Here is a 115,343-nt window from a genome sequence, read left to right on the forward strand (position 1 = left end):
GCGGCCAGCGTGGTAGCAGGAATGTCGAGTTGCTGGCCAACCTTGAGCTCATCGCTCTTGAGGTTGTTGGTGCTGCGCAGGCTGGTCACGCTGACTTGATAGCGCACAGCGAGCATCGCCAGGGTTTCGCCCGGACGCACGGTATGCTCACGCGGCCCTTGGGCGATCTTGCCACTGTCTCGCAGCCACGCCACGTAGGTACCCGGCGGCGGGTTCTGCTGGAAGTACTGGCGTACACCCGTATGGATCGAGCGGGCCAGGGCTTGTTGATGGCTGGCGGTGGCCAGTTTGGCCGCTTCGCTGTTGTTCGAAATGAACCCGGTTTCCACCAGAATCGATGGAATGTCGGGCGATTTCAACACCATGAAGCCCGCCTGCTCCACCCGCTGCTTGTGCAGCGATGTCACCCGGCCCATGTTGCCGAGCACCTTCTGCCCCACGTTCAGGCTTGAGCTGAGCGTGGCAGTCATCGACAGGTCGAGCAGCACGCCTGCGAGCATGCGGTCCTTGTCATCGAGGCTGACGTTGCCGGCGCCGCCGATCAAGTCAGAGCGGTTTTCAGTGTCGGCCAGCCAGCGCGCCGTCTCGGACGTGGCACCCCGATCGGACAGAGCGAACACTGAAGCGCCGAATGCGGCACGCGATGGCGCGGCGTCGGCGTGGATGGAAATGAACAGGTCGGCGCCCTTCTTGCGGGCTATCTCGGTGCGCTTGCGCAACGGGATGAAGTAGTCACCGGTACGTGTCAACTCGGCACGGTAGCCCTTTTCGGTGTTGATCTGGCGCTGCAACTCCTTGGCGATCTGCAGCACGATGTCTTTCTCGTGCTGGCCGCGCGAACCGGAGGCGCCTGGGTCTTCACCGCCATGGCCGGCGTCGATGGCGACGACGATGTCGCGCTTGCCACTGGGCACCGGTGGCAGCTTGATCGCCGGTTGGGCCGGGCTCACCGGAACGGCTGGCGTGGTCGCCGGGGTTGGCGTTGGAGTAGGCGGTGGCGTCGGTGCAGTAGCCGCGATGGCGTCGGCTTCCTGATCGTACAGGTCGACTACCAGGCGGTTGCCATACTGGGCATTGGGCGCCAGTGTGAAGCTCTTGGGCGTGACCGACTTTTTCAAGTCGACCACCACGCGCAGATCGGTTGGCGTGCGCTGGGCGGAACGCACACTGCTGATTGGCGTGTTGGCTGTCGATACCTTCAACGGTGCGCCCAAGGTCGCGCCATTGATGTCGATCACCAGGCGATCGGGCGCGCTGAGGGTGAAGACACTATGCTGCACGGGGCCAGAAAGATCGAAGACCAGCCGCGTGTTGTCCGGCGCGCGCCACAGGCGCACGCTCTTGACTTGTGTGACGGCCAGAGCGTCAACGGTCACCGCTGCCAGCAGCAATCCAACCACAGCGACCAGTGCGCGTATGCGCATACCTACCCCACTTACTGTTTATAGTGTTCGGCCAGTGCAGTGCACCAGGCCTCGCCGCGAGCCCCCTGCGGCCAAAGGACAAGCGAGCGGCCGCCCGCTTGGGGGCTTATGGTAATGGTCAGGTCAGGCTTTGGCAAAACGCCCGCACCCTTTTGTGGCCACTCGAACAGGCACAGTGGGTCGCCTTCGAAATAATCGCGAATCCCCATGAACTCCAGCTCTTCCGGATCGACAAGGCGATACAGGTCGAAATGGTAGGCGCGAACTTCACCGATTTCGTAGGGTTCCACCACTGTGAACGTAGGACTTTTCACTGCACCAGTATGGCCCAGACCGCGAATCAAGCCACGGGAAAGCGTGGTCTTGCCAGCACCCAGGTCACCTTCCAGAAAAATCACGCCACGACCGCCGGTCACTTCGGCAAGCTTTGCGCCGAAATCGACCGTGGCCGCTTCATCGGCCAGAAACAGGGTTAAGCCAGACACGCAGAATGCTCCTCCAACAACTCTCGAATGACCGGCGCCAGATCGCTGGCTGCCAGGCCTCTGCCTTTGACGCCCAATCGCTCGCCGGCGCATGCATGCAGCCATACGCCAAGGCCTGCAGCGCTCCAGGCGTCCAACCCCTGGGCCAGCAAAGCTGCCAGCACGCCGGTCAGCACATCGCCCAAGCCGGCACCGGCCATCGCCGGATGGCCCCGCTCACACACCAGCAACCGGCCGGCGGGGTCAGCCACCAGGGTACCGGCGCCCTTGAGCACGCAGATACTGGCATAGCGGCGGGCCAATTTGCGTGCCGCGCCGGGACGGTCGGCTTGCACCGCCTCGGTGGAAATGCCCAGCAATCGCGCCGCCTCGCCGGGGTGCGGGGTGAGGATGCTACCACTGGGCAGCGCCAAGGGGGTGCTGGCCAGCAGGTTCAGAGCATCGGCGTCCCAAACCTGCGGCCGCTCGGCCCTGGCCACCGCCGACAGCAAGCTGCGCCCCCAGGCCGCTTGCCCAAGCCCCGGGCCCACCACCAGTACCGTCGCACGCTCTAGTACCCCGACCAACTGGTTGGCCGATTCGACTCCCAGGCACATGCTTTCCGGCAGGCGCGCCAAGCTCGCAACCACATGCTCCGGGCGAGTCGCTAAACTGACAAGCCCCGCGCCGCAGCGCAGCGCAGCCTCGGCGCTGAGCAAAACGGCGCCAGCAGTGCCAAGGTCTCCACCCACAACCAGCACATGGCCAAAGTCACCCTTGTGGGCTTGGGAATCACGTGCCGGCAGGTGTGCGACCGTCAGGCTGCTCAGCAGTTCAGGGGCATTGCTTGGGTGTTTGGTCTGCGCCATAGGGTCAAAGGCTCCAATGTCTGGCAGAATTATACGCACCTGAGCCTGTATTGCCTGCCCACCATGTCCGCCTTGACACCTGACCTTGCCCAACTGGCCCAATCCATCAAGATCTGGGGCCAAGAACTCGGCTTTGCCCACGTAGGCATTGCCGGCGTCGACCTTGGGGAGCACGAACAGCATCTGCAACGCTGGCTCGACGCCGGCTATCAGGGCGAGATGGAGTACCTGGGCGCCCATGGCAGCAAGCGCGCCCACCCCGACCAACTGATTCCCGGCACCGTACGCGTGGTTTCGCTGCGGATGGATTACCTTCCCGGCGACACGCAAATGGCCCAGCGCCTGGCCCAGCCTGAAAAGGCCTATATATCGCGTTATGCACTGGGCCGTGATTATCACAAACTGGTTCGCAAGCGCGTGCAGTTTCTGGCCGATCGCATTCAGGAGGCCATCGGCCCATTCGGCTACCGCGCCTTCGTCGACAGCGCCCCGGTGCTGGAAAAAGCCTTGGCCGAACAGGCGGGGCTAGGTTGGATAGGCAAGAATACCCTGCTGCTCAATCGCAAGGCCGGCAGCTACTTCTTTCTGGCCGAGCTGTTCGTCGACCTGCCGTTGCCGGTGGATCAAGCGCACACCAGCGAACACTGCGGGCGCTGCCAGGCCTGCCTGGACATCTGCCCAACCAAGGCGTTCGTGGGGCCCTATGTGTTGGATGCACGGCGCTGCATTTCCTATCTGACCATCGAGCTACGTGGGCCAATCCCGGTCGAATTGCGCGCCATGATGGGCAACCGCGTATTCGGCTGCGACGACTGCCAGGTCGTCTGCCCGTGGAACCGCTTCGCCAACTACAGCAAGGAACAGGATTTCCAACCGCGCCATGGGCTGGAAAACGCCGAGCTGGCTGAAATGTTTCTGTGGGACGAACGCACGTTCTTGCGCAAGACCGAAGGCGGGCCACTACGCCGGGCGGGGTATGAGCGCTTCTTGCGCAACCTGGCGGTGGGGCTGGGCAATGCGCCCTCGACCATCCCGGTGATCGAGGCGTTGAAGGCCAGGCGCGAAGATGAGTCGGAGCTGGTGCGCGAGCATGTCGAGTGGGCATTGGCCCGGCATGGCCTCAGATAGCCAAACCCATAGTGGGGTGCCAACCTTTGGCGGTAGGCCATCGCGATTGAGGGTTTAGGCGTTGCCAGTGATCGCCAGCACCCACCACAAGCTATTGCTGATCGTTATAGTGAAACTTGGGCATTTCCCAATGGAAGCGAATGGCCAGCAAGCGCACCAGAAAGCCACCGAACAAAGTCAGCAGCATCGCCTGCTCCGCCGGCACTTTGAAGTAAACGCAGCCTAGGTAGAACCACGCCGCAGCGAACGATACGCTGGCATAGAGTTCGCGACGGAACACCAGTGGGATGTCGTTGCAGAAGATATCCCGCAGAATCCCGCCGAATACACCAGTGATCACGCCACTGATCGATGCCACCAACATGCCCTGCCCCATTTCCAGCGCAGTCATGCAGCCGATAAGCGTGAACGCCACCAGGCCCAACGCATCGAGTACCAAAAATAGCGAGCGCAAGCGGCGCATCATAGGCGCGATGAAAATCGTCAAGAGCGCTGCCAGGCTGGTCAGCACCAAGTACTCAGGATGTTTTACCCAGGTCAGAGGGTAGTGCCCAAGCAGCACATCGCGCACCGAGCCACCCCCCAGGGCGGTCACGCAGGCGATCAGCACCACGCCAAACCAGTCCATGCCGCGCCGGCCGGCAGACAGCGCACCGGTCATCGCTTCGGCGGTAATGGCTATCAGGTAGAGCATCAGCAACATGGTGCGGGTCCGTGCGAGAAAGGCGCGCAGTCTAACCAGTTGCTTCGGGCACCAAAAGAGGGCGCAGGCACATTATCCGCGCCCTTTGGGTTCACACCTTGATGAAATGCTCGCGGTAGTGGCGCAGCTCAGCGATGGACTCGCGGATATCATCCAGGGCCAGGTGAGTGCCGCCCTTCTTGAAGCTGTCACGAACCTCCGGCGCCCAGCGCGCAGCAAGCTCCTTGAGCGTGGAGACATCGAGGTTGCGGTAGTGGAAGTAGTTTTCCAGTTCGCGCATATGGCGGTAAAGGAAGCGGCGATCCTGGCAGATGCTGTTGCCACAGATTGGCGACTTGCCTTTGGGCACCCATTGTTCGAGGAACGCGATGGTCTGTGCTTGGGCTTCTGCCATGCTGACCTTGCTTTCGCGCACGCGCTGGGTGAGGCCCGAGGCACCATGGGTGCGGGTATTCCACTCGTCCATGCGCGCCAGCACTTCGTCACTGTGGTGGATGGCTATCACCGGCCCTTCGGCCAACGTGTTCAGCTCACTGTCGGTGACGATGGTGGCCATCTCGATGATGACGTCGTGGTCCGGGTCCAGACCGGTCATTTCCAGATCGATCCAGATCAGGTTCTGTGGGTTATGCATGAAAAGGCTCCTCGTATAGCCCGTCATAGTAGCCTAGCGAGGTCGACCTGCGCATGCCTGGCGCAAAGGTAACCAGAATGGTCATCGGCCTGGCGTGCTAAACTGCCTGCCGTTTTCAATTTGCCCCTCCTTGGAAGGTCCATGGCCAAACGCCAGCTCAATCGGCGCCAGAACTGGCGTATCGAAAAAATCCAGAACGAACGCGCAGCTCGCGCCGCCAAACGCGAACAGCACGTGCTGCAGGAGCTGGAGGGTGGCGATCTGGGGCCGGAACAGCTGGGCCTGGTAATCGCGCACTTCGGTGTGCAGGTGGAGGTCGAGGCCCAGGATGGCGAGGTCGCCGGCCAGGTATTCCGCTGCCACCTGCGGGCCAACTTGCCAGCACTGGTCACCGGCGACCGGGTCGTCTGGCGCGCTGGCAACCAAGGCATCGGCGTGATCGTCGCGCAGATGCCACGCAGCACTGAGCTGTGCCGGCCGAACAACCACGGCCAGCTCAAGCCGGTCGCAGCCAACGTCGACCTGATCGTCATCGTCTTCGCCCCGGCGCCGGAGCCACATCCGAACCTGATCGACCGCTATCTGGTGGCCGCTGAGCATGCCGGCATCCGCCCGCTGCTACTGCTGAACAAGGCCGACCTGATCGACGCCGACAATGGCCCCGGCCTGCACGCGTTACTCGAGGTCTATCGCGACCTGGGCTACCCGCTGCTGGAGGTTTCCGCCCATCAGGGCGACGGCATGCAGCGCCTGCAGCAGATGCTGGACGGGCACATCAGCGTGTTCGTCGGCCAGTCGGGCGTGGGCAAGTCGTCATTGGTCAACAGCCTGCTGCCTGACGCTGGCACCCGGGTGGGCGACCTGTCCGAATGGTCCGGCCAAGGTCAACACACCACGACCACCGCGCGTCTTTATCACTTCCCCAACGGGGGCGACCTGATCGACTCGCCGGGCATTCGCGAATTCGGCCTTGGCCACGTCAGCCGCGACGATGTCGAAGAGGGGTTCATCGAGTTTCGCGACCTGTTCGGAACTTGCCGCTTCCGCGATTGCAAGCATGATCGCGAGCCGGGCTGCGCACTGCTAAAGGCCCTTGAAGACGGCCGCATCAAGCCGCAGCGAATGAACAGCTACCGCTCGATCATCGCTAGCCTGCCCGAAGACAGCTACTGATCCGAAGGGGCTGCCAAGCAGCCCCAACGCTCGCTACTGATCCTTCTGCTCATCCATCTTCAAAGTGCCATCTTCGAAGATGTTCAGCTTTTGCCTGAGTTCACGCGGCTGCATCGGGGCCGGGGCTTCCTGCGCCCCGGCTGGGGCTGACGGTGCGTCAACTGGGGCTGGCGAAGCCGGTTGGCTGGAAGCTTCAGGTGTACCCTGCTCGCCTTCGATGTTGCGCTGGGCTTTTTTGGTCAGCACGATGATGTCGATGCGACGGTTGACCGGGTTGAACGGGTTCTTGCGGTCGAACAACGACGACGAGGCATAGCCCACCACTCGCGCCACCTGGCCATCCGGATAGCCCCCTGCAACCAGCGCTCGCCGCGCTGCGTTCGCGCGGTTGGCCGACAGCTCCCAGTTACCGAAATCGCCAGTGCCCGAATACGGCTTGGCATCGGTGTGGCCACTGATGCTGATCTTGTTCGGCACCGCTTTGATGGTATCGGCCATGGCCAGCAGGATGTCCTCGAAGTACGGCTGCAGGCGCGCGCTGCCGATGTCGAACATCGGCCGGTTCTCGGCATCCATGATCTGGATACGCAGGCCGTCCTGAGTGATTTCGAACAGGATCTGATCCTTGAACTTCTGCAGTTGAGGGTTTTCCTCGACCTTGTTCTGCAGCTCCTGCAACAGCAACTCCAGACGCTCGCGCTCGACCTGCTCGGCCATGGTTTCGACCTGATCCTTGTCCAGCTGAATACTGGTATCAGGCGTAGGCTCGGATTTCACTTCCGGGTTGATGGTCTTTTCCGGCGCCAGTTGCGGCGAACCGCCCAGGTCGATCACATAAGGCGTGCCACTATCGGAGAAGCCGATCGGGTCTTTGAAGTAACCGGCGATGGCAATCTTCTGTTCAGGTGTAGCCGTGGACAGCAGCCACAACACCAGGAAGAACGCCATCATCGCCGTGGCGAAGTCGGCAAAGGCGATCTTCCAGGCCCCACCATGGTGCCCGCCACCGAAGCGCTTGACGCGCTTGATGATTATCGGCTGATTGTTCTCCATGACTCAGCGACCACGAACCGCTTGTTCCAGCTCGGCAAAAGTCGGGCGGTGCTTGGGGTAGAGCACCTTGCGCCCGAACTCCACGGCCAGCGAAGGCGGCATGCCGGAGGCAGAAGCCACCAGCGAGGCCTTGATCGACTCGTAGAGGTTGAGCTCTTCCTTGGCATCGTGCTCCAGGCACTTGGCCAGCGGGCCGAAGAAGCCATAGGCAGCCAGAATACCGAAGAAGGTACCGACCAGTGCCGCACCGACGTGCATGCCGATCGCCTTCTGGTCGCCATCGCCAAGCGAAGCCATGGTCACCACGATACCCAATACGGCTGCAACGATACCGAAACCAGGCATGCCGTCGGCGACCCCTGTGACCGCATGTGAAGGGTGCTCGAGCTCTTCCTTCATGCTCAGCAGTTCCATGTCGAACAGCCCCTCGAGTTCGTGGGGCGCCATGTTGCCGGTGGACATGATGCGCAGGTAGTCACAGATGAACGCGGTCATGCGCTCGTCACCCAGCACTGCTGGGTACTTGGCGAAAATCGGGCTGGCTGCGGCGTCTTCGATATCACTCTCGATCGCCATCATGCCTTCGCGGCGGCTCTTGTTGAGGATTTCGTAGACCAGGCCCAGTACTTCCAGATAGAAAGCATGGGAGAAGCGCGAGCCGAACATCTTCATCGACTTCTTGATTACATGCATGGTCATGTAACCGGGGTTGGCCTGCATGAAGGCGCCGAAGGCCGCACCGCCGATGATCAGCACTTCGAACGGCTGGATCAGTGCCGCGATCTTGCCATGGGAAAGCACATATCCGCCGAGCACGCTCGCGAATACGACGATGATGCCGATAATTTTAGCCATAGGTTCAAAGCACTTGCTGTCGTGGTCAGGGTGAGGGGCGGGAGCTTTAAAACTCTTCTTCTACTTATCGGCAGAACTGCGCCAGACTATAGCCACTCAAAGCGAAAAGCCAGTTCGGACTGATGTCAAAATGCCAATGGAATCCAAGGTGCCCTCTCAGAATCCGCGTACGGTAGAAGCCTGGATCAAGCTGCTCGACGGCGTGCGTGTACCGGTGCCCAAGCCCAGCTACGACCGAGTCATGAGCGCCATCAATGACAGCCGTCGCTCGTTGCGCGACATCGCCGAACTGATGCAGGACAGCCCGGCGCTGGTGCTGTCGGTGATGCGCGAGGCCAACCACCCCGGCAACGCCAGCCAGGCCGAACCTGCTGAAAGCCTGGAAATTGCCCTCAACCGCCTGGGCCTGGTACGCAGCAAGGAGCTACTGATGCGTCTGCCGGCCTTGCCGGAGCACGACATACCCCCGGTGCTGCGCCAGTTCCTGCTGATCAGCCAACACGCAGCTCAACAGGCCAGCGGCCTGTTCGCCAGCCGCCTGGCGCGCCTGTGGCAGGAAATCCACTGGGGCAGCCTGCTGTTCCTGGCACCGCTGTGGCCTCTAGCCTTGGCCTACCCCAAGCTGCTCGATGCCTGGGAACTGCGGGTCATCCACAAAGGCGAGGCGGCCGCCGAGGTGGAACAGGAACTGTTCGGTGTACGCATCTTCGCCCTGTGCCAGGCCGTGGCTGAGCACTGGCGCCTGCCGAAGTGGGTCACCCAGGGTTATCGCCTGCTGCTCGAAGAGCGCGACCAGTTGGCCCTGGTGCTGAATATTGCCCGCGAGCAAGACCTGCTCACCCAGCAGCACCGCCTGGATGAAGCCGCTGGCTTGCGCCGCTGGTTCAACGAACCGGCCAACACCGTGCTGCTGGCCAACAACCTGGCGCTGGCAGCCCAGGTTGGCTGGGACAACCCTCATTTGTTGCGCTGGCAACTGCTGACTGCGCTTTACTTGCAAACATCGCTGGAAGATGTGCAACAGCAAGTGCACCAACAAGCTGCCGCCAGCGCCCGGCGTCACGCCAGTCACGCAGTGTTCCACCCTGCAGAAGCCTTGATCTGGCCATGGGACCAGCGCCGCCCGCACCCAGACATGCTGACGCCACCGCCCCCGTCCAGCGAGGACCTTGGCCGTTGGCGCAAGCTGTGCCAGCAACTGTTGGCACAACCAAGCCCATTCACCAATGCCGTTCACCTGGCCACCCACGCGCGCGAAGCCATGCTCGCCTGCGGCATGCAGCGGGTCATGCTGCTATCGCTGGACGGTGCCCGCGAAACCCTGCGCGTGCAACAGACTGCCGGCCTGCCTAAAGAGGCCGGGGCCATCAGCTTGCCGCTCGCGCAGCACAAGCTGCTGCACAAGCTCATGGCCAAGGCCGGCCAGCTGCGCCTGACACCCGCCAACCACGGCCAATTTTCGGCATTACTGCCAGCGCCGTTGCGGGCGCTGTTCCCCAGCGAGCACATGCTGCTGCGTTCCCTTGCGGTGGGTGACCAGGTCTTGATGCTGGTCGTTGCCGACCAAGGCGGCAAGCCGCTGGCCGATGTCAGCACGCAAGCCTTCGGTAAGACTTCGCAATGTATCGAGCGTGCGCTGGCAGTCTTCGGCAACCGCGGAGCCTGAGCCTTGCGCTACAATCGCTGCTCTTTCCACACTGGAGAACGTGGATGACTGACTTTTCCGGCTTGCCTTTGGTGATCGAGGCCGCTGACCTGCTACCGCGCCTGGACTCACCGCAGTTGATCCTGGTCGACCTGAGCAGTGCCAACCGCTATGTCAGCGGCCACATCCCCGGCGCCCGTTTCGTCGAAGGCAAGCGCACCCAACTCGGCCAGCCCCCGGCCCCCGGCCTGCTGCCGACGCTGGCCGACCTGGAAAGGCTGTTCAGCGAGCTGGGCCACCGCGATGACGCAGTTTACGTGGTGTACGACGACGAGGGCGGTGGCTGGGCCGGCCGCTTCATCTGGCTGCTAGATGTGATCGGCCATCATCGCTACCACTACCTCAATGGCGGCATCCAGGCGTGGCCAGCAGACAAGCTGTCCACTGACCTGCCAGCTCCCGCCAGTACGCCCGTACACCTGCAATTGCACGCCGAACCTACTGCCACCCGCGAGTACCTGCAAAGCCGCCTGGGCGCTGATGACCTGGTTATCTGGGATGCCCGTGGCCCGCAGGAATTCTGCGGCGAAAAAGTCCTGGCCGCCAAGGCTGGGCATATTCCCGGCGCCATCAATTTCGAGTGGACTGCCGGCATGGACCTCAACGATCACCTGCGCATTCGCAAAGATATCGCTCAAGTGCTCGAGCAACTGGGCATCACCCCTGACAAGGAAGTGATCACCCACTGCCAGACCCACCGCCGCTCCGGTTTCACTTACCTGGTGGCCAAGGCCCTCGGTTATCCACGCATCAAGGCTTATGCCGGCTCGTGGAGCGAATGGGGCAACCACCCGGACACGCCTGTCGAAGTTTAAGGACATTCAACGTAATGAAATCCCGCCTGTTCATTCTCAGCCAGTACCTGTTACCGCACCATCTGCTGTCGCGCCTGGCTGGCTGCATCGCCGAGTGCCGCGTGCGCTGGTTCAAAAACGCCTTCACCGCCTGGTTCGCCAAGCGTTACCAAGTGAACATGAGCGAAGCGCTGGTCGAAGACCTGACCGCCTACGAGCACTTCAATGCCTTCTTTACCCGCGCCCTGAAGCCAGGCGCTCGCCCGCTGGATGAAACGCCGGGCGCAGTTCTGTGCCCAGCCGACGGCGCCGTGAGCCAGTTAGGCCCGATCGAGCACGGCCGTATCTTCCAGGCCAAGGGCCACAGCTACAGTGCCCTGGAACTGTTGGGCGGCGACCCAGCCCTGGCCGCGCCATTCATGGGCGGCCAGTTTGCGACCATCTACCTGTCGCCCAAGGATTATCACCGCGTGCACATGCCACTGGCCGGCACCCTGCGCGAGATGGTGTATGTGCCAGGCCGGCTGTTCTCGGTCAACCAGACCACGGCCGAAAACGTGCCTGAACTGTTCGCCCGCAACGAGCGCGTGGTGTGCCTGTTCGACACCGAGCGCGGGCCGATGGCTGTTGTGCTGGTCGGCGCCATGATCGTGGCTTCGATCGAAACCGTTTGGGCCGGGCTGGTCACGCCACCCAAGCGTGAACTGAAGACCTTGCGCTACGATGAAGGCGCCCGTGCGCCTATTCACCTGGAGAAGGGCGCCGAATTGGGTCGCTTCAAGCTGGGCTCGACCGCGATCGTGCTATTCGGGCCAGAGCAGGTGGAATGGGCACAGACACTAGGTGCGGCATCGGCAGTACGCATGGGTGAGCTGCTGGCAACGCCCGCCCAAGCCTGACCTGAAAGAAAAAGGCCCTGCAAATGCAGGGCCTTTTGTTTTGGCGTGTATCAGCCGCGGGCGTCGCGGTCGCGCAGGCCCAGCAAGTAAAGCACGCCATCGAGCCCCAAGGTGGAGATCGCTTGCTTGGCCGACTGGCGCACAAGCGGTTTGGCGCGGAAGGCAACGCCAAGCCCGGCCAATGCCAGCATTGGCAGGTCGTTGGCGCCATCGCCCACGGCGATGGTCTGTTCAAGTTGCAGGCCTTCTTCGTTGGCCAGTTGCTGCAACAGCTCAGCCTTGCGCTGGGCATCGACTATCGGCTCCACCGCAACCCCAGTGACCTTGCCGTCGACTACTTCCAGCTCGTTGGCGAAGACGTAATCGATGCCCAGGCGCGCCTGCACCTGCTTGGCGAAGTACGAGAAGCCACCAGAGAGAATCGCCGTTTTATAGCCCAGGCGCTTGAGCTCGGCGAACAGGTTTTCGGCACCTTCGGTCAGGCGCAGCGAAGCGCCGATCTGGTCCAGCACACCCACATCCAGGCCCTTGAGCAGCGCCATGCGCTCCTTGAAGCTGGCGCGAAAATCCAGCTCGCCGCGCATCGCGCGCTCGGTGATCGCCGCAACCTGCTCGCCTACACCAGCCGCCTTGGCCAGCTCGTCGATGACTTCAGCCTCGATCAGCGTGGAGTCCATATCGAACACAGCCAGGCGACGGTTGCGACGGAACAGGTCGTCTTGCTGGAACGCGATGTCGACCTGCAGCGTCTGGGCCAGGGTGAAAAAGTCGCTGCGCAGTGCTTGAGCATCGCTCGGGACGCCACGTACGGAAATTTCAACGGCCGCTTTGCCCTTTTCGCTCGGTGCATCCAAAGCCACCCGTGCCGACAGGCGCTCGATGCGCTCGATGGTCAGGCCGTACTGACTGATGACGGCACTGACGCGGTTCAGCTGCTCGGGGGTGATCTTGCGGCTGAGCAGAGTCACGATATGTCGCGCTTCACCCTGTGCATCGGCCCAGTGCTGATAGTCGGCCTCGGAAATCGGCGTATAGCGTGCCTGAAGGTTCAGCTCGTGGGCCTTGGACTGCACGCTTTGCAGCAGCGCCGTGGCCACTTCGTTGTCCGGAATATCGACCAGAATGCCGAAGGACAGGGTGCCATGCATGACCGCCAGGCCGATGTCGAGGATGTCCACACCGCCCTGGAGAAGGACGCCGGTAAGGGCGGCGGTAAGACCCGGACGGTCCTCACCGGTGATGTTGATCAGAACGATTTCGCGCACAACCTGGCTCCGACTTCGATGAAAAATGCGCATTCTACCGATTTTCCATGACCATCGGGCGCCAACTCTACTTTGCCGACAAAACACTGCTCGCTATACTGCCGACACTTTCATGCCATTAAGAGCCGAGCTCTGTGAACCGGCCCACGCCAGTCAAAACCGACAATTTCTTCATCATGATCTTCCGAGCCCTGCGCCAACGTCGCGTGCCTCTGGCACTGCGCATCGCCACCACGAACATATTCCTGGTGGCACTGGCACTGGTGATCTATGCCTGCGTGATGGGCCTGCAGTTCAAGCAGGCCATGCACGAACAGGCGGACGCCCTGGGCCAGAGCCTGACCATCCAGACGGCCACTTCGGCGACCGAACTGTTGGTGTCCAACGACATCCTCAGCCTCAACGTGCTGCTGGGCAACCTGGTGAAGAACCCGCTGGTGGCCCACGCGGCCATCTACAGCGTGGACAACCGTATCCTCGCCGAGGCAGGCCAGCGCCCACGTAATAGCTTGCTGGGCGAGGCCGAAGGCCTTTACCAGACGAAGATCACCTTCCAGGACGTGACCGCCGGGCAGCTGCGTATCAGCCTGGATATGAGCCAGTTCCAGCAGCCGATGCTGATCAGCCTGCAGAGCATGGGTATCCTTGCGGCCATCCTGCTGGCCCTGGCATTGAGCCTGAGCCTGCGCCAAGGCCGGCACATCACCCTGCCGTTGCTGCAACTGAGAGTCTGGCTGCGTGACCCGCATCCGTACACGCCGGCCATCGACCGTCAGGACGAGATTGGCGACATCGCCCGCCAGTTGCATGCCCGTCTGGCCCCGCCTCCGCCACCGGAGCCAGAGCCTGAGGAAGAAGACGAAGATGCCTTCGAGCTGGATGAAGACGCCCCGCTGAAACCCGCGCAACGCGCCAAGGCTGTGGTCCAGGCAGATGAGGACGACGACGAGGCATTCGCCGGGCTACTCGATGACGACAAGCAACCTGCAGCCAACACGGCGGTAGTGGAGTCCGATGAGCCACAGAATACCGCCGTGCTGGCCGTGCAACTGGGCTCGCAGGAGCAACTGCGCAGGCTGCCGCGCTCCCGCCTGACCGAGCTGCTGGAACGCTATCGCGGTTGCCTTGAGCAGGCAGCTTCATTGTATGAAGGCGAAATCCACACATTGAACGATGGCAGCACGCTGGTGCTTTTCCACAGCCGCGACTGCGGCGAGGATTACCTGACCAATGCCATCTGTTGTGGCGAGCTGTTGCGCGCGCTGGGCCATGCTCTGCAAATCGAAGTGGCTGACAGCGGCATCACCTTGCAACTGCAACTGGGCCTGGCCCTGGGCGACGACTTGCAAGGGCTGGAGCAGGTCGACCTGCTGATGGCCGAAAAGGCTCAGGATGCCCTGGCGCTGTCTCAGCACAGCCGCAACCTGCTGCTGGTGGAGCGCCAGATCAGTGACGACGAGCTGATTCGCAAGCGCGCCCGCATTCGCCCCATCGCCAGCCCTGAAGGCGCATGCTGCGTAGAACGGCTGATGGAACCCTACCCATCGATGCTGGAACGTCAGCTGGCCCGAATGCACGAGCGCCGGGCCTGACTGCCCGGCGGCATTACTGCGGTTGAGCTCGCCCACAGGGTGACTGGCATCTTGTGCGCCCCTCAGGCGGATTCAACCGCGAACATGGCAACGTCCTGATGGCACCGGTTGGTGCCAGTGTTCGCGGCTAAAGCCGCGCCCTCAGGTTGGGCTGGTCTCTTGCCTTGTGCAGGCCTGTGAGGGATGCATGGTGCGAAGGGCCGCAAGCGGCCCCGGCATTCCAAATGAACAGCACCACGCTAGATGGCGGGCATTGATGCAGGTGTTCGGTCAGAACCGATAGACTTCCATATCCGTACGGATCGGCGAAGCCATAGGGATCTTCGACTTTTCTGGTTCTTTCCTGACCTGTACCGGCGCGGCGGGCTTCTTGGGCGCTTCTTCAGCAATCGCTGGCTGATTGGCCAGCGGCTTAACCGCTGTGCTGAGCTGCTCGGCAAGCTTTTGCAGTAATTGCCCTTGGGCCTGGACCTGGGACGACTCACTGCCCTCGTGGGGCTGCTCCAAGTGGACGATGCGGTTGTCACGCACCCGGCCTCGGCGGTCCAGCAGACGCCATTGTGCATCGAGCACGGCAGGCTGGTTTTTGCCCGAATCCAGGCGGGTGATCGACAGCAGTACTTGCACGTCCGGGCTGAAGCCGCTGCTGGCCGGGGCCAGCACCACGCGTTGGCTGTCCAGGCGCCAGGCCAGCTGCCGCACCAGTAACTGGTCGATGTCCGACGAGAGGCTACCGGCCCAACGACCATCGGTCGCCGAACTCAGGCTGCCATCGGCCTGACGCTGCAAGAAGGTTTCGCGCTGAAGGTAATCGGCCACCGACACGGGGCCGAGCACAACGGCCATGCCCGCACTTTGCGTGGGCTGGCCAGGATCACCGCTGTCGAGTTGGTACAGGGCGACTGGCTGGTGCACGCTGCACCCGGCCAGCCCCAGTAAACCCGTCATCAACAGCGCAAATGGAAGGCGCAGGAATTTCATTCAACCCATCCAGGCGGTCGCCACCAGGCAAACCGCAGTGATACTGATAGAGATTCGTCAGGGCACACGGCGACGCCGGCCCCACAGGGGCACTATCATCCGCGAAATATCCGTTCGACTCCAGCGTTTCTGCCCGCAACGGCGCTGAAAATGCCGTTCCAGACATTGCCAAGCGCTATCCCGGCATCTCCACCTGAAGGCTGTCGACCCGCTGGAAGCCACGTGGCAATTTGCTACCGCGCCGACCACGCTCACCTTTGTAGTGCTCAAGGTCGTCCGGCTTGAGCGAAAGCGTACGTTTGCCGGCTTGCAATACAAGGGTCGCACCCTCTGCAATCACTGCCAGATCGGTGACGAACTCTTCACGGCTGGCAACTCGATCGCCCGGCACACCAATGATCTTGTTGCCCTTACCTTTGCCCAGTTGTGGCAGGTCGGAAACCTTGAACACCAGAAGACGCCCCTCGGTGGTCACCGCCGCAAGCCAGTCCTGCTCTCGATCGGCCACCGGGCGCGGGCTCATGACCTTGGCACCGTTGGGCAGGCTAAGCAGCCCTTTGCCAGCCTTGTTCTTGGCCTGCAAGTCCTCACCCTTGACCACGAAGCCGTAACCGGCGTCGGACGCCACCACGTACAAGGCGTCATCCTCCGGCAACAGCACACATTCGAAGGTCGCCCCTGGCGGTGGCGTCAGGCGGCCGGTCAGCGGCTCGCCCTGGCCACGTGCCGATGGCAGGCTATGGGCCGGCAGCGAATAACTACGCCCCGTAGAGTCGATCAACACCGCGAACTGATTGGAGCGCCCGGCGGCGGCAGCCTTGAAACCGTCGCCAGCTTTGTAGGACAACCCGGTAGCGTCGATATCATGGCCTTTGGCACAACGCACCCAGCCCTTTTCCGACAGCACTACGGTCACAGGCTCAGTCGGCATCAGTTCGTTTTCCGAAAGCGCCTTGGCTTCGGCACGCTCGACGATCGGCGAGCGGCGGTCATCACCGTAGGTCTCGGCGTCCTTGATCAGCTCGCTCCGCACCAGCTTGCGCAGCTTGGCATCGCTGCCCAGCAGGGCTTGCAGCTTGGCCTGTTCTTTGAGCAGTTCATCCTGTTCGCCACGGATTTTCATCTCTTCCAGGCGCGCCAATTGCCGCAGACGCGTCTCGAGTATGTAGTCGGCCTGGATTTCCGTGAGCTGGAAGCGCTCGATCAGAGCCTGTTTGGGATGCTCCTCGGTACGGATGATGTGGATCACTTCATCCAGGTTCAAGAACGCAGTGAGCAAGCCTTCCAACAGGTGCAGCCGCTTCTGCACTTTGTCCAGGCGGTGCTGGAGGCGGCGGCGCACGGTGTTGGTACGGAACTCCAGCCACTCCAGCAGCAGCGCACGCAGGTTCTTAAGCTGCGGGCGGCCGTCGAGGCCTATGATGTTGACGTTGACCCGATAGCTGTTTTCCAGGTCAGTGGTGGCGAACAGGTGCTGCATCAATTCGGTGGCATCGACGCGATTGGAGCGCGGAATGATGACGATACGGCAGGGGTTCTCATGGTCCGACTCGTCACGCAGGTCGGCCACCATCGGCAGCTTCTTGGCCTGCATCTGCGCAGCGATCTGCTCCAGCACTTTGGCCCCGGAAACCTGGTGCGGCAGCGCCGTCACGACGATATCACCGTCCTCGACCCGGTAAACGGCTCGCATGCGAATGGAGCCACGGCCGCTTTCGTAAATCTTCTGGATTTCCGCGCGGGGGGTGACGATTTCAGCCTCGGTCGGGTAGTCAGGGCCTTGGATGTGCTCGCACAGCTGCTCGATGGTGGCCTTGGGCTCATCGAGCAGGCGCACACAGGCGCTGGCCACTTCCCGCAAGTTGTGCGGCGGCACGTCGGTGGCCATGCCCACCGCGATACCGGTGGTGCCATTGAGCAGGATGTTGGGCAGGCGCGCAGGCAGAACAGCAGGCTCCTGCAGGGTGCCGTCGAAGTTTGGCGCCCAGTCGACGGTACCCTGCCCCACTTCACTGAGCAGCACTTGCGAATAGCGCGACAGACGCGCCTCGGTGTAGCGCATGGCCGCGAAGGATTTAGGGTCATCCGGCGCACCCCAGTTGCCCTGGCCATCGACCAGGGTGTACCGGTAACTGAATGGCTGTGCCATCAGCACCATGGCTTCGTAGCAGGCCGAGTCGCCGTGAGGGTGGAACTTGCCGAGCACGTCGCCAACGGTTCGGGCGGATTTCTTGTGCTTGGCGTCGGCATCGAGCCCCAACTCGCTCATGGCGTAGACGATGCGCCGCTGCACCGGCTTGAGGCCATCGCCGATATGCGGCAAGGCCCGGTCCATGATCACGTACATGGAATAGTTGAGGTAGGCCTGTTCGGTGTAGTCAGCCAGCGAGCGGCGTTCGACGCCATCCAGGCTGAGTTCCAATGGGTCGCTCATGCGGGCCTCGTCATTTCAGGTTCTGGCGCAGCAGCATGGTGCCGCCGCGCTGGGTAAATTCAAGTTGTTTGAGGGCGCTCATGCCCAGCAGCACGGTCTCCCCGTCCAGGCCAGGCACTACCAGGGCGCGCACATCGTGCAGCCGGATATCCCCCAACTGCAGGCTGTTCAGGCGCGTTCGATAGCCTTCGGTACGGCCGTTGGCGGTGCTCAGCACCACCGAGCTGCCACGCTGCAGGCCAAGGCCCTGGGCCAATGACTCTGGAATCGCCACATCGGTGGCGCCGGTATCGAGCATGAAATGCACGCTTTGGCCGTTGATCGCACCATCGGCCACGAAATGCCCCTGGCCGTTGCCAACCAGGCGTATTTCGATGAAACCGTCACCGTGCTCGGATTGCACCTGCGCGTTCGGGTTGCGCTGGTGGTCTTCCCACTGCCCGAAAAAGCGCGTGGCCAGGAACAGGCCCGCCGCCCAGGCGAGGATCAACAGTATCTTGCCGGCACGCTTGCCCGCTGGCTGACTCATGGCGTAGCGCTCCAGCCACCTGGTGGTGCGTGGAAGCGCCAGACGATCGGCCGGTTTTCGCCATCGGCACGGTCACCGTTGTTGTTGTCCAGGCCGATCCACGCGCCGTTGGCATCGATCACCAACGCTTCGGCCAGGCCGAACGGCTGATCATAGAGGCGCTGGGGCACCAAGGCCTCGGCTGCGAACGACCAGCAACGCTCGACCTTGCCATCATTGGCATCACGACGGCATACCCGGTAGGCGTTTCGCTCGAGGGTGAACAGCTTGCCTTCGAACCAGGCAAGGTCGGCAAAGTCACGCGACAGCGCACGGGGGTTGGGCATCTGCGCTGGCTGCATTTCGACGCCGGCTTCGCTGAGCAGCACACAACTGCGCCCGCAGGTCCAAACCGACTGCTGGCGCTCTATGGCCACCAGCCCCCGGCGTTCACGCTCGGCTGCAAGCCACAGACGGTCACCTGCCGGACTGATGGCCAAACCCTCGAACAACGCATTGAAATTGAGCAGCATGCCACTGGCACGGGCCTGGCGCACCATTGCCGGGTCGATCCTCAACCAGCTCGGCTCACCCTCGGTCGGCAGTTGCAGCACCGCGGCGTGGGCTTCGCTGACCAGATAGAGGTTGCCCGCCTGGTCACAGGTGATGCCTTCATAATCCAGTTCGCCACCCCGGATGTAGGACGCCGCCCAGTTTCGCGACTTCAACCCCCACGGCAGGCCGCTTTCGGGCACCGGCGGTGGCGTGAATGTCAGCGGCTGGGCGCGCCAGACGGCGTTCTGCTGGTCAAAGCGGTAGATGCGATCGTCATCACGATCGGAAACACCCCAAAGCCCACCACGGCATGCAGCCAGGCCAGACAAGTTGCCGCCGCGCATGCCCTCGATAGGGTGCTCGGAGGCCAACTTGAGTTCAGGCCAGTTGGCAGCCAGGCTCGGCAAGGCCACCAGCGTTAGACAGGCCGCGACCAGCAGACGGATCAAACCTGTACCTCAGCCAGATTGCCTTTGGTTTCCAGCCAGCTCTTGCGGTCGCCTGCGCGCTTCTTGGCCAGCAGCATATCCATGATTTCGGTGGTGCTCTGTACATCGTCCAAGGTCAGCTGGACCAGGCGCCGGGTGTTCGGGTCCATGGTCGTTTCACGCAGCTGCGGCGGGTTCATCTCACCGAGGCCCTTGAAGCGGGTAACCTGCGGTTTGCCGCGCTTCTTCTCGGCCACCAGGCGGTCGAGGATACCGTCACGCTCGGCTTCATCCAGGGCGTAGTAGATTTCCTTGCCCAAGTCGATGCGGTACAGCGGCGGCATGGCCACGTAGATGTGGCCGGCCTCGATCAACGGGCGGAAGTGCTGGACAAACAGGGCGCATAGCAAGGTGGCGATGTGCAAGCCGTCGGAGTCGGCGTCGGCGAGGATGCAGATCTTGCCGTAACGCAGCTGCGACAGATCGGCCGCCCCAGGGTCTACACCGATCGCCACGGCGATGTTATGCACCTCCTGGCTGGCCAGCACCTCGCCGCCGTCCACCTCCCAGGTGTTGAGGATCTTGCCGCGCAGCGGCAGGATGGCCTGGAACTCCTTGTCACGCGCCTGCTTGGCCGAACCACCGGCCGAATCACCCTCCACCAGGAACAGCTCGGCACGCATTGGGTCCTGCCCTGCGCAATCGGCCAGCTTGCCAGGCAACGCGGGGCCTTGGGTGATGCGCTTGCGCTCGACCTTCTTGCTGGCCTTCAAGCGCCGGCCGGCGTTGCTGATGGCAAGTTCCGCCAGCTGCATGCCAAGCTCAGGGTGGGCGTTGAGCCACAGGCTGAAAGCGTCCTTGACCACACCGGAGACGAACGCCGCAGCCTCGCGGGATGACAGACGCTCCTTGGTCTGGCCAGAGAACTGGGGCTCCTGCATCTTCATCGAGAGCACAAAGGTGATGCGCTCCCAGACGTCTTCAGGCGCCAGCTTCACCCCGCGCGGCAGCAAGTTGCGGAACTCGCAGAATTCGCGCATGGCATCGAGCAAGCCTTGGCGCAGACCGTTGACGTGGGTACCGCCCTGGGCGGTGGGAATCAGGTTGACATAGCTTTCCTGAACGCTGTCACCGCCCTCGGGCAGCCACAGCAGCGCCCAGTCCACGGCTTCCTTGTTACCTGCCAGGCTGCCGCAGAATGGCTCGTCAGGCAGGCGCTGGAACTCGCTGACAGAATCGACCAGGTAAGAGCGCAGGCCGTCTTCGTAATGCCACTCGACCTTTTCACCGCTGGCTTTGTCTTCGAAGCTGACCAGCAGGCCTGGGCACAGTACGGCCTTGGCCTTGAGTACATGCTTGAGCCGGCTGATGGAGAACTTCGCGGAATCGAAGTACTTCGGGTCGGGGCTGAAATACACACTGGTACCGGTGTTGCGCTTGCCGACCGTGCCGACCACTTCCAGCTCACTGGCCTTGAAGCCGTCGGCAAAGGTCATCTGGTATTCGTTGCCGTCGCGTTTGACACGCACGCGCACTTGGGTCGAAAGGGCATTGACCACCGAAATACCCACGCCATGCAGGCCGCCGGAGAACTGGTAGTTCTTGTTGGAGAACTTGCCACCAGCATGCAGCTTGGTGAGGATCAGTTCGACCCCCGACACCCCCTCCTCAGGGTGGATATCCACCGGCATGCCACGGCCGTCGTCGCTGACCTCCAAGGAATGATCAGCGTGCAGGATGACCTGCACCGAACGGGCGTGACCGGCCAGGGCTTCGTCGACACTGTTGTCGATGACTTCCTGGGCCAGGTGGTTGGGCCGGCTGGTATCGGTATACATACCCGGGCGTTTACGCACCGGGTCGAGGCCGGAGAGGACTTCGATGGCGTCTGCGTTATAAGCGCTAGCGCTGGGATTGGCCATGGGTTCTCGTCGTCAGTCTGGTGAATGCAAAAAGATCAAAATACAGAAAAATCGAGCGCCGCATACTGCTGCCGGGCAATGCCAGCGAAAGCCAGCAGCCCTGGCAACTGCTCAGCGAAGCCTTGGTAACTGTGGTCGCCACCCGCCTGAATGCGCAGGGCGCACGCCCGGTAGTACTGCTGGGCATGGCGGTAGTCCAGGGTTTCGTCGGCGGTCTGCAACCACACCTGATAGCGGCCTGGCTCGGTCGGAGCCGGCACTTCGAGCTCGGCCAACGCCTGCACATGGTCCAGGGTCAGCTCCCAGGCCTGGCCCGTGTAATGGTTGCGCTGGGTACCCAGGTAACCGTCAAACCGGGTGTGGGGAGTGACCGCCGGATTGACCAGCAGCGCCTTGAGCCCATGGCGCTCGGCCAGGTGCGTGGCATAGTAGCCGCCGAGCGAACTGCCTACCAGCAGGGGCGCCCCGAGTTCGGCGATGGCAGCTTCGAGCTGGATCATGGCCTGGCGCGGGTGGTGGTGCAGGTCCGGGATGCGCAGCTGCTGCGACAGGCCCATCTGCTGCATGGCAGCCGCCAGCTGGCGCGCCTTGGTGGACTGTGCCGAACTGTTGAAGCCATGGATATAGAGGATGGAACCCGACATGCTGCCCCCGAAATCTGCGGCTTCGCGCCCATTGATACGGGCGCAGGGACGCGCAGTGTAGCGTGTTCGCCGGGTTTTGGCGCTGGATGGCCTATTTCGCAACACTTTCATCCGGCAGCCGGCGCGATTGCTCGCCCCCACTGTATCAATAGCCTGGGCTGTCGAAATCCAGCTGCACGGTAAAGTCAGTGGCCCGTTGCACGCCGGTTTCCAAGCGCCCATCGGCATGCAGGCGCAGCCAGCGATACCCCGGTTGCTCTTCGCTGACCTTGAAAGCCTCACTGCCCGCCGCAAACTGGATGCAGGTCGACGGCGTAGCCAGCAAGCGCAAGCCGTCACGCCGTTCATCCCACGGCTGATGGATATGCCCCCAGAGCAAGGCCTTTACCTGTGGGTGGCTGCGCAGGCGCTGCAACAGTTGATCGGCATTGCGCAACCCAATCGGGGCTATCCAGGCGCAACCCACATCTACCGGCTGATGGTGGCAGCACACCAGGCAATAGCGCTCGCCGGCCGTGGCCAGCGCGTCATCGAGGATCGACAGCTGGTCCTGGGCAAGCAAACCGTGGGTGGCCCCTGGCACCGCCGAGTTCAGCATCACTACCCGCCAACGGCCAACATCGGTGACCGATTGCACGAGCTCTGGCGCCACTTCGGCCATGAGCCTGGCTTCGTCGTGGTTTCCCGCAAGCCACCGGGTAGGCGCGGCGATTTCCCCGGTCAATTGGCGAAAGGCTTCATACGACGCCACACTGCCGTCCTGGGACAGGTCGCCCGTACAGAGCAACAGGTCGACGCACGGCTGTTCCCTGCGGACCTGTGCAACCACATGGCGCAGGCTCTCACGGGTATTGAGACCGAGCATGGTGCCCGCCGGGCTGGCGAACAAATGGGCGTCGGTCAGTTGCACCACGTGCACGGGTGCTGGGCAGGGGTCTGGGTGCGGCAACGGCCGTCTCCTCCAACAGGTACTGCACCGATTATGAGCCCGCGCTGGCGGCGAGCAAACACTCGCTGGCGAAGCGGATCACATTTCAGCGCACACTTGCCAGTTCATGGCCGCAGGCCAGGCAGTGGCTGAGCCATTCACCCAGAAACAGATTGAGCTGCGCCTTTTCGTCCGGCTGGTGCATGGCCTTGTTGGGGTACGGGTAAATGCTGCGCAGGCGCCGGGTATGCTCGGCGCTGATCACCTCGGCCATGCGCGCATCGTGATACACCTGCACCTCCAGCTGCGGCACCGGCAGCCATGGCAGGCTGTGCTCCTGGCGCACGCGCACGGTGGTGGTGTATGGGCAAGCCAACAGCACATCGAGCACTAGCACACCCAGCATCTGGTCACCCTGGGTCATGCCAATGCGCCGGGAACTCTGCGTTGTACGCATATCGGGCAGCAGGCGCATGAGCCGGGCGTAGTTGGCCTCGCAGGCTGCCTGCAGCCCGGCCAGATCGACCCGATAACGCTCACGCAAAAGGTTCACTTCCACATACCTCGAACTTCATCTTTGTTCAGCGCCAGCCACTGCAGGCCGATGATGGTCGCCGCGTTGCAGATGCGCCCGTCACGCACTGCCTGTAGCGCATCTTCGAACGACCAGACCCGCACGCGAATGTCCTCGCCCTCTTCTTCGAGCCCATGCAGGCCCCCGGCGCTTTCGCTGCTGCAACGCCCCAGAAACAGGTGAACGTACTCATCGCTACCACCAGGAGAGGGGAAGTAGCGAGTCATGGGCCACAAGGCGCTGAAACTCAGCCCCGCCTCTTCTTCGGCTTCGCGATGGGCGACTTCTTCCGGTTGCTCGTCCTTGTCGATCAGCCCGGCGACCATTTCGATCAGCCAAGGGTTATCGATTTTTTCCAGAGCGCCCACGCGAAACTGCTCGATCAACACCACCTCGTCGCGCAGCGGGTCGTAGGGCAGTACGCACACTGCGTCGTGGCGCACGAACAGTTCACGGCTGATCTCGCGGCCCATGCCGCCAGCGAACAGTTCGTGGCGCAGCTGCACTTTGTCGAGTTTGTAAAAGCCCTTGAAACAGTTTGCCCGGTTGACGATCTCGACCGCCTTGGGCACCGAATTCAACGTATCTGTCATTGCAACCCCCATCTACCTCGAATACCGCATCGCGCCATCCTACTCTGCACGCTTGCGCGTTTCACCCCTTTCCGGCAACCGTTCGCACACTCGGGACAGTACGTCTTCACTCTGTTAGCTTAGTGGCGAACCGAAGGCCGCGCAGACGGTCATAGTCCGACTTTTCCCTGTTCTGCAAGGATCATCATGACACTCGTCAAACTGACTTCCGTGGCCGTGCTGGCACTCGCTCTGGGCGCCTGCCAGAGCCTGTTCGCGCCCAACTACCGGACCCCGCTGGAGGTCAAGCGTGATGCCTGGGAGCACGTCAAGCCCGGCTGCAGCGCCAGCGACTGCCCGCTGGTGAACATCGACACCGTTCATTTCCCGGCCCAGCCCAAGCTCGACGCCATTGTCGAAAAACGCCTGCTGCAACTGACCGAAGACAATCAGCATGGCACCGCGCCAAGCTCCCTGCAGGCCTACGAGCAGCAATACCTGGCCAGTGCCGACAAACGCAACAGCAGCTACTTGCAAGCCAAGGTACGCGAGCAGCATGACGGGCTGGTGATCATCGAGCTGTCCAGCTACCTGGACAGTGGCGGCGCCAACGGTATGCCGGGGCGCGGTTTCATCAACTACTCGCGCAAGCTGGATAAGGTCCTGACCCTGCAGGACATGCTGGTGCCAGGCCAGGAGCAAGCCTTCTGGAAGACCGTCGAGGAGTCCCACCGCGCCTGGCTGATCAGCGTTGGCATGGACAAGGATGCCGAGTTCGTCAAGACCTGGCCATTCAAGCGCTCGCCACACATCGCCTTGACCTACGGCGCAGTCGTGGTGAAGTACGAGGTGTATGCCATTGCGCCCTATTCCATGGGCCACGTCGAACTGAAAATCCCCTATCCGCGCCTGAACGGCATCCTCAAGCCCGAGCTATTTCCCGGCCGCGGCTGAAGCTCAGCAGCCCGTGCAAGCTACCTGCCAGCAACAGTGCTGGCAGGGTAGCGCCCAGCTCTGGCGCCTTGGCGGCGATCAGGTGATAGGCCACCACGCCCACAACCCAAGCCACCAGCGCCTGCCAGTGCAACCCCTCGACCTGGGCGGGCAGGCGCCGCCGACGGATCACGTAGTGGTCCATCAGCACGACGCCGAACAACGGTGCGAACACCGAGCCGATCAACAGCAGGAAGTTCTCGTACTGGGCCAATGGCGCCAGCAGGGCGATCAAGGTGCACAGCACGCCGATAGCCAACGCCAGGTGCTCTACCTTGAGCGGCAGCAACACACCAGTTGAAACAGCCGCCGAGTGAATGTCGGCGAAGGCTTTTTCCGACTCGTCCAGCAAAATCAGCAGCAGCGGTATACCCATGCCCGCGCCTGCCAGGGCAAGCAGCAGCGCATTGACCTCACCACTGGCGGCAAATGCCAGGGTGTAGGCCACGCCCAGGCTCATCAGCCAGGTGTTGCCGATGAAATAGCCAACCACGGTGCCACCGAACACATGCTTGCCGTTGCGCGCGAAGCGCGAGTAGTCAGCAATCAGCGGCAACCACGAAAGCGGCATGGCGATGGCGATGTCGAAGCCCACGGCCAGGGACATCGAACCGTCCCCGGCGCGGTTCCACAATTGCCCAAGGTCGGCCTTGGCGAACAGGTTCCAGGTCAGCCACAGGCACGCCCCCAGCAACAGCCAGATCCCCCAGGCGCGCAACACCTTGCGCACGAACGCCAAGGGCCCGCTGACCGCCAACAAGGTGGCCAAGGCGCCGAAGCACAGGGTCCAGAGCATCGGGCTGTTCCAGGCACTGTCTTCACCGAATGCCCGCGCGCCCAGCAGGCTTGCGGCATCGCGCATGACGATGATCTCGAAGGCTCCCCAACCCACCAATTGCAGCAGGTTGAGCAGAGCCGGAAGGCGTGCGCCGTGGCGGCCCAGGCTCAGTTTCAGGGTACCCATGGCCGACAGGCCGGTGTCGCTGCCGATGACACCGGCAGCCCCCAGCAGCAGCACACCGACACCGGTGCCCAAGGCAATGGCCAGCACCGCGCCGGCAAGGCCCAGCCCAGGCGCCAGCATGGCGCCGACCTGTAGCACCATCAGGCCGATGCCCAGGGAGAACCATAGCGAGAAAAGGTCACGGGCACCGAAGATGCGTTGGTGGGTGGGGACCGGGTGGTCGGGGGAAAATTGGCTTGGGGTGGTCATTGTTGTGATCGCCGAAAGTGTTGAGGTATTTGCTGAGCCGGCAGGCCTGTTCGCGGGGTCACCCACGAAGAGCCGGCCGGTTCTAGGCAGCTATAAAGCCAGTTACACCTTGTGATAAAGCTGGCTGCCTTCCTGGCGGAACCGCTCGGCCTGCTCACGCATGCCTTGCTCGACCGTCACATCGACGGTTTCGATCTTGGCGGCGTATTCACGCACTTCCTGGGTGATTTTCATCGAACAGAACTTAGGCCCGCACATCGAGCAGAAGTGGGCGACCTTGGCCGATTCCTTTGGCAGGGTTTCGTCGTGGAAAGCTCGCGCGGTGTCTGGGTCCAGGCCGAGGTTGAACTGGTCTTCCCAGCGGAACTCGAAACGCGCCTTGGACAAAGCGTTGTCGCGGATCTGCGCACCAGGGTGGCCTTTGGCGAGATCCGCGGCGTGGGCGGCGATCTTGTAAGTGATGATGCCGGTTTTCACATCATCCTTGTTCGGCAGGCCCAGGTGCTCTTTGGGGGTGACATAGCAGAGCATGGCACAGCCAAACCAGCCGATCATGGCCGCACCAATACCCGAGGTGATGTGGTCATAACCGGGTGCGATGTCGGTGGTCAGTGGGCCAAGGGTGTAGAACGGCGCCTCGTCGCAGCATTCGAGCTGCTTGTCCATGTTTTCCTTGATCAGTTGCATTGGCACATGGCCAGGGCCTTCGATCATGCATTGCACATCGTGTTTCCAGGCGATCTTGGTCAGCTCGCCCAGGGTTTCCAGCTCACCGAACTGGGCCGCATCGTTGGCGTCAGCGATCGAACCCGGGCGCAGGCCGTCGCCAAGGGAGAAGCTGACGTCGTAGGCCTTCATGATTTCGCAGATCTCATCGAAGTGCGTGTACAGGAAGTTTTCCTTGTGATGGGCCAGGCACCACTTGGCCATGATCGAGCCGCCGCGGCTGACGATGCCGGTGACGCGCTTGGCGGTCAGAGGCACATAGCGCAGCAGCACCCCGGCGTGGATGGTGAAGTAATCGACCCCCTGCTCGGCCTGTTCGATCAACGTGTCGCGGAACAGCTCCCAGGTCAGGTCCTCGGCCACGCCGTTGACCTTTTCCAGTGCTTGGTAGATTGGCACGGTGCCGATCGGTACCGGCGAATTGCGGATGATCCACTCACGGGTTTCGTGAATGTGCTTGCCGGTGGACAAGTCCATGACGGTGTCCGAGCCCCAGCGAATGCCCCAGGTCAGCTTGGCCACTTCTTCTTCGATCGAGGAACCCAGGGCGCTGTTGCCGATGTTGCCATTGATCTTCACCAGGAAGTTGCGGCCAATGATCATCGGCTCCAGCTCCGGGTGGTTGATGTTGGCCGGGATAATCGCACGGCCGCGGGCGACTTCCTGGCGGACGAACTCCGGGGTGATCTCTTTGGGAATGTTGGCCCCGAAGCTGTGGCCTGCGTGCTGCTCGTTGAGCAGACCGGCGGCGCGCGCCTCTTGCAGCTTCATGTTCTCGCGGATGGCCACGTACTCCATCTCGGCGGTGATAATGCCCTGGCGAGCGTAGTGCATCTGTGAAACATTGGCGCCGGTCTTGGCCCGGCGCGGGTTGCGCACATGGGCGAAGCGCAGCTTGGCCAATTGCGCATCGTTCAGCCGCTGCTGCCCGAATTCGGAGCTCAGGCCATCCAGTCGCTCGGTGTCGCCACGGGCCTCGATCCAGGCTGAACGCACGTCGGCCAGGCCCTTGCGCACGTCGATGATGATGTTGGGATCGGTATAGGGGCCGGAGGTGTCATAGACCAGCACGGGGGCATTGGTTTCGCCGCCGAAGTCGGTCGGTGTGTCGTCCAGGCTGATTTCACGCATGGGTACGCGGATGTCCGGGCGCGAGCCTTCGACATAAACCTTGCGCGAACGTGGGAAGGGTTGCACGGATTGCTGATCGACTTGCGCCGACTCGCTGAGGTTGATCGTTTTTTCTTGTTGGCTCATCACAGGCTCTCCAGACGGCTTCCTAGCAGTGGAATGTCGGGGTGAACCTGAACGGCATGGACGCACTCTTGATTAGTGCAGTGCCAGATATGGGGGTGCCTGAAGCTGCATGCAGCTGCGACATTCCCGGACCTGGCACAAGAGGCTCCCCGGGAAGGCGAGCAATCTTGTTCCCTACGCAGGCGCTAACCTGATCAGGTTCAACGGGATCCGCACCTCTGCGATCTCAGCCTTTGCTTCAAGGCACCCCGACAAGAACCTGCGCAGTCTAGACTGGTGTGGCCGGTAAAGCCAAGCGGGTAAATGGCCAGGGGGATGAAAGGCAGAGCCTGTGATTGTTGGCAGATGCGCATGGCACTACACTGGCCCATCGTTCGATACTCAACAGTTCAGTAATTAAATTTTTCGTACAAGGATTGCCTCTATGCTGCGCAAACTTTCACTGGCAATAGCCGTGTCTTGTGCGTCCAATACAGGGGTCTGGGCAGCTGACATGCCCACGACGGTAAAGACCGACCTGGTGAGTGTTTACCAGGAAGCTGTCGACAACAACGCCGATCTTGCTGCCGCACGTGCCGATTACGGCGCGCAGAAAGAAGTCGTACCGCAGGCCAGGGCTGGCCTGCTGCCCAACCTTTCGGCCGGCGCCGAGATGCTCAACACCCGCACCAAAATCGACCAGCCTTCGGCTACGGCCAACCGCAGCGGCAACACGTGGAGCGCTACCCTGGCGCAACCGATCTTCCGCGCCGATCGCTGGTTCCAGCTTCAGGCTGCTGAAGCGGTCGATGAACAGGCGGCGCTGCAATTGTCGGCCACCGAACAGAACCTGATTCTGCAAACGGCACAAAACTACTTCTCCGTATTGCGTGCCCAGGACAATCTTGCTGCGACCAAGGCCGAGGAAGCAGCCCTCAAGCGCCAGCTGGACCAATCCAACGAACGCTTCGATGTCGGCCTTTCCGACAAGACCGACGTGTTGCAGTCCCAGGCCAGCTACGACACCGCCCGCGCCAACCGGATCATCGCCGAGCGCCAGGTACAGGATGCCTTCGAGGCGTTGGTCACGCTGACCAACCGCGAATACAGCTCGATCCAGGGCGTGGTGCACACGCTACCGGTCAGGGTGCCGACCCCTAACGACGCCAAAGCCTGGGTGGAAACCGCTGGCCGCCAGAACCTCAATCTGCTGGCCACCAACTACGCCGTGGCCGCCGCCGAGCAAACCCTGCGCCAGCGCAAGGCCGGCCATGCGCCGACCCTCGATGCCGTGGCCAAATACCAGAAAGGCGACAACGATAACCTGGGCTTCAACAACCCATCACCGTTCGGCCAGCGCTACAGCGGCGATGTGGAGCAGACCAGCGTCGGCCTGCAGCTGAACATCCCGATCTATAGCGGTGGCTTGACCAGCTCGCAGGTCCGTGAGGCCTACGCCCGCCTGACCCAGAGCGAGCAGCAGCGCGAAAGTCTGCGCCGCCAGGTAGTCGAGAACACCCGCAACCTGCATCGCGCGGTGAATACCGACGTGGAACAGGTGCAGGCCCGCAAGCAGTCGATCATCTCCAACCAGAGCGCGCTGGAGGCCACCGAGATCGGCTACCAGGTTGGCACACGCAACATCGTCGACGTCCTCGACGCACAGCGCCAGCTGTACACATCGGTGCGTGACTACAACAACAGCCGCTATGACTACATTCTGGATAACCTGAGCCTGAAACAGGCAGCCGGCACGCTGAGCCCGCAGGATCTGCAGGACCTCAGGCAGTACCTGAAACCGGACTACAACCCGGACAAGGACTTCCTACCACCGGACCTGGCGGCGGCGGCGGCGAAAAACTTCGAGCGCAGGCCCTCGACGCCTTGAAAGGTATCGCCCAGGCCAACCCTCCTGACTAGTATTTCTGTCAGTTTCGCATGCTGGCCTTTTTTCATAGCGTAGTGGCTGACCCACCGCTTGGAGAGAGGCCAGCATGTACAACAATCCCCAGACTACGCCCCCCGCCCCCCGGTTAATACAGTACAACTTCACCGAATGGTTGGGCGCCCTGTGCCCTGCAGCTGAAGGCAAGCTGCTGGTGGTGGGCAACTCTGCGCAGGAAGATGGCAAATTCACTCTGGCTCGCCTGCTGCCCGATGGTGAGCTCGATACTTCTTTCAATGAAAGGGGCTTGATCGAGCATGCCTTCGACGAGCAGGCGATTTTCTACGCACTGTCTGTGCATCTAGAGCCATCCAACGCCCAAGAGCACGCGAAGATCTTTATAAGCGGCGTACTTTTCGCTGAGCAGGGCATCTATCCAGCGGCTGCCCGCTGCTTGGCTTCTGGAAGCCTGGACGACAGCTTTGCCGACCAGGGACTGTTCATTTTCAATGATTCACGCTACACGGCGTCACCGGCGAACTATAAGGCTGCATCTTGCCGTCAGCGCATTGCCTCTCTCGGCATGACGGGTGCTGGTGCCGCAACCCTAGCCGATGGTGGCTATCTACTCTCCCCGGCCGAAACAGGTCTCGTACTGAAACTGACATCGGCAGGCACACTGGACACCTCGTTCGCCAAAGACGGCGTGCTCGAACCGTCAAACTTCGAAGCTAGCAACGCCATTGTGCTGGGCAAGCGCCTTTACCTCACTGGTCAGCAGCGGCAAGGTGGCACGGTAGCGGCCTACACGCCGCAGGGTGAACTGGACGAAAGCTTTGGTGAAGGTGGCATGGTGAACATCGCGACCAAACTGCTAGCGCTTGCGCCAGGTGAAGATGGGCAGTCGCTGAACGTAGTCGGGGTAACCGACACCGACGGCAACAATCGTGGATGCCTGGCTCGCCTCAAAACCAACGGTAGTCTGCTGCTCAAGCCAGTGGTGATAGCGCCGGCAAACCGCGAAGCCGACTTGAGGTATGTCATGTCCCGCACAGACCAAAGCGCACAGCAGCGCATCTATGGACTGGGGCAAACGACCGAGCAGAATCGTGACGCTCGCTACTACATCGCCTCCCGCCATGCCGATGGCACGGTTGCCGATGATTTCCCCGGCGGCCTGGTGGTAGCGCAAGTGAACTCAACCGTACTGGGGTGCGACCTGGTTGGCTCCAACGAGTTAGCACTCTGCGGGTATGTCGGTAGCCAAGGCTTCGTCGCCTGGTACCCGCTGGCCGAATGAAAGCCCACCCCCTGAGCATCTGCGTAAGGGCCGACGCCCAGTCTTTTGGCGCAAGCCCTACGCAGAAGCCGGTTCAGTCGCGCAGCAAACGGGCAAGGCCCTCCAGCAGACGCTGCAAGGCGCCTTGGTTGGCCCTCATCACCGCCCGGCCCGCCTCACCCATGCGCTGTGCATCCTGCGGCAGCTCGATCAAGCGCCGCACGGCTTCGGCCAGACCATCGGCATTATCGACCTGCTGCAAAGCGCCGGCTTCGCGCAACATCGCGCTGATTTCAAGGAAATTGAACACGTGGGGCCCCATCAGCATTGGCAACGCCAACGCGGCGGGCTCCAGTGGGTTATGCCCCCCCGTAGCGACCAGGCTGCCCCCCACGAATGCAATGTCGGCGAGCGCGTAGAGGAACAGCAACTCACCCATGGTGTCGCCCAACAGCACCTGGGCCTGGGCCGTTACCGCTGCGCCACTGGAGCGGCGTACCGTGGCGAACTGCGCAGCGCACGAGGCATGCACGGCATTGAAGCGCTCAGGATGGCGCGGCACCAGGATCAGCAGCGCATCCCCATGCACCTGCAACAATTGCCGGTGGGCCTGCAAAATCAAGGCATCTTCGCCTTCGTGGGTGCTGGCGGCGATCCATACCGGGCGCTGGGTGGCGCCCCATCGCTCGCGCAGGGCTCTGGCCTGGGGCACCAATTGCTCATCGATCTTGAGGTCGAACTTGATCGAGCCAGTCACCTGCACGCATTCAGCCCGCGCCCCCAGGTCAAGAAAGCGCTGCGCCTCAGCCTCTGTCTGCACTGCGATGAAGCTCATTTCGGCAAGCATGGGCCGGGTCAGCTTGGCAAAACGCGCATATCCACGTGCCGAACGCTCTGACAAGCGGGCGTTGGCCAGGGCCACGGGGATGCCACGCTTTGCGCACTGATGGATGTGGTTGGGCCACAGTTCGGTTTCCATGATGATGCCCAACCGAGGACGCACGTGGTCCAGGAACCGCCCGGCCGCCCACGGCAAGTCATAGGGCAGGTAACAATGCTGGATGCGCGGTTCATCGGCGAACATGGCGCGAATACGCTCGGACCCGGTCGGGGTCATGCAGGTGAGCGTGATCGATGAATCCGGGTATGCCTTGAGCAGCGCACGCACCAACGGTGCAGCAGCGATGCTCTCACCGACCGATACGGCGTGCACCCAAATGCCGCCCTGGTGCATGACCAGCAGATCAAGGGCAAAGCGCTCAGCGATGCGCTGGCCGTAGGCAGGCGCCTTGCGCGCGCGCAGGTACAGGCGCAGCGCAACCAGCGGCAGGCCCAGGTGAAACAGCAAGGTATAGAGTGTTCTGTTCATGGCGGCGCAGTTTACCCGATCGCACGCAGGTGCACTGCAAAGCGCTCGGCCAACCATTGCGCGGCTGGCCCGAGCGGCTCGTCGCGGCGCCAGGCCATTTCTACCACCAGCGCCGGCGGGCGCCATTCGCTGGCGAGTTCGACCATGTGCGCCTGGTAGGTCGGGTACTGCACCACATGGCGTGGCAGCCACGCCCAGCCCAGGCCACGCATCAGCAGTTCGGCCATGGCGTAGAAACTATCGGCCCGCCACACCTGCGGGCTGATTGCTTCACCACCGGGGTAGCCACTTTGTTGCGGGGTGATCAGCAGTTGCCGATGCCGCGCCAATTGCTGGCGGTTGACCCGGCGTTCACCGGCCAGCGGGTGCCCCGCCGCACATACCGTGACCATCTCCACGCTGCCCAGCGCACGCCGCTCCAGAGCGGCTGGAATACGCTCATGATGAAAAAACAACCCCAGGTCTGCCCGCCGCTCGGCGAGCTTGCGCGCCACATCGCCTTGGGCGCCACTGGCCAGTTGCACCTCAAGGTAAGGAAAACGGCTCGCCAGTTCATCCAGGCTGTCGATCACCGGCTGATACGGCATGGCTTCATCCTGGGCCACCCGAAGCAGCGCTTCTTGGCCACGCATCAGGGCCAAGGCGCGGCCATCCAGGTGCTCGCACTGGCGCAGCAGTTCACGTGCATCCTCCATCAGCGCCATACCGTTTTCGGTCAGTTTCGGTTGCCGACCGCTGCTGCGCTCGAACAACGTCACACCAAGATCAGCCTCTAGCAGAGCAATTGCATTGCTGATGGCCGATTGAGCCTTGCGCTGCTCACGGGCCACGGCGGAAAACGAACGCAGTTCAGCGACTCTTAAAAAGGTACGCAGTTGTTCAAGACTCCAGCGCTCGGCCATCAACCCATCTCCACACCGGATAGGTAATGACTTTACCGCACCTGGGCTAACGCTAGAATGCCCAGCAGTAGCCGGAGGAACCTGTCATGAATGCCTACACCTATCTCGCCATCGCGATCGTTGCTGAAGTGATTGCCACCGCTTCGATGAAAGCAGTCAAAGGGCTGAGCACGCCACTGCCGCTGCTGCTGATGGTGGTCGGCTACGGGATCGCGTTCTGGATGCTGACCCTGGTGGTACGCAGCATTCCGGTGGGAATTGCCTACGCCCTGTGGTCCGGGCTGGGCATTGTGCTGATCAGCGTGGCAGCCTTGGTGGTGTACGGGCAGAAGCTGGATGTGCCAGCCATGCTGGGCATGGCCATGATCGTCGGCGGTGTGGTGGTGATTCAGCTGTTCTCCAAGACTGCCGGGCACTGAGACAGCCTGTATACTTGGCAGCTGTCCCAGTCTTCGAGGTACCGCCATGCCATCTGCCATTTCCACTGACGTGCTGATCGTCGGCGCCGGGGTCGCAGGCCTGTGGCTCAACGCCCGCCTGCAGCGCCTGGGTTACTCGACAGTGCTGGTGGAGCGCGCCAGCCTCGGTGGCGAGCAGACCATCAAGTCCCAAGGCATCATTCACGGTGGCACCAAGTACGCACTGCACGGTGCCTTGACCGGCGCCTCCGAAGCCATCGCCGACATGCCACGACGCTGGCGTGAGGCGCTGGCTGGCAGTGGCGAGCTGGACCTGAGCCACACGCGCTTGCTGTCCGAAGCCCACTACCTGTGGTCGCCAGGCACCCTGGCCGGCAACCTGACCAGCTTCTTCGCCAGCAAAGCGGTGCGTGGCCGTGTCGATCAGGTCAAAGGCGAACAATTACCGCCAGCGCTGCAGGACCGTGGTTTCAAGGGCAAGGTCTACCGCTTGGCAGAATTGGTTGTCGACGTCCCTAGCCTGCTGGCGAATCTGGCCGAGCTGGCAGGTGACAGCCTGCTCGCTGGCAAGCAGCTCGAACCGCTGCACGAGGGCGACGAACTGGTGGGCCTGCGCGTCGACGACCGCGAAATCCGCGCCCAGCGTATCGTCCTCAGCGCCGGCGCAGGCACCGAAGGCCTGCTGCACGCGCTGGGTCTCGAGCAGCCGGCCATGCAGACTCGACCGCTGCACATGGTGATCGCCAAGGGGCCTAACCTCAAGCCGCTGTATGCGCACTGCCTGGGCGGCGGGCCGAAGCCGCGAGTGACCGTCACCACTCACCCGGCCGCCGATGGCCAATGGGTCTGGTACCTGGGTGGCGATATCGCCGAAGCCGACGGCGTTGCCCGCGACACTGCGGCACAGATCGCCGCCGCGCAGCAGGAAATCGCCAGCCTGCTGCCTTGGGTCGATCAGCAACAAGTGCGCTGGGCGACCCTGCGCGTCGATCGTGCCGAACCCGCACAATCCGGGCTGGTGCGCCCAGACAACGCCTTCCTGGCCGAGCAGCGGCGCCTGCTGGTGGGCTGGCCGACCAAACTGGCCTTGGCACCGGACTTCAGCGACCGCGTACTGGCAAGCCTCGATCGCGATGGTGTGCGCCCTGCTGCCACGCCCGACCTGTCCGGCCTGCCCCGCCCGGCCCTGGGTGTACCAGCATGGGAGCAACTGCTGCCATGAGCCTACCCACCCTGCACGGCCTTCATCGCCCCTTGGGCAGTACCGGCTTCATGGTTTCGCCGCTGGGCCTGGGCACGGTCAAATTGGGCCGCGATCAAGGCGTCAAATACCCCAACGGCTTCACCATCCCAAGTGATGACGAAGCCCGCCTGCTCTTGGGCCAGGCCCGTGGATTGGGCATCAACCTGATCGACACCGCTCCGGCTTATGGCCTTAGCGAAGAGCGCCTGGGGCCATTGCTGCGCGGCCAGCGTGATGACTGGGTCATCGTCAGCAAGGTGGGTGAAGAGTTCGAGAACGGGCAGTCCAGTTTCGATTTCAGCGCAACCCATACCCGCCGCTCGGTCGAACGCAGCCTTCAGCGCCTGCAGACCGACCGTATCGAACTGGTGCTGGTGCATTCGGATGGCAATGACCTGGCCATTCTTGAACAGCAGGAGGTCTATCAGACCCTGGCCGCGCTCAAGCAGGAGGGTAAGATTCTTGGCTACGGCCTATCCGGCAAGACCGTTGCCGGCGGCCTGAAGGCCTTGGAACAGGGCGACTGTGCAATGGTCACCTATAACCTGAACGAACAGGCAGAACGCCCAGTGCTGGACTACGCTGCCGAACACGGCAAGGCCATTTTGGTGAAAAAGGCACTGGCCAGTGGGCATATCTGCCTTGCCCCTGGGGTCGACTCGGTACAGGCTAGCTTCGAACTGCTCTTCGCCCACCCTGGTGTCAGCAGTGCTATCGTCGGCACTATCAATCCGTTGCATCTGGCCCATAACGTGGCCACGGTCGCCCGCATCCTGGGCGAGCACTGAGTTGCCACCCAGCCACGGCTGGGCCTGGAACTGACCCGACGCAAGGAGGAGCCTCGTGGCGCGTACGCTGATCCGCAAGAACCCGAGCAACTTCAAAACGCTGCCCCTACATGTCGAAGCCACCGCCGAAGGCCTGGTCTACCAGAGCATCGGCATGCCCCTGAACTTTGCCCAGACCCAACAGCGGCGGCGAGCCATCCAGCTTGCCGACAAGCAGCGCTTCGTGGTGGAGCTGGCCAACCTGGGGGTGTCCGTGCGCCTGACGTTGCACTGGCAACATCGTGACTACTGGGTGTTGGTGAGGCAACGCCGCCAGGATCGCGGCGATGTGGTGCTGAAATTGATTTCCGGATATGTCCCGGCCCAGGAACTCAACCTGCCACTGCACACCGCCGTGCAGGAGGTAGCTGAAGAGTGCCTGCTGGAAACCCCGGAAGGTTGGCTCAGCGGGCGCTTCAACGACACTTGGCTCCCCGCCCCTTATGCCGCAGCGCTGCATTATCGCGAAGCCTTGCCATTCACACTGACGCCAGAGTCGGGCGCTGCGAGGCCAGTACACTGCGCCAGCCAGATATTGCTCGAACGGCCACGGGCCTACGTGCACCTGCCCACGGCCTCGCTACAGCTGATTTACGACATGCGTCTGCAGGTGCCAAGGGACGCTAAGAAACTCAGCCTGTTCCATGTCGATGAGCGGTTGGAGGGCGACCAACTGGTGGCGCGACTCAATCGCAAGCGGCCGGATCTTTACCTGATGCCGGTGCAGGACGGGCAGCCGTTGGCCGAGCTGTACACCTTGAAAAAGGATGAACTAGTACCAGCCAGCACACGCGGGCTGTACTTGGCCGAGAGCTTCGCCCAGCAGGAAGGCTGGGTAGTGGCCGACGAGAGAATTCGCTGGAAGGACTGGGTAAAGCAGCAGGGCCTGGTAGAGCAGAAGGCAAAGCCGGCGTCACATCTGCAGCGTTTCGGCGACAAGGCGCGGGCACTGCTGCGACGCGCCCGTACCTCACTGCACAAATAGCCTGTGGGGCTGCCGTGCAGCCCCGCGTCTCGGTCAGTTCTTGCGGATTTTCTCGACGATGGCCGTGGTGGAGCTGTTCTCCACCAGCCCCAACACTTTCACGGTGCCGCCATAGCCCTTGACGATATCGGCGCCTACCACCTGATCGATGCCATAATCCCCGCCCTTGACCAACACATCAGGCTTGACCTCGCTGAGCAGGTTTTCCGGCGTGCCTTCAGGGAAGCTGATGACCCAGTCGACTGCGCCCAGGCCAGCCAGCACGGCCATGCGCCGGTCAACGCTGTTGATCGGCCGACCCGGCCCTTTGAGGCGGCTCACCGAGGCATCGTCGTTGACTGCGACGATCAGGCGATCACCCTGCGCGCGGGCCTGCTCCAGGTAGGTGACATGGCCGGCATGCAGAATATCGAAGCAGCCGTTGGTGAAGACGATTTTCTCGTTGTGCGCCCGCGCGTCGTCGATGGCCAGCAGCAGTTGTTCCAGGCCCAGTACACCGCGCTCGGAGCCTTCTTCACGCTGGATGGCACGGCGCAGCTCCGGAGCACTGATAGCCGCGGTACCCAGTTTGCCGACCACGATACCGGCCGCCAGGTTGGCCAGGGCGACGGCGTGTGGGAGGTCTTCACCTGCGGCAATCGCAGCGGCCAGGGTAGATATCACGGTGTCACCGGCACCGGTCACATCGAACACTTCGCGGGCCCGGGCTGGCAAGTGCAGCGGCGGGTGGCCGGTACGCAGCAGGGTCATGCCGTGTTCGCCACGGGTTACCAACAGCGCGCCGAGGTCAAGGTCCAGCAGCAGTTGCAGGCCTTTGGCGACCAGCTCGGCTTCATCAGCGCAACGGCCGACGATGGTTTCGAATTCGCTGAGATTGGGGGTGATCAGGCTGGCCCCACGGTAAATCGAGAAATCCTTGCCCTTGGGGTCGGCCAGCACAGGAATAGCCTTGGCACGAGCAGCCTGAATCAGTTGCTGATGGTTCTTCAGCGCACCCTTGCCATAATCGGAAAGGACCAGCACCTTGACGCCTTCGAGCAACGCGTCGACCTCTGCGCCCAGCGTGAGCGGGTCGGTGGCGAAGGGTTCTTCGAAATCGATGCGCAACAATTGCTGGTGACGGCTCATCACCCGCAACTTGACGATGGTCGGCTGATGCGCAATGCGCTGGAACACCGAGCGCACGCCAGCGGCCTGCAGGCTATTGGCCAGACTGTCGGCGGCTTCGTCCTGGCCGGTGACACCGATCAGCGAAGCAGGGGCGCCGAGTGCGGCGATGTTCAAGGCAACGTTGGCCGCGCCGCCGGGGCGGTCTTCGATCTGATCGACCTTGACCACTGGCACTGGCGCTTCAGGCGAAATCCGCGAAGTACCGCCATGCCAGTAGCGATCGAGCATGACATCGCCGACCACCAGTACCGGAGCTTGATCGAAACGCGGCAGGGACAACTTCATGGACAACCCATATGGAAATAATGAACAGGGGCAGGATATTAGCACAGGGCGGGCGGCGGCTTTACGGCCAGATGCAACCTGGAAAATTCCCGTGACAATCGGGGCCGATGTGGCCCCGATCAAGGCGGGTCAGGTGATATCGGCCTTGGCCGGCTCATCCAGCCCCATGGCATGCAAGCGGGCATAATGGCCATTAGCCGCGAGCAGCTCGGCATGGGTGCCACGCTCGACCAGGCGGCCCTGTTCCATCACCAGGATCTGGTCAGCCTTCTCGATGGTGGACAGACGGTGGGCGATCACCAGCGTGGTACGGCCTTGCATCACATGGTCCAGTGCCGCCTGGATATGCCGCTCGGACTCGGTATCCAGTGCCGAAGTGGCTTCGTCGAGGATCAGCAACGGCGCGTTTTTCAACAGTGCCCGAGCAATCGCCAGGCGCTGGCGCTGGCCGCCGGAAAGCAGCACACCATTTTCACCGACCTCGGTATCGAAGCCGTTCGGCAGGCGATCGACGAATTCCTTGGCGTAGGCGTCAGCGGCGGCAGCCTCGATATCGGCACGCGGGGCACCTGCCAGGTCGCCGTAGGCGATGTTGTTGGCCACGGTATCGTTGAACAGGGTGACATGCTGGGTCACCTGGGAAACGTGGCGGCGCAGGTTGCGCAGGCGGTAGTTTTCGATTTCCACGCCATCAAGCAGGATTTGCCCCTGGTCGTGGTGGTAGAAGCGCGGGATAAGTGCCGCCAAGGTGGACTTGCCACTGCCTGAGCGCCCAACCAAAGCGATCATCTGGCCAGGCTCAGCGACGAAACTGATGTCGCTCAGCACTTCACGCTCGGTGCCGGGGTAGGTGAAGCTCAGGTTGCGCACTTCGAGGCGGCCCTCTACACGCGCCATTTCGACGGTGCCGGTGTCGACCTCTGGGGCCTCGTCCAGTTGCTCGAAGATGCTTTCGGCGCCGGCCAGGCCTTTTTGAATGGTCGAGCTGACTTCCGACAGCTGGCGGATTGGCTTGGGCAGCAGCCCCGCGGCGGTGATGTAGGCAACCAGGTCACCCGCTGTGGAGTCACCCCGCAGGAACAGCACCAGGAACATCAGTGCCGCCATGGCGGTGTAGATCACCAACTGCAGCAACGGCGTGTACAACGCGCCGGTCTTGGTCATGTGCAGTTGCTTGTCGGTGTTGCTTTGGCTGGCGTTTTCAAAGCGGCGCTGTTCGTACGCTTCACCGCCAAAGCTGCGCACCACGCGATAGCCCTGAATGGTCTCGGAGGCGACATGGGTCACATCGCCCATGGCGGACTGGATCTTCTTGCTCTGCTTGCGGAATTTCTTGCTGGCAACACTGACCATCACCGCGATCACCGGCAGGATGGCCACCATTACCAAGGTCAGGTGCCAGTTCATCCACAGCAGGTAGCCGAACAGGAACACCACGGTCAGGCCTTCACGGATGACGACCTTGATGGCATCGGTGGCGGCGCCGGTCACCATGGTCACGTTGAAAGTGATCCGCGAAATCAGGTGACCTGAATTGTGATTGTCGAAATAGCGGTTGGGCAGCACCAACAGCTTGTTGAACAGTTGTATCCGCAAATCATGCACAAGGCTCAGGGAAACCTTGGCCAGGAAGTAGTTACCCAGAAACGACCCCAAACCCTGCCACGCGGCAATCAGAATGATCAGCAGCGGCACGGCCTGCAGTAATTGCAGGTCGCGAAGGTAAGGGACATTGGGGAACAGCACGGCCTGCGGGTTGCTCAACCCGTCGACGAAATATTTGAGAATCCCCGCCAACATGGGCTGGGTCGAAGCAAAAATCACGAAACCGACGATACTCAGCAGGAAAATGCCGATATAGGGTTTCACGTAGCTCAGCAGCCGGAAATAGATCTTCAGGCTGGAAGTATGCTCCGCCGGTCGCGGTGTTTCGGCCATCATCGAGCTCGCTGTTCAGGTTGAACCGCGAATTTTACCACAGGCGTCATTTTCGGCACGCACCCATGGCAACAACATGACCAGCCCTACCGTCAGCCAACTGATGAACCATTCCGCACGGGGGGTTGCGGTAAGGCTGGCGGCGTCGAATTGCATCGCCAACGTCGAGAACACCCAGAGGCCGAGCAGAATCTTGCCAAGCAGGATGTGGCGTGCGCGAACGATCTCCCCCAGGGCGAACAGCCAGACGCAGATCCACAGCAGCATCCCCGGCAGCCCAAGCTCTACGGCCACATGGGTGAACATGTTGTGAGTATGGTCGAAGCGCATGCCCAAAGCAGGCACCTGCACGTCGTAGGCCGCTCCAATCCCAAGGCCGGTCCAAGGGTGCTCGGCGATCATCCTGACGGCCTGCTCGAAAATCTCCGGGCGGTAGGAGGAGCCTCGGAGGGTGATCAGGTCGTACATCACATAGAACGCCAATGCCGTGGCGAGCACCGCCGCCACCGCCAGCACCCGGCTATGGCGGTCTCTTAGCCACAACGGCGCGATCAGCACGGTAATGAGCAGTGCCAGAGCAGCACCCCGGCTCTGGCTCATGATCACGAAACAACCCAAGCAGGCCAACGCAAGCACCCAGCCGAGCTGGAAGCTACGCTTACGGGGCATCTGATAGAGCAGCAGCACAGCCGCTGCACCCACCACATAGGCCCCCAGAATTGGATGGGAGATCTCACCGATGCCAGCCAAGCGCGCCTGCAGCGGCTGGGCCTGCAAGCCATAAAAATGCACGATGGAAACAAGCGCGGCGATTGCCAGCAAGCCGCAACCCAGCTGCAGCAGGTTGCGAATACGGTCTTGCCCACCTTGCGCCACCAGCGGGAAGGCCAACAAGAACACCAGGATGTAGACCAGACGCTTGGCCTCCCGTGAGGGGTCGGGAGCCGTTGTCCAGGCAAGGCTCACACAGCACCAGGCCATCAGCATCAGCACGCTCGCCCAGAGCGCCGGCTGCCGCCGCCAGGCCTCGGCCAGCACGCCACGCCCCGACCATGCCAACAGCAGGGTGGGCAGCCACAGGAATGCGACAAGCCCTTGCTGGTACACTTTGTTGGAAGGTGCCAAGGCTATCGCCCCGAAAAACCAAATGAGCCCCAAGCCTAACCAGGCGCGCGCCCAGCTTTGTTGATACAACATCCTCACCCCTGTTGAATCCACGCACCATCGATGGTGCTCACGCTTTATTTTCGGCATTATTGCCGGTCATTTTGTTGCCCAAACGACAAGGCTTATCTCATGCAATGCTCTCGGCTCACCCAGGTCGACTTTGATCAGCTGATACTTGGCGCCCAGGTATTGGAGTCAGACAGCCATGGCGCCAAAGTCTACCTGCTTGGCGATGGTAATATCCTTAAGGTATTTCGTCGTAAGCGACTTATTTCATCTGCGCTGCTGCGGCCTTACTCACAGCGCTTCGTCGACAACGCTGTGCGCCTTGCGCAATTGGGTATTCCGACGCTTGAAGTGATAAGCCAGCACAAGCTCGACGTGCCGGGCAGAACAGCCGTGCTGTATCGCCCACTGCCAGGCCGGACGCTACTGCAGATGTCGCGCGAAAACGACTTCAGTTGGGACCACTACCTGCCTAGGCTGATCGATCTGATTCGCCATCTCCACCGCAGCGGCATCTATTTTCGCTCGCTGCACCTGGGCAATGTGGTCGTCACCCCCGACCAGCGCCTGGGCTTGATCGACGTGGCAGACATGCGCTTCCTGCGCCCACCGCTTTCTGCTCGCATGATCCGCCGCAATGTTCAGCACATGGTGCGCTACATCGAGCGGGAGAACCTGGGCGATCGCTTCCCCCTCGCAGATTTCGAGGCGGCCTTGCTGGCGCGCTGAGCTCAGCCGCGCAGCAGGCTGTGGGCACCGTCACAGAAAGCCTGCCACGCCACCTCCGGCGCGAGCGCCCGGCGCTGCTGGCCAGCCACAACTAGCGCGCGGGCAGCATCGCAGCGCGCCATCTCCTGGGCCCAGGCCTGGGTATCGTCAACCGGGAGGTAGCGCGCCGAGTCTTGCAACTGCTCGCGAAATACCGGCAAGTCGGTGCACACGACCGGTACATCCGCTATCACGGCTTCCTGCACCACCAGGCCCAGGCCTTCAGCGCGGGAAGGCACCATCAGCCAGTCGAAAGCCCGGTACAGGCGCTCCAGGTCGTCATGATGCCCGCACAGATGCACCGTGGCGGTCAGGCCCAGCGAGTCGATGCGTGCCTGCAGGCTGGCACGCAGCGGCCCGTCACCGACGATTGCCAACTGTATGCCCGGCTGTTGGGCCACGGCGCTGGCAAAGGCCTCGATAAGCATGTCGAAGCCTTTGCTTTCCACCAGCCGCCCCACCGCACCAAGCAACACACCTTCAGTTGCCGGCAATGCCAGCACGTGGCGCGCCTGCTCACGGCCTAGCAGTGACGCGGTAAAGGCCAGCGGGTCGAACGCCATGCGCAGTGCCTGTACAGGGCGGCCAATACCCCGCTGCAGCGCGCGCGCCAGGGTGTCCGAGACAGCCGCAACACATACTTGTTCGGCAGGCAGCCTGCTCAGCAGGCTCACGTCGCTGGGGGTCAAACGGGTCATGCCGTGGAACAACACTTTTGCGCGCACCTCGGGCATATGCTTGAGCACCGGCAACACCAGCCGCGCAACACCTATACCGTCGAGCAGAATGACCTGCGCCCCCGCCTCTTTCAACGCCTTGCGCAAGCGCAGGCGTAACCAGGGCCGCAACAGCCGCCATAGGTTTTTGCCCTTGAGCGCACGCTGCGGCATATGCCAAGCACGGGTGTTTTCATCGCTGTGGCAAAGCTCACCGCCAAGCAGCAGCCAGTGGCTGATACGTGCGTCGGCGCCCGCGTGCGAGAGCACGTGTTGATGGACTTTATGGATGGACAGGTACGGCGAACCGCCTGCCCACATCACATTGAGGATTTTCATGGAGATTGCGCCGCTCTCCCGTGCAAGCCAAGTGGGACTGCAACGTCTTTGACAGAACATGATCGCATGCCTGGAAAACTAGTTCCTCCAGCATAGGCTGGAATGTTCAGCTCAGAAGCCAAGGTTGAGCCGCAGACGCTGCCATGCAGACAACGGCGGGTGGGGCCTCAAGGCCGGGCGCATGTGTTCGACGATGCTCTGGCCGACAGCGGCGAAACTGAAGCGTGAAACGGCCAGTTCGCGCCCGTTGATGGCTATCTGCCGGGCCAGCTCAGGATCTTCGCGCAATACGCGCAGCTTGGCTTGCAGCGTCGGAATGTCGCGATAGAAAACGACGTTGTGCATGTCTTGCAGGCCCAGTGCCCGGTTCTCGTCCTCGCCCTGGTCATACGCCAGCAGCACGCAGCCACAGGCCATGGCTTCAAAGTTCTTGATCATATACTCGCCCATGCCGACATCGGCACTGACGAAGAATCGAATACGATTCAAGGTGTTACAGTAGTCTTCACCTGACTTGGTGCGAGTCACCACCAACTGTTCGACCTGCCCCAACTCGTCCAGAAGCGCCTTGCGGCCGCTGTAGGCGACGCTGTTGGTACTACCGACGAATGCCAACTCGATATCGCGCTCACGGCCTTGGTCGGCGAGCAGTTGCTCGTCGTAACCCTTGGGTACGAAGACCGCATCGAAGCCCTCCTGACGCAGTCGCTCACTGACCATGAAGCCAGAGCTGATCACCCGTGCCCACGGCAGCTTGCGGTAGTGCGCACTGAACTTGCCGGTGTACTTGCACGGGATGTAGTTCTGATAGGCGTCGTGCTCGAGAATGACCAGGTTCGGCACCGTACGGATGAAAGCTGCCTGGCGGATCTCCTGCTTGAAACGCAGGAAGAACACAATGCGGTCATAGCGCTCGACCTGCACTTCACGCTTGAAATAACGGCGCAGGTTGCGCTGATCGTCACTGGTCAGCCAGCGCAGGTCGCAGTCGCAGTTGGCCGCAACGCCGTCGTACAGACGATCGAGGATCGCGCGCTGCTCTTTCTGTACCAGAAATAGAACTTTCATTGCTTTCCTTGGGCGCTTTGCGCCATCTCGGTCAACTTTACAGCTCTCGCCGCCAGAACAACTCATGCCGACGAACTGCCTTACGGAAGAATTCATTTTCCCCGTAAGGCGAGGCTCGGCGCCCGGCTAGCCAACGCTGCAGCCAGCGGCGCAGGCGGCGCTTGAATGGCAGCCGCGGCTGTAAGTCATGCATCATGCCCAAGGCCATGGCCTTGTCACGCTGGGTGGCGGTATCCAGTAGCACGGCGCATGGTGCCCATGCCTGGTCTGCGTCAAATTGCGGCGGTAAAGCGATGCCATCCCCGCTGTCACCCATGGGCCAGCGGTCGTTGTCATGCAGGTGGTTGGCGTAGCAGAGCAGGGTCTGTGGCTGCCAGGCCAGCCCCTCAAGCGCCTCCATGACGGCCGCCTGGGCACACACATGATCCGGATGTGGGTCGAGTTGAGGATGCGGCATCACCAACACCTGGGGCTTAGCCAGCTCCAGCAACGCGCGCAGGTCGGCCAGCAGGTTGTGCCAGGTTGGCGCGCCATTGCTGTCGGCCGGCAAAGGAAATGAATTGAACTGGCGAAACGGACGGATATCGGCCATGTCCGCTTCGCGCGACGCAGCAGGCTGGTCAGGGGCAGCCTGCATGGCGGGCAACTGCAAGCAGAAATAGCCCAGTTGCACGCAGCGCGATTCAGGCACGCCCGCCCAACGTGGCACGGCAATGCTGTCCCAAGCGCGCAGCCGCCCTTTCAAGCGGGCCGCTTCCACTTCACCCAGCCCCATTTGCTGATAGTGCTCAGCCTCGATCTCGCCGGCGGTCAGGGTGACCACCCAGGTTTCATCGGCTTGACTGTACACACCATAGGCAGCCAGCTCGGCATCGTCGGCGTGGGGCGCGATCACCATTACCCGACGGCGCTGCAACTCGACAGCAGGGGTTATCCACAGGCGCGGCTGGCCCAGCAACCGGCAATATTTGCCAACCACGTGTAGCGTGCCAGCCTGCAACGGCTCGGCCAAACCGGTCAGGTTCAGATAGCGCACGCCATCCACACCGCGCTCGAAAGTTTGCCGATCGCCCAGCTCGCCGCCGCGCAGCACGACGTACGGATCGAGCAAGCGCCCCAGCCAGCCGCTTTTCACCCGCGCCTCGAGTATCAGGGTTTCGTCGCCTTGCAATGCCTCGCCCACCTTGAGCAGGCCATCGCTCAGCATCACGGGTGCTTCATGGCTCAGCTCACCGAAACGGTAGGCGTAGTCCTCGCTCGGCGCGTAGAACAGGTGGTCGGCGAACCAGGCTTCGTGAGCGGCCCACAGCAGCGGCAACAGCAGTAGCGGTAGCCACCACCAGGTGAAAAAACCCAGCGCTACCAGCAGTACCAGGCAGGCGAGCAGCCCCAGACGCTTGTTGCGCCGATGGCGCTTGAGCAACTGCTGCTTGCGGCTCACGTGTGCAATACCGGTACGGGGTTGCACCAACGCTCTTTGTACTCGCGGTCGGCCCGACCGAACGAGAAGCGCAGGGGCTTGTTGCGTGCACGAGCATCCTCCCAGGCTGCCTGGGTATTGAGGAAGCTCAATACGCTACCTGGGCTGAAGGCCTTGGTCTGCGGGTCGACACCGCCATTGACGTACTCGACACTGATCCACTCGGGCGCCTCGACGCGGTACACCAACTGGATCGCGATCGGCTTGTCATCGAGCATCAACACCGAGCCGATCAGCAGTTCGCGCAGGCGCTCCAGCACCTGGGCCATATGCTCGGCGCCGGTGGCCGGAAAACCCCAGCGACGCGCGAACAAGTCGCAGTACATGGCAGCGACCTGCTGCGCGCTGAATTCGCTGATCGGGCGCACCACACCGCCCGCTTCTTCCAGCAGACGCAATTCGCGACGTTGGTTGTAGCGAAATTTCTTGGACAGCTCTTCCGGGGTGCGCGCCATCGCCAACTGCTCCTTCTGCACCTTCAGGCCCGTGAATCGGCCCTGGTTCAGTTCCGACAGGTAACGGGCGCTGTGGCGCAATGGCGCACCGGCATCAGCAGCTGCCGGCAGGATGATCTCGGCGTTGCCGAGGTCGAACAGGGCCTTTTTGCCGGCGCGCTTGAGCACGTCCTTGGACAATGCCAAGTGACGGCCCCAAGTCGGGATGGCGGCGCTCAGCGCGCCAGCCTGGTACCAACCCAGGTAGCGCACGGGGATTTGCGCCAGGCCTGCCAGTTGCTCGACCACCAGAGGGTGTGTCGCCACGCTGCCGCCAAAACGCGCCCAGGCCTGGGCGTAGCTGGCAGCATCGATGACTTGCCAGCCGCGCTCGCGCAAGGCTTGTACATGATTGAACATCAAGCCTTCCCCACCACTGCACGAACCTGAGGCAACTGCCAGAACGCCTCACGCACTGCCTGGTCAGAAAACCGTTCACGCAAACGCTGCAGCATATGCACAGCGCAGGCCTGCAGTTGCTGGTCATCCAGCCCCGCCATGTGCTGCAACGCCTGCGCCAGCTGCGCGGCATCGCCCAACGGGAACAGCACGCCAACACCTTCGACCACTTCGCGCGCGCCGCCACAAGCCGTAGCCAATACCGGCACCCCGGCCGCCATGGCTTCGAGCAGGACCATACCGAACGGCTCGTGGTCGGAGCTTAGGGCGAATACGTCAAAGGCCTGGAAATAACGGCGGGCATCGGGTATCTGGCCAAGAAAGTCCACCTGCCCCGCAATACCCAGCTCGGCAGCCTGCGCCTTGAGCTCAGCCTCCAGCCGGCCCTTGCCGAGAATGGCCAGCCGCGCGCCTGCTGGCAGGCCCGGCAGCGCCTGGGCAAAGCCACGTAGCAAGGTCGCCTGATCCTTGTCGGGGTGCAGGCGCCCGACATTGCCGACCACCCAAGCCTGGGCGTCCAGGCCCAACGCCGCGCGGGCCTCGGCACGAGGTACGAGGGCTGCTTGCAGGGCGTCGATATCGATACGATTGTAGAGCGTCTGGATACGCTGAGCCGGCCACTTCGCCAGGCAACGGCGCATGTCGTCACGCACCGCATCCGATACCCCAAGCAGGCTCAGGCGCTTGCTGAACAGGTTTGCAAAAAAGCGTCGACCCTTGCGCTGATAGTCACCGAAGGCATGGTGCACACCGATCACCGGCAAGCTCGTAGCCAGCAGCGCTACATAGATGGGCTTGAAACGGTGGGCGATGCAAAAGCTGAAATTGCGCTCGGCGGCGATGCGCCGCAGTGCCCCAATCGCTCCGAGCTTCAGGCCACGTATGGCTTTGGAGCTGAATTCGAGAAACAACACTTCGTCCGACGCGCAGCCCGCAGCAACCTGCGGGTCGGCAGCGCCGGTGAGGAACACGGTGGTGACCTTGTAGCCGCTGCCCTGGAACAGGCTGGCGTACTGACGGGCACAGTCTAGAAACGGCCCGTCGTAGCCATGGCAGAACTGCAGGACCCGCGCTTCAGAGCGGCTGGTCATAGGCAGCTGCGCCGTCCTTGACGACCAGGATGTCTTCCATGATCAAGTACTGCAGGTCAGACCCGAAGAACATGTTCAGCGCATCGGTCGGCGAGCAGATCATCGGCTCGCCACGGCGATTGAGCGATGTGTTCAGCGATACGCCATTGCCTGTGAGGTCTTCCAGGGCTTTCATCATGTCGTAATAGCGCGGGTTGTATTCGCGCTTGAGCACCTGGGCGCGGGAAGTGCCGTCTTCGTGGACCACTTCCGGTACACGGGTCTTCCACTCTTCAGCCACTTCGAAAGTGAAAGTCATGAACGGCGCTGGATGGTCGACCTTGATCATCTGCGGTGCGACGGTGTCGAGCATCGACGGGCAGAACGGTCTCCAGCGCTCGCGGAACTTGATCTGCTCGTTGATGCGATCGGCTACGCCCGGCACGCTCGGGCAACCAATGATCGAACGGCCACCCAAGGCCCGCGGGCCAAACTCCATGCGGCCCTGGAACCAGGCCACCGGGTTGCCATCGACCATGATCTTGGCGATACGCTGGGGCATGTCGTCGAGCTTGCGCCATTTTGGCGCGTTCGGGTGGCGAGCGCAGGCGGCGATCACGTCTTCGTTGGAGTACGAAGGGCCGAGGTAGACATGCTCCATCTTCTCGACCGGCACACCGCGGGCGTGGGATACGTAAGCCGCCGCACCCACAGCGGTGCCGGCATCGCCGGAAGCCGGCTGGACGAACAGCTCCTTGACGTCGGAACGAGCGATGATCTTCTGGTTGAGCTTGACGTTCAGCGCGCAGCCGCCAGCGAAGGCCAGCTTGCCGGTTTCACGCAAGGTATCGCCCAGGTAGTGATCGATCATCTGCAGGGCGATCTTTTCGAACAGCGCCTGCATGCTGGCCGCGTAGTGGATGTACGGCTCGTCGGCAATGTCGCCTTCGCGCTTGGGGCCTAGCCATTCGATCAGCTTGGGCGAGAAGTAGAAGCCTTTGCCCTTCTCTTTATGGCGGCGCAAGCCGATGACGTTGGCGTAATCGGTATTGATCACCAATTCGCCGTTTTCGAAGCTGGCCAGACGTGAGAAGTCGTACTTGCTGGCATCGCCGTACGGCGCCATGCCCATGACCTTGAATTCGCCGTCGAGCATTTCGAAGCCAAGGAATTCGGTGATCGCGCCATACAGGCCACCCAGCGAGTCCGGGTCGAAGAATTCCTTGATCTTGTGGATCTTGCCGTTTTCGCCGTAGCCGAAGAAGGTGGTGGCGTACTCACCCTTGCCATCGATGCCAAGGATTGCGGTCTTTTCCTTGAAGCCCGAGCAGTGGTAGGCGCTGGAAGCGTGGGCCAGGTGGTGTTCGACCGGTTCGATCTTGACCTTTTTCGGGTCGAAGCCCAGCTGCTCCAGGCACCAGACGATCTTCTTGCGGTAGCGCTTGTAGCGGCGGTTGCCCATCAAAATGGCGTCCAGGGCGCGATCCGGGGCGTACCAGTAGCGCTTGGCGTAGTGCCAACGCGCCTTGCCGAACAGGCTGATGGGAGCGAAGGGGATGGCTACCACATCGACGTCGGACGGTTTGATGCCGGCTTGCTCCAGGCAGAATTTCGCCGACTCGTAGGGCATGCGATTCTTCGCATGTTTGTCACGCACGAAGCGCTCTTCTTCGGCGGCGGCAACCAGCTTGCCGTCAATGTACAAGGCCGCGGAAGGGTCATGGCTAAGGGCGCCGGACAGGCCAAGAATCGTCAATGCCAAGGGATTAGCCTCTTCATTCGGTAGAGATGCGCCAGCGGCCCCATGGGCGGGTGGCGGCTAAAGGGCGAGATTATAACGCAAACAATGCGCGAGACACTGCATAACCTGCGCCAGCAGCTGGCCCTGGGCGGCAGGCGCCGCAGGGCGAGCTTGCTGGCCAAGTGCCCGATTATTCGGCGATCAGCCAGTCCATGCGCCAGCTACCGGCAGTCTGCGCCAGCTCTTTGGCCAGCCAGGGCAGCAGCTCGCTCAGCTCTTGCTCAAGCCCCCAAGGCGGGTTGGCGATGGCCAGGCCCGAGCCATTGAGGCCCTGAGGGCTGTCCTGATGGTGCACGTACAGCTCCACCCGCAGCAGCTTGGGCGCGCCGGTGCTGGTCAAGTCCTGATAGAAGCGGGTCAGCGAGCGCTGATCCTTGATCGGGTACCAGATAGCCGCGACGGTCTGGCGCATACGGCCAATCGCCTCTTTCATCGCAGTGGTGCAGCGTTTGAGCTCGTCAGCCTGCTCGAATGGCGGGTCGATCAACATGATCGCGCGCTTTTCCTGCACCGGTAGCAGCGCCCGTGGCACATGCCAGCCCTCGCCCAGGTGCACCACCACGCGCGGGTCCTTTTTCATGTTCTCTTTGAGCAGCGGCCCGTCTTCGGGGTGCTTTTCGTTGAGCAGCGCCCGGTCCTGCTGGCGCATCAGCCGCCGAGCCAACTCGGGCGACCCTGGGTAGTAGCGCAACTGGCCATCGGCGTTGAGGCGCTTGATGATGCGCAAGTAGTCCGTCGCCATCGCCGGCAGATCATCACGGCCCCATAGGCGAGCCACCCCTTCAAGGTACTCGCCGGTGCGGGTCGCTTGATCACCTTGCAAATCGTAAAGGCCGAGGCCGGCGTGGGTATCGATGTAGGCGAACGGTTGTTCTTTGCGCGACATCAGGGCGATGAGGCGGGTCAGCACGATGTGCTTGAGAACGTCGGCGTGATTGCCGGCGTGGAAGGCGTGACGATAGTTCATGGCAACTCCTGCGCGGACGGCAAGTTTACCCGTTCATGGTGACGGCGTCAGGTGCTCCCCGTCCTGACCGGGACCCAATTCCAGCTCCGACCGCCTACCAGCGATGCCGATACTCATGCCTCCTACCAATCAGGAGTACCTGAAATGAAAGCATCCATCAAAGCAGAAGTGAATGGCACTGAAGTCAAACTCCACGGTGTACTGGGTATCACCAATGCCCCGTACACAGCAGTCGTGGAACTGACCAGGCCAGGCAACGTCATCGAAAACCGAGTGGTCTCCAGCTCCGGCGACACCACTTGGCAACTGACCCTGCAGGGCTGTGAGCCCGGCGAATACAGGGCATTGATCCGCCCTCGCGAGGAAAAGGCGTTCGAAGCAACGCTGTGCAAGTTCGCCGTTGCCAACTGAGCGCTCTAAAGCAGCCGACGGCATTGACTGCCGTCGGCTGCAATCACGTCACTTCTCGGCGTGGTACGCAGCATCCGCTGCTGCGAAACGCGCAGCCATGGCCTTCGAAGGACTACCCAGCTTGCTCACCACCACGATAGCGATACTGGCGAACAGGAAGCCTGGGATGATTTCGTAAAGGCCTAGGGTGTCGAAATTCTTCCACAGGATCACGGTCAGCGCGCCAACCACGATACCTGCCAGCGCACCGTTGCGAGTCATACCTTTCCACAGGACCGAGATCAGTACCACTGGGCCGAACGCTGCGCCGAAGCCGGCCCAAGCGTATGCAACCAGACCCAGCACGCGGTTTTCCGGGTTAGCAGCCATGGCAATGGCGATCAGAGCAACGGCGAGCACCATGAAGCGGCCTACCCAGACCAGCTCACGCTGAGATGCACCCTTGCGCAGGAAGGCTTTGTAGAAGTCCTCGGTCAATGCACTGGAGCAAACCAGCAACTGGCAGCTGAGGGTACTCATCACCGCCGCCAGGATGGCCGACAGCAGCACACCAGCGATCCATGGGTTGAACAGGATCTTGGCAAGCTCGATGAACACGCGCTCATGGTTTTCGGTGACCGGGCCTGCCTGATCCGGATGGGCAGAGAAGTAGGCGATACCGAAGAAGCCCACGGCGCAGGTGCCAGCCAGGCAAAGGATCATCCAGGTCATGGAGATACGGCGAGCCTTGGCGATGGATTTCACCGAGTCGGCAGCCATGAAACGCGCCAGGATGTGAGGTTGGCCAAAGTAGCCCAGACCCCAGCCCAACAGCGAGATGATGCCGATGAAGGTGGCGCCTTTGAACATATCGAAATTGGCCGGGTTCTGCGCTTCGATGGCCATGAAGGTGGTATCGAAACCACCGGTCGAGATCAGCACGATCACCGGAGTGAGGATCAACGCAAAGATCATCAACGATGCCTGCACGGTGTCGGTCCAGCTCACCGCAAGGAAACCACCGATGAAGGTGTAGGCGATGGTGGCTGCGGCCCCTGCCCACAGAGCGGTTTCGTACGACATGCCGAAAGTGCTCTCGAACAGACGAGCGCCAGCAACGATGCCAGAAGCACAGTAAATGGTGAAGAACACCAGAATCACGATGGCCGAGATGATCCGCAGCAAGCCACTGGCATCTTCAAACCGGCTGGAGAAATAATCTGGCAGCGTCAACGCATCACCGTTGTGCTCGGTCTGCACGCGCAGACGGCCGGCGACGAACAACCAGTTCAGATAGGCACCAACGGTCAGGCCGATGGCAATCCAGGCCTCGGAAAGGCCGGCGAAGTAGATGGCACCCGGCAGGCCCATCAGCAGCCAACCGCTCATGTCGGAAGCGCCAGCCGAGAGTGCGGTAACCACACTGCCCAGGCTGCGTCCGCCAAGAATGTAATCGGAAAGGTTCTTTGTGGACCGATAAGCGGCGAAACCGATCAGTACCATAACCGCGATATAGATCACGAAAGTGATCGTTAGTGGATTGCCCATGCGTGTGCCCTGGCGTTTGTTTTTATGTCATGCGCAACCTTCGCGAAGTCGGTTGCACCCAGGCCGCGAATCCTATGCAACAACGCAAACCCGGTGCAACCCTTTTTCATTTGACAGTTGCACCCGGCCGTACCCTTTAGGAAAAATCCTGTTTCTTGCTTCTTTTTGGAGCAAAAGAGCGCCTACATAGAAGAAAACGCACCATAAAGGATTCTTTTCACACGGTAGGAAATCGCCTCAGACGAGTTGCACCTTTTCTTGTGAAAAAACGGGTTGCACCTGGTTGCACCCGAAATCTCCTACAGATAATCTTGATGCCAGCTTAAGCCACAGCCGTGGCAATAATGAGGATAAGAAATTGGCGACGACCACCCTTGGGGTCAAACTCGATGACCCGACCCGCGAACGACTCAAAGCAGCTGCGCAATCGATCGATCGCACGCCGCATTGGTTGATCAAGCAAGCGATCTTCAATTATCTGGAGAAGCTAGAGGGTGGTGCCACTTTGACCGAGCTTAACGGCCATGCAAACAGCTTGGTTGACGATGCCGGGGAAGTCCAGCCAGACCACGCCCACCAGTGCTTCCTCGAATTTGCCGAAAGCATTCTGCCGCAGTCGGTATTGCGCTCGGCGATCACCGCCGCTTATCGCCGCCCTGAGCAGGAAGTGGTGCCGATGCTTCTTGAGCAGGCGCGCCTTAGCACTGCCCAGGCGGAAGCGACCAACAAGCTGGCCGCAAGCATTGCCGAGAAACTGCGCAATCAGAAGAGCGCTGGCGGCCGTGCTGGCATCGTCCAGGGCCTGCTGCAAGAGTTCTCGCTGTCGTCTCAGGAAGGCGTGGCGCTGATGTGCCTGGCCGAGGCGCTGCTGCGCATCCCTGACAAGGGCACCCGCGACGCCCTTATTCGCGACAAGATCAGTAACGGCAACTGGCAGCCACACCTGGGCAACAGCCCGTCGCTATTCGTCAACGCCGCCACCTGGGGCCTGCTGCTGACCGGCAAACTGGTTTCCACCCACAACGAAACGGGCCTGAGCTCCTCGCTGACGCGCATCATCGGTAAAAGTGGCGAGCCGATGATCCGTAAGGGTGTCGACATGGCGATGCGCCTGATGGGCGAGCAGTTCGTCACCGGTGAAACCATCGCCGAAGCCCTGGCCAATGCCAGCCGCTTCGAGGCCAAGGGCTTCCGCTACTCCTACGACATGCTTGGCGAAGCCGCACTGACCGAGCACGACGCGCAGAAATATCTGGCCTCTTATGAGCAGGCGATCCATTCGATCGGCAAAGCGTCCCATGGCCGCGGCATCTATGAAGGCCCAGGTATCTCCATCAAGCTTTCGGCACTGCACCCGCGCTACAGCCGCGCCCAGTACGAGCGCGTGATGGAGGAGCTGTACCCACGCCTGCTGTCGCTGACCCTGCTGGCCAAGCAATACGACATTGGCCTGAACATCGACGCCGAAGAAGCCGACCGCCTGGAGCTGTCCCTGGACCTGCTCGAGCGCCTGTGCTTCGAGCCAAGCCTGGCAGGCTGGAATGGTATCGGCTTCGTGATCCAGGCTTACCAGAAGCGCTGCCCGTATGTGATCGACTACGTCATCGACCTGGCCAAGCGCAGCCGTCATCGCCTGATGATCCGCCTGGTAAAAGGCGCGTACTGGGATAGCGAAATCAAGCGTGCACAGGTCGAAGGCCTGGAAGGCTACCCGGTCTACACCCGCAAGGTGTACACCGACGTTTCTTACGTCGCCTGCGCTCGCAAGCTGCTGGCCGTGCCGGAAGCGATCTACCCACAGTTCGCGACCCACAACGCCCATACCCTATCGGCGATTTACCATATCGCTGGCCAGAACTACTACCCAGGCCAATATGAGTTTCAGTGCTTGCACGGCATGGGTGAGCCCCTTTACGAGCAAGTTGTAGGCAAGGTGGCAGATGGCAAGCTGAACCGCCCTTGCCGGGTATACGCACCGGTCGGCACCCACGAAACCCTGCTGGCCTACCTGGTTCGTCGCCTGCTGGAAAACGGCGCCAACACCTCGTTCGTCAACCGCATCGCCGACCATTCCATCTCCATCCAGGAATTGGTTGCCGACCCAGTTGCCAGCATCGAGCGCATGGGTACTCAGGAGGGCGGCATCGGCCTGCCGCACCCGCGCATTGCGCTGCCGCGCGAGCTCTACGGCACCGACCGCGCCAACTCCGCCGGCATCGACATGGCCAACGAACATCGCCTGGCATCGCTGTCCTGCGCCATGCTGGCCACCGCTCAGAGCGACTGGAAAGCCACTCCGATGCTGGCCTGCGCCGCCAGCGAAACAGCTGCCGTCGCCGTGTTGAACCCTGCAGACCACCGCGACGTGGTGGGCCACGTGCAAGAAGCCACCGTCGCCGACGTCGACAATGCCATCCAGTGCGCACTGAACGCCGCGCCGATTTGGCAGGCCACGCCCCCGGCCGAGCGCGCAGCCATCTTGGAGCGCACCGCCGACCTGATGGAGGCTGAAATACAGCCGTTGATGGGCCTGCTCATCCGCGAAGCGGGCAAAACGTTCGCCAACGCCATCGCCGAAGTGCGTGAAGCCGTAGATTTCCTGCGCTACTACGCGGTGCAGGCCCGTAATGACTTCAGCAACGACGCCCACCGCCCGCTGGGCCCGGTGGTGTGCATCAGCCCGTGGAACTTCCCACTGGCCATCTTCACCGGCCAAGTGGCTGCAGCACTGGCTGCCGGCAACCCGGTACTGGCCAAGCCTGCCGAGCAGACTCCGCTGATCGCCGCCCAGGCTGTGCGCCTGCTGCTCGAGGCAGGCATCCCGGAAGGCGTGCTGCAACTGCTCCCAGGGCGTGGCGAAACCGTCGGTGCCGGCCTGGTCGGTGACGAGCGCGTCAAAGGTGTGATGTTCACCGGCTCCACCGAAGTGGCCCGGCTGCTGCAGCGCAATGTCGCCGGCCGCCTGGACAACCAAGGCCGTCCGATCCCGCTGATTGCCGAAACCGGTGGCCAGAACGCGATGATCGTCGACTCGTCGGCGCTGACCGAACAGGTGGTGATCGACGTGGTGTCTTCGGCCTTCGACAGCGCCGGCCAGCGCTGCTCGGCGCTGCGGGTGCTGTGCCTGCAGGAAGACTCCGCCGACCGCGTGATCGAAATGCTCAAGGGCGCAATGGCCGAGAGCCGTCTGGGTTGCCCAGACCGCCTGGCCGTGGACATTGGCCCGGTAATCGACGCCGAAGCCAAGGCTGGTATCGAGAAGCACATCCAAGGCATGCGCGATAAAGGCCGCGCGGTGTATCAGGTGGCGATCGCCGATGCTGCCGAAATCAAACGCGGCACCTTCGTGATGCCGACCCTGATCGAACTGGAAAGCTTCGATGAGCTCAAGCGTGAAATCTTCGGCCCTGTCCTGCACGTGGTGCGTTACAACCGCCGCAACCTCGATCAACTGATCGAGCAGATCAACGCATCCGGCTATGGCCTGACCCTCGGTGTCCATACCCGCATCGACGAAACCATCGCCAAGGTGGTTGAGACTGCCAATGCCGGCAACATGTACGTCAACCGCAACATCGTTGGCGCCGTGGTCGGCGTGCAACCCTTCGGTGGCGAAGGCCTGTCCGGCACCGGCCCGAAAGCCGGCGGCCCGCTGTACCTGTACCGCCTGCTGTCGACCCGCCCGGCCGACGCGATTGGCCGGCATTTCCAGCAGGCCGATGGCCAAAGCCAGCCAGACCGCGCCTTGCATGAACAGTTGGTCAAGCCGCTGCACAGCTTGAAGGCATGGGCGCAGAGCAACCAAGACGCTGACCTGGCTACGCTGTGCGAACAGTTCGCCAGCCAATCGCAGAGCGGTATCGCCCGTCTCTTGCCAGGCCCTACCGGCGAGCGCAACAGCTACACCATCCTGCCGCGCGAACATGTGCTGTGCCTGGCGGACAACGAGGCCGACCTGCTGGCGCAGTTGGCTGCCGTGCTGGCTGTGGGCAGCTCGGCGGTATGGGTGGACGGCGAGCCAGGCAAGGCCCTGCGCGGCCGCTTGCCGAAGGAGCTGCAGGCCAAGGTCAAGCTGGTGAGCGACTGGAGCAAGGATGAAGTGGCATTCGACGCTGTCATCCACCACGGCGACTCGGACCAACTGCGCGGCGTGTGCCAGCAAGTGGCCAAGCGTGCCGGGGCGATCGTGGGTGTGCATGGGTTGTCCAGTGGCGACCACCAGATTGCCCTGGAGCGCCTGGTGATCGAGCGAGCGGTGAGTGTGAATACAGCGGCGGCGGGCGGTAACGCCAGCTTGATGACCATTGGCTGACGGCTGGGGTTATCGATGAACAAGGAGAGCTTCGGCTCTCCTTTTTTTCGTCTTGAGTTTTTCTGCGCCTGCGAGATCGAGCGCCGCCCGCGCAGCTCGCGATGCGCCCCGCGGGCGGCGCTCGATCTCACCGGCAACGAAACAATCAAGGCAAGCACCTATAAGCCCTGATAGCCCCTACTCGCGCTCAGGTCAACACCTCAGTGGCTTAACCTGACGACGCAACCACCAGAGACTCAAACCTTTGACTAACTCTGAAGACAAAAGCCCCGCCACCCATATCCAATTATTGATTTCAGCAATAATCATCGGCAGAACCAAGACTATTGAAACAGATGGAACAATATAAAAATATCTAAATGGTATTTGCAGCATCGCCAAGTACACAGCCCACTTTTTACCTGCATAAAGTCCGATACACGTGACGACCACCGACCCCTGTAGAACCAAACCAGCCCAAATCAACGCTTCCGGCCCACCCCAACTACGCATCACTTCAAGGCCACTCTCCAAGTCCGACCAGAGCGGCACATCTCCACGGGCAGCGCTACGCAGACAATACAAACAAATGTAAAACGCGTCCATGCCGGCCCAGAACAGATATAAGAAATGCCGCAGTCTAACGCTTGAGTCAGTCAATGTGCACTATCCACTTCCATACAGCTGATGATCCATTTTTGATGGCGCCCACCTCAATTCGGGCTAACACGACACATCAATCGGAGAGCGTACATTCTCGCGAACAACAAACCATTTTCCATTACGCACCAATGTCAAAGCTCGCTCTATTTCATCGCCGAGCAATGCTCGCCCCACAGGCAAATTACAAGCACCAATAAATTCACCCAACCCGCGCAGATGAATACTTCTGCGCAGTGCGTCTCGGACGACGGACTGGGCAAAGAAACGATCTTCGACCCTGGAAATTTCTTCTTTCCAAACATTGCGCCAATGGCAAACTCTATCCACAAAATTTCCTCACTAGCAAAGAACAACATCTACCTCTTTTTCATTGCTATGGTTGTAGGGGCTTTCCGCAAGATGCGTAAGCACCCCCTGCATTTCGTGGAAGCTTGCGAGCCTTACCAGCATTCTCCTTTTTCATGGGCGTATGTCTTGAGATGGTTGCCGACGGTGAGATCTTGGCAAGATCTCGCGTCGTACCCACAAGGCGGTCGAGCGCGCCTGTCACAGAGGTTAATGGCCCGAAACAAACGGAGGAGCGAGCGCAGCTCGCGATGCGCCGCGCGGGCGGCGCTCGATCTCACCGGCAACGAAACAATCAAGGCAAGCGCCAGCCCACCCTCACCCGTTCTAAACCCATATCACCCAAACCTATTAACCTCCCCCCTTCCAGTACCACCGCTTAGACTCGGCACATGCCCGTTCAAGGACCGCTGCCATGCCCGAGACCCTGCTCAGTTCCCGCAATTTGGCTTTCGAACTCTACGAAGTGCTCGACGCCCAAGCCCTGGCTCAACGCCCGCGTTTCGCCGAGCACAGCCGCGAAACCTTCGACGCGGCCCTGGCCACCGCCCGCACCATCGCCGAAAAACTCTTCGCCCCGCACAACCGCAAGGCCGACGAGAACGAGCCGCGCTACATCAACGGCCGCGCCGAGCTGATCCCCGAGGTAAAGCCCGCCGTCGACGCCTTCCTCGAAGCCGGCTTCCTCAACGCCAATCGCGACTACGACGCGGGCGGGATGCAACTGCCCAGCCTGGTCTCGCAGGCCTGCTTCGCCCACTTCCAGGCAGCCAACGCCGGCACCACGGCCTACCCGTTCCTGACCATGGGCGCAGCCAACCTCATCGAGAGCTTCGGCACCGACGAACAAAAGCGTCTGTACCTGCAACCGATGATCGAAGGCCGCTACTTCGGCACCATGGCCCTGACCGAACCCCACGCAGGCTCTTCGCTGGCCGATATCCGCACCCGCGCCGAACCCGCCGGCGATGGCACTTACCGACTCAAGGGCAACAAGATCTTCATCTCCGGCGGCGACCACGAGCTGTCGGAAAACATCGTGCACATGGTGCTGGCCAAGCTGCCGGATGCACCGCCCGGCGTTAAGGGCATTTCGCTGTTCATCGTGCCCAAGTACCTGGTCAACGACGATGGCAGCCGTGGCTCGCGCAACGATGTGTCGCTGGCGGGGTTGTTCCACAAGATGGGCTGGCGCGGCACCACCTCCACCGCACTGAACTTCGGTGATCAAGGCCAGTGCGTTGGGTATCTGGTCGGCCAGCCCCACCAGGGACTGGCGTGCATGTTCCAGATGATGAACGAGGCGCGCATCGGCGTCGGCATGGGTGCGGTGATGCTCGGCTACGCCGGCTACCTGTATTCCTTGGAGTACGCCCGTCAGCGTCCACAGGGCCGTATGCCGGACAACAAAGACCCGCACAGCCCAGCCGTGCCAATCATCAGCCACACCGACGTCAAGCGCATGTTGCTGACGCAAAAAGCTTATGTCGAAGGCGCCTTCGACCTTGGCCTGTACGCTGCGCGGCTATACGACGATACCCACACGGCCCAAGATCAGCTTCAGCGCGACCAGGCTCAGCAGTTACTCGACCTGCTGACCCCTATCGTGAAATCCTGGCCTTCGACCTTTTGCCTCAAGGCCAACGAATTGGCCATCCAGATACTCGGCGGCCACGGCTACACCCGCGAGTACCCCGTAGAGCAGTACTACCGCGACAACCGCCTGAACCCGATCCACGAAGGTACCGAGGGCATCCAGTCCCTGGACTTGCTAGGGCGCAAGCTTGCGCAGAACAACGGCGCTGGGCTCAAGCAACTGATCCGCCAGATCGCTGCAACGGCTGAACGGGCCAGCCATCACGCCAACCTGGACGCGATGCGCCAGCCCCTGGAGCACCTGGTCAACCGCCTGCAGGCGGTGACGCTATCCCTGCTGGGCGATCTTGCCCAATCCAAGGTTGCCAGCGCCTTGGCCAACTCCGCCCTGTACCTGAAGGTATTCGGCCACTGCGTGGTCGGCTGGCGCTGGCTGGAACAGGCCATTCATGCCGAACTTGGCCTGCTCAACGGTACAGCTGCTGACCGCGACTTCTACCAGGGTAAGCTGCAAGCCGCACGTTATTTCCTGACTTGGGAAATTCCTGGCTGCCATAATGAGCTGGCATTGCTCGAGGCGCGCGACGACACGTGTCTTACCATGCAAGAAGGGTGGTTCTAGGGGGAGCCACCGTGAAAACGGAGGCTTGCACATGTTCGATTCCAGCGCCCTGCTGCGCCAGCGCTTTGCCGCGCTGCGCAGCACCGCCGAGATGTTTTCCCTACGCCATGTGAAACAGGCGCATCAGGCGCTTTCGGTGCGCCGCAATGTGGCCGAACCGCCGCACTTCAGCCAGGACGAAGGCGCCATGCTGACAGTGCGGGTCAATGGCGTTGAGGCCTACGCGGCCACTGCAGATCTGTCGCAAGCTGGCCTGCAACAGGCACTGGAACAGGCTGAAAAACTGGCACGGCAGATCGCCAAGCACAGCCTGCTCGATCTGCGCGAGCAACCGGTGACCAGCGCCTGTCACGACCACCTTTCGCCCAACTTCGACCAGCCGGTGCCCAATCTGGCCGACTGCCTGGACCTGCTGGCCGCCGAATCGGCCAGCGTGCCGAAAGACAGCCGCCTGGTGGACTGGCAGGCCAGCCTGGGCATAAGCGTCGTCGAACAGACCTACCTGAACTCGGCTGGCGCACAGCTGCGCCATGCACAGCGCTTCATTTTCCCAGGCTTGAGCGTCACCGCCAGCGACGGACAGGACAGCCAATGCCGCAGCCTGGGCCGCGAAAATTTCGGCCAACAGGGCGGGTTCGAGATCATCGAGCGCTGTGGTTTGGTCGGTGCTGGTCGGCATGTGGCCGACCAGGCGCTGCAATTGCTGCTGGCGCCTAACACACCCAGTGGCCCGCGCGACCTGCTGCTGATGCCCGACCAGATGATGCTGCAAATCCATGAGTCGATCGGTCACCCACTGGAAATGGACAGGATCCTTGGCGATGAGCGCAACTACGCGGGCACCAGCTTCGTCACATCCCGCGACTTCGGCCAGTTGCAATACGGCTCCAGCCTGCTGAACGTGACCTTCGACCCCACCATAGGCGAAGAGCTGGCCAGCTACAGCTTCGATGATGACGGTAGCGCTGCCAGTAAGCAGTTCCTGATTCGCGACGGCCTGCTGCTGCGCCCGCTGGGCGGTGCGCTGTCGCAATTTCGTTCGGGCCTGGACGGCGTGGCCAACAGCCGCGCCTGCGGCTGGAACCGTGCGCCGATCGACCGTATGGCCAACCTCAACATCGAGCCCGGTGATCAATCCCTCGAACAACTGGTGCAGGGCATCGAGTCCGGCATCCTGATGCGCACCAACCGCTCCTGGTCCATCGACGATGCGCGCAACAAATTCCAATTCGGTTGCGAATGGGGCCAATTGATCGAAAATGGCGAGCTCAAAGGCGTGGTCAAGAACCCGAATTACCGCGGCATCTCGGCGCAGTTCTGGCGTAATCTCGCGGCCGTCGGTGATCGCAGCACCTTCCAGGTGCTTGGTACGCCCAACTGTGGCAAAGGCGAACCCAACCAGGTGGTCAGGGTCGGGCATGCCTCGCCCGCCTGCGTATTCCGCCAGATCGACGTGTTCGGAGGTGACGCCTGATGAAACAGCTTTTCCAGACCTTGGTCGCCTCCGTGCAGGCGGCCCTGCAAACAGGCGAGCACTTCACTTGCGGCTTCAGCGCCGAGCGGTCGCAGTTCGTGCGTTTCAATCACGCCAAAGTGCGCCAGGCCGGCGAGGTGAGCCAGGCCAGCGCGCAGTTACGGCTGATCCGTGACGGGCGCCAGGCAGAGCAGCAAGTGACCCTCAGTGGCGACCCTGCAATCGACCAGCAACGCCTGAGCCAGGCGTTGCAGCAGCTACGTCAGACCTTACCGCTGCTGGCCGTCGACCCCTACCTGCGCCTGGACGACAGTGCCTGGCACAAGCTCGACCAGCAGGACCAGCCGCTGCCTGCCCTCGATCAGCTACTGGCGCTGCTTGAAGACCAAACGAGTGACCTGGACCTGGTCGGCATCTATGCCGCAGGGCCGATCTACCGTGGTTTTGCCAGCTCGTTCGGGGCGTTTGGCTGGCACCAGGCCAACAGCTTCAACTTCGACTGGAGCTTGTTCCACAGCAATGGCCAGGCGGTGAAAGCCAACTATGCCGGCCAACACTGGAGTGAGGAAGCGTTCACCACACGTCTGCGCCAGGCGCGGGAACAGTTGGGCTTTCTTGGGCGCCCCGCCATCACCCTCGAACCTGGGAGCTATCGCGCCTACCTGGCGCCGGCGGCGATGGACGAGATCGCCGGTATGCTCTGTTGGGGTGGCTTCTCGGCCCAAGCCCTGGCTACTGGCAACAGTGCCTTGCAGCGCCTCTACAACGGCGATGCGCAACTGCACCCACAAGTGACCCTCAGCGAGCAGATCAGCGGCTCGCTCAGTCCGGCCTTCTCCGACGAGGGCTCGCCGCGCATGGACGTGCCGCTGATCGCCCACGGCAAAGCCTTGCAGCGGCTGGTCAGCGCTCGCAGCGCGGCAGAATTCGGGTTGCTGGCCAATGGTGCCGACAGCTACGAGTCGCCTTGCGCGCTCAGCCTGGCGCCGGGTAGTTTGCCCAGCGCGCAGGTCCTCGAACGGCTGGGCACCGGGCTTTACATCAGCAACCTGTGGTACCTCAACTACTCCGACCTACCCGCCGCACGCATGACGGGCTTGACCCGTTTCGCCACACTTTGGGTGGAAAACGGCGAGATTCAGGGGCCGGTGAATACCATGCGCTTCGATGACAGCTTGTACAGCCTGCTCGGCAGCCAGCTCGAAGACCTGACCCAAGAGCGGGAGATGATTCTATCGACCAGCACTTATGGGCAGCGCAGTACCGGTTCGAGTCATCTGCCCGGAGCGCTGGTCAAAGGGTTGACCCTGACATTGTGATTGGATTGGCTGGCCTTTTCGCACCTCAAGCTGTGATCACCGAGATTGCACAGCCGCGAAAAGGCCGGCAATGACAAACGAGGAAGTCATGCCCGAACGTCCACCGCTTGACCCGATCACCGCCCGCTGGCTGCCCTGGGTGGTGGCCATCGCCTTCTTCATGCAGTCGCTGGACGGCACCATCCTCAACACGGCATTGCCGGCGATGGCCCGCTCGCTGGCCGAAGACCCGCTGCGCATGCAGGGGGTGATCATTGCCTACATGCTCACAGTAGCGCTGTTGATTCCGGCCTCCGGGTGGATCGCCGACCGCTTCGGTACCAAGCGCATCTTTTTCAGTGCCATCCTGCTATTCAGTTTCGGCTCGCTGCTTTGCGCTATGGCCAACAGCCTGGGCTTTCTGATCTTCGCCCGCGTCGTGCAGGGCCTGGGGGGCGCCCTGATGCTGCCGGTTGGGCGGCTTGTGGTACTGCGCGCCTACCCGCGCACCGAGCTGGTGCGAATCATGAGCTTCATCACCATACCCGGCCTGCTCGGCCCGCTGCTCGGCCCGACCTTGGGCGGGTGGCTGGTGGAAATCCTCAGTTGGCACTGGATCTTCTTGCTCAACCTGCCAGTCGGGGCGCTAGGCTGCTACGCGGTCTGGAAGTTCATCCCTGACCTGCGCGGTGCCGAACGCACCACTTTCGACGGCCCAGGCTTTGTGCTGTTCGGCGCGGCAATGGTGCTTATCACCATCGCCATGGAAGGCCTCGGTGAGCTGCACCTGCCGCACCTGCGCGTCATGCTGTTGCTGTTCGCCGGCATGGCCTGCCTGGCAGCCTACTGGCTGCGCGCCGGTCGCGACCCGGAGCCGCTGTTCTCACCCAGCCTGTTCCGCGTGCGCACCTTCGCCATCGGGATTCTCGGCAACCTGTTCTCTCGCCTGGGCAGCGGCGCGCTGCCATTTCTAGTGCCGCTGCTGCTGCAGGTGGCGCTGGGCTATTCGCCAGCTCAGGCCGGCATGAGCATGATCCCCCTGGCGGCATCGGCCATGCTGGCCAAGTCGGTCGCCCGGCCATTGATCGAGCGCCTGGGCTATCGCATCGTGCTGACCAGCAACACGTTGCTGCTGGGCATCCTGCTGGCCAGCCTTGGCCTGGTCGACGAGCAGACCCCTTATGCCATGCTGCTGGTGCAACTGGCACTGCTGGGTGCGGTCAACTCGATGCAGTTCACAGCGATGAATACCGTCACCCTGATCGACCTGGACGACGCCAGCGCCAGCAGCGGCAACAGCCTGCTGTCAGTTGTCGCACAGTTGTCGTTGAGCCTCGGCGTGGCCTGCGCTGGCGCCCTGCTCGGCGGGTTCACTGCCGCCGGTAATGCCGATGGCGTGGAAACCACGCTGGGTGCCTTCCAGCTGACCTTCGTCACCATCGGCATCATGGCCATGCTCGCCGCGGCCATCTTCCTGCAACTGGCGCCCACGGACGGAAGGCGTGCCCGTCGTCCGGAACAAGACATCGAGTCGTAGGGCGAATGGCCACGAGGCTGGTAGACTGTGCAGCATTTTTCGCTTCGCAACGCAGGCCCGCCTCGTGACCACCGAAACTACCGCCTTTGCCACCCTGCCGCTGTCCGCCGCCATGCTGGCCAACCTGGACGCCCTGGGCTATGCCTCGATGACGCCGATCCAGGCCCAGAGCCTACCCGTCATCCTCAAGGGCCAGGACCTGATCGCCCAGGCCAAGACAGGTAGCGGCAAGACCGCCGCCTTCGGTATCGGCCTGCTCAACCCGATCAACCCACGCTACTTCGGCTGCCAGGCGCTGGTGCTGTGCCCTACCCGCGAGCTGGCCGATCAGGTGGCCAAGGAGCTGCGCCGACTTGCCCGCGCCGAGGACAACATCAAGATCCTCACGCTGTGCGGTGGCGTGTCGCTGGGCCCGCAGATCGCCTCGCTGGAACATGGCGCGCACATCATCGTCGGTACCCCCGGGCGCATCCAGCAGCACTTGGACAAAGGCACCCTGGTGCTCGACGGCCTCAATACCCTGGTGCTGGACGAAGCCGATCGCATGCTCGACATGGGCTTTTTCGACGCCATCGCCAGCATCATCGGCAAGACGCCAGCGCGCCGCCAGACCCTGCTGTTCTCGGCTACCTACCCGGCCGGCATCGAGCAATTGGCCGCCGATTTCATGCGCAAGCCGCAGCAGGTGAAAGTCGAAAGCCTGCATGCCGACAACCAGATCGAGCAGCGCTTCATCGAGATCGACCCGCAGCAGCGCTTGGAGGCCCTCACCCGTGTACTGGGCCACTACCGCCCACAGTCGTGCGTGGCGTTCTGCTTCACCAAGCAGCAATGCGAGGACGTGGTGGCTCACCTGACCGCCAAGGGCATCGTCGCCCAGGCGCTGCACGGTGATCTGGAGCAGCGTGACCGTGATCAGGTGCTGACGATGTTCGCCAACCGCAGCAGCTCGGTGCTGGTAGCCACTGACGTGGCAGCGCGAGGCCTGGACATCGACGGGCTGGACATGGTCATCAACGTCGAATTGGCACGGGATGCCGAAATCCATGTGCACCGGGTGGGCCGCACTGGCCGCGCAGGTGAGAAAGGCATCGCGGTGAGCCTGGTAGCGCCGGCCGAAGGCCACCGCGCCCAGGCCATCGAAACACTGCAGAAAACCCCGCTGCGCTGGGACCAGCTCGACAGCCTGAAGAACAAGGGCGAACCCTTGTTGCCGTTGATGAGCACGCTGTGCATCGGCGCCGGGCGCAAGGACAAGCTGCGTCCGGGTGACATCCTTGGTGCATTGACCGGAGATGCAGGCATCCCAGGCAAGCAAGTGGGCAAGATCGCGATCTTCGACTTCCAGGCTTATGTGGCGGTAGAGCGGCCACTGGCCAAACAGGCCATGCAGCGCCTGAACAGCGGCAAGATCAAGGGCCGAGCCCTTAAAGTTCGTATCGTCTAAAGCCAGGCAAGGTCCTGGTAGAAGCGGGTTTACCCGCGAAGGTGACAGTGGGCTCACCACCGTCTTCGCGGGTTAACCGCTTGCACAGGGTTCAGCGTTTTTTCAAGAAGGTTTACACCGTGCATTCCACCGACGTGATCATCCTCGGCGCCGGCGCCGCCGGCCTGATGTGCGCCCAGCTCAGCGCGCGCCGCGGCCGCCGGGTATTGTTGCTCGACCACGCCAACAAACCCGGCAAGAAGATCCTCATGTCCGGCGGCGGGCGCTGCAACTTCACCAACCTCTACACCGAGCCGAGCAATTTCCTCTCGCATAACGCGCACTTCTGCAAATCGGCGCTGGCCCGCTACACCCAGTGGGACTTCATCGAGCTGGTTGCCAAGCATGCAGTGCCGTACCACGAAAAGAAGCTCGGCCAGCTGTTCTGCGACAACAAGGCCAGCGACATCCTCGATATGCTCCTGGCCGAATGCGATGAGGCAGGCGCCGAGATCCGCATGCACACCAGTATCGAGCACATCGAGAAGACCGAAGCCGGTTATTTGCTGCAAACCAGCGGCGGCCAGTTTGCCTGCCAGTCACTGGTCATCGCCACCGGCGGCCTGTCGATCCCGACTTTGGGCGCTACCGGTTTCGGCTACCAGGTAGCCCGCCAGTTCGGCCACACCCTGCTGCCGACCCGAGCCGGACTGGTGCCGTTCACGATCACCGAGCCCCAACTCAAGGCACTGTGCACCGAGCTTTCGGGCACCTCGTTGGACTGCACCGCCAGCTGCAACGGCGCCAGCTTCCGGGAGAACCTGCTGTTTACCCATCGCGGCCTCAGTGGCCCCGCGATCCTGCAGATTTCCTCGTTCTGGGAAGCTGGCGATACCGTGCAAATCAACCTGCTGCCCGACCGCGATGCACTGAGCTGGCTGCAGCAGATGCAGGTCGAGCGCGCCAACGCCGAATTGAAGACCGTGCTGGGCGAGGTATTTACCCGCAAGCTGGCCAACCTATTGGCCGACCAGTGGTTCGAATCTCGGCCGATGAAGCAGTACACACCAGCGCAACTGGCCCAGATCGCGGAGCAACTGGCCAACTGGCAAGTGGTGCCAGCGGGTACCGAAGGCTATCGCACAGCGGAAGTCACCCTCGGCGGCGTCGACACCCGTGAGGTGTCGTCAAAAACCATGGAATCGCTGAAAAGCCCTGGTTTGTACTTCATCGGCGAAGTGCTCGACGTTACCGGCCATTTGGGCGGTTTCAATTTCCAGTGGGCCTGGGCATCGGCCAACGCCGCAGCGCAGTTCGTGTAGAGTAGAATCCATTCAGCAGCACGGAACGCTTCTTGCTGGCCGTGCTGCAATGCATTCATTCGATCACTGCCTAGCAGGCCATCATGTCATCGAGCTCGTTGCGTCAGTCACTGCGTCGTCTGTGGGGCCAAGACAAGTTCAGCTACAGCATCCGGGTCACCATCGCCCTTACCGGCAGCCTGGCCCTGTGCTGGTACCAGAACGAAATGGCCCTGTTGATCCCACTGTTTCTCGGCATCATCGCCAGTGCCTTGGCCGAGACCGATGACAGCTGGCAAGGCCGCCTCAGCGCCCTGGCGGTCACCCTTCCCTGCTTTGCCATTGCCGCACTTGCTGTGGAATTGCTGTTCCCCTACCCGTGGATCTTCGTCATCGCCCTGGCGCTGGCAGCCTTCGCGCTGACCATGCTCGGCGCCCTGGGCGAGCGTTATGGTGCGATCGCATCGGCAACCCTGATCACTTCGGTCTACACCATGATCGGTGTAGACCAACGCGGTGGCCAGGTCAGCGATTTCTGGCACGAGCCGATGCTGCTGGTGGCGGGCGCTGCATGGTATGGCCTGCTCTCGGTGCTGTGGCAGGCGCTGTTCTCCAACCAGCCGGTGCAGCAGAGCCTGGCCAAGCTGTTCTATGAATTGGGCAGCTACCTCAAGCTCAAGGCCAGCCTGTTCGAGCCGATCCGCAACCTCGATGTCGAGGCCCAGCGCCTGGACCTTGCTCGGCAGAATGGCAAGGTCGTGGCAGCATTGAACGCTGCCAAGGAAATCATCTTGCACCGGGTTGGCAACAGCCAACCGAACTCCAAGGTCAGCCGCTACCTGAAGTTGTACTTCTTGGCCCAGGACATCCATGAGCGGGTCAGTGCCTCGCACTACCCCTACAACGCCCTTAACGAAGCGTTCTTCCATAGCGATGTGATGTTTCGTTGCCAGCGCCTGCTGCGCAAGCAAGGCGCCTCCTGCCAGGAACTGGCACGCTCCATCCGCCTGCGTCAGCCATTCGTGCTGGCCACAGGCTTTGCCGAAGCCCTGGAGGACCTCAACGCCTCCCTCGAGCACTTGCGCTTGCAAAGCAACCCGGCCTGGCGCGGCCTGTTACGCTCACTGCGGGCGCTGGCCGCCAACCTGGCCACCCTCGACCGCCTGCTCAGCGCCGCCAGCAACCCCGACAGCCTGGCCGATGCCAGCGACAGCAGCCTGCTCGACCGCTCGCCGCGCAACTTCAAGGATGTCTGGACACGCCTGCGTACCCAGCTTACGCCGACTTCGCTGCTGTTCCGTCACGCGCTGCGCCTGCCGCTGGCGCTTTCGATCGGTTACGGCATGGTGCACCTAATCCACCCGACCCAGGGTTACTGGATCATCCTCACTACGTTGTTCGTCTGCCAGCCCAACTACGGCGCCACCCGGCGCAAGCTGGTGCAGCGGATATTCGGCACCGCGATAGGCCTGACCGTAGGCTGGGCGCTGTTCGACCTGTTCCCCAACCCGGTGATCCAGTCACTGTTCGCCGTGGCTGCAGGGGTGGTGTTCTTCGTCAACCGTACCACCCGCTACGCCCTGGCCACGGCTGCGATCACCCTGATGGTACTGTTCTGCTTCAACCAGATTGGGGATGGCTACGGCCTGTTCCTGCCGCGCTTGTTCGATACCTTGGTCGGCAGCCTGATCGCGATCCTCGCGGTATTCCTGTTCCTCCCCGACTGGCAAGGCCGGCGGCTGAACAAGGCACTGGCCAACACCCTCACCTGCGCCAGCGTGTACCTGCGCCAGATCATGCAGCAGTATGCTTACGGCAAGCGCGACGACCTCGCCTACCGCCTGGCTCGACGCAACGCCCACAACGCCGACGCAGCGCTGTCGACCACGCTGGCCAACATGTTGATGGAGCCTGGGCATTTCCGTAAGGAAGCTGATGTCGGTTTCCGCTTCCTGGTGCTCTCGCATACCTTGCTCAGTTACCTGTCGGGGCTGGGTGCTCACCGCGACACCGCCTTGCCGACCGATGTGCAGGAGCAGTTGATCGACGGCGCCGGACAAAGCCTGGCCAACAGCCTGGACGAAATCGCCAATGGTCTGTCGGCACGGCTGCCAGTGGCCATACACAGTGATACCGAAGAGGCCCTGGCCGATGCTCTGGAGCAGATGCCCGATGAGCTGGATGAGCATCAAAGGCTGGTGCAGACGCAGTTGGCGCTGATATGCCGGCAACTCGCGCCGCTGCGCACGCTGGCTGCTCACCTGATCAAAGAGGCGCCATCTACCTGAGGTGCTTTTTACAGCGGTCTGCTCGCCGCTGAAGCGGCACCTACCCACTAGCGTTCCCTGCGAGGCAGTCTTAACCCTCGGTGGTGAGCTTCACCCGATAACAGGCGGGGTCAGAAACCATACTGGTGCAGCAGCCGTGCGTAGCTTCCATCGGCTTTCATAGCAGCGATGGCCTGGTCGAAGCGCTCGACGATTTGCTGGTGGTCGGGGTGCTTGAGGCTCACCAGAATATGCAGGGTATTCTCACCCAGCAATGGCTCCATCAGTTCCACCTCATCGCGCACACTCTGCGGCTCGCGTTGCAGGTTGTAGCGGGCGACGTATTCATCCTCCACAGCCAGGTCGACCCTCGCGGCAGCCAGCATGCGCACGGCGGTGGAAAAGTCGCGCACTGGCACCTTGTGCAGGAGCGTGTCGGCATCGAACGCTGAAGAGTAAGCGTAGTCGCGCACCACAGCGATACTGAAGGGATAGAGATCGGACTGGCGTTGGTAGCGCAACGTCTGGCCCTTGCGCTTGAGGAGGCGGATGCGATTGCTCAGGTAGCCCTTGGAGAACTGCCCAAGCCGTTTGCGTGCATCGTTGTGCCAAGCGTTTATCAGCACGTCGTAGCGCCCCTCGCCAATGCCCATCAACGCTCGCGCCCAAGGCACTTGCTCGTAGCTGCTGGTATAACCGGCGCGGGCCAGCGCCGTGGTGACCAGGCTGGTGGCCAAGCCACCGCCCGGCATGCTGCTTTCGGTGAACGGCGGCCAGGTATCGGCCACTAGCCGCAGCTTGTTCTGGGCCAGTGCAGGACCTGCAACGAGCACACCCAGCAAACCCAACGCGCAAAGCAGTGGCCGCATGCATAAGTCCTTTTGCAGTGGGGGGCACACGCAGTGATAGGCGATTCGCAAAAGTGAGCGTACACAAAGAGGCTGCAGGTGGCAGCAGCCAATAGTGTCATTTAGCCTCTATTTTGGCCGTGAGGACGCAACAACTCATGGATAGCCCAGTACTTCTTTGACCTGCCGCAGGTTGCGGACGATCCACTGCTTGTCGATCGCCCCCCAGTCGTGAATGCGATAATGCCCAGCATGGTTGCGCGCCCCTTCCTGCTGCTCGAACTCACAAAGGATATCCAGGTCGGCGAGCGCAGCGATGGTGTCCTGGGCCGTACGCCGAGGCATGCCGGTGGCCTCCACAAGCGCTGGCACGCTGGTGGCAGCCTGGCTGTCGATCAGCCAGGCCACGTAGAGGCGGCGATAGAAACTGCTTTTGGTCTTGCTCACATCCATGCTGCGTGGTCCTTACAGGTTGCCCGGCAACTCCCGGTAGGTCAGGTAGACGCGCAGGTCGAACTCCAGTTGATGGTAGGCCGGCTCCATGTGTTGGCAGAGCTGGTAGAACGCTTTGTTGTGGTCGCGCTCGCGCAGGTGCGCCAGCTCGTGCACCACGATCATGCGCAGAAATTCCGGCGCGGCCTCCTTGAACAACGAGGCGATACGAATTTCTTTCTTCGCCTTGAGCTTGCCACCCTGTACTCGCGATACCGCTGTGTTGAGCCCCAGGGCCCGATGGGTCAGGTCCAAGCGGTTGTCGAACAGTACCTTGTCCAGGTTAGGCGCGCTGCGCAGGTATTGCTGGCGCAGGTCCTGGGCATAACTGTACAGCGCCTTGTCGCTCTGCACGTCATGGCGCCCGGGGTAGCGCCGTTCAAGGTATTGGCCCAGGCGGTCGCTGTCGATCATCTGCCGCACCTGCTCTTGCAGGTGCGGGGGGTAGGCTTGCAAATAGCGTAATACGGTCATGGCATGGCTTCGGCGTAACGAACGCTGATTCTAGCCAATCACAGCCCAGGCCAGGGATAAATTGCCGGAAAGCCAGTGGCATCGGCCGCTGTCAGTGGATGTGCCACCAGAAAACCCTGACTGTAAGCGCATCCGTTCGCTTTGAGCCACGCGGCCTGGGCCTGTGTCTCTACCCCCTCGGCGATCACAGTGATGCCGTACTGCCCGCACAAATCGATGACCGTACGCACCAAAGCGGCATCTCCCGCCGAATCCGGCAAACGCGCCACCAGATGGCGGTCCAGCTTCAAGGTGTCGATAGGCAGGTCGCGCAACATGCGCAGCGAGCAGTCGCCAGCGCCAAAGTCGTCCAAGGCCACTCGCACGCCCAGGTCGCGCAGGCGTTGGGTCTGTTTGATCGCCGCCTCGATGTTGTACATCAAGGAGGTCTCGGCCACCTCGACCTCCAGTTGTGCCGGGTCCAGGTGATAATCCTGAATCACCCGCTGCAGTTCATCGACCAGGCTCGGCATGGTGAACTGCGCTCGGCTCAGGCTGATGCCCAAGACCAGTTCCGGGGCAAATGCCCGGCACCACGCCTGACGTTGCGCGGCGCCTTGACGATAGATCCAGCTGGCCAGCCGGTTGATCAGGCGCGCCTCCTCCAGCAGCGGGATGAACAGGCCGGGCGGCACATCGCCTACGCTTGGGTGCTGCCAGCGCAGCAGCGCCTCGAAACCACGCAGGCGACCATCGGCAAAGGCCACCTGAGGTTGGTAGACAAGGGTGAAGTCGTGGTCTTCGATGGCATTGCGCACGCTGTCTTCGAGCATCAGGCGCGAACGAGCGCGGCCATTGAGTTCCACATCATAAAAACGATACTGGTGGCGGCCGGCCTGCTTGGCCGCATACATCGCGGTATCGGCAGCGCGCAGCAAGCCCTCGACATTCGCGCCGCAGTCGGGGTATGTGGCGATGCCGATGCTCACGCCCAGGCACACGTCGACCCCGTCCACCTGCTGCTGAATCGACACCCGCTCGAGCAGCTTCTCGGCGTGGCGCCCGGCTAGCTCAGGATAGGGCAAACCATCGAACAGCGCGATGAACTCGTCACCGCCGATGCGCGCCAACAGCGCCTCGCTGCCAAGGCAGTCTTTGATCTGCTCAGCCACCCAGCGCAGCACCCGGTCGCCGGCTTCGTGGCCCAGCGAGTCATTGATCCGCTTAAACCCGTCCAGGTCCATGTACATCAAGGCCTGGGCCTTGTTCGAATGCTCGCCGCGCAGCAACACGCCTTCGGCCGACTGATAGAAACCACGGCGGTTGAGCAGCCCGGTCAGAGGATCGGTCACCGCCTGATATTCCAGTTGCTGGTGCAGGCTACGCTCGGCCGACATGTCCAGCACCGTGACCACCATCGACTGCTGTTCCGCCGGCAGCGGCGCGCATGACAGGGCGACCGGTATCAGGTGGCCCTGCGGGGTGCGCAGGTGGGCATCGTGGACGCGTACGATCTGCCGCGTCAGGTAGGCGCTGTAGAACTCGGACTCGTTCCACAAGCTGGCACTGGCCAATTGCAGCAGATCAAGCAGGCGGGAACCCTGAAGTTGCCCAACCGGAGCGCACATCAAGCTTGAGATTGCCGGGTTGGCGAAGCTGATGACGCCGCTGGCGTCGACAACCAGGATGCCCTCGGCGGCGTTTTCGAGGATGGAGGCGTTGAACGTCCGGGCAGCCTCAAGCTCCCGGGTCAGGCGCTGCAGCATGCGCCGATTGCGCTGCTGTTCCAACTGGGCTTGAACCTTGGGCTTGAGGATCTGAGGATCGAACGGCTTGAACAGATAATCCACCGCCCCGCTGGCATAGCCCTTGAGCACGGCCGCTTCGGACTGCTCGTTGGCGGTGAGGAAGATGATTGGGGTCAGCCGGGTACGCTGGCTGCCGCGCATCAGGCGGGCCACCTCAAAACCATCCATTTCCGGCATCTGCACATCGAGCAGGACCAGATCGACCTCGTGTTCCAGCAGCTTGCCCAAGGCCTCCATGCCCGAGCTTGCGGTCAATACTTGCCAATCGTTGCGCGCCAGCAGGGCACGCATGCTGATGAGGTTTTCCGGGTAATCATCTACCACCAGAAGAACAGACGTTCCATCCAGTGGTTGAGGGTAAGCGCCATCCATGCTGCGTCTCTTGTATGACCGACTTCAAAGTCCTTTTGGATCCGATTAACACTCTAGACCCGTGCATGCAGCAAGCAATGCAACCAGATAGCTATCAATCGACAAGTTTCACGTTAGCCGACTAACGGTGTGCCTGCAGCATTTGCGACACATAAAAAAACCCGCATCGCTGCGGGTTTCTTCAGTTCTTGCCTGAGACTCAGTTGACCTTGGCGGCCAGCTCACCTTTGAGGTAGCGCTGGAACATGCCTTCCAGGGAGATCGGCTTGATCTTCGAGGCATTGCCGGCGGTGCCGAAGGCTTCGTAACGGGCGATGCACACATCACGCATGGCCTTCACGGTCTCACCGAAGAATTTGCGCGGGTCGAACTCGCTCGGGTTCTGCGCCATCAGGCGGCGCATGGCACCGGTAGAGGCCAGACGCAGGTCGGTGTCGATGTTGACCTTGCGCACGCCGTGTTTGATGCCTTCGACGATTTCCTCGACCGGTACACCGTAGGTTTCCTTAATGTCGCCACCGTACTGATTGATGATCGCCAGCCACTCTTGTGGTACCGAGGAAGAACCGTGCATCACCAGGTGGGTGTTGGGGATACGCTTGTGAATTTCCTTGATACGGTCGATGGCCAGCACGTCACCGGTAGGTGGCTTGGTGAACTTGTACGCACCGTGGCTGGTGCCGATGGCGATGGCCAGGGCGTCGACCTGGGTTTTCTTGACGAAGTCGGCGGCTTCTTCCGGGTCGGTCAACATCTGGCTGTGGTCCAGCACACCTTCGGCACCGATGCCGTCTTCTTCACCGGCCATGCCGGTCTCCAGCGAACCCAGGCAGCCCAGTTCACCTTCTACCGAAACACCACAGGCATGGGCCATGGCCACGGTCTGCTGGGTGACGCGCACGTTGTACTCGTAGTCGGTCGGGGTCTTGCCATCCTCGCCCAGCGAGCCGTCCATCATTACCGAGCTGAAGCCCAACTGAATGGAACGCTGGCACACGTCAGGGCTGGTGCCGTGGTCCTGGTGCATGCACACCGGAATGTGCGGGAATTCTTCGATGGCAGCCAGGATCAGGTGGCGCAGGAACGGAGCACCGGCATATTTGCGGGCACCGGCCGAAGCCTGGACGATCACTGGAGAGTCGGTCTTGTCGGCCGCTTCCATGATGGCGCGCATCTGCTCGAGGTTGTTGACGTTGAAAGCCGGAACGCCGTAACCGAACTCGGCGGCGTGGTCCAGCATCTGGCGCATGCTAATGAGTGCCATTGTGTATCTCTCTCCCGACAAGCGTCGTTTGTTTCGTGCAAGCCTGCCGCAGGGGCGGTTGCTGTTCAAGTAGTGTGGGCCACCTGGGCGGCCCGGCCATTCACGGTGCCTTGCAGCCCCGCCCAATCAGATCGTTGGTCGCCACCCAGTACACCAGGCCTTCTTCGCCCTTGGTGTGAAAGGCCAGCACGCCGTCGCTGTACAGCGCGCCAGAGGCGCCCGGCTCGGATTTGAGCCGGTATACCTGGTCACCGCCGCCCAGGCGTACGTCAACCTGGTCGCGCTCGGCATCGGCAAAGCGCCACAGCACTTCGGCCTGGGTGTCGCACACCCAGCGGGTCCAGTCATCCGCAGGGGCGGAGGGCGCAGACTGCATCAGCGAGCAGCCTGCCAGTGTCGCCAGGGCCGTCGCGGCCAGCAGCGCTTTCATTGCATATCCTCTAGATGACCGCATTGCAGTCGCTTGGTTGCCTGCCCCGACCAAACGCCCGAGGCAGGAACGCACTTCAAGGGCAACCCGGCGCCTGGCGCTGGTGTTCTTCGTCGTACTTTTCCAGGCCTTGCGGGCCCACACGCTTGCTGATGACCGGCACGGTTTCGGCCTGCCATTCAGACTGGTAGCAACCGCCCTTGGGCGGTTGCGAGGGGTCGGCCTCAGGGGACGGGCTGCTGGAGCACGCGCCTAGCAGGCCAGCCAGAATCATCAAAGGCAATTGCTTGACCATCAGGTCACTCCCTTTGCCAGGCGCCGCCCTGCTCAGGCTTTTGCCCGCTCTTCAAGGATCGCCACGGCCGGCAGCACTTTGCCTTCGACGAACTCGAGGAAGGCACCGCCACCGGTAGAAATGTAGGAGATATCCTTGCTTACGCCATATTTGTCGATGGCAGCCAGAGTATCGCCACCACCGGCGATGGAAAATGCAGCGCTTTCAGCGATGGCCTTGGCCAGTACCTGAGTGCCGTTACCGAATTGATCGAACTCGAATACGCCAACCGGGCCATTCCACAAAATGGTCTTGGACGACTTCAGCAGGTCGGCGAACTGGGCAGCGGTTTGCGGGCCGATGTCCAGGATCATGTCGTCGGCAGCTACGTCGGCAATGGCCTTGACCGTAGCTTGCGCGGTTTCGGCGAACTCCTTGGCCACCACGACATCGACCGGTAGGGGAACGCTGACCTTGGCGGCGATGGCCTTGGCCGTTTCGACCAGGTCAGGCTCGTACAGCGACTTGCCAACCGGGTGACCGGCTGCTGCCAGGAAGGTGTTGGCGATGCCGCCACCGACGATCAGTTGGTCGCACACGCCGCTCAAGCTGTTCAGGACATCCAGCTTGGTCGACACCTTGGAGCCAGCGACGATGGCCGCCATCGGTTTGGCCGGGGCCTTGAGGGCCTTGCCCAAGGCATCCAGCTCAGCGGCCAGCAGCGGGCCGGCAGCAGCGATTTTGGCGAACTTCGCCACGCCATGGGTGGAGCCTTCAGCGCGGTGAGCGGTGCCGAAAGCGTCCATCACGAACACGTCACACAAAGCCGCGTACTGCTGGGCCAGCTCGTCAGCGTTTTTCTTCTCACCCTTGTTGAAGCGCACGTTTTCGAACAGCACCAGGTCACCTGCGTTCACTTGAACGCCGCCCAGGTAGTCGGCAACCAACGGTACATCGCGGCCCAGGGCCTTACTCAGGTAGTCGGCAACCGGCTGCAGGCTGTTCTCGGCAGAGAACTCGCCTTCGGTCGGGCGGCCCAGGTGCGAGCAGACCATCACCGCTGCACCCTTTTCCAGGGCCAGCTTGATGGTCGGCAGCGCTGCCAGGATACGCGCATCGCTGGATACCACACCGTCCTTCACAGGAACGTTGAGGTCTTCGCGAATCAGTACGCGCTTACCTTGCAGGTCGAGGTCGGTCATCTTCAACACGGTCATGAATGCAGTCCTTCAGGGCTGTTTGCTGCGGGTTGGGTGAACGACGTGCAGATAATGGTCGGCAACGTCGAGCATACGGTTGGCGAACCCCCATTCGTTGTCGAACCAGGCCAGCAGGTTCACCAGGCGAGTGCCGGAAACGCGGGTCTGGCTGGCATCGACGATGGCCGAATGCGGGTCATGGTTGAAATCACAGCTGGCGTGAGGCAGCTCGGTGTATGCCAACAAGCCTTTGAGCGGGCCGCTCAGCGCGGCCTCGCGCAGCACCCGGTTGACTTCGGCCGCGCTGGTGTCGCGGGAGGTCTGCAGGGTGATGTCCAGGCATGAGACGTTGACGGTTGGCACACGTACCGCTTTGGCCTGGATTCGCCCGGCAAGTTCCGGAAGCAGGCGCTCGATACCGCGCGCAAGGCCGGTGGATACCGGGATAACCGACTGGAAGGCCGAGCGCGTGCGGCGCAGGTCTTCATGGTGGTAGGCGTCGATCACCGGCTGATCGTTCATCGCCGAGTGAATGGTGGTGATCTGCACGTACTCGATACCCAATGCCTGGTCAAGCACGCGCAGCAGCGGCACACCACAGTTGGTGGTACACGAAGCGTTGGAAACCAAGCGTTCGGTACCGGTCAGGCACTGTTGGTTGATGCCGTAGACCACGGTGGCGTCGACGTCGGCTTCACTGGCCATCGGCTGCGAGAAAAGCACGCGCGGTGCGCCGGCATCAAGGAAGCGCTGGCCATCGGCGCGGGTGTGATAGACACCCGAGCATTCCAGCACCAGGTCGATGCCCAAAGCGGCCCAATCGATGCCTTCAGGGGTGGCACTGCGCATGACTTTCACGCAATCGCCATTGATATGCAGACAATCGCCATCGACCCTCACCTGGCCGGGAAAACGCCCGTGGGTGGAGTCGAAGCGTGTCAGGTATTCGATACTGGCCTGGTCGGCCAGGTCGTTGAGCGCGACGATCTCGAAGCCGGCCTGGGCCCCCCGCTCGAACAGTGCGCGCAGGACACAGCGGCCGATGCGGCCATAACCGTTGAGTGCAACTTTGTAGGGACGCGGGTGGGGCATTCGGTGCTCACGAGACAGTCTTATTGTCATCAGCCTGCGGATCGAGTGCGTGGCCCTTATTCGCGGGCAAGCCCGCCGCCACAGGGTCATATGCAACCTCTGTGGGGGCGGGCTTGCCCGCGAGCAGGGGCGACACCGCCCGCAGATCTTTACATCAGTCTTCCAGCAGTTCTTCGGCAGTACCCAGAATGTTGTCCAGGGTGAAGCCGAACTCCTCGAACAGTGCAGCGGCCGGGGCCGATTCACCGTAGGTGGTCATGCCGATGATACGGCCTTCCAGCCCCACATATTTGTACCAGAAGTCAGCATGGGCGGCTTCGATGGCGATGCGCGCAGCCACTTCGACCGGCAGTACCGACTGCTTGTACGCAGCGTCCTGGGCATCGAACACGCTGGTGCAAGGCATGGAGACAACGCGGACTTTGCGGCCTTGCTCGGTGAGCTTGGCATGGGCCTGAACGGCCAGGCCCACTTCCGAACCGGTGGCGATCAGAATCAGCTCCGGCTCGCCAGCGCAATCCTTGAGCACGTAGCCACCGCGGCTGATGTCAGCGATCTGCTGTGCGTCGCGCTCCTGGTGCTGCAGGTTCTGGCGCGAGAAGATCAGCGCAGATGGGCCGTCCTTGCGTTCCAGGGCGTTTTTCCAGGAAACGGCCGATTCGACCGCGTCGGCTGGGCGCCAGGTATCCAGGTTGGGGGTGCTGCGCAGGCTGGCGAGCTGCTCGATCGGCTGGTGAGTCGGGCCGTCTTCGCCAAGACCGATGGAGTCGTGGGTGTAGACATGAATCACGCGCTGCTTCATCAGGGCCGACATGCGCACCGCGTTGCGGGCGTATTCCATGAACATCAGGAAGGTCGCGCCGTAAGGGACCAGGCCACCGTGCAGGGCAACACCGTTCATGATCGCAGTCATGCCGAATTCACGCACGCCGTAGAACACGTAGTTGCCGCTGGCATCGTTTGCTTCGACGCCTTTGCAGCCTTTCCACAGGGTCAGGTTGGAACCGGCCAGGTCAGCCGAACCACCGAGAAACTCAGGCAGCAGCGGGCCGAAGGCATTGAGCGCGTTCTGGCTGGCCTTGCGGCTGGCGATGGTTTCACCCTTGGCAGCCACTTCGTTGATATAGGCCTGGGCCTTTTCGCTGAAGTCGGCCGGCAGCTCGCCGCTGTCACGGCGCTTGAACTCGGCAGCCAGCTCGGGGTAAGCCTTGGCGTATGCCTCGAAACGCAGGTTCCAGTCGGCTTCAGCCTTGGCACCGGCTTCTTTGGCATCCCATTCGGCATAAATGTCGGCCGGGATTTCGAACGGGCCGTGGCTCCAGTTCAATGCTTTGCGGGTCAGGGCGATTTCGTCACTGCCCAGCGGAGCGCCGTGGCTGTCTTCTTTACCCTGCTTGTTCGGCGAACCGAAGCCGATGGTGGTCTTGCAGCAGATCAGGGTCGGGCGGTCGCTCTTGCGCGCCGTCTCGATGGCCATCTTGATCTCGTCGGCGTCGTGGCCGTTGACGTTGCGGATCACCTGCCAGTTGTACGCTTCGAAACGTGCTGGGGTGTTATCGGTGAACCAGCCGTGCACTTCACCGTCGATGGAGATGCCATTGTCGTCATAGAAGGCGATCAGCTTGTTCAGGCCCAAAGTGCCGGCAAGGGAAGCGACTTCGTGGGAGATGCCTTCCATCATGCAACCGTCGCCCATGAATACATAGGTGTTGTGGTCGACGATGTTGTGGCCTTCACGGTTGAACTGGGCAGCCAGGACTTTTTCGGCCAGGGCGAAGCCCACGGCGTTGGCCAGACCCTGACCGAGCGGGCCGGTGGTGGTCTCAACGCCCGGGGTGTAGCCATATTCCGGGTGGCCTGGGGTACGGCTGTGCAGTTGGCGGAAACCCTTGAGGTCGTCGATCGACAGGTCGTAGCCGGTCAGGTGCAGCAGCGAGTAGATCAGCATCGAGCCGTGGCCGTTGGACAGCACGAAGCGGTCACGGTCGGCGAAATCCGGGTTGCTCGGGTTGTGCTTCATGTAGTCGCGCCACAGCACTTCGGCGATATCCGCCATGCCCATTGGGGCACCTGGGTGGCCGCTGTTGGCCTTTTGCACGGCATCCATGCTGAGGGCACGAATGGCGTTGGCACGTTCACGACGGCTGGGCATCGCTTATCTCCTGGGGGCTTGAAAGGGGTGGTGAGACGAAAAAGACGGCTATTTTCGCCCACTGCGGGGGCCGGGGGCAATGACGGATGGTCGCAGTTGGGGGATTTTCCTGTGATTGGGCCGCATTGCGGCGAAAAAATCGACAGATGTACCCGCCCATCCATCAATATCAAAACTTTTTGATATTGACCTTGCTAGGGCAGCCTTGCCTGTCTAGACTGCCGCCCCATGAACCTACGTGCGCAACCGCTGCCCCAGCAAAGCGACACACTGGCTGCTCTGTGCAAAGCCAGTGGCGACGAGCTGCGCCTGAATGTATTGCGCGCGTTGGCCAGCGATTCGTTCGGCGTGCTGGAGCTTGCGCAGATCTTCGACATCGGCCAGTCAGGCATGAGCCATCACCTCAAAGTGCTGGCCCAGGCGGATCTCGTGGCCACCCGGCGTGAGGGCAATGCGATTTTCTATCGCCGTGCCCTGCCCGACGGCCAGCGCTTTGGCGGGCGCCTGCACATGGCCCTGCTCGATGAAGTTGACGGTCTGACTTTGCCCGAGGACGTACAGGCGCGCATCGCCCAGGTGCAGCAACGCCGAGCCGCCACCAGCCAGGACTTCTTCCTGCGTGTGGAAGAGAAGTTTCGCGCCCAGCAAGACCTGATCGCCGGCCTGCCGCAGTACCGCGAGAGCCTGCTGGCGCTGCTCGACAAGCTGAACTTCGCCCCGGCTGCCAGTGCACTGGAAGTTGGCCCCGGCGATGGCGGCTTCCTGCCGGACCTGGCGCGGCGCTTCGCCAAGGTCACGGCCATGGATAACAGCCCGACCATGCTCGAGCTGGCGCGCCAGGTCTGCGAACGCGAATGCCTGAGTAATGTAAACCTGCAGTTGGCCGATGCACTGGGTGCAACGGATGTGGAAGCCGACTGCGTTGTGCTGAATATGGTCCTGCACCACTTCAGCGACCCGGCCCTGGCCCTGCGCCAGCTGGCCAAACGGGTGAAGGCAGGCGGCAGCCTGCTGGTCACCGAACTGTGCAGCCATGACCAGGGGTGGGCGCGGGAAGCCTGCGGCGACCTCTGGCTAGGCTTCGAACAGGACGACCTGGCCCGTTGGGCCACAGCAGCCGGGCTGGCCCCCGGGGACAGCCTGTATGTGGGCTTGCGTAACGGTTTCCAGATTCAGGTCCGCCATTTTCAGCGGACGGCTGGCGACACTCACCATCGGTAAATTTTAGGAACCCGTCGAGATGAGCGAATACTCCCTTTTCACCTCCGAGTCCGTGTCTGAAGGGCATCCGGACAAAATCGCCGACCAGATTTCGGACGCGGTCCTGGATGCCATCATCGCCCAGGACAAATACGCCCGCGTAGCCTGTGAAACCCTGGTCAAGACCGGTGTCGCCATCATCGCCGGTGAAGTCAGCACCTCTGCCTGGGTCGACCTGGAAGAACTGGTGCGCAAGGTCATCATCGATATCGGCTACAACAGCTCCGACGTTGGTTTCGACGGCGCCACCTGCGCCGTGATGAACATCATCGGCAAGCAGTCGGTGGACATCGCCCAGGGCGTCGACCGCTCCAAGCCGGAAGACCAAGGCGCCGGTGACCAAGGTTTGATGTTCGGCTACGCGAGCAACGAAACCGACGTACTGATGCCGGCCCCGATCTGCTTCTCGCACCGCCTGGTCGAGCGTCAGGCCGAAGCGCGCAAGTCTGGCCTGCTGCCGTGGCTGCGCCCGGACGCCAAGTCCCAGGTCACCTGCCGCTACGAAAATGGCAAGGTTGTGGGTATCGATGCGGTGGTGCTGTCGACCCAGCACAATCCTGAGGTCTCGCAAAAAGACCTGCAGGAAGCCGTGATGGAGCTGATCGTCAAGCACACCCTGCCGGCCGAACTGCTGCACAAAGGCACCCAGTACCACATCAACCCGACCGGCAACTTCATCATCGGTGGCCCGGTGGGCGACTGTGGCCTGACCGGCCGCAAGATCATCGTTGACTCCTATGGCGGCATGGCACGTCACGGTGGTGGGGCCTTCTCTGGCAAAGACCCGTCCAAGGTCGACCGCTCCGCTGCCTACGCCGGCCGTTACGTGGCCAAGAACATCGTCGCTGCAGGCCTGGCCGAACGCTGCGAGATCCAGGTGTCCTACGCCATTGGCGTAGCCCAGCCAACCTCGATATCGATCAACACCTTCGGCACCGGCAAAGTATCGGACGAGAAGATCATTCAACTGGTGCGTGAGTGCTTCGATCTGCGCCCATATGCCATCACCAAAATGCTCGACCTGCTGCACCCGATGTACCAGGAAACCGCAGCCTACGGCCACTTCGGCCGCCAGCCGCAGCAGAAGACCGTCGGCGACGACACCTTCACCACGTTCACCTGGGAGCTTACCGACCGCGCCCAGTCGCTGCGTGACGCTGCCGGCCTGTAATTTCCCTACAGCGGTAACTGAAGGCCCCTGCCGAGCGATCGGCTGGGGCCTTTTTTGTGACATATCGGCTGACAACTGCCTAGGGCAGCGCTGCTCGTGTTTGCCTAGGCTGAAGCTTCCACTGCCAAGCAAGGATGCTGGCCATGCCGCTGCTGCTAGTGTTGCTGCTGTTCATGCCACTCAAGACCCACGCCACAGGCTGCCCGAACTGGTCGGCTGAGCGGGCTCATGCAGAGGTCACTCGCCTGCATGAAACGGTGCGCCGTTGGGACGACCACTACCACCGGCTGGGTCAATCCCTGGTGCCGGACCAGGTGTACGACCAGAGCAGGCAGCGCCTTGTGCACCTGCAAGGCTGCTTCGCCCTGCCGAGCGAGCTGAACTCGCTGGCCAGCGCACGTGGGCCGATCGCCCACCCCATCCGTCACACAGGTGTCGCCAAGCTCTCGGACGAAAGGGCTGTGGCCCAATGGATGCGAGGCAAGGCCGAAGTCTGGCTGCAACCCAAGGTGGATGGCGTCGCAGTCACCCTGGTCTACCGCCAAGGTCGGCTGGTGCAGCTGCTCAGCCGTGGAGATGGTATCAACGGCCATGACTGGAGCCGGCATATCGACTCGCTGCAGCGCCTTAACCATCCACTGACCCACCCATTGGACCTGACATTGCAAGGCGAGCTTTACCTGCATCTGGACCACCACGTGCAGGCACAGGCAGGCAGCGTCAACGCTCGCGCCACGGTCGCAGGCTTGTTGGCACGCAAGCAGCTGAGCGGTGAACAAGGCTTAGGCATCGCCCTGTTCGTCTGGGACTGGCCGCAGGGGCCCAGGGATCAAGGCGAGCGCATGGCAAGGTTGGCCGCCCTGGGTTTTTCCGACAGCCAGCGCTTGAGTGTGTCCATCGGCACTGCCGCCGAGGCCGAGCAGTGGCGCCAGCACTTTTACCGCACAGCCCTGCCCTTTGCCACGGACGGCGTGATCCTGCGCCAGAATGCAAGGCCAGCCGCCGAGCGCTGGGAGGTTAACGCGCCCTACTGGATCGCGGCCTGGAAGTACCCCATTACCCAGGCGCTGGCCGAAGTCCGTGACGTGCACTTTCGCATTGGCCGCACTGGCAGGGTCACCCCCATTCTGAAACTACAGCCAGTCCAGCTCGATGACCGCCTTATCGCGCAAGTGAGCCTTGGCTCCCTCGCACGCTGGCGGGCGCTCGAAGTTGGCCCTGGGGACCACGTCGTCATCGGCCTGGCGGGGCTGACCATCCCTCGCTTCGAGCAGGTTGCACACCGCGCCGCCGAGCGTCGCAGCGTTAAAGCACCTGCACTCGACGATTACGGGCCAATGACATGCTGGCAAGCGACTGACCACTGCGAAGAACAGTTCGTTGCGCGCCTGACCTGGCTCAGTGGCAAACATGGCCTGGCCATGCCGGGCACCGGGCCAGGCACCTGGCGACGACTGGTACGTGGCGGGCTGGTGACATCGCTGGCAGACTGGCTGGCGCTGGATGCCGAGCAGTTGGCCGAGCTGCCAGGGATCGGCGCCAACAGCGCCAGCCGCCTGCAGCGGAGTTTCGAGCTTGGCCGCAGCAGACCCTTCAGCCAGTGGGTCAACGGCCTTGGCGTGCCGGCCCCGCGCGCCTGGTCGACGCAGGACGACTGGGCAACCCTCGCCAGCCGCTCCGCAGCGCAATGGCAAGCCCTGCCTGGCGTTGGCGCTACCCGCGCCAACCAGCTAGAGGCGTTTTTCGCAGCTGAGCCTGTGCAAGAGCTTGCCCGGCAACTGGCGGAAAATGGCATAGCCGGTTTTGAATGACTTTTCAGCGGCGCCTTGTAAGGAAGTGCCAGGATTGCGTCAGAAAAGTCCAACAAGGGTTCCTAAATCATCAAAAGCAAGGCAGGATTTGCTCCATCTTTTGCTGCCCCGCCCCCTCAAGGAGGCCCCGATGAAATTGATTTCCACCCTGGTAGTGCTCAGTGCACTAGGCCTCACTACCGGCGCCGCCCAAGCCGCTCAACCCGAACAAGGCCTCAGCGGTTGCGCGGCCAAGCGCAGCGCTATCGAAAACCAGCTCAAAATTGCCCGCGATCATGGCAACAGCGACCAAGTCGCAGGCCTTGAGCAAGCGCTGCGCGGCGTCGAGAACTGCACCGATGCCAGCCTGCGCAAAGAGCGCGAGCAAAAGGTGCTCGATGCCCGTCATGAGGTGGCGCAACGGGAAAAAGACCTGAGAAAGGCCGAGAAAAAAGGCGACGCTGAAAAAATCAACAAGCGCAAAGACAAGCTTGCCGAATCCCGCAAGGAACTACAGGAAGCAGTGGACGACCTAGACCGCTGACGGTATGAGGGCGCCTGTCGAGGCAGGCGATCAATGGTTGCGAAATTCGCTGTGGCACGCTTTGCACGCTGCCTCGACCTTGGCCATGGGCGCTTTCAGTTGCGCGGGGTCCAAGGGCTGGGTTCGGGTCGACTCGACCAACTCGCCGGTCACGCCCTCCAGTTGCCGGGCAAGGTCATGGAAACGCTCCTGACGCTGCCAAACCTCTGCGCGCGCGCTGCTGTCACCCTCATCACGCACCTGTGGAAAATGCTCCCACGGCGCGTGAGCCAGGCTGTCGAGCCTGAGCGCGCCCTCGGCGAACTTCAGCCCATCGAAAGGCAAGCGACCACGCAGCATGCCCCCCATATCCTCGCTGGTCTTGAGCATGTCCTTGAAAATGGCCTTGCGCTTGCCAAGTGGCGAGTTAGGGTCGACCCGGTCACAGGCGGTAAGGGCAAGGGCGGCAAGCAGTACAACAGTCAATCGCTTGAACATCACAGTCACATAGGCCTCGCAAATGGGCGGCCAGTATCGCCGCCATGCCTGCAAAGACCAATAGCCACATATTTATAAGGGCGATTTTTCATGTTCGCCGTGCACAGGATCAAACCAATGAGAACTGCCCTGCGCCACTTGGCCTGGACGCTCCCTGCCCTGGCCTTGCTGGCCGGCTGCAATGGCGGCGAGAGCGCCAAGCCTGAACCACATGCCGTCGCTACCTACGCCCCTGCTACCTGGCAGGACCTGCCGGCGGTCAGCGACGAAGACTTGCTGGCAGGCTTCTATGCCTGGCGCAGTGGCTGCGAAAAACTCAAGCGCGACCCGGTGTGGGCAGCCACCTGTGAGGCAGCCGGCAGCGACACGGCCAGCGCCGCACAGGTGCGTACCTTCCTTGAGCAGAACCTGCAGGTGTATGGCCTGCGCTCGGCAGACAACACCGCCAATGGCCTGATCACCGGCTACTACGAACCCGTCTATCCCGGCAGCCTGAAACGCACAGAAGCCGCGCACGTAGCGGTGTATGGCGTACCCGACGACATGATAGTGGTCGACCTGGCCAGCGTGTACCCGGAACTCAAGGGCAAGCGCCTGCGCGGGCGCCTGGAAGGGCGTGTACTCAAGCCCTACGACACCGCCGAGGTCATCAACCGCGATGGCGTCAAAGCCCCCGTACTGGCCTGGCTGACCGACCCAATGGACCTGCAGTTCCTGCAAATACAGGGTTCAGGCCGGGTGCAGCTGGAAGATGGCCGGCAATTGCGCCTGGGCTATGCCGACCAGAATGGCCACCCCTATCGACCGATCGGACGCTGGCTGGTCGAGCAAGGGCAACTGAAAAAGGAGGATGTGTCCATGGGCAGCATCCATGCCTGGGCCATGGCCAACCCTCAGCGCGTCCCGGAACTGTTGGCCAGCAACCCAAGCTACGTGTTCTTCAGCACCCGCCCGGATAGCAATGAAGGGCCAAGAGGCTCGCTGAATGTGCCCCTGACGGCGGGTTACAGTGTGGCCATCGACCGCAAGGTCATCCCGTTGGGTAGCCTGTTGTGGCTTTCGACCACACGCCCTGACGGCACACCCGTGGTACGGCCTGTGGGCGCTCAGGATACTGGCGGGGCCATCACCGGCGAGGTGCGGGCCGACCTGTTCTGGGGAACCGGGCCGAAAGCCGGTGAACTGGCAGGCAACATGAAACAGCAGGGGCAGATATGGATGCTTTGGCCCAAAGGCAAGCCACTGCCAGATGTGCCTAAAGTGCCTTGATCGGCGATGGGTGCTTTGCGGGTAAACCCGCTCCCTCAGGCGTGAAGGAGCAGGTTTACCCGCGCAACGGGCGGTGTAGTTTCAGACAGAAACCACGAAAAACGAAATGATGATACCCAACCCCGCCAACCACACCAGCGAGCGCAACGCAGCCCAATCTGCCAGGTAGCAGATGATGTAGAGCAGCCGGCTGGTGATATACATCACCCCCAGCACATCCTGGGTCACCTGCTCGGCATTGCCGACGATATCGGCCACCAGCACTGCCGCAGCGAAGGCAGGGAACGTCTCGAAACTATTCTGCTGGGCCGAATGAGCTCGACGCGGCAGGCCTTCAAGGTTATCGAGAAATGCGCGTGGATCATGGTTGTCTCTCATGCCGAAGCGGCCGCTGCTCACTTTCGCAATCAATGCGCACAAGAGCGGCAGACACAGGGCGATCAGGATGCACCACAGGGCAACGGTCATGCTCATGACTCCTTGTTCGAAAATGGTTCAGAGCTTCATCACCAGCATGCCTGCCAGGACCAGCCCGCAAGCTAGGAGTCTTGGCCCGCCAAAAGGTTCTTTGAGATAGCGCATACCCATCAGCACCACCAGGATCACACTTACCTCGCGAAGCGCCGCGGCCTCGGCCACCGAGCCCAGGTGCATGGCCCACAGCACCAGCGCATAGCTGAACAACACGCAAAAACCCACCGCCAGCCCCAGGCGCCATTGGGTACGCCAGAACAGCACGAATGGCGCACGCCGCGCGACGCTGGCGAGCAAGGGAAATGGCCAGGCACTGAGCAGCGTCAGCCATACCAGGTAATCCCAGGGTTGCCCCCACAGCCGCACCGCCTGGCCGTCGAACCAGGTATAGCAACCGATACACAGACCGATCAACGCCACCACCGGCAGCATCGACCACGGCAACCGTTCGCCACCCCCGCCTTGCCACAACAGGCAAGCCATACCGCAGGGGATAAGCATGATACCGATGATCTGCTGCTGGCTGAGCGACTCACCGGCCACTGCCAGGGTCAACCCCAGCACTACCAATGGCGACAAACCTCGCATCAGAGGATAGACCAACCCAAGGTCGCCAACCCGATATGCCTTGATCAACAAAAAACGGTACAACTGCTCGGCCAGCGCCGACGCCAGCAGCCATGGCCATACCGCAGCAGGGGGGAATTGGCTGAAGGGTACTGCGCACACGGCGAAAGCCAGCGCTACCGTGTCCATGCTGGCGATGACCAGCAGGCGTTCGCCGCTGAACTTGATCAGGGTGTTCCAGGCCGCGTGCAGCATGGCGGCGACCAGTACCAGGGATGTTGCCAGCACGCGAACGGTTCCTTGCCTTGGGTTTGAGTGAAATGGCCATTATTCGCCATCGGCTAATACTGGCCATCATCGGCAGCGAGCGAAACGAAAAAGCGCTTCAGCGCAGCGGGCTTGATTTGAGCGCATCAGTTGCGCGCAGAGATTGCCACTTCAAAGCGCTGGCCCAGATGAACGTCCGTTCATTTGCTCAGCATCCTCCGAAAACCGAAACAACGTACAACGCTTCAACGTTGCGGGCGCTCGAAGATGCTTCGCCTTGCGGCCACTCCAACGCTGATTAAACCCTGTTCACTTACCCGATGGGGCACCTGCACTGGGCTACATTCAGTTTGCAAAGCCCGACAACATACGCCACTTGAAGGAAATGCTGACATGATCAAGAAAATGGTTGCTGCGTTTGCTATCGCCTTGGCCACCCTCACGACGGTGTCCATGGCGCAGGCAGAAGGCGAGGTGGCAAAGGGTGTGCGCCATGACGTGCGCGAAGTGGACAAGGGGGTCACTCATGACCGCAAAGAAATCGACAAAGGCGCCAAGCACTTGGACAAAGAACGCCACAAAGCAGATAAGCATATCGACAAGACAGTGAAGAAAGATCTGTAACCCTTCGATGCTTCGTTGACCAACCCGTGTCACCGAGGGTCGAGCCGCCAGGCTCGCCCCTCTGGCAACCTCGCAGTCAGGACGTTGTCTACCTGCGCAGTCGAAAAGTGTGTCCCCACACCCTTACCCGACCATCAAAGCACTACCCGAGTCATTCGGGTAACGACTTGGAAGCCACTGTCACAGGAATTGGGATGCTTGAATTAGTAGCCGCGTTTATCTGCCTTACCACCCTTCTCACCTACGTGAATTACCGCTTCATCGGCCTGCCACCGGCCATCGGCGTGATGGTCACCGCACTGCTGTTTTCTCTGATACTGCAAGGGCTGAGCCTGATCGGCTTTCCTGGCCTGGAGGAACGCGTCGAAGGGCTGATGAACCAGATCGACTTCAACGACCTGCTGATGCACTGGATGCTGGCATTCCTGCTGTTTGCCGGTGCGCTGCACGTGAACCTCAGCGACCTGCGCAGCTACCGCTGGCCGATTGGGCTGTTGGCCACCCTGGGTGTGCTGATTGCCACGGTAGTGATCGGCTACCTGGCACACTGGGTATTCGGCATGTTCGGCTGGCAGGTGCCACTGATCTATTGCCTGCTGTTCGGCGCGCTGATCTCCCCGACCGACCCCATCGCCGTGCTGGGCGCGCTGCGTACCGCCAACGCCCCTAAGCCTCTGAAGACCACCATCGTCGGTGAGTCCCTGTTCAACGACGGTACCGCTGTTGTGGTGTTCACCGTGCTATTGGGCATCATCCAACTGGGAGAAACGCCGAGCATACCCGACACCGCCATCCTGTTCGCCCGCGAGGCCATCGGGGGTGCGCTGTTCGGCGGCCTGATCGGCTACGCAACCTACCGCATGATCAAAAGCGTCGAGCAGTACCAGGTCGAGGTCATGCTGACCCTGGCGCTGGTGATCGGCGGCTCGGCCATGTGCTATGAGCTGCACGTTTCGGCACCGATCGCCATGGTGGTCGCGGGTCTGATCATCGGTAACCTGGGGCGCAACCTGGCGATGAACGACATGACCCGCCGCTACATGGACGGTTTCTGGGAACTGATCGACGACATGCTCAATGCGCTGCTGTTCGCCCTGATCGGCCTTGAGCTGTTGCTGTTGCCGTTCAACTGGCTGCACCTGGCAGCGGGCGCAGTGCTGGCAGTGGCGGTACTGCTGTCGCGTTTGCTGACCGTAGCGCCGGCGATCGTGCTGTTGCGCCGCTGGCGGCCAGTGCCCAAAGGCACTGTCCGCGTTCTGACCTGGGGCGGGCTGCGCGGCGGGGTGTCGGTTGCCTTGGCGCTGTCGCTGCCATTGGGTGAAGAGCGTGACCTGCTGCTGTCGATCACCTACATCGTGGTGCTGTCGTCGATCCTGGTGCAGGGTTTGAGCATCGGCCGAGTGGTGCGCAAGGTCAGCGCCCAGCCGTGAGCAAGGCGGGGCTGCTGGGCAGCCCCGCATTTCACTCCACCGTAGAGTCCGGGAACTGGTCCTGGACGTATTTGATCTCGGTACACCCGTGGGGCGCCGGCAAGCCATCCTCACCCAGGTTCACGAAGACCATGCGGTCAACCGTGAGAATGCTCTTGCGGGTGATCTTGTTGCGCACTTCACAGCGAAGGGTGATCGAGGTACGGCCAAACTCGGTGGCCGTGATGCCCAGTTCGATGATGTCGCCCTGGCGCGAAGCACTGACGAAGTTGATCTCCGACATGTACTTGGTGACCACGCGCTGGTTACCCAATTGGACGATGGCGTAGATCGCCGCTTCCTCGTCGATCCAGCGCAGCAGGCTGCCACCGAACAGGGTGCCGTTGGGGTTGAGGTCTTCAGGTTTAACCCATTTACGAGTGTGAAAGTTCATCTGTACTCCTGACCTGCTTGGCTAACGTGAAGTCATGATGGCAGAGCGGCCGCCAGCGCTCCATCGAACATCGACTATCGTCGCGATTAATCGACAGAAAACCTTGGGTGTGGCACCCCGCCACGGCTATAATCGCTGCCGATTCTCATGGCTGCCCGCAGTGGCGGCCATCCCGCCACCCATCCGAGGGGCGCTGCAGCAGGCTAGGCCTGTCAGGCTCGGTTGGGGCGTTGTCCGCTGAGGTGGACGCTCAACGCACAACGGCGCCCATTCGCACACTACGAATGGAGGCTCTCAATGAGCGCTGTAAACACGCCTGCTGGTTTTTCCGACTTCAAGGTCGCCGACATTTCCCTGGCTGACTGGGGTCGCAAGGAAGTCATCATCGCCGAGTCGGAAATGCCGGCACTGATGGGCCTGCGCCGCAAGTATCAAGCCGAGCAACCGCTCAAAGGCGCGAAGATCATCGGCTGCATCCACATGACCATCCAGACTGCCGTGCTGATCGAGACCCTGGTTGCCCTGGGTGCCGAAGTGCGCTGGTCGTCGTGCAACATCTTCTCCACCCAGGACCAGGCCGCTGCCGCCATCGCTGCCGCCGGTATCCCGGTATTCGCCTGGAAAGGCGAAACCGAGCAGGAGTACGAGTGGTGCATCGAGCAGACCATCCTCAAGGATGGCCAGCCGTGGGACGCCAACATGGTGCTGGACGACGGTGGTGACCTGACCGAGATCCTGCACAAGAAATACCCGGCCATGCTCGACAAGATCCACGGCGTGACCGAAGAAACCACCACTGGCGTGCACCGCCTGCTGGACATGCTGGCCAAGGGCGAGCTGAAGGTCCCGGCCATCAACGTCAACGACTCGGTCACCAAGAGCAAGAACGACAACAAGTACGGCTGCCGTCACAGCCTCAACGATGCCATCAAGCGCGGCACCGACCACCTGCTGTCGGGCAAGCAAGCCCTGGTGATCGGCTACGGTGACGTGGGCAAGGGCTCGGCCCAGTCCCTGCGTCAGGAAGGCATGATCGTCAAGATCACCGAAGTCGACCCCATCTGCGCCATGCAAGCGTGCATGGACGGCTTCGAAGTGGTTTCGCCGTTCAAGGACGGTATCAACACAGGTACCGAAGCCGGCATCAACGCCGACCTGCTGGGCCGCATCGACCTGATCGTCACCACCACCGGTAACGTCAACGTCTGCGACGCCAACATGCTCAAGGCCCTGAAGAAACGTGCCGTGGTGTGCAACATCGGCCACTTCGACAACGAGATCGACACCGCCTTCATGCGCAAGCACTGGGCTTGGGAAGAGGTCAAACCACAGGTGCACAAGATCCACCGCACCGGCGCTGGTACCTTCGACCCACAGAACGACGACTACCTCATACTGCTGGCCGAAGGCCGTTTGGTGAACCTGGGCAACGCTACTGGCCACCCAAGCCGCATCATGGACGGTTCCTTCGCCAACCAGGTGCTGGCGCAGATCTTCCTGTTCGAGCAGAAGTTCGCCGAACTGCCAGCCGCCCAGAAGGCCGAGCGCCTGACCGTGGAAGTACTGCCGAAGAAACTCGACGAAGAAGTGGCCCTGGAAATGGTCCGCGGCTTCGGTGGCGTGGTTACCCAACTGACCCCGCAACAGGCCGAGTACATCGGTGTGACCGTCGAAGGCCCGTTCAAGCCGCACGCCTACCGCTACTAAGCGGCAGGTTTGAAGCCAGCCGCTTCAACGCCGGAACCTGAACGATGCCCAAGCCAGATCGGCCATCACCGATCTGGCTTTTACTTGCAGCTTGCTGCTTGAGGCACGCTGCTCGAGGAACGCCAGATGTCCCAAGAACGCCGTTACAGTTTCGAATTCTTCCCAACCAAGACCGATGCCGGCCATGAAAAGCTGATGGGCGTTGCCCGCCAGTTGGCCGCGTACAATCCGGACTTCTTCTCCTGCACCTACGGTGCGGGTGGGTCCACGCGCGATCGCACGCTCAACACCGTGCTGCAATTGGAAAATGAAGTGAAAGTCCCGGCAGCACCGCACCTGTCGTGCGTCGGTGACACCAAGGACGAGTTGCGCACTCTGCTGGCCGAGTACAAGGCTGCTGGCATCAAGCGCATCGTAGCCCTGCGTGGCGACCTGCCGTCGGGCATGGGCATGGCCAGTGGCGAACTGCGTTATGCAAGCGACCTGGTGGAGTTCATTCGCCAGGAAACCGGCGACCACTTCCACCTGGAAGTCGCTGCCTACCCCGAAATGCACCCGCAAGCGCGCAACTTCGAGGTGGACCTGGGCAACTTCGTGCACAAGGTCAAGGCCGGGGCCGATAGCGCCATCACCCAATATTTCTTCAACGCCGACAGCTACTTCTACTTCGTCGAGCGTGCGCAGAAGCTGGGTGTGGACATACCGGTGGTGCCCGGCATCATGCCGATCACCAACTACAGCAAACTGGCGCGCTTCTCCGACGCCTGCGGCGCCGAGATTCCACGCTGGATCCGCAAGCAACTGGAAGCCTACGCTGACGATACCGCGAGCATTCAGGCCTTCGGCGAGGAAGTCATCACCCGTATGTGCGAGCAACTGCTGCAAGGCGGCGCACCGGGCCTGCATTTCTATACCCTCAACCAGGCCGAAGCGAGCCTGGCGATATGGAACAACCTGAAGCTGCCACGCTGAAATTTCTTGGCATGATCAGGTGCTGAAACCGTCAAGGCTTTGGTCGTAGACTAAGGCCTTGTTTATTTTTGGCTCTGACAGGTGTCGTCTGTAATGCAACATTTCCTGCCATCACGTCCTCAACTCGTGTACCTGGCCTTCGGCCCGGCCACCTATCATCAGGAAGCCTGCTTCAGCATCGTCAGCGCCCTCGCGCACCTGCCGAGCATCGCCGACCCGGCCATCGACATCCACGTCTATACCGACAACGCCGAGCCCTACGGCAAACTGCCGGTAACCGTTCATCTGCTCGACGAAGCGACTCGCACGGCCTGGAACCAGCCCCATGGCTATCATTTCCGCAGCAAGCATGTGCTGATGCGCCAGGTATTGCAGCAGTACCCTCAAGCTGTGCTGATAGACACCGACACCTTTTTCCGCAAGTCGCCCCTGCAACTGTTCCAGCGGGTCAAGCCTGGCACCCTGCTGTGCAACAGCATCGACGCGCGCTATGGTCACAACCCGCAATGCCTGCTGTACACCAACCTGCTCGACATCCTTAAGTCCCGCGGTTTGGCCGATACCCAGATGTCGTTGATCAACTCAGGCGTCATTGGCCTGTGCGCCGAAGACGCCCAGGTGCTGGACCGCTCCATCGCCATGATGGACGAGTTCTATCCGCTGGCGCGCACGGCCTACACCCTCGAGGAGTTCTGCCTGGCGGTTGCTGCCTACCGCAACCTGGAGCTGGCCGAATGCACCGATGTCATTCACCACTACTGGAGCCGCAAGGCGCAGTTTCGCGCCAAGATTCAGGCCTGGTTGCGCAAACACGGTGATGATCCACTGGGCGCGGCGGCGCTCGCCGATGTGGCATTGGTCAACGACCAACTCCCACGCCCGCCAACACTGCAACGCCTGGGCTACAAGGCCTTGAGCCTGACCATGCCCAGCCGCGAGCGTCAGTTCGTGCGTGAGCTGCTATATGGCTGCTACCCCTACCCCAACGAGTTCGATCGCGCCTGCGCCTCAGCCTGGTGGGACAAGGCACTGGAAAACCTCAACGAACGCTGCGGCGGTATCGATCCCGAGCAACTGCGCCAATGCCTGCGTCACCCAAGCCTGCGCCTGTCCCTGGGTAGCAGACGCAAAGACGTCGAGGCGCACTTGCTGCGCTCCCGCCAGCGCTGATGGCTAACTACAAGGGGCTTGCAGCATCACTGGCTTTGCCCCTGCTGAGCGCGTAATCTCGCGCCATGCGCTACGCTGTCCGATTGCTGTGCATAATGCTGCTCGCCTGCCTGAGCCCTTTGGCGCTGGCCGAACGGCTGCGCCTGGTCAGCGACGACTGGGCGCCCTATGTGTATCTCGAGCAGGGCCAGGCCAAAGGCATCGATTACGAAGTCACTACGCAGGTGTTCCGCCGGCTGGGTGTCGAAGTGGACTGGCAGTTCATGCCTTGGAAGCGCTGCCTGGCGATGGTGGAACAGGGCTTGACCGACGGCGTGATGGATATCTTCCGGGTTGAGTCACGTGAGGCTTTTTTGGTCTACCCCGAAGAACCTATGTCCCATGTCGAATTCGTGCTGTTCCAAGACCGAAACCGCCCCCATGCAGTCACCCACCTCGGTGACCTGGCGGGCCTTAGCGTTGGTATCTCGTCGGGTTACACCTACGGCAAAGCCTTCAGCGAGTCTTCGGCGTTCAAACGCGAATCCGCGCCAACCCATGAAGCCAATTTCGGCAAGCTCATACGCGCGCGCGTAGACCTGGTGGTCACTGATCGCTTGGTTGGGCGCTACCTGCGCCGTCAACTTGGCCTGGAACAGCAGGTGGAGGAATTGCCCCTGGTGATAAGCCGTCAGGCTCAGTACCTGGGTTTGACCCGAACCCCGGAGCACCAATTATTGGCTCAGGCATTCACCGAAGAATTACGCCGTTTCAAGCAGGAGCGCGCCTATACGGCGATTATCGAGCGTTATACCGGCGGCTCCGCAAGCCCGTCTGACGCCGTTGAGCAGCACGAACACAGCATGCCGCGTTAGCTCTGTTATACTCGGGCCTTCCCGCCCGGCTCACGCCCGGACGCTCGGCCTTGCAACAGGCATCCCGATCGGTACTGACGCCCATTCGCGTCCACCCGCCGCTTCCCGGATGTGCAGTGAAAGCCCAGCTGGACCGGACGCGATCGCATCCCTTCGATGCCCGTCGCGCCAGGCAGAATATCCCAACGGGCCCAGCCCCCACGAGAACAGGATTGCCCATGTCCTTTGCTTCCCTCGGTCTCTCCGAGGCACTTGTCCGCGCTATCGAGGCAGCGGGCTACACCCAGCCGACCCCGGTGCAACAGCGGGCCATTCCCGCCGTGTTGCAGGGCCGCGACCTGATGGTTGCCGCTCAGACTGGTACTGGTAAAACCGGCGGTTTCGCCTTGCCGATCCTCGAGCGTCTGTTCCCGGCCGGCCACCCCGACAAATCCCAGCGTCACGGCCCGCGTCAACCGCGCGTATTGGTCCTGACGCCGACCCGCGAACTGGCTGCGCAGGTACACGACAGCTTCAAGGTGTACGCCCGCGACCTGCCACTGGTCAGCGCCTGCATCTTCGGCGGCGTCGGCATGAACCCGCAGATCCAAGCCATCGCCAAGGGCGTGGACGTGCTGGTCGCCTGCCCGGGGCGCCTGCTCGACCTGGCCGGTCAGGGCAAGGTGGACCTGGCGCATGTGGAGATCCTGGTGCTGGACGAAGCCGACCGTATGCTCGACATGGGCTTTATCCATGACGTGAAGAAGGTCCTCGCCCGGTTGCCGGCCAAACGCCAGAACCTGCTGTTCTCGGCGACCTTCTCCAAAGACATCACCGACCTGGCCGACAAGCTCCTGCACAACCCGGAGCGCATCGAAGTCACACCGCCGAACACCACCGTCGAGCGCATCGAGCAGCGCGTCTATCGCCTGCCAGCCAGCCACAAGCGCGCCCTGTTGGCCCACCTGATCACGCTGGGTGCCTGGGAGCAGGTCCTGGTGTTCACCCGCACCAAGCATGGCGCCAACCGCCTGGCCGAGTACCTGGAAAAGCACGGCCTGACCGCCGCCGCGATCCACGGCAACAAGAGCCAGAACGCCCGCACCAAAGCGCTGGCCGACTTCAAGGCCAATAGTGTGCGGGTGCTGGTAGCCACCGACATTGCCGCCCGCGGCCTGGACATCGACCAACTGCCCCATGTGGTCAACTTCGAGCTGCCCAACGTCGAGGAAGATTACGTGCACCGCATTGGCCGGACTGGCCGTGCCGGGCGTTCGGGCGAGGCTATTTCCATGGTCGCGCCAGATGAAGAGAAGCTGCTCAAAAGCATCGAGCGGGTCACCAAGCAGAGGATCCCCGATGGCGATCTGATGGGCTTCGATGCCAGCCAAGTAGAGGCCGAAAAGCCAGAGGCGCGTGAGCGCCAGCAGAACAGCGGCCGCGGCGGGCGCAATCAACAAGCCCGTGGAGACGGCGGCAAAGACGCCAACGGTGGCCGCAAGGACAAGGGCAAGGACAAAGGCAAGGCCAAGCAGCAGGCAGCGGACAAGCCTGCCGACAAGGAAAAGTCTGGCGACAGACAACCACGCAAGCCACGTGACAAGAAGCCGCGCCAGCAGCAACAGGCAAGCGCTACCCCGGTCCCGAAAGTCCCGGCCGACCGTGATCCGGAAGAGTTTCTGGACGACGAGATCGACAATTTCGGTAACCGTGCCGATTACGTAAGCCCATACCAGAACGGCAAAGGTCAAGGTCGCAACCGCCGCCCAGGTGGTGCCGCTCAAGGCACGGGCCAGAGCCAAGGCAGCCAGCGCGGCAACAATGGCACTGGCCAGGCACGTAATAATGGTGGCCAGGGCCGCAATGCCGGCGGGCAGGGTCGTAACGGCAGCGCTGACAAGCGCCCACGTAACAACAATGCCGGTGGTGGTCGTCGCGACGGCAATGGCGGTGGTCGTAACCGTTCGGCAGGCCGTGAGGATGCATCGCGCCAGGAGCCGGCGGTACGTAGTACCCGCGAGCAGCACCAGCCGGTGATCATTCGCAAGGAATCCAAGCTCGATCGTTACCCTACGCCCGAGCAACTGGACGACCTGCCAAGCCGCCCTCGAAGTGAGCGACCAGCGCTGCTGACCCGCAAGGGCTGAGCCGTAGGCACAACGCCGCCCTTCGGCTGATGCCAGTCAGTTAATAAGTCCATTAGGGCTGCTTTGCAGCCCTTCGCGGGTAAACCCGCTTCTACAGGTCTGTGCTGGCATCATGGCCGGCGCAGTCACTGTATGCCCACTGGCGGCTGGTTTTGCGCCTCTCACGAAAAACCCGCTCTTACAGGTTCTGCGCCGGAATCAGGGCCGGCGCATAACCTGTAAGAGCGGGTTTACCCGCGAAGAGCCGCAACGTCGCCCCAATAGATAGCCTGAAACATCAACTGATTGGCATGAGCTATTGGGGCGGCGTTCTCATTGCTTACTTCTGCTTCACACCTTCGACACTGATGTCCAGGTCCAGGGTCTGCGAAGTCGGGCCTGGGCCCTTGATGCCAAAGTCGTTCAGGTTCAGGGTGGTGGTGGCGTTGAAGCCAGCGCGCTCGCCGCCCCATGGGTCTTTGCCTTCACCGTTGAAGGTGGCCTTGAAGGTAACCGGCTTGGTCACACCATGCAGGGTAAGATCGCCAGTCACATCGGCAGTTTTGTCACCGGTCGATTTGACACTGGTGGATACGAACTTGGCATCCGGGTACTTGCTGACGTCCAGGAAGTCCTTGCTGGCGATGTGCTTGTCGCGCTCGGCATGGTTGGACCAGACGCTGGCAGTTTTCAGGTCGACGCTGATCTTGCTGGCTTCAGGCTTGGCGCTGTCCCAGGTGAAGTCACCGCTGAAGTCCTTGAAGGTGCCGTGAATGAAGCTGTAGCCCAAATGGCTGATCTTCCAGTCGACGAACGCGTGCTGGCCTTCCTTGTCGATCTTGTACTCGGCGGCCATGGCCTGGCCAGCGGTGAACAGAGCGGTACCGAGCGCCAGAGCGGCAAAAGTCTTTTTCAACATCCTTACTTTCCTTCCATTGCAATTGAGGTTGAGAATCAAGCTTTGCGGCCCAGCATACGGGTCAGGGTCGCGTCACGGTCGATGAAATGGTGCTTCAAAGCGGCCAAGCCATGCAATACGGCGAAGATCACCAAGCCCCAGGCCAACCACAGGTGAATCACCCCGGCCAGGTCGGCTTGGTCCGGTAGGTCGCTGACCAAAGCCGGCACCTCGAACAACCCAAACACTGGAATGCCTACGCCGTCAGCGGTGGAAATCAGGTAGCCCGCGGTCATGACCGCGAACAGCCCGATATACAACGCCAGGTGCCCCAACTTGGCAGCTACGCGGGTGAGTGCCCCATGGTTCGCTGGCGCCGGTGGCGGCGGGCTGATGAAACGCCAGACTACACGCACCAACATCACCCCCAGCAAGACCAGGCCGATGCTTTTGTGCAAATCGGGGCCGGCCTTGCGCCAAGGATCGTAGTAGTCGAGCTCGACCATCCACAGGCCCAGGCCGAACAGGCCAAAGACTGCCAATGCAACGCCCCAGTGCAGGACGATGCTGACTACGCCATAGCGAGAAGGTGAGTTGCGCAGTTGCATGATGAGCTGTTTCTCCGTGAAAGCTGTGCACAGACTAGCGCTTAACGTATCGAATAAAAGCTTAAAAAATTGCTGTGGATTATCAAATAATCCGATATTTAGTGTGCAAGTTTCCTATTAAGAAAACATTAACGGGGTGCGGGGAAATAACCTTTGGATATCTCGGCCCCTTCGCAGCGTAACCCTGCAAAGAGGCCGAGTTAAACGTCAGTTGGCTTTGGCCTGATTACCAGTTGCCGGCTTTTTCGCTGGAGCGGATTTGGCCGCTGCCTTTTTTGGCTCGGTCGCCTTGTGCGCCTGCTTGGCAGCAGGCTTGTGTGCAGGGGCGTGCTTAGCCGGTGCAGGCTTCTTGGCCGCAGGTTTGGCGGCCGCAGGCTTGGCCGGCTCTTCTTTGGCTACTGCAGCGGGCGCAGCAGCGGCGGGCACAGGGGCAGCGGTAGCAGGAGTTGGAGCCTGGGCCGGTGCGGTATCGGTCGCCTTGGCAGCCGGTGGCGTTTTCGCCTCAGGCTTGTCATCACCGCCGAACAGGCGCGAGAAGAACCCGCCACTGTCCTTTTTCGTCGCAGCCGCGCCCGCTGTCGCTGCGGCTGCCACGGTGGCCGCCTTGGCGGGGTCGAACGACTTGCCGGCAAGCAGGTCCTGCACCTGGCTGGCAGCCCGCTGGCCGCTGCGCAACGCCCCCTCAAGGGTGCCAGGGTAGAGCGCATCGGTGTGCTCACCCGCAAAAGCGATGCGCTGCACCGGGCGCTCCCACAGGCGCCAGTATTTGCTGATCTGACCTGGGCCGTAAGCCAGGTAAGCGCCACCTGTGCCCGCGTCGACGCTGTAACGCTTGACCTCGTAGCCGGTGAAAGCGCCACGGGCCTGGGGATAGAACGCGTGCAGGCGAATCAGGACCTGATCGACCATTTGCTTGTCGCCAAATGCTTGCAACAGACGGGCATTGTCACCCGACAGGTTGATCACCACATTAGCGCCGCCTTTGAGCGCCGGCTCGACCCACAGCATGCCCAGGCCAGCGTTACTGAAGATCTCGCCCGACATGCGTGCACGGCTTTCCCATACGGGCTGCTTGAACTTGAGCATCAGCTGGTCGCGCCAGCCGTAGTTGGTGCCTTTGATCGCGGCCATGTGCTGAGCATCCAGGCCAGGGGTGATCTGGATCTTGGCCAAGGCCCGCAGCGGCACGGCCATCACCAGGTAATCGGCCTTGTAGTCGGCGCCACCAACCTTGACCGTGACACCGTCCTTGTCCTGCACGATCGCGGTCACTGGCGAATTGGTCTTGATGGTCTTGAGCTGCTTGACGAAGGCCTGAGCCAGCACCGGGCTGCCGCCAGGCAGCCGCGAAGCGCGCAGGTCACGGTCGCTGACGCCACGGTAGACACGGTTTTGCTGGGCAAAATAAAGCAGCGACAAGCGCGACGGCTCATCGTAACGGGTGCGAATCTGCTGGTTGATCAATTGACGTGCGGTAGCTGGCAGTTGCAGCTTGTCGAGCCAGCTGGACACGTTGATCTGGTCGAGCGCAAACAGGGTACTGGTCGCTTGCGGGTTCAACGGATCGTCGATCGAGCGTGCCAGGTCATCGAGGGTTTTCTCGTAGCGCTTGATCGCCTCTGCCGTGGCCGGCTGCTTGGTGGCAAGGTCGGTGCTACTGAAGTATTCGCCGTCGATCAGGTAGCTGGGCGTGCGTACGAACTCTGGTGCCGGCAAGGTTTGCAGCTTGAAGCGGTCCAGGTACTGGTTGAGCACCGGCTGCGCCTTGGCATTGCCGATCCACTCGCTGGTGGCCAGGCCCGAGCGCCCGCCCATGCCCGCTTTGGCTTCCAGCACAGTCACCTGCCAGCCTTTGTCCTGCAGTTCGTAAGCTGCGGTCAGGCCTGCCAGGCCGCCACCTACCACGATTGCTGACGGTGTTTTGTCTTTCGCCAGTGCGGCCCCGCTGGACGCACCGATCAATACCAATGCGCACAGGCGCACCCAAGCAGCAGCCATGTCGGCAGACTCCGAGTTGAAATTACAGGGATGGGATGGGGCGGAAATACCCCACAAGACATTGCGCTAAGAATACGTCAGCTGTCCGGGCCCTGCCAGCACGGCGATATCAAGTGCCTTTGGCAACTGACAATTTCGCCAACGGGCCGCTAATGGTTGTCCTCCCCCAAGGCTTTGCTTAGGCTTACGCGGTCAAAGCAGGCAGCAAAGCCAGGAGAAGTGCCGATGGGCCTCAACGATCAGTGGATGCAGCGCGACCTCAAGGTCCTGTGGCACCCCTGCACCCAGATGAAAGACCACGAGCAGTTGCCGCTGATTCCGATCAAGCGTGGCGAGGGCGTGTGGCTCGAGGACTTCGAGGGCAAGCGCTACCTGGATGCCGTGAGCAGCTGGTGGGTCAATGTGTTCGGCCACGCCAACCCTCGCATCAACCAGCGCATCAAGGACCAGGTCGACCAACTGGAGCACGTGATCCTTGCCGGCTTCAGCCACCAGCCGGTCATCGAGCTGTCCGAGCGACTGGTAGCCATCACACCGACGGGCCTGGACCGGGTCTTCTACGCCGACAATGGCTCGTCGTGTATCGAAGTGGCGTTGAAGATGAGCTTCCATTACTGGCAGAACATCGGCAAACCGGCAAAAAAACGCTTCGTGACGTTGACCAACAGCTACCACGGCGAAACCATTGCGGCCATGTCCGTAGGTGACGTGCCGCTGTTCACCGAAACCTACAAGGCGCTGTTGCTGGACACCATCAAGGTGCCAAGCCCCGACTGCTACCTGCGCCCTGAGGGCATGAGCTGGGAAGAACACTCGCGCAACATGTTCGCCGCCATGGAACAGACCCTGGCCGAACACCATGAAACCCTCTCGGCGGTGATCATCGAACCGCTGATCCAGGGTGCCGGCGGCATGCGCATGTATCACCCGGTTTACCTCAAGCTGCTGCGCGAGGCCTGCGACCGCTACGACGTGCACCTGATCCACGACGAAATCGCGGTGGGGTTCGGCCGCACCGGCACGCTGTTCGCCTGTGAACAGGCCGGTATCCGCCCGGATTTCCTGTGCCTTTCCAAGGCCCTGACCGGCGGTTACCTGCCGTTGGCGGCCTGCCTGACCACCGACAAGGTCTACCAGGCCTTCTATGACGATTACCCGACCCTGCGAGCCTTCCTGCACTCGCACAGCTACACCGGCAACCCGCTGGCCTGCGCCGCCGCGCTGGCCACGTTGGACATCTTCGCGCAGGACAACGTGATCGAGGCCAACAAAGCCCTGGCAACGCGCATGGCCAGCGCCACCGCGCACCTGGCCGAGCATGCCCACGTCGCTGAAGTCCGTCAGACCGGCATGGCGTTGGCCATCGAGATGGTCCAGGACAAAGCCACCAAGGCCGCATACCCATGGCAGGAGCGGCGCGGCCTGAAAGTGTTCGAGCACGCCCTGACCCGCGGCGCGCTGCTGCGCCCGTTGGGCAGCGTGGTGTACTTCCTGCCGCCATACGTGATCACCCCGGAGCAGATCGACTTCCTCGCCGAAGTGGCCAGCGAAGGCATCGACATCGCCACCCGTGACAGCGTCAGCGTCGCCGTACCGGCCAACTTCCACCCCGACTTCCGCGACCCGGGCTAAGCCACAGCGCCCGCCGTCGATTCCATGGCAGCAGGTTTACCCGTGCGCACGAAGGTGGCTGCACCGCCGCACTCGCAGGTAAACCGCTCCCATGGAGTAATGTGATCCCTTTTCGTTCGAGCACAACCATGAGACTGTCCCGCTTCTTCATCGACGCCCCCTTAAGCCTCGGCGAGCACGACCTGCCCGAAGCCCAGGCCCACTACATCGGCCGTGTTCTGCGCATGGCGCCCGGCGACGCCGTGCAGCTGTTTGACGGTAGCGGCCAGGAATTTCTCGGCCGCTTGCTGGAAGTCGGCAAGAAGACCGTGCGCGTGAGCCTCGACCAGGCCCTGGCTGGCCAACCCGACTCGTCGCTGCACGTGCATTTAGGTCAAGGCCTGTCGCGCGGGGAGCGCATGGATTGGGCTATCCAGAAGGCTACCGAACTGGGTGCCAATGTCATCACCCCGATCGTCAGCGAGCGCTGTGAGGTGCGTCTGAAGGACGAACGTGCCGACAAACGCCTGGCCCACTGGCGTCAGGTTGCAATCAGCGCCTGCGAACAGTGCGGCCGCTCCACCCTGCCAGTGATCCACCCGCCAGTCACCTTAAGCGAATGGCTCAAGGGCACTGAGGCCGATCTCAAGCTCGTACTGCACCCGGTCGCCGAACCGCTGACCAGCCATGAAAAACCGGCAACCTTGGCTTTTCTCATCGGCCCTGAAGGCGGGTTGAGCGATACCGAAGTCGAGCAGGCCAACGCCGTGGGGTTCAACGCAGCGCGCCTGGGCCCGCGGGTACTGCGCACCGAAACCGCGCCGGTGGTGGCGCTATCGGTAGCTCAGCAGCTGTGGGGCGATTTCTAGCGCACGTACAGCGACACTGCCACGAAGTGCATAAGGCTGCCGGCGATCACAAATAGGTGCCAGATGCCGTGCCAGTGGCGGAAGCGGCTGTCGAAGGCGAAGAAGATGATGCCAACGGTATAGAACAGGCCACCGGCCGCCAACCAGGCGAAGCCTGCAGTACCCAGGCTTTGCAACAGCGGATTGACCGCCACCAGCACGATCCAGCCCATCACCGCGTAAATGATGATCGACAGCACGCGTGCCTCGGTGCGCGGCTTGATCTCCTGCAGCATGCCGATCAGCGCCAACCCCCAGACCACGCCGAACAGGCTCCAGCCCCACGGCCCGCGCAGGCTGACCAGGCAGAATGGGGTGTAGCTGCCGGCGATCAACAGATAGATCGACAGGTGATCGAGCTTACGCATGATCACCTTCGCTCGCCCGCGGGTGCTGTGGTAGAGAGTAGAAATGCTGTACAGCAGCATCAAAGTGCCGCCGTAGATGGAAAAGCTGACGATTTTCCACGGATCGCCTTGCAGGCCCGCCGCGACAATCAGCCAGATGGCACCGATACAGGCCAGGACAGCACCGACCAGGTGGGTCCAGGCGTTGAAGCGTTCACCGTAATACATGCAGAAAAGACCTCTACCTTGAAACCAGGTTCCCTTCCAGCGCTCCTTCACCGTCCCTACCTAACATGATTGCCAGTACTCGTGTGACTAGCCGTTCATTACATTTCCTTGAGGCACACATCACCCAATAGGAATTGAGACATGCATTCAGATAACAAAAGTTACGCCAGCGAAAATAACTTGTACGCTGTTTGGCTCGATAGCGTTGGTCCAGACCGAATCGCCGTGATTGCAGCCGTACGTGAGCTCACCGGATTGCCACACGGCGATGCCAAGGCCTTGGTAGACAGTGCCCCGGTAGCGATCGCAACAGAGATATCAAAGGACACAGCCGATAGGGCCAAGGCCAGACTGGAACAAGCGCGGGCCCAGGCAAGTGTGCGCCCTTCGTAAGTCGCAGTAAGTTGCCTGACGCCCATGCCCGTCTGTTACTGGTCGCCGGGTAGCAAGTGAGCGTCACGCACCAACCGCTCCAACCCTGCCAAGTCGGGCACCCGCGCCACTTGCTCGCCCACCTGCACGGCGGCCAATTCCAGGCTACCCAGTGGTACATCCACGTAGTTGAGCTGAATGTCGAGCTTGCACGAGCGAGGGATGTCCTGCAGCAGCACCGCCAGGTAGCGCAGGCCGGTGTCACCTAGGGCATTGAGCACCACGATTCGCGCACGCTCGCCGCAGGGGGTATGCCCCCCGCAGGCAGCCTCGAAGCCGATCAACGGCAGGTGCTGCTGGCGCCAGTCGATCCAGCCAAGATGCCAGGCCGGGTCGCCCCGCTCGCACGTGAGGTTGCGCTGGCCAATCAATTCGACCACGGCGACGTTAGGTAGCACCAAGGTCCGGTCGCCCAAGGGCAGCAACAGGCCGGTCAGGCTGTTGCGCTGCCCTGCAAGCAGTTCAAGCATGGCTATGGCTCCAATGGGCGATGCTCTGCAACAGCACCGACTCCTGATAGGGTTTGCCCAGGTAATCATTGACGCCGATGGCCATGGCACGTTCGCGGTGCTTCTGCCCAGTGCGGGAAGTGATCATGATGATCGGCAGAGCCTTGAGCCGCTCGTCGCGGCGAATGCGGGTGGCGACTTCGAAGCCGTCCATGCGCGGCATTTCGATATCCAGCAACACCACGTCCGGCCGGTGTTCCTGCAGCAGGGCCATGGCATCGACCCCGTCCTTTGCCGTCAGTACGCTCATGCCATGGCGCTCCAGCAAACGGCTGGTGACCTTGCGCACGGTGACAGAATCGTCCACTACCATTACCAACGTTCGCCGCTGGGCTGCCGGCTCGAACAGCGTCCGCTGCACACCGCTGCCAGCGGGCAAACGTGCCAGGCGCCGCTGCTGGCCACGCAGTTGGCCCAGCAGGTCGAGGATCAGTACCACTCGGCCATCGCCGAGCAAGGTCGCGCCCGACAGCCCCGCCACCGCGGCGAACTGCGAGCCGAGGCTTTTGACCACGATTTCGCGGCTAGGCGACAGGCTATCGACCTGGATGGCGAACGACTGAGTCTGAGAGTGCACCAGCAGTAACGGCAACGGCACGCTTTGCCCCAGCAGCACCGGGCGCGGCAGGCCCTGCAGCAGTTCGCCCAGGTAACGCAGCTCGTAATCATGGCCAGCGTATACGTAGCGCGGCGTATCGGCCTGGTAACAGGCTGCCAGTTCAGCCGGTGGTACCCGCACGATTCCCTCGATGGTGTTCAGTGGGATGGCGTATTGCTCCTCGCCCACGTGCACCATCAGTGCCCGGTTGATCGACACGGTGAACGGCAAGCGAATCAGAAAGCGCGCACCCTTGCCCTGGGCAGACTCGATACTCATCGACCCGCCCAGTTGCTTGACCTCTTCGTGGACTACATCCATGCCCAGCCCACGCCCGGAGATCTGGGTGATCTTCTCGGCGGTGGAAAAGCCCGGGCGCAGGATGAACTGTAGAATCTCGTGGTCGCTCAACTGGGCCTGCGGGTCCAGCAGGCCGCGTTTGATCGCCTTGCGCCGCACCGCCTCAAGCGGCACACCTGCGCCGTCGTCGGTCATCTCGATGACGATGTCTGCGCCTTCGTGCAGCAAGTTGAGGTGGATGGTGCCCTGCTCAGGCTTACCTGCGGCCAGGCGTACCTCGCGCGCTTCAAGGCCATGATCGACGGCATTGCGCAGCATGTGCTCCAAGGGTGCGACCATGCGCTCGAGCACGCTGCGGTCCAGCTCACCTTCGGCATTGCCGACCACCAACTCGACCTGCTTGCCCAACTCACTGGCGACCTGCCGCACCACGCGCTGCAAACGCGGCACAAGGCGTTCGAATGGCACCATCAGCGTGGCGGTCAGGCCTTCCTGTAGTTGGCTGTTCACCCGCGCCTGCTGCTGCAGCAAGCTGTAGGACTCCTGGGCGCGTTGGGTGAGGGTTTCCTTCAGGTCGAGCAGGTCGGATGCCGATTCGAACAGTGCCCGTGACAACTGCTGCAACTGCGAATGACGGTCCATTTCCAGGGGGTCGAAATCTTCGTAGGCATCGCCTTCGAACGCTTGCCGGCTGCTGACTCGGCCCTGTGTTTCGATATCCAGCCGCAGCAGCTGGTCACGCATGCGCTCCAGCGTGGTTTCCATCTCGTTGAGGGCGAACTGGGCATCGTTGACTTGCTGCTCGATCCGACCACGAATGACCGAATGCTCACCGGCCAGGTTGCCCAGGTCGTCGAGCAGTTCGGCGTCGACCTTGACCATGTCGCCCGGTGCGCGCTCGGGGGCGGCGGCGGGCATGTCGCTTGGGGCGGTGTCGGCCAGCGCCTGGCCAGCGGCACTGTCGGTCAATGCGGCACTGCTGAAATTGCGGATGTAGTCGATCAGCGCGGTTGCGGCGTGCAAAGGCTGGCCAAGGCGCACGGCATCGAGCATGTGGGCCAGGCGATCATGGCAGTTCTGCAAGAGTGCGAAAAGCGCCGCGCTCGGCGGCAAACGCCCTGCGGCAAGCAACTCGTAGAGAAATTCCAGCTCATGGGCCAGGTCGCCGATGGCGCTGATCTCGACCATGCGCGCCCCGCCTTTGAGGGTATGCAGGTCACGTAGCAGGTTCTCGACCTCGGCGCTGTTGCGCGGGTCGGCCTGCCAGCGCGCCAAGGCAGCGGCGGCGCTTTCGACGATGTCGGAGCTTTCTTCGAGAAAGACTTCCAGCAGTTCTTTGTCCCCTGGGCTGTCGGGTTCTTCATCCTGCTCCAGTGAACCAGGCAACGGTGTGACCGCCTCGGCACTGACCAGGCCGGTGGCATCGGCCGCCAGCGCGCCATCGAGCAGCTCGCGCAGGGCATCGACACACTCAGGTCGAGGGCTGGCTTGCTGCCCGGCAGCGACCTGGTCGAGCATGTCCAGCAACGCTTCGTGGGTTTGCTGGGCAACGGCGAACAAGCGCGGGCTGGCACCCAGGCTGCCCTCTTCTACCGCGCCGTAGACGTCCAGCAGTGCTTCGCACACCGCGTCCATCTGCCACAGATCCGCCAGATGCGCGGCGTGACCCAGGGTCGTCAGTTCATCGAGCAAAGTCTCCAGCGGCTCGCGCTGCCCCGGTTGTTGCTGCCAGCGCGAGAGTAAAGACTCGGCATCGAGCACGATGTCCATGGCCTGAGCCAGAAAGCTTGCGACCTGCTGCGGGTCGCGCTTGCCAGGACGGCTAGGGTGGGGCTCGGCATGCAGGCTGGCCAGGCGTAGATCCACCGCTTCGCCAACCTGTTCGATCAGTTGGGCCGCGCCGGCAATCGCCGCCAATGGCGAGCTACCCAGCTGGGCCAGGCCTTGCACGAAAAGCCCATGGGCCGTTTGCAGCCACTGCAGCTCCTGCCCCTGTAGGGGCAGTTGGTGGCCACGGTACTCACGTACCAGGCGGTCGAAGGCGGTGGCAAGTTCGGCGATCGGCATGACCCCGGCCATGGCGGCGCTGCCCTTGAGCGTGTGCAAGGCGCGCTGCAGGCTGTCACTGACTTCGCGGTCAGCACCCTCCCCCCCTTGCAGGAAGGCCTCGAGGTCGGCCAAATGCCCTTGTGCCTCGTTGCGGAAAATATCCAGCAGCTGCGGATCGAGGCCATCGACCGCAGCACTGGCCGGTGCGTCATTCTCGGCAAGAGCGTGCAGGTGGCTCGCCAGCTGTTCGACCTCGGTCAACTGTGGCAGTTGGCCGGCGGCGAAGTCGGCCAGCAGATCCGGCAAGTGAACGAACACCTGCTGCAGCGCCACGGCGCCCTCCGGGCTCAAGGCGATACGCCCTTCCAGCACGCGATTGAGCAGGTGCTCCCCGCCCCACGCCAGCTCGGCTACCGCCTCGGCATGCACCATACGGCCGCTGCCCTTAAGCGTGTGCAGGTCGCGGCGCACCTCGATCAGGGCATCGCGCAGGCTATTGTCGGCACGCCAGCGCAACCAGTGCCGCTCGATTTCCGGCAACAACTCACTGGCTTCTTCGAGGAACACCTCACGCAATTCGTCATCGATGCCATCACTGCCGTCATGGATTTCGAAACGGTCGGCATGGGTGCATTGCACGCCCAGCGCGGTGAGGCTGGTGCAGGCCATGTCCAGGAAAGGCTGGGCATCGGCCAGCGGGTCTGCGACCCGCCATTGCAAGTAGCATTCAGCGGCACTGAGGGCCTGCGCCAAGTGGTTCAGTTCGGGCTCTGGCGGCTCGGTCTCCAGGTGCTGAAGCCAACTTTGCACATAACTCGCGCAACCTGCCAACACCTCAGCGGCGGCCGGCAGCATCAACATCGCCAGCGCACCACGCACCTGCTGCAAAAGCCCCGGCAGCGGCTGCAAGCGCTGCTTTGGCCAGCCAGACTCGAGGCAATCGCCGATCAGGTCCTTGGCCTGCTGCAACACCGAAAGCGACTCGGTCAGCACCAATTGGCGAATCTCTGCCAGATCGGAACCCGGCAGGCCGCCCGGTGCGCCATCTTCCTGAGGCAGCACCATGCCGTTGAGGGTGGCTTCCACATACAACAGAGCACCAGCCACATCCATCAATACCGCGTCATCCACGGCTCGCTCGCCCTGGGCCAACGCCTGCAGCGCCAGCACCTGGTCGATGATCACCCGGCGTGGTTGCTGGAAGCCCAGCACCGCCAAGGTATCAGCCACGTGGCGCAAGGGTGCGAGCAGGGTTTCCAGTTCTTCGCTGTGCTGGCGGTCGCCACGCACGAACTGGTCAAGGCGTTCCTTGATCCGCACCAGGTCATCACACAAGGCCGTGACCACCGAGCGCAAGGCATCGCGCCCAGGCCCAGCCTGCAACTGCTCTCGCCAGTTACCCAGCGACAGGTCCAGGTTGGCCAGGTCATCGGAACCGGCAAAACGCTGCGCCGCACCGCTGATCAGGCTGGCTTGGGCCAGGGGTTCGACACCACGGCAAGCGCGCAGCTGATTGAGCAATGGCAGCATCACCAATGGCAGATCATGGCGCGCACCGCGCAACCGCTCCAAGTACGAGGGCAATTGCTCAAGCCCCCGAAACAACGGCCCCAGGCAGTCCCCGCGAGGGCTGACCTGGCCATCGGCCAAAGCTTTGGCCAGTAATTCCAGCTCTTCGGCCAGGCGCGTGGCACCGCGCAGTTCGAGCATGCGCAGGCAGCCGTGCACCTGATGCAGGTTATCCACGACGAAAGCGAGTATCGACAGGTCATCGGTCTGCCCGGCAAAACGCTCCAGGGCCTGACGTGCCTGGCTCAAGCAATCGAAGATGGCGGCGCGGGTCCAGGCCAGGGCCACGGTATCTTGGCGCTCGGGGCTTACAGCGGCAGAAGCCATGGGCTTTCCTCAGCGTTGCTCGGCAGGAGCCGGCAGGGTGAACCCGGAGACCGAGCGGCGCATCTCACTGGCCATTCGCGCCAGGTGGCGGATGCTGTCGGCAGTGGCTCCGGAACCGGCTGAAGTCTGCGCGGTGATCTGTTGGATCACCGCCATGGTGTGGGAAATCTGCCCGGCAGAGGAGGTTTGCAACTGGGCGGCGTCGGAGATGCTGTGGATAAGCTCGGCAAGGTTCTGCGACACTCCTTCGATCTCCGCCAACGCTACCCCGGCATCCTGGGCCAGCCGGGCACCGCGCACCACTTCGGCGGTGGTCTGCTCCATGGAAATCACGGCTTCATTGGTGTCCGCCTGAATGGTCCGCACCAGCGCCTCGATCTGCCGGGTCGCCGAGGACGATCGCTCGGCCAGGCGCTGCACCTCGTCGGCCACCACGGCAAAGCCGCGGCCGGCTTCGCCCGCCAGGGACGCCTGAATGGCGGCGTTGAGAGCCAGGATGTTGGTTTGGTCGGCAATATCGTCGATCAGGCTGACGATATCGCCGATTTCCTGGGAAGATTCGCCCAGACGCTTGATTCGCTTGGCAGTGTCCTGGATCTGTTCGCGGATGTTGTTCATGCCATCGATGGTGTTGTGCACCACCTCGTTGCCCTTGTTGGCGATGGCCACCGAACGCTCGGCAACTTTGGCCGATTCATACGCGTGAGCAGAAACCCTGTCGATCGATTCGACCATGTCGCCAACCGCCTCGGAAGCCTCGCTGATCTGCTCGGCCTGGTGCTCCGAAGCCTTGGCCAACTGCCGTGCGGTGTTCTGCGTGTCCTGCACGGCAGCTGCCACCTGCTCGGCACTGTGGTTGATGGTGGCCACCAGGTCGCGCAACTGGTCGACCGAGTAGTTGATCGAGTCGGCGATGGCGCCAGTGAAGTCTTCGGTCACCGACACCGTAACCGTCAGATCGCCGTCGGCCAGCTCTTCGATTTCATCCAGCAGACGCATGATCGCTTGCTGGTTACGCTCATTCTTCTCAGCGGTTTCCTGCAACTGGCGATGGGTAGTGCGGACCATCACCAGGCCGATCAGGATGATCGAAGCCAAGGCCAGCAGGCCCAATGCGTACCCCCCGACGGTGTCGAGGGTGCGGCCACTGGCGAGGTTCTCGAACCCGTTGGCCAGGTGCGAGGCTTCGTCGAGCAAGGTCTGTGACAGGCTGAAGATGTTCCCGGCCGCTTCGCGAACGCGAAACAGCTCCGGCGAAGTTTCGAGGATTTCATCCACCGAACCTGCCACGAACTGGAACAATTCGGCGATCTCCGCCAGGCGAGCACGGGCGTCGGTGTCTTCCACGCGGGTTACCTGGATGGCCGGGTTGCCGCCGAGCATGCCTTCGAGCACCTGGCCGAAACGGCTGGCGTCGCGGCCAAAGGCATCGGCAGCCTGCGCCGCCGTTTCATCGCCAGCCAGTACCGTGTTGACCGAACCAAGGATGCGTTCGGCCAGCAGCAACTGGCGTTGGGCTACCACCACCTGATTGGCCGGCGCCCCGCTCTGGAGCAGGATTTCCACCACCTTCTCGTACTCGACCTGCAGTTGCGGCACGGTCTCGGCCAGGGTCGCAGCCACCTGGTGCAAAGACAGCACGGTCTGCTCGCTGGCCAGAATGGTATCGGTGTTCTTGCGCAGGTTTTCCCAGTCCTGGCGCACCGCCTCCATTTCATCGCGCACCGCCGCAGGCGCAGCAGGCAGGCCGGTAGACTTGTCACCCTCGCGCAGGTAGCTCCAACGCTGTTCGAAATCGTTGCGCGCATCGGACAACAGCTTGAACGCCAGGGCCTTGCCCGCTGCCGCCTCGGTGGCATTCTTGGCGATCCGCTGGGACAACACGCGCAGCTCGCCGGCATGGCCGATGTACTGCTTGTCGTGGTTGGCCTGGGTATTGAGGTAAGCGAAGTTAGCGAACAGCAGAATGATCGACAGAATCAGGATCACGAACAGCACGGTGATCTGCACGATGCTGCGCGTGCGTGGGGTCATGCTGGCAGGGGCGACTGGGGTGGCCGGCTTGTTCACGTTCGAAAGTCCTATAGCGCCACGTCAAGAAAGCCCGGCGCCTGGGCCAGGGCGAAGGGGCTGAAGATTGCCCAGTTGCGCTCGCGCGCGAAGTGCCCCTGCACGTAGCGGGCAGCGGCCCGCAGCAGCGGCTGTGGTGGCGACAGCTCCAGGCTACTCAGGGCGAAATGCTGAAGGCCCAGCACCTCGTCGACCAACAGGCCGACGAACAGGTCTTCATGGTCCAGTACCAGCACCCGCCGCTGCTTGCCCGGCGCGGTGGGCCCAAGGCCGAAGAAACTGCTCAGGTCCATCACCGGCAGCAGCCGGCCGCGCAGGTTGGCCACACCACACACCCATGGCTGTACGCCAGGCACACGGCTGCTGCGCGGCTCGCGCAGTACCTCGGCTACCTCGCCCATCGGAGCCACGAACCATTGCCCGGCAACCCTAAAGCCGATGCCGCTCCATTGCTGCAGGCGGGCGCCCTGCGGCGGTTGATCGGCCACCAGCAGGCGGCAGCGCCGGTCGATGTCCAGCAACAGCTCAAAGGCGGTCAACGACGCGCCCTGCGGGCGAGTGGTCAAGCGCTCAGCACTTCTTGCAGTTTGGCAATCAACGCGTCCTCTTCCACAGGCTTGGTCAGGAAGTCGCGCGCGCCCTGGCGCGTGGCCCAGATACGGTCGGTTTCCTGGTCCTTGGTGGTCACCACCACCACGGGAATGGCGCTGGTTTCTGGATCTTTGCTCAACTGGCGGGTCGCCTGGAAGCCGTTCATGCCCGGCATGACGATATCCATGAGTACCGCATCGGGCTTTTCCTGGCGGGCCAGGGCCACGCCATCGGCACCGTTGTTGGCCTTGAGCACCTGGTGACCGTGCTTTTCCAGCCATTCGGTCAATCTGTACATCTCTGTCGGCGAATCGTCGACAATCAGAACGCGGGCCATTGTGTTTCCCCATCAGGAAATTGAAAGCCGCACCCGCACGGCGCGGTCAGGGTGCAGATTGTTCGGGCACGGCGAAACCAGGCACATGGGCCTTGATCGCGTCGAGCAGTTCTTCTTTGCTAAAGGGTTTGGTCAGAAACTGGTCGGAGCCGACCACCCGACCGCGGGCCTTGTCGAACAGGCCGTCACGCGATGACAGCAAAATCACTGGGATGTCCTTGAAGGCACTGTTGTGCTTGATCACTGCGCACGTCTGATAACCATCCAGGCGGGGCATCAGCACATCGACGAAGATGATCTTTGGCTGGTGGTCGATGATCTTGGCCAGGGCGTCGAAGCCATCACTGGCGGTGATCACCTCGCAGCCCGCTTCGCCGAGCAACATCTGCGCAGTGCGGCGGATCGTGCGGGAGTCGTCGATCACCATCACCTTCAGGGGCTGTTCCATAAGTCGCGTTACCATCGCTGCACAGTGTGGGCAGCAAGCCACTGACGGCTTGCAGCTTGAAGCTGAGGCATTTTTAGCACACTCCTGGGGCCCGTACCATCTGCCGCCCCCTTGACCCGCGGCGCTCACAGCGCCACCCTGAGCCACTTTTCTTTCGACCCACCGCGGCCTGCGGCCGCCAAGAGGAACCACCCATGAGCGTTCGCCTCGGCATTGTCATGGACCCGATCGCGTCCATCTCCTACAAGAAGGACAGCTCGCTGGCCATGCTGCTGGCTGCCCAGGCCCGCGGCTGGAGCCTGTTCTACATGGAGCAGCGCGACCTTTATCACGGCGAAGGCAAAGCCCGCGCCCGCATGCGCCCACTCAAGGTATTCGCAGATCCCGCGCGCTGGTTCGAGCTGGGCGAGGAGCAGGACAGCCCCCTAGCCGAGCTGGACGTGGTGCTGATGCGCAAGGACCCGCCCTTCGATATGGAGTTCGTCTACAGCACCTACCTGCTCGAGCAAGCCGAACGCGAGGGCGTGTTGGTGGTGAACCGCCCGCAGAGCCTGCGCGACTGCAACGAAAAACTCTTCGCCACCCAATTCCCGCAATGCATGGCGCCCACGCTGGTCAGCCGCCGTGCCGATATCCTGCGTGCATTCGCCGCCAGCCATGGCGACGTGATCCTCAAACCGCTGGACGGCATGGGCGGCGCTTCGGTGTTCCGTCACCGCCAGGGCGACCCAAACTTGTCGGTGATCCTCGAGACCCTGACCCAGCACGGCGGCCAGCAGATCATGGCGCAGGCCTACCTGCCCGAAATCAAGGACGGCGACAAGCGCATCCTGATGATCGACGGTGAGCCGGTCGACTATTGCCTTGCCCGCATCCCCGCCAGCGGCGAAACCCGCGGCAACCTGGCGGCAGGCGGCCGGGGCGAAGCACGCCCCCTGACCGAGCGCGACCGCTGGATCGCCGCCCAGGTCGGCCCAGCACTGCGTGAAAAGGGCCTGCTGTTCGTCGGCCTGGACGTAATCGGCGACTACCTCACCGAAATCAACGTCACCAGCCCCACCTGCATCCGCGAGATCGACGCGGCCTACAACACCGATATCGGTGGCCGGCTGATGGATGCCATTGATCGCAAGCTCAAGGCGCGCTGACCGCCGACGCTGAGCAATTGCCCGCGGTGGGGTATGATGCCGGTCCTTATCGACTGAGCTGCTGCCCCGCCCTGCGGTTGCTGGATACCTGATGACGCTGCCTGCCGACATCCCTTCCGACCTGCTGCCACCGCGTGTTCGCCCGGTGGACCGGCTTGGCTTTACCCTGTTTCTGGCCGCCCTGGTGCACCTGGCGTTGATCCTGGGCGTGGGCTTTACCGTGGTCAAGCCAGCCGAGGTCCGCCAGAGCATGGATATCACTCTGGCCACCTTCAAAAGCGAAAAAGCGCCCAAAAAGGCGGATTTCCAGGCCCAGGACAATCAGCAGGGCAGCGGCACGCTGGAAAAGAAAGCGCTACCTACCACCACCGAGGTGGCGCCGTTCCAGGACAGCAAGATCAACAAAGTCACACCGCCTCCTGCGGCCAAGCCCGAGGTCGCTGCACCGCCCAAGCCGGAAAAATCCGTGGTGGCGACCAAGGCCCCGAAAGCGCAGAAGGCCGAGCCCAAGCCCAAGCAAAGCAAGCCGCAACCCAAGCCCGCGGCCACTCCGGATTTCGACAGCTCGCAACTGTCGAGCCAGATTGCCAGCCTGGAAGCCGAGCTTTCCCATGAGCAGCAGATGTACGCCAAGCGCCCGAAGATTCACCGCATCAATGCGGCCTCGACCATGCGGGACAAGGGTGCCTGGTACAAGGAAGAGTGGCGCAAGAAGGTCGAGCGCGTGGGCAACCTGAACTACCCCGACGAAGCTCGTCGCCAGCAGATCTACGGTAACTTGCGGATGATGGTTTCGATCAATCGCGATGGCTCGCTGTATGAGGTGCTGGTACTGGAGTCGTCCGGGCAGCCGGTGCTGGACCAGGCGGCGCAACGCATCGTACGGCTGGCGGCGCCATTTGCACCGTTTACCGGTGACCTGGCCGAATTCGACCGTTTGGAAATCATCCGCACCTGGCGTTTTGCCCGTGGCGACCGCTTGTCGAGCAACTAACCCCCAGGCTGCACGGCCGCTGTGCCAGCGGGTTCAACCGTGAATCCGCCAGATCAGGCAATGATGTGGCCGGGTCGTATGCACTGGCGAATGAACCCGGTCCCACAGCCTCATTGCGCACCTTGTCAGTCTCCTCACCTGGCGCCACACTATCTCCCATGAAAACCCTCAGCCCGAGCTACCTCAAGCATCAGTTCCTGATCGCCATGCCGCACATGGCCGATCCGAACTTCGCCCAGACCCTCACGTACATCGTCGAGCACAACGC

Annotated in this window: 99 protein-coding genes and 2 riboswitches (1 of these 101 running past the window's edge); of the genes, 42 read left to right on the plus strand and 57 right to left on the minus strand. The window is 62.0% G+C overall.

What is annotated here, in order from left to right; translation table 11 throughout:
• The 3 genes from J5M56_RS13120 to J5M56_RS13130 all read right to left on the minus strand — a co-directional run.
• Positions 1 to 1,424 (minus strand): N-acetylmuramoyl-L-alanine amidase (locus J5M56_RS13120; protein WP_207937097.1); only part of this gene is annotated, 1,424 nt, incomplete at its 3' end.
• An 11-nt stretch (positions 1,425 to 1,435) separates the two neighbouring features.
• On the minus strand, positions 1,436 to 1,909 hold the full coding sequence (gene tsaE / locus J5M56_RS13125; RefSeq protein ID WP_207937098.1) for a tRNA (adenosine(37)-N6)-threonylcarbamoyltransferase complex ATPase subunit type 1 TsaE: 474 nt from the start codon (positions 1,907 to 1,909) through the stop codon (positions 1,436 to 1,438).
• Positions 1,897 to 2,757, minus strand: coding sequence for an NAD(P)H-hydrate dehydratase (locus J5M56_RS13130; RefSeq protein WP_207937099.1), 861 nt, complete (start codon positions 2,755 to 2,757; stop codon positions 1,897 to 1,899). The genes tsaE and J5M56_RS13130 overlap by 13 nt, the downstream gene beginning before the upstream one ends.
• A gap of 63 nt (positions 2,758 to 2,820) precedes the next feature.
• Here J5M56_RS13130 and queG point away from each other — a divergent pair, with 63 nt between their 5' ends.
• On the plus strand, positions 2,821 to 3,885 hold the full coding sequence (gene queG, locus J5M56_RS13135) for a tRNA epoxyqueuosine(34) reductase QueG (protein ID WP_060477960.1): 1,065 nt from the start codon (positions 2,821 to 2,823) through the stop codon (positions 3,883 to 3,885).
• A gap of 91 nt (positions 3,886 to 3,976) precedes the next feature.
• Here the strand turns inward: queG and J5M56_RS13140 are convergent, their stop codons facing one another.
• Both J5M56_RS13140 and orn read right to left on the minus strand, forming a co-directional pair.
• Entirely contained in the window at positions 3,977 to 4,588 is a 612-nt protein-coding gene (locus J5M56_RS13140) for a trimeric intracellular cation channel family protein (protein ID WP_021783871.1), read from the minus strand.
• Positions 4,589 to 4,679: 91 nt separating this feature from the next.
• Positions 4,680 to 5,222, minus strand: coding sequence for an oligoribonuclease (gene orn / locus J5M56_RS13145; RefSeq protein ID WP_060477961.1), 543 nt, complete (start codon positions 5,220 to 5,222; stop codon positions 4,680 to 4,682).
• Between the two features lie 141 nt (positions 5,223 to 5,363).
• Here orn and rsgA point away from each other — a divergent pair, with 141 nt between their 5' ends.
• On the plus strand, positions 5,364 to 6,395 hold the full coding sequence (gene rsgA, locus J5M56_RS13150; protein ID WP_186476376.1) for a small ribosomal subunit biogenesis GTPase RsgA: 1,032 nt from the start codon (positions 5,364 to 5,366) through the stop codon (positions 6,393 to 6,395).
• Between the two features lie 33 nt (positions 6,396 to 6,428).
• Here the strand turns inward: rsgA and motB are convergent, their stop codons facing one another.
• A complete protein-coding gene (motB, locus tag J5M56_RS13155) occupies positions 6,429 to 7,448 on the minus strand; it encodes a flagellar motor protein MotB (RefSeq protein WP_186476375.1) in 1,020 nt (339 codons plus the stop codon).
• A gap of 3 nt (positions 7,449 to 7,451) precedes the next feature.
• The gene (motA, locus tag J5M56_RS13160) at positions 7,452 to 8,303 is read right to left on the minus strand and encodes a flagellar motor stator protein MotA (protein ID WP_060477964.1); all 852 of its coding nucleotides are present in this window, start codon (positions 8,301 to 8,303) and stop codon (positions 7,452 to 7,454) included.
• Between the two features lie 130 nt (positions 8,304 to 8,433).
• Here motA and J5M56_RS13165 point away from each other — a divergent pair, with 130 nt between their 5' ends.
• From J5M56_RS13165 to asd, 3 genes are read left to right on the plus strand one after another with little or no spacing between them, the layout of a single operon-like run.
• A complete protein-coding gene (locus J5M56_RS13165) occupies positions 8,434 to 9,969 on the plus strand; it encodes an HDOD domain-containing protein (RefSeq protein WP_186476374.1) in 1,536 nt (511 codons plus the stop codon).
• Positions 9,970 to 10,013: 44 nt separating this feature from the next.
• Positions 10,014 to 10,823, plus strand: a complete 810-nt coding sequence (locus tag J5M56_RS13170; RefSeq protein WP_186476373.1) for a rhodanese-like domain-containing protein — start codon at positions 10,014 to 10,016, stop codon at positions 10,821 to 10,823.
• 14 nt (positions 10,824 to 10,837) lie between these two features.
• On the plus strand, positions 10,838 to 11,701 hold the full coding sequence (gene asd, locus J5M56_RS13175; RefSeq protein ID WP_207937100.1) for an archaetidylserine decarboxylase: 864 nt from the start codon (positions 10,838 to 10,840) through the stop codon (positions 11,699 to 11,701).
• A gap of 50 nt (positions 11,702 to 11,751) precedes the next feature.
• Here the strand turns inward: asd and serB are convergent, their stop codons facing one another.
• The gene (serB, locus tag J5M56_RS13180; RefSeq protein ID WP_207937101.1) at positions 11,752 to 12,966 is read right to left on the minus strand and encodes a phosphoserine phosphatase SerB; all 1,215 of its coding nucleotides are present in this window, start codon (positions 12,964 to 12,966) and stop codon (positions 11,752 to 11,754) included.
• 134 nt (positions 12,967 to 13,100) lie between these two features.
• On the opposite strand from serB, the gene J5M56_RS13185 reads away from it, so the two are divergent.
• A complete protein-coding gene (locus J5M56_RS13185) occupies positions 13,101 to 14,558 on the plus strand; it encodes a histidine kinase (protein WP_186476371.1) in 1,458 nt (485 codons plus the stop codon).
• Between the two features lie 270 nt (positions 14,559 to 14,828).
• Here the strand turns inward: J5M56_RS13185 and J5M56_RS13190 are convergent, their stop codons facing one another.
• The 9 genes from J5M56_RS13190 to J5M56_RS13230 form a co-directional block, all read right to left on the minus strand.
• A complete protein-coding gene (locus J5M56_RS13190) occupies positions 14,829 to 15,539 on the minus strand; it encodes an ABC-type transport auxiliary lipoprotein family protein (protein WP_060479249.1) in 711 nt (236 codons plus the stop codon).
• A 175-nt stretch (positions 15,540 to 15,714) separates the two neighbouring features.
• Positions 15,715 to 17,973 (minus strand): DNA topoisomerase IV subunit A, encoded by a 2,259-nt coding sequence (gene parC, locus J5M56_RS13195; protein ID WP_207937102.1) that lies wholly within the window; start codon positions 17,971 to 17,973, stop codon positions 15,715 to 15,717.
• Between the two features lie 10 nt (positions 17,974 to 17,983).
• The gene (locus tag J5M56_RS13200) at positions 17,984 to 18,502 is read right to left on the minus strand and encodes a TIGR02281 family clan AA aspartic protease (protein WP_207937103.1); all 519 of its coding nucleotides are present in this window, start codon (positions 18,500 to 18,502) and stop codon (positions 17,984 to 17,986) included.
• Positions 18,499 to 19,485, minus strand: coding sequence for an esterase-like activity of phytase family protein (locus J5M56_RS13205; protein ID WP_207937104.1), 987 nt, complete (start codon positions 19,483 to 19,485; stop codon positions 18,499 to 18,501). Before J5M56_RS13205 ends, J5M56_RS13200 begins: the two co-directional genes overlap by 4 nt.
• On the minus strand, positions 19,482 to 21,386 hold the full coding sequence (gene parE / locus J5M56_RS13210; protein WP_060479253.1) for a DNA topoisomerase IV subunit B: 1,905 nt from the start codon (positions 21,384 to 21,386) through the stop codon (positions 19,482 to 19,484). The genes J5M56_RS13205 and parE overlap by 4 nt, the downstream gene beginning before the upstream one ends.
• A 35-nt stretch (positions 21,387 to 21,421) precedes the next feature.
• Positions 21,422 to 22,030: a YqiA/YcfP family alpha/beta fold hydrolase gene (locus J5M56_RS13215; RefSeq protein WP_186476367.1), complete on the minus strand. Its 609-nt coding sequence runs from the start codon at positions 22,028 to 22,030 to the stop codon at positions 21,422 to 21,424.
• A gap of 145 nt (positions 22,031 to 22,175) precedes the next feature.
• On the minus strand, positions 22,176 to 22,979 hold the full coding sequence (gene cpdA, locus J5M56_RS13220) for a 3',5'-cyclic-AMP phosphodiesterase (RefSeq protein WP_186476366.1): 804 nt from the start codon (positions 22,977 to 22,979) through the stop codon (positions 22,176 to 22,178).
• Between the two features lie 85 nt (positions 22,980 to 23,064).
• Positions 23,065 to 23,517, minus strand: a complete 453-nt coding sequence (locus J5M56_RS13225; RefSeq protein WP_060479255.1) for a DUF1249 domain-containing protein — start codon at positions 23,515 to 23,517, stop codon at positions 23,065 to 23,067.
• Positions 23,508 to 24,125 carry an NUDIX domain-containing protein gene (locus J5M56_RS13230; RefSeq protein WP_060479256.1) on the minus strand — a complete coding sequence of 206 codons (618 nt, stop codon included), beginning with the start codon at positions 24,123 to 24,125 and terminating at the stop codon, positions 23,508 to 23,510. Before J5M56_RS13230 ends, J5M56_RS13225 begins: the two co-directional genes overlap by 10 nt.
• Positions 24,126 to 24,311: 186 nt before the next feature.
• Between J5M56_RS13230 and J5M56_RS13235 the strand changes: the two genes are divergently transcribed.
• A complete protein-coding gene (locus J5M56_RS13235) occupies positions 24,312 to 25,058 on the plus strand; it encodes an RsiV family protein (RefSeq protein WP_207937105.1) in 747 nt (248 codons plus the stop codon).
• Here the strand turns inward: J5M56_RS13235 and cytX are convergent.
• On the minus strand, positions 25,027 to 26,310 hold the full coding sequence (gene cytX, locus J5M56_RS13240) for a putative hydroxymethylpyrimidine transporter CytX (protein ID WP_186476365.1): 1,284 nt from the start codon (positions 26,308 to 26,310) through the stop codon (positions 25,027 to 25,029). The genes J5M56_RS13235 and cytX overlap by 32 nt on opposite strands.
• Before the next feature lie 102 nt (positions 26,311 to 26,412).
• Positions 26,413 to 28,293, minus strand: a complete 1,881-nt coding sequence (thiC, locus tag J5M56_RS13245) for a phosphomethylpyrimidine synthase ThiC (RefSeq protein WP_186476364.1) — start codon at positions 28,291 to 28,293, stop codon at positions 26,413 to 26,415.
• Positions 28,294 to 28,447: 154 nt separating this feature from the next.
• Positions 28,448 to 28,554: riboswitch (TPP riboswitch) on the minus strand.
• Between the two features lie 163 nt (positions 28,555 to 28,717).
• Between thiC and J5M56_RS13250 the strand changes: the two genes are divergently transcribed.
• Positions 28,718 to 30,160, plus strand: coding sequence for a TolC family outer membrane protein (locus tag J5M56_RS13250; RefSeq protein WP_060479260.1), 1,443 nt, complete (start codon positions 28,718 to 28,720; stop codon positions 30,158 to 30,160).
• Positions 30,161 to 30,266: 106 nt separating this feature from the next.
• Positions 30,267 to 31,457 carry a delta-60 repeat domain-containing protein gene (locus J5M56_RS13255; protein WP_186476363.1) on the plus strand — a complete coding sequence of 397 codons (1,191 nt, stop codon included), beginning with the start codon at positions 30,267 to 30,269 and terminating at the stop codon, positions 31,455 to 31,457.
• A 73-nt stretch (positions 31,458 to 31,530) separates the two neighbouring features.
• Here the strand turns inward: J5M56_RS13255 and waaA are convergent, their stop codons facing one another.
• Together waaA and J5M56_RS13265 are read right to left on the minus strand one after the other, a co-directional pair.
• Positions 31,531 to 32,805, minus strand: a complete 1,275-nt coding sequence (waaA, locus tag J5M56_RS13260) for a lipid IV(A) 3-deoxy-D-manno-octulosonic acid transferase (protein WP_207937106.1) — start codon at positions 32,803 to 32,805, stop codon at positions 31,531 to 31,533.
• 11 nt (positions 32,806 to 32,816) lie between these two features.
• Positions 32,817 to 33,707 (minus strand): LysR family transcriptional regulator, encoded by an 891-nt coding sequence (locus tag J5M56_RS13265; protein WP_186476361.1) that lies wholly within the window; start codon positions 33,705 to 33,707, stop codon positions 32,817 to 32,819.
• A gap of 86 nt (positions 33,708 to 33,793) precedes the next feature.
• Here J5M56_RS13265 and J5M56_RS13270 point away from each other — a divergent pair, with 86 nt between their 5' ends.
• From J5M56_RS13270 to J5M56_RS13285, 4 genes are read left to right on the plus strand one after another with little or no spacing between them, the layout of a single operon-like run.
• Entirely contained in the window at positions 33,794 to 34,126 is a 333-nt protein-coding gene (locus J5M56_RS13270; RefSeq protein WP_060479264.1) for an SMR family transporter, read from the plus strand.
• 46 nt (positions 34,127 to 34,172) lie between these two features.
• The gene (locus J5M56_RS13275; RefSeq protein WP_186476360.1) at positions 34,173 to 35,348 is read left to right on the plus strand and encodes an FAD-dependent oxidoreductase; all 1,176 of its coding nucleotides are present in this window, start codon (positions 34,173 to 34,175) and stop codon (positions 35,346 to 35,348) included.
• On the plus strand, positions 35,345 to 36,157 hold the full coding sequence (locus J5M56_RS13280; RefSeq protein WP_186476359.1) for an aldo/keto reductase: 813 nt from the start codon (positions 35,345 to 35,347) through the stop codon (positions 36,155 to 36,157). The genes J5M56_RS13275 and J5M56_RS13280 overlap by 4 nt, the downstream gene beginning before the upstream one ends.
• 55 nt (positions 36,158 to 36,212) lie before the next feature.
• Positions 36,213 to 37,181: a hypothetical protein gene (locus tag J5M56_RS13285; protein WP_060479267.1), complete on the plus strand. Its 969-nt coding sequence runs from the start codon at positions 36,213 to 36,215 to the stop codon at positions 37,179 to 37,181.
• A gap of 33 nt (positions 37,182 to 37,214) precedes the next feature.
• Here J5M56_RS13285 and hldE read toward each other — a convergent pair whose 3' ends face one another.
• The 3 genes from hldE to J5M56_RS13300 all read right to left on the minus strand — a co-directional run bounded on the left by hldE (position 37,215) and on the right by J5M56_RS13300 (position 41,771).
• Complete coding sequence (gene hldE, locus J5M56_RS13290) at positions 37,215 to 38,636, minus strand: bifunctional D-glycero-beta-D-manno-heptose-7-phosphate kinase/D-glycero-beta-D-manno-heptose 1-phosphate adenylyltransferase HldE (protein WP_060479268.1); 1,422 nt, start codon at positions 38,634 to 38,636, stop codon at positions 37,215 to 37,217.
• A 129-nt stretch (positions 38,637 to 38,765) separates the two neighbouring features.
• A complete protein-coding gene (msbA, locus tag J5M56_RS13295; protein WP_060479283.1) occupies positions 38,766 to 40,574 on the minus strand; it encodes a lipid A export permease/ATP-binding protein MsbA in 1,809 nt (602 codons plus the stop codon).
• Positions 40,575 to 40,589: 15 nt separating this feature from the next.
• Positions 40,590 to 41,771, minus strand: a complete 1,182-nt coding sequence (locus tag J5M56_RS13300) for an O-antigen ligase family protein (RefSeq protein WP_186476358.1) — start codon at positions 41,769 to 41,771, stop codon at positions 40,590 to 40,592.
• Between the two features lie 99 nt (positions 41,772 to 41,870).
• Here J5M56_RS13300 and J5M56_RS13305 point away from each other — a divergent pair, with 99 nt between their 5' ends.
• Positions 41,871 to 42,476 (plus strand): hypothetical protein, encoded by a 606-nt coding sequence (locus J5M56_RS13305; protein WP_060479270.1) that lies wholly within the window; start codon positions 41,871 to 41,873, stop codon positions 42,474 to 42,476.
• Positions 42,477 to 42,478: 2 nt separating this feature from the next.
• Here J5M56_RS13305 and J5M56_RS13310 read toward each other — a convergent pair whose 3' ends face one another.
• From J5M56_RS13310 to rlmJ, 7 genes are all read right to left on the minus strand, one after another.
• Positions 42,479 to 43,570, minus strand: a complete 1,092-nt coding sequence (locus tag J5M56_RS13310; protein ID WP_186476357.1) for a glycosyltransferase — start codon at positions 43,568 to 43,570, stop codon at positions 42,479 to 42,481.
• A 111-nt stretch (positions 43,571 to 43,681) separates the two neighbouring features.
• Entirely contained in the window at positions 43,682 to 44,638 is a 957-nt protein-coding gene (locus tag J5M56_RS13315) for a glycosyltransferase (protein ID WP_186476356.1), read from the minus strand.
• 37 nt (positions 44,639 to 44,675) lie between these two features.
• Positions 44,676 to 46,079: a PIG-L family deacetylase gene (locus J5M56_RS13320; protein WP_207937137.1), complete on the minus strand. Its 1,404-nt coding sequence runs from the start codon at positions 46,077 to 46,079 to the stop codon at positions 44,676 to 44,678.
• On the minus strand, positions 46,076 to 46,972 hold the full coding sequence (locus tag J5M56_RS13325) for an antimicrobial resistance protein Mig-14 (protein ID WP_186476355.1): 897 nt from the start codon (positions 46,970 to 46,972) through the stop codon (positions 46,076 to 46,078). The genes J5M56_RS13320 and J5M56_RS13325 overlap by 4 nt, the downstream gene beginning before the upstream one ends.
• On the minus strand, positions 46,972 to 48,102 hold the full coding sequence (locus J5M56_RS13330) for a glycosyltransferase (RefSeq protein ID WP_207937107.1): 1,131 nt from the start codon (positions 48,100 to 48,102) through the stop codon (positions 46,972 to 46,974). The genes J5M56_RS13325 and J5M56_RS13330 overlap by 1 nt, the downstream gene beginning before the upstream one ends.
• The gene (locus tag J5M56_RS13335) at positions 48,086 to 49,843 is read right to left on the minus strand and encodes a carbamoyltransferase (protein ID WP_060479276.1); all 1,758 of its coding nucleotides are present in this window, start codon (positions 49,841 to 49,843) and stop codon (positions 48,086 to 48,088) included. Before J5M56_RS13335 ends, J5M56_RS13330 begins: the two co-directional genes overlap by 17 nt.
• A 169-nt stretch (positions 49,844 to 50,012) precedes the next feature.
• Positions 50,013 to 50,849 (minus strand): 23S rRNA (adenine(2030)-N(6))-methyltransferase RlmJ, encoded by an 837-nt coding sequence (rlmJ, locus tag J5M56_RS13340; protein ID WP_060479277.1) that lies wholly within the window; start codon positions 50,847 to 50,849, stop codon positions 50,013 to 50,015.
• Positions 50,850 to 50,993: 144 nt separating this feature from the next.
• Between rlmJ and J5M56_RS13345 the strand changes: the two genes are divergently transcribed.
• On the plus strand, positions 50,994 to 51,260 hold the full coding sequence (locus tag J5M56_RS13345; RefSeq protein WP_207937108.1) for a hypothetical protein: 267 nt from the start codon (positions 50,994 to 50,996) through the stop codon (positions 51,258 to 51,260).
• 48 nt (positions 51,261 to 51,308) lie between these two features.
• Here the strand turns inward: J5M56_RS13345 and putP are convergent, their stop codons facing one another.
• Positions 51,309 to 52,787 carry a sodium/proline symporter PutP gene (gene putP / locus J5M56_RS13350; protein ID WP_207937109.1) on the minus strand — a complete coding sequence of 493 codons (1,479 nt, stop codon included), beginning with the start codon at positions 52,785 to 52,787 and terminating at the stop codon, positions 51,309 to 51,311.
• Positions 52,788 to 53,145: 358 nt separating this feature from the next.
• Here putP and putA point away from each other — a divergent pair, with 358 nt between their 5' ends.
• Entirely contained in the window at positions 53,146 to 57,099 is a 3,954-nt protein-coding gene (putA, locus tag J5M56_RS13355; RefSeq protein WP_207937110.1) for a trifunctional transcriptional regulator/proline dehydrogenase/L-glutamate gamma-semialdehyde dehydrogenase, read from the plus strand.
• Positions 57,100 to 57,114: 15 nt separating this feature from the next.
• Entirely contained in the window at positions 57,115 to 57,270 is a 156-nt protein-coding gene (locus J5M56_RS13360) for a hypothetical protein (RefSeq protein WP_186476350.1), read from the plus strand.
• A gap of 21 nt (positions 57,271 to 57,291) precedes the next feature.
• On the opposite strand, the gene J5M56_RS13365 is transcribed toward J5M56_RS13360, so the two are convergent.
• Positions 57,292 to 57,738, minus strand: coding sequence for a hypothetical protein (locus J5M56_RS13365; protein ID WP_243430736.1), 447 nt, complete (start codon positions 57,736 to 57,738; stop codon positions 57,292 to 57,294).
• A gap of 763 nt (positions 57,739 to 58,501) precedes the next feature.
• Here J5M56_RS13365 and J5M56_RS13370 point away from each other — a divergent pair.
• The 7 genes from J5M56_RS13370 to yccS all read left to right on the plus strand — a co-directional run bounded on the left by J5M56_RS13370 (position 58,502) and on the right by yccS (position 69,628).
• Positions 58,502 to 60,304, plus strand: a complete 1,803-nt coding sequence (locus J5M56_RS13370; protein ID WP_186476348.1) for an acyl-CoA dehydrogenase — start codon at positions 58,502 to 58,504, stop codon at positions 60,302 to 60,304.
• Between the two features lie 31 nt (positions 60,305 to 60,335).
• Complete coding sequence (locus tag J5M56_RS13375) at positions 60,336 to 61,778, plus strand: TldD/PmbA family protein (protein WP_207937111.1); 1,443 nt, start codon at positions 60,336 to 60,338, stop codon at positions 61,776 to 61,778.
• Positions 61,778 to 63,097, plus strand: coding sequence for a TldD/PmbA family protein (locus J5M56_RS13380; RefSeq protein WP_207937112.1), 1,320 nt, complete (start codon positions 61,778 to 61,780; stop codon positions 63,095 to 63,097). The genes J5M56_RS13375 and J5M56_RS13380 overlap by 1 nt, the downstream gene beginning before the upstream one ends.
• Positions 63,098 to 63,185: 88 nt before the next feature.
• Complete coding sequence (gene mdtD, locus J5M56_RS13385) at positions 63,186 to 64,613, plus strand: multidrug transporter subunit MdtD (RefSeq protein WP_060478130.1); 1,428 nt, start codon at positions 63,186 to 63,188, stop codon at positions 64,611 to 64,613.
• Positions 64,614 to 64,725: 112 nt separating this feature from the next.
• Positions 64,726 to 66,060, plus strand: a complete 1,335-nt coding sequence (dbpA, locus tag J5M56_RS13390) for an ATP-dependent RNA helicase DbpA (RefSeq protein ID WP_243430750.1) — start codon at positions 64,726 to 64,728, stop codon at positions 66,058 to 66,060.
• Between the two features lie 119 nt (positions 66,061 to 66,179).
• The gene (locus J5M56_RS13395) at positions 66,180 to 67,361 is read left to right on the plus strand and encodes an NAD(P)/FAD-dependent oxidoreductase (RefSeq protein WP_207937114.1); all 1,182 of its coding nucleotides are present in this window, start codon (positions 66,180 to 66,182) and stop codon (positions 67,359 to 67,361) included.
• 83 nt (positions 67,362 to 67,444) lie between these two features.
• Positions 67,445 to 69,628, plus strand: a complete 2,184-nt coding sequence (gene yccS / locus J5M56_RS13400) for a YccS family putative transporter (RefSeq protein ID WP_207937115.1) — start codon at positions 67,445 to 67,447, stop codon at positions 69,626 to 69,628.
• 110 nt (positions 69,629 to 69,738) lie between these two features.
• Here the strand turns inward: yccS and J5M56_RS13405 are convergent, their stop codons facing one another.
• The 10 genes from J5M56_RS13405 to tkt form a co-directional block, all read right to left on the minus strand.
• Positions 69,739 to 70,476 (minus strand): transporter substrate-binding domain-containing protein, encoded by a 738-nt coding sequence (locus tag J5M56_RS13405; RefSeq protein ID WP_186476343.1) that lies wholly within the window; start codon positions 70,474 to 70,476, stop codon positions 69,739 to 69,741.
• Positions 70,477 to 70,611: 135 nt separating this feature from the next.
• On the minus strand, positions 70,612 to 70,908 hold the full coding sequence (locus J5M56_RS13410) for a winged helix-turn-helix domain-containing protein (RefSeq protein WP_186476342.1): 297 nt from the start codon (positions 70,906 to 70,908) through the stop codon (positions 70,612 to 70,614).
• Positions 70,909 to 70,920: 12 nt separating this feature from the next.
• Positions 70,921 to 71,421 carry a M48 family metallopeptidase gene (locus J5M56_RS13415; protein WP_060478135.1) on the minus strand — a complete coding sequence of 167 codons (501 nt, stop codon included), beginning with the start codon at positions 71,419 to 71,421 and terminating at the stop codon, positions 70,921 to 70,923.
• Positions 71,422 to 71,459: 38 nt separating this feature from the next.
• Positions 71,460 to 73,580: an EAL domain-containing protein gene (locus tag J5M56_RS13420; RefSeq protein WP_207937116.1), complete on the minus strand. Its 2,121-nt coding sequence runs from the start codon at positions 73,578 to 73,580 to the stop codon at positions 71,460 to 71,462.
• Positions 73,581 to 73,779: 199 nt separating this feature from the next.
• Positions 73,780 to 74,844: a class II fructose-bisphosphate aldolase gene (gene fba / locus J5M56_RS13425; RefSeq protein WP_008093958.1), complete on the minus strand. Its 1,065-nt coding sequence runs from the start codon at positions 74,842 to 74,844 to the stop codon at positions 73,780 to 73,782.
• 100 nt (positions 74,845 to 74,944) lie between these two features.
• Positions 74,945 to 75,274 (minus strand): MliC family protein, encoded by a 330-nt coding sequence (locus J5M56_RS13430; RefSeq protein ID WP_186476340.1) that lies wholly within the window; start codon positions 75,272 to 75,274, stop codon positions 74,945 to 74,947.
• A gap of 76 nt (positions 75,275 to 75,350) precedes the next feature.
• Complete coding sequence (locus J5M56_RS13435; protein ID WP_060478138.1) at positions 75,351 to 75,569, minus strand: hypothetical protein; 219 nt, start codon at positions 75,567 to 75,569, stop codon at positions 75,351 to 75,353.
• A gap of 32 nt (positions 75,570 to 75,601) precedes the next feature.
• Complete coding sequence (locus J5M56_RS13440) at positions 75,602 to 76,765, minus strand: phosphoglycerate kinase (RefSeq protein ID WP_060478139.1); 1,164 nt, start codon at positions 76,763 to 76,765, stop codon at positions 75,602 to 75,604.
• Positions 76,766 to 76,777: 12 nt separating this feature from the next.
• On the minus strand, positions 76,778 to 77,839 hold the full coding sequence (gene epd, locus J5M56_RS13445; protein ID WP_186476339.1) for an erythrose-4-phosphate dehydrogenase: 1,062 nt from the start codon (positions 77,837 to 77,839) through the stop codon (positions 76,778 to 76,780).
• Between the two features lie 154 nt (positions 77,840 to 77,993).
• Positions 77,994 to 79,991, minus strand: a complete 1,998-nt coding sequence (gene tkt, locus J5M56_RS13450; protein WP_060478141.1) for a transketolase — start codon at positions 79,989 to 79,991, stop codon at positions 77,994 to 77,996.
• A 228-nt stretch (positions 79,992 to 80,219) separates the two neighbouring features.
• Here tkt and J5M56_RS13455 point away from each other — a divergent pair, with 228 nt between their 5' ends.
• The 4 genes from J5M56_RS13455 to J5M56_RS13470 all read left to right on the plus strand — a co-directional run bounded on the left by J5M56_RS13455 (position 80,220) and on the right by J5M56_RS13470 (position 84,756).
• Complete coding sequence (locus J5M56_RS13455; protein WP_186476338.1) at positions 80,220 to 81,212, plus strand: metalloregulator ArsR/SmtB family transcription factor; 993 nt, start codon at positions 80,220 to 80,222, stop codon at positions 81,210 to 81,212.
• A gap of 19 nt (positions 81,213 to 81,231) precedes the next feature.
• Positions 81,232 to 82,422 carry a methionine adenosyltransferase gene (gene metK / locus J5M56_RS13460; protein ID WP_060478143.1) on the plus strand — a complete coding sequence of 397 codons (1,191 nt, stop codon included), beginning with the start codon at positions 81,232 to 81,234 and terminating at the stop codon, positions 82,420 to 82,422.
• A gap of 143 nt (positions 82,423 to 82,565) precedes the next feature.
• Positions 82,566 to 84,233, plus strand: coding sequence for an NAD-dependent DNA ligase LigB (ligB, locus tag J5M56_RS13465; protein ID WP_207937117.1), 1,668 nt, complete (start codon positions 82,566 to 82,568; stop codon positions 84,231 to 84,233).
• A gap of 130 nt (positions 84,234 to 84,363) precedes the next feature.
• Positions 84,364 to 84,756 carry a DUF1090 domain-containing protein gene (locus tag J5M56_RS13470; RefSeq protein WP_060478145.1) on the plus strand — a complete coding sequence of 131 codons (393 nt, stop codon included), beginning with the start codon at positions 84,364 to 84,366 and terminating at the stop codon, positions 84,754 to 84,756.
• 30 nt (positions 84,757 to 84,786) lie between these two features.
• Here the strand turns inward: J5M56_RS13470 and J5M56_RS13475 are convergent, their stop codons facing one another.
• Entirely contained in the window at positions 84,787 to 85,233 is a 447-nt protein-coding gene (locus tag J5M56_RS13475) for a cytochrome c (protein WP_207937118.1), read from the minus strand.
• Positions 85,234 to 85,350: 117 nt separating this feature from the next.
• Between J5M56_RS13475 and J5M56_RS13480 the strand changes: the two genes are divergently transcribed.
• A complete protein-coding gene (locus tag J5M56_RS13480) occupies positions 85,351 to 86,502 on the plus strand; it encodes an MltA domain-containing protein (RefSeq protein ID WP_186476335.1) in 1,152 nt (383 codons plus the stop codon).
• An 81-nt stretch (positions 86,503 to 86,583) separates the two neighbouring features.
• Here J5M56_RS13480 and J5M56_RS13485 read toward each other — a convergent pair whose 3' ends face one another.
• Positions 86,584 to 86,970 (minus strand): MAPEG family protein, encoded by a 387-nt coding sequence (locus tag J5M56_RS13485; protein WP_060478148.1) that lies wholly within the window; start codon positions 86,968 to 86,970, stop codon positions 86,584 to 86,586.
• A gap of 27 nt (positions 86,971 to 86,997) precedes the next feature.
• Positions 86,998 to 87,831: a DMT family transporter gene (locus J5M56_RS13490; RefSeq protein ID WP_060478149.1), complete on the minus strand. Its 834-nt coding sequence runs from the start codon at positions 87,829 to 87,831 to the stop codon at positions 86,998 to 87,000.
• Between J5M56_RS13490 and J5M56_RS13495 the strand changes: the two genes are divergently transcribed.
• The 3 genes from J5M56_RS13495 to J5M56_RS13505 all read left to right on the plus strand — a co-directional run bounded on the left by J5M56_RS13495 (position 87,819) and on the right by J5M56_RS13505 (position 89,864).
• Entirely contained in the window at positions 87,819 to 88,112 is a 294-nt protein-coding gene (locus J5M56_RS13495; protein WP_207937119.1) for a hypothetical protein, read from the plus strand. The two genes, J5M56_RS13490 and J5M56_RS13495, sit on opposite strands and share 13 nt — an antisense overlap.
• Before the next feature lie 91 nt (positions 88,113 to 88,203).
• Positions 88,204 to 88,434, plus strand: coding sequence for a hypothetical protein (locus J5M56_RS13500; protein WP_243430738.1), 231 nt, complete (start codon positions 88,204 to 88,206; stop codon positions 88,432 to 88,434).
• A gap of 194 nt (positions 88,435 to 88,628) precedes the next feature.
• Entirely contained in the window at positions 88,629 to 89,864 is a 1,236-nt protein-coding gene (locus J5M56_RS13505; protein ID WP_060478150.1) for a sodium:proton antiporter, read from the plus strand.
• 31 nt (positions 89,865 to 89,895) lie between these two features.
• Here J5M56_RS13505 and J5M56_RS13510 read toward each other — a convergent pair whose 3' ends face one another.
• Complete coding sequence (locus J5M56_RS13510; RefSeq protein ID WP_060478151.1) at positions 89,896 to 90,297, minus strand: hotdog domain-containing protein; 402 nt, start codon at positions 90,295 to 90,297, stop codon at positions 89,896 to 89,898.
• A 179-nt stretch (positions 90,298 to 90,476) separates the two neighbouring features.
• A riboswitch (S-adenosyl-L-homocysteine riboswitch) is annotated at positions 90,477 to 90,573 on the plus strand.
• A 21-nt stretch (positions 90,574 to 90,594) separates the two neighbouring features.
• Here J5M56_RS13510 and ahcY point away from each other — a divergent pair.
• The 5 genes from ahcY (at position 90,595) to J5M56_RS13535 (ending at position 97,126) form a co-directional block, all read left to right on the plus strand.
• Entirely contained in the window at positions 90,595 to 92,004 is a 1,410-nt protein-coding gene (gene ahcY / locus J5M56_RS13515; RefSeq protein WP_207937120.1) for an adenosylhomocysteinase, read from the plus strand.
• Positions 92,005 to 92,130: 126 nt separating this feature from the next.
• Entirely contained in the window at positions 92,131 to 92,976 is an 846-nt protein-coding gene (metF, locus tag J5M56_RS13520) for a methylenetetrahydrofolate reductase [NAD(P)H] (RefSeq protein ID WP_060478153.1), read from the plus strand.
• A 93-nt stretch (positions 92,977 to 93,069) separates the two neighbouring features.
• Entirely contained in the window at positions 93,070 to 94,146 is a 1,077-nt protein-coding gene (locus J5M56_RS13525) for a hypothetical protein (protein WP_186476331.1), read from the plus strand.
• Positions 94,147 to 94,211: 65 nt separating this feature from the next.
• Positions 94,212 to 95,000: a transporter substrate-binding domain-containing protein gene (locus J5M56_RS13530; RefSeq protein ID WP_186476330.1), complete on the plus strand. Its 789-nt coding sequence runs from the start codon at positions 94,212 to 94,214 to the stop codon at positions 94,998 to 95,000.
• A gap of 218 nt (positions 95,001 to 95,218) precedes the next feature.
• On the plus strand, positions 95,219 to 97,126 hold the full coding sequence (locus J5M56_RS13535) for a DEAD/DEAH box helicase (protein ID WP_060478156.1): 1,908 nt from the start codon (positions 95,219 to 95,221) through the stop codon (positions 97,124 to 97,126).
• A gap of 319 nt (positions 97,127 to 97,445) precedes the next feature.
• Here the strand turns inward: J5M56_RS13535 and J5M56_RS13540 are convergent, their stop codons facing one another.
• The 3 genes from J5M56_RS13540 to J5M56_RS13550 all read right to left on the minus strand — a co-directional run bounded on the left by J5M56_RS13540 (position 97,446) and on the right by J5M56_RS13550 (position 100,609).
• Positions 97,446 to 98,024, minus strand: a complete 579-nt coding sequence (locus J5M56_RS13540; RefSeq protein ID WP_060478157.1) for a YceI family protein — start codon at positions 98,022 to 98,024, stop codon at positions 97,446 to 97,448.
• A 35-nt stretch (positions 98,025 to 98,059) separates the two neighbouring features.
• Complete coding sequence (locus J5M56_RS13545; protein WP_060478158.1) at positions 98,060 to 98,611, minus strand: cytochrome b; 552 nt, start codon at positions 98,609 to 98,611, stop codon at positions 98,060 to 98,062.
• 207 nt (positions 98,612 to 98,818) lie between these two features.
• Positions 98,819 to 100,609: a flavin monoamine oxidase family protein gene (locus J5M56_RS13550; protein ID WP_207937121.1), complete on the minus strand. Its 1,791-nt coding sequence runs from the start codon at positions 100,607 to 100,609 to the stop codon at positions 98,819 to 98,821.
• 225 nt (positions 100,610 to 100,834) lie between these two features.
• On the opposite strand from J5M56_RS13550, the gene J5M56_RS13555 reads away from it, so the two are divergent.
• Both J5M56_RS13555 and J5M56_RS13560 read left to right on the plus strand, forming a co-directional pair.
• Positions 100,835 to 102,241, plus strand: a complete 1,407-nt coding sequence (locus tag J5M56_RS13555; protein ID WP_207937122.1) for an adenosylmethionine--8-amino-7-oxononanoate transaminase — start codon at positions 100,835 to 100,837, stop codon at positions 102,239 to 102,241.
• A gap of 128 nt (positions 102,242 to 102,369) precedes the next feature.
• Entirely contained in the window at positions 102,370 to 103,089 is a 720-nt protein-coding gene (locus J5M56_RS13560) for a 16S rRNA (uracil(1498)-N(3))-methyltransferase (protein ID WP_207937123.1), read from the plus strand.
• Here the strand turns inward: J5M56_RS13560 and J5M56_RS13565 are convergent.
• From J5M56_RS13565 to J5M56_RS13600, 7 genes are all read right to left on the minus strand, one after another.
• Positions 103,086 to 103,703: a hemolysin III family protein gene (locus J5M56_RS13565; RefSeq protein ID WP_060478162.1), complete on the minus strand. Its 618-nt coding sequence runs from the start codon at positions 103,701 to 103,703 to the stop codon at positions 103,086 to 103,088. The genes J5M56_RS13560 and J5M56_RS13565 overlap by 4 nt on opposite strands.
• A gap of 428 nt (positions 103,704 to 104,131) precedes the next feature.
• Positions 104,132 to 104,605, minus strand: a complete 474-nt coding sequence (locus J5M56_RS13575; RefSeq protein WP_207937125.1) for a chemotaxis protein CheW — start codon at positions 104,603 to 104,605, stop codon at positions 104,132 to 104,134.
• Positions 104,598 to 109,487 (minus strand): Hpt domain-containing protein, encoded by a 4,890-nt coding sequence (locus J5M56_RS13580; RefSeq protein WP_207937126.1) that lies wholly within the window; start codon positions 109,485 to 109,487, stop codon positions 104,598 to 104,600. Before J5M56_RS13580 ends, J5M56_RS13575 begins: the two co-directional genes overlap by 8 nt.
• Positions 109,488 to 109,496: 9 nt before the next feature.
• A complete protein-coding gene (locus J5M56_RS13585) occupies positions 109,497 to 111,521 on the minus strand; it encodes a methyl-accepting chemotaxis protein (RefSeq protein WP_230849757.1) in 2,025 nt (674 codons plus the stop codon).
• Between the two features lie 47 nt (positions 111,522 to 111,568).
• Positions 111,569 to 112,123 carry a chemotaxis protein CheW gene (locus tag J5M56_RS13590; RefSeq protein ID WP_186476323.1) on the minus strand — a complete coding sequence of 185 codons (555 nt, stop codon included), beginning with the start codon at positions 112,121 to 112,123 and terminating at the stop codon, positions 111,569 to 111,571.
• Positions 112,120 to 112,485: a twitching motility response regulator PilH gene (pilH, locus tag J5M56_RS13595; protein ID WP_060478168.1), complete on the minus strand. Its 366-nt coding sequence runs from the start codon at positions 112,483 to 112,485 to the stop codon at positions 112,120 to 112,122. Before pilH ends, J5M56_RS13590 begins: the two co-directional genes overlap by 4 nt.
• A 46-nt stretch (positions 112,486 to 112,531) precedes the next feature.
• On the minus strand, positions 112,532 to 112,933 hold the full coding sequence (locus J5M56_RS13600) for a response regulator (RefSeq protein ID WP_060478169.1): 402 nt from the start codon (positions 112,931 to 112,933) through the stop codon (positions 112,532 to 112,534).
• Between the two features lie 194 nt (positions 112,934 to 113,127).
• Between J5M56_RS13600 and gshB the strand changes: the two genes are divergently transcribed.
• The 3 genes from gshB to J5M56_RS13615 all read left to right on the plus strand — a co-directional run.
• The gene (gene gshB / locus J5M56_RS13605) at positions 113,128 to 114,081 is read left to right on the plus strand and encodes a glutathione synthase (RefSeq protein ID WP_186476322.1); all 954 of its coding nucleotides are present in this window, start codon (positions 113,128 to 113,130) and stop codon (positions 114,079 to 114,081) included.
• A gap of 91 nt (positions 114,082 to 114,172) precedes the next feature.
• On the plus strand, positions 114,173 to 115,075 hold the full coding sequence (locus J5M56_RS13610; RefSeq protein ID WP_060478171.1) for an energy transducer TonB: 903 nt from the start codon (positions 114,173 to 114,175) through the stop codon (positions 115,073 to 115,075).
• A 158-nt stretch (positions 115,076 to 115,233) separates the two neighbouring features.
• Positions 115,234 to 115,343 carry the 5' end (the start) of a YqgE/AlgH family protein gene (locus J5M56_RS13615; protein WP_060478172.1) on the plus strand. It continues 460 nt past the right edge of the window, so 110 of the gene's 570 nt are visible here — the first part of the coding sequence; it begins with the start codon at positions 115,234 to 115,236; its stop codon lies beyond the right edge, outside the window.

It is taken from the genome of Pseudomonas sp. 51_B (assembly GCF_017491595.1).
In the GTDB taxonomy this organism is placed as follows: domain Bacteria; phylum Pseudomonadota; class Gammaproteobacteria; order Pseudomonadales; family Pseudomonadaceae; genus Aquipseudomonas; species Aquipseudomonas promysalinigenes.

Excerpts from the sequence above, each read along its gene's own strand:
- J5M56_RS13250 (WP_060479260.1), top strand. The coding sequence starts at position 28,718 with ATGCTGCGCAAACTTTCACTGGCAATAGCCGTGTCTTGTGCGTCCAAT.
- J5M56_RS13545 (WP_060478158.1), bottom strand. The coding sequence starts at position 98,611 with ATGCAACTGCGCAACTCACCTTCTCGCTATGGCGTAGTCAGCATCGTC.
- pilH (WP_060478168.1), bottom strand. The coding sequence starts at position 112,485 with ATGGCCCGCGTTCTGATTGTCGACGATTCGCCGACAGAGATGTACAGA.
- J5M56_RS13500 (WP_243430738.1), top strand. The coding sequence starts at position 88,204 with ATGATCAAGAAAATGGTTGCTGCGTTTGCTATCGCCTTGGCCACCCTC.
- J5M56_RS13550 (WP_207937121.1), bottom strand. The coding sequence starts at position 100,609 with ATGGCTGCTGCTTGGGTGCGCCTGTGCGCATTGGTATTGATCGGTGCG.
- J5M56_RS13480 (WP_186476335.1), top strand. The coding sequence starts at position 85,351 with ATGAGAACTGCCCTGCGCCACTTGGCCTGGACGCTCCCTGCCCTGGCC.
- J5M56_RS13580 (WP_207937126.1), bottom strand. The coding sequence starts at position 109,487 with ATGGCTTCTGCCGCTGTAAGCCCCGAGCGCCAAGATACCGTGGCCCTG.
- J5M56_RS13610 (WP_060478171.1), top strand. The coding sequence starts at position 114,173 with ATGACGCTGCCTGCCGACATCCCTTCCGACCTGCTGCCACCGCGTGTT.
- dbpA (WP_243430750.1), top strand. The coding sequence starts at position 64,726 with ATGCTGGCCAACCTGGACGCCCTGGGCTATGCCTCGATGACGCCGATC.
- J5M56_RS13415 (WP_060478135.1), bottom strand. The coding sequence starts at position 71,421 with ATGACCGTATTACGCTATTTGCAAGCCTACCCCCCGCACCTGCAAGAG.
- putP (WP_207937109.1), bottom strand. The coding sequence starts at position 52,787 with ATGGGCAATCCACTAACGATCACTTTCGTGATCTATATCGCGGTTATG.
- J5M56_RS13300 (WP_186476358.1), bottom strand. The coding sequence starts at position 41,771 with ATGTTGTATCAACAAAGCTGGGCGCGCGCCTGGTTAGGCTTGGGGCTC.
- J5M56_RS13435 (WP_060478138.1), bottom strand. The coding sequence starts at position 75,569 with ATGGTCAAGCAATTGCCTTTGATGATTCTGGCTGGCCTGCTAGGCGCG.
- J5M56_RS13230 (WP_060479256.1), bottom strand. The coding sequence starts at position 24,125 with ATGACAGATACGTTGAATTCGGTGCCCAAGGCGGTCGAGATCGTCAAC.
- J5M56_RS13455 (WP_186476338.1), top strand. The coding sequence starts at position 80,220 with ATGAACCTACGTGCGCAACCGCTGCCCCAGCAAAGCGACACACTGGCT.
- J5M56_RS13190 (WP_060479249.1), bottom strand. The coding sequence starts at position 15,539 with ATGAAATTCCTGCGCCTTCCATTTGCGCTGTTGATGACGGGTTTACTG.
- J5M56_RS13375 (WP_207937111.1), top strand. The coding sequence starts at position 60,336 with ATGTTCGATTCCAGCGCCCTGCTGCGCCAGCGCTTTGCCGCGCTGCGC.
- J5M56_RS13345 (WP_207937108.1), top strand. The coding sequence starts at position 50,994 with ATGAAAGCATCCATCAAAGCAGAAGTGAATGGCACTGAAGTCAAACTC.
- waaA (WP_207937106.1), bottom strand. The coding sequence starts at position 32,805 with ATGAACAGAACACTCTATACCTTGCTGTTTCACCTGGGCCTGCCGCTG.
- J5M56_RS13565 (WP_060478162.1), bottom strand. The coding sequence starts at position 103,703 with ATGTATTACGGTGAACGCTTCAACGCCTGGACCCACCTGGTCGGTGCT.
- J5M56_RS13440 (WP_060478139.1), bottom strand. The coding sequence starts at position 76,765 with ATGACCGTGTTGAAGATGACCGACCTCGACCTGCAAGGTAAGCGCGTA.
- J5M56_RS13575 (WP_207937125.1), bottom strand. The coding sequence starts at position 104,605 with ATGCTTGAACTGCTTGCAGGGCAGCGCAACAGCCTGACCGGCCTGTTG.
- J5M56_RS13485 (WP_060478148.1), bottom strand. The coding sequence starts at position 86,970 with ATGACCGTTGCCCTGTGGTGCATCCTGATCGCCCTGTGTCTGCCGCTC.
- J5M56_RS13315 (WP_186476356.1), bottom strand. The coding sequence starts at position 44,638 with ATGAAAGTTCTATTTCTGGTACAGAAAGAGCAGCGCGCGATCCTCGAT.
- J5M56_RS13325 (WP_186476355.1), bottom strand. The coding sequence starts at position 46,972 with ATGTTCAATCATGTACAAGCCTTGCGCGAGCGCGGCTGGCAAGTCATC.
- parE (WP_060479253.1), bottom strand. The coding sequence starts at position 21,386 with ATGGCCAATCCCAGCGCTAGCGCTTATAACGCAGACGCCATCGAAGTC.
- rsgA (WP_186476376.1), top strand. The coding sequence starts at position 5,364 with ATGGCCAAACGCCAGCTCAATCGGCGCCAGAACTGGCGTATCGAAAAA.
- J5M56_RS13255 (WP_186476363.1), top strand. The coding sequence starts at position 30,267 with ATGTACAACAATCCCCAGACTACGCCCCCCGCCCCCCGGTTAATACAG.
- orn (WP_060477961.1), bottom strand. The coding sequence starts at position 5,222 with ATGCATAACCCACAGAACCTGATCTGGATCGATCTGGAAATGACCGGT.
- metF (WP_060478153.1), top strand. The coding sequence starts at position 92,131 with ATGTCCCAAGAACGCCGTTACAGTTTCGAATTCTTCCCAACCAAGACC.
- J5M56_RS13360 (WP_186476350.1), top strand. The coding sequence starts at position 57,115 with ATGAACAAGGAGAGCTTCGGCTCTCCTTTTTTTCGTCTTGAGTTTTTC.
- parC (WP_207937102.1), bottom strand. The coding sequence starts at position 17,973 with ATGAGCGACCCATTGGAACTCAGCCTGGATGGCGTCGAACGCCGCTCG.
- J5M56_RS13215 (WP_186476367.1), bottom strand. The coding sequence starts at position 22,030 with ATGTCGGGTTCCATCCTCTATATCCATGGCTTCAACAGTTCGGCACAG.
- J5M56_RS13170 (WP_186476373.1), top strand. The coding sequence starts at position 10,014 with ATGACTGACTTTTCCGGCTTGCCTTTGGTGATCGAGGCCGCTGACCTG.
- epd (WP_186476339.1), bottom strand. The coding sequence starts at position 77,839 with ATGCCCCACCCGCGTCCCTACAAAGTTGCACTCAACGGTTATGGCCGC.
- J5M56_RS13420 (WP_207937116.1), bottom strand. The coding sequence starts at position 73,580 with ATGGATGGCGCTTACCCTCAACCACTGGATGGAACGTCTGTTCTTCTG.
- mdtD (WP_060478130.1), top strand. The coding sequence starts at position 63,186 with ATGCCCGAACGTCCACCGCTTGACCCGATCACCGCCCGCTGGCTGCCC.
- rlmJ (WP_060479277.1), bottom strand. The coding sequence starts at position 50,849 with ATGAACTATCGTCACGCCTTCCACGCCGGCAATCACGCCGACGTTCTC.
- fba (WP_008093958.1), bottom strand. The coding sequence starts at position 74,844 with ATGGCACTCATTAGCATGCGCCAGATGCTGGACCACGCCGCCGAGTTC.
- metK (WP_060478143.1), top strand. The coding sequence starts at position 81,232 with ATGAGCGAATACTCCCTTTTCACCTCCGAGTCCGTGTCTGAAGGGCAT.
- asd (WP_207937100.1), top strand. The coding sequence starts at position 10,838 with ATGAAATCCCGCCTGTTCATTCTCAGCCAGTACCTGTTACCGCACCAT.
- J5M56_RS13330 (WP_207937107.1), bottom strand. The coding sequence starts at position 48,102 with ATGACCAGCCGCTCTGAAGCGCGGGTCCTGCAGTTCTGCCATGGCTAC.
- J5M56_RS13270 (WP_060479264.1), top strand. The coding sequence starts at position 33,794 with ATGAATGCCTACACCTATCTCGCCATCGCGATCGTTGCTGAAGTGATT.
- J5M56_RS13555 (WP_207937122.1), top strand. The coding sequence starts at position 100,835 with ATGGGCCTCAACGATCAGTGGATGCAGCGCGACCTCAAGGTCCTGTGG.
- J5M56_RS13525 (WP_186476331.1), top strand. The coding sequence starts at position 93,070 with ATGCAACATTTCCTGCCATCACGTCCTCAACTCGTGTACCTGGCCTTC.
- gshB (WP_186476322.1), top strand. The coding sequence starts at position 113,128 with ATGAGCGTTCGCCTCGGCATTGTCATGGACCCGATCGCGTCCATCTCC.
- J5M56_RS13405 (WP_186476343.1), bottom strand. The coding sequence starts at position 70,476 with ATGCGGCCACTGCTTTGCGCGTTGGGTTTGCTGGGTGTGCTCGTTGCA.
- J5M56_RS13585 (WP_230849757.1), bottom strand. The coding sequence starts at position 111,521 with ATGACCCCACGCACGCGCAGCATCGTGCAGATCACCGTGCTGTTCGTG.
- J5M56_RS13505 (WP_060478150.1), top strand. The coding sequence starts at position 88,629 with ATGCTTGAATTAGTAGCCGCGTTTATCTGCCTTACCACCCTTCTCACC.
- J5M56_RS13310 (WP_186476357.1), bottom strand. The coding sequence starts at position 43,570 with ATGAAAATCCTCAATGTGATGTGGGCAGGCGGTTCGCCGTACCTGTCC.
- cytX (WP_186476365.1), bottom strand. The coding sequence starts at position 26,310 with ATGACCACCCCAAGCCAATTTTCCCCCGACCACCCGGTCCCCACCCAC.
- motA (WP_060477964.1), bottom strand. The coding sequence starts at position 8,303 with ATGGCTAAAATTATCGGCATCATCGTCGTATTCGCGAGCGTGCTCGGC.
- ligB (WP_207937117.1), top strand. The coding sequence starts at position 82,566 with ATGCCGCTGCTGCTAGTGTTGCTGCTGTTCATGCCACTCAAGACCCAC.
- J5M56_RS13510 (WP_060478151.1), bottom strand. The coding sequence starts at position 90,297 with ATGAACTTTCACACTCGTAAATGGGTTAAACCTGAAGACCTCAACCCC.
- J5M56_RS13470 (WP_060478145.1), top strand. The coding sequence starts at position 84,364 with ATGAAATTGATTTCCACCCTGGTAGTGCTCAGTGCACTAGGCCTCACT.
- J5M56_RS13275 (WP_186476360.1), top strand. The coding sequence starts at position 34,173 with ATGCCATCTGCCATTTCCACTGACGTGCTGATCGTCGGCGCCGGGGTC.
- J5M56_RS13380 (WP_207937112.1), top strand. The coding sequence starts at position 61,778 with ATGAAACAGCTTTTCCAGACCTTGGTCGCCTCCGTGCAGGCGGCCCTG.
- J5M56_RS13475 (WP_207937118.1), bottom strand. The coding sequence starts at position 85,233 with ATGTTCAAGCGATTGACTGTTGTACTGCTTGCCGCCCTTGCCCTTACC.
- J5M56_RS13140 (WP_021783871.1), bottom strand. The coding sequence starts at position 4,588 with ATGTTGCTGATGCTCTACCTGATAGCCATTACCGCCGAAGCGATGACC.
- J5M56_RS13130 (WP_207937099.1), bottom strand. The coding sequence starts at position 2,757 with ATGGCGCAGACCAAACACCCAAGCAATGCCCCTGAACTGCTGAGCAGC.
- J5M56_RS13305 (WP_060479270.1), top strand. The coding sequence starts at position 41,871 with ATGCAATGCTCTCGGCTCACCCAGGTCGACTTTGATCAGCTGATACTT.
- msbA (WP_060479283.1), bottom strand. The coding sequence starts at position 40,574 with ATGGCCGAAACACCGCGACCGGCGGAGCATACTTCCAGCCTGAAGATC.
- J5M56_RS13530 (WP_186476330.1), top strand. The coding sequence starts at position 94,212 with ATGCGCTACGCTGTCCGATTGCTGTGCATAATGCTGCTCGCCTGCCTG.
- J5M56_RS13495 (WP_207937119.1), top strand. The coding sequence starts at position 87,819 with ATGTTGCCAGCACGCGAACGGTTCCTTGCCTTGGGTTTGAGTGAAATG.
- J5M56_RS13165 (WP_186476374.1), top strand. The coding sequence starts at position 8,434 with ATGCCAATGGAATCCAAGGTGCCCTCTCAGAATCCGCGTACGGTAGAA.
- ahcY (WP_207937120.1), top strand. The coding sequence starts at position 90,595 with ATGAGCGCTGTAAACACGCCTGCTGGTTTTTCCGACTTCAAGGTCGCC.
- J5M56_RS13235 (WP_207937105.1), top strand. The coding sequence starts at position 24,312 with ATGACACTCGTCAAACTGACTTCCGTGGCCGTGCTGGCACTCGCTCTG.
- tkt (WP_060478141.1), bottom strand. The coding sequence starts at position 79,991 with ATGCCCAGCCGTCGTGAACGTGCCAACGCCATTCGTGCCCTCAGCATG.
- J5M56_RS13600 (WP_060478169.1), bottom strand. The coding sequence starts at position 112,933 with ATGGAACAGCCCCTGAAGGTGATGGTGATCGACGACTCCCGCACGATC.
- J5M56_RS13410 (WP_186476342.1), bottom strand. The coding sequence starts at position 70,908 with ATGGATGTGAGCAAGACCAAAAGCAGTTTCTATCGCCGCCTCTACGTG.
- J5M56_RS13265 (WP_186476361.1), bottom strand. The coding sequence starts at position 33,707 with ATGGCCGAGCGCTGGAGTCTTGAACAACTGCGTACCTTTTTAAGAGTC.
- J5M56_RS13540 (WP_060478157.1), bottom strand. The coding sequence starts at position 98,024 with ATGTTGAAAAAGACTTTTGCCGCTCTGGCGCTCGGTACCGCTCTGTTC.
- J5M56_RS13535 (WP_060478156.1), top strand. The coding sequence starts at position 95,219 with ATGTCCTTTGCTTCCCTCGGTCTCTCCGAGGCACTTGTCCGCGCTATC.
- queG (WP_060477960.1), top strand. The coding sequence starts at position 2,821 with ATGTCCGCCTTGACACCTGACCTTGCCCAACTGGCCCAATCCATCAAG.
- motB (WP_186476375.1), bottom strand. The coding sequence starts at position 7,448 with ATGGAGAACAATCAGCCGATAATCATCAAGCGCGTCAAGCGCTTCGGT.
- hldE (WP_060479268.1), bottom strand. The coding sequence starts at position 38,636 with ATGAAGTTGTCCCTGCCGCGTTTCGATCAAGCTCCGGTACTGGTGGTC.
- J5M56_RS13280 (WP_186476359.1), top strand. The coding sequence starts at position 35,345 with ATGAGCCTACCCACCCTGCACGGCCTTCATCGCCCCTTGGGCAGTACC.
- J5M56_RS13200 (WP_207937103.1), bottom strand. The coding sequence starts at position 18,502 with ATGAGTCAGCCAGCGGGCAAGCGTGCCGGCAAGATACTGTTGATCCTC.
- J5M56_RS13370 (WP_186476348.1), top strand. The coding sequence starts at position 58,502 with ATGCCCGAGACCCTGCTCAGTTCCCGCAATTTGGCTTTCGAACTCTAC.
- thiC (WP_186476364.1), bottom strand. The coding sequence starts at position 28,293 with ATGAGCCAACAAGAAAAAACGATCAACCTCAGCGAGTCGGCGCAAGTC.
- J5M56_RS13430 (WP_186476340.1), bottom strand. The coding sequence starts at position 75,274 with ATGAAAGCGCTGCTGGCCGCGACGGCCCTGGCGACACTGGCAGGCTGC.
- yccS (WP_207937115.1), top strand. The coding sequence starts at position 67,445 with ATGTCATCGAGCTCGTTGCGTCAGTCACTGCGTCGTCTGTGGGGCCAA.
- J5M56_RS13560 (WP_207937123.1), top strand. The coding sequence starts at position 102,370 with ATGAGACTGTCCCGCTTCTTCATCGACGCCCCCTTAAGCCTCGGCGAG.